Here is a 115343-nt window from a genome sequence, read left to right on the forward strand (position 1 = left end):
GCGATTCAAGAGCTGTATGAACCGCGCATTGAAATAGAAGTCCACAATGGAGGAATTTTTTATTTATCATCGGATTCTATAATTCATTAAAATAAAATCAAGACGCAGAAAATACGCTCGAAATTGAATGATCTCATCACTTTTCAATAAAAAAGGAGCTGGTGAACGGCTCCTTTTCCTTTATTTCTTTTTCTTGATCAAAATTAAAAACGCCATCGGCAAAAATCCAAACCATCTCATTGATAATGGAAGACGATCTTTTTTCCGTTCCTCACGCCTTTGTTTCCTTGCTTCTTTTGGGGTGTCGATAAACTTTACAAACTGTTCGGTTACATATTTCACATAATCATTACCAGACATAAGCGGGCACCTCGAAATAAAATTTTTTTATATTATTTCCTAAACTCTGTTCATTTAAACAGACATTCTGGCAAATAAACGATTGGTTGAAGCTTTGATAAGGCGCTGAACGATGAAAGCTATGAATATTCATTCCAGTTCATAATCTGTTGATTGTTCAAATCATAATGAAAGTTTGCCGTATACTCCGTTCCTTTTATCGTCTTGCATGTAATGGAAATATTGACGATTCCTTTTTCTTTTTTCGTTCGTTTATACGAAATGGTTCCATTTGGGAGTTCAAGTATTTCCTGGGTATCAGAATAGTCAGCTTTTTTCAGCGAATATTGAACACCGGCAAGCATTAACGTTTCCTGCAAATAAAACTCTTTCGCATCATGCCGAAATCTTTGCTCTTGAATATATGAGGAAGCATATGCGGTAAGAATCATTATGCAAAGCAGAAATATGCCGATCGTCATTGGGAAAATATGACCATCTTCATTTTTCAATCAGGAATCACTCCTTTCACATCGCGAATGGTTCCTTCAAACCGCTTACCTTCTAAGCTTGTGATTTCAATTTTCACACCATGTGTTATTGGAATAAAATGAGAGGCTTGAACACCGCGCAGCACAATAACATGTCCTTTTCCGTCAACCTGATAGCGCAGCAAATCATTATATTGACTGAGTGTGACTACTTCTCCTTTTTGATTTTTATATTGTAAAACATTTTGCTTCACCATTATTTGTTGAGATGTTTTGATTTCACGATGAAGCTCAATTAGAAATAAATTCCACTCGCTTGGATGTAAATCTTGCTGTCTCGTATTCAATTTGAGAAAAAATGAGAGCATGGGTGCAAAGGAAGAGATGATGATGGTTGTCGCTAGAAAGGCTATCAGCATGTTTGCTGCCGTATATCCTTTATTGTTCATAAATGTAGCCGCAAACCTTTTGTTCTGCATTTTCATCCGAAAGAACACATAATTCAGCAAATTGCCCCTCCTTTCCCCACACCAGTTCGAACATCATCCCTTGCCGCTCAACTTGGCCATTTGTTTTTTTCTTTTCAAATACAAAACGTTCAAGTTCTTCTTTGAGCAGTTGATAAGCCAGCACAGATGCTGCTGCTTCTTTTTGCTGTTTCAATAAGGCTGTTGACACAGGGACCAGCGTCAGCGAAAGCAAACACCATATGGAAAATGCTATTAATATTTCTGTGATCGTATATCCGCTATAATTTTTCCACACGGAACCTTCCTCTCCCTAAATTAAAAATGATTTTGTACGTTTTTTTATCATACGAAATGAAGATTGTTCCAGCTTGATAAAAATAGCCGGAAGGAGAGTACTCGATTGGAAATTTTATGTTTCCTGATTCGACTTTTATGTTTTGATCGTATGCTCTTTCAAACAGTTCCCCTTTAAAGCCGGATCGTTCAGCTTCGTAGTAATGTTTGTCAGGATACCAAAACAAATAAATTTTTTCTTTATTAACGAATGCGTGCTGTTGTACATATAGCAAATCTTTTTCCAGTTGAACGAAAAATTGATCGATGACTTTTTCTCTGTAAATATTTACTGCTCCAATCCATATAAAAGAGCTGATCAATAAAAAGATCGAAAGAACAAGAAGCATCTCCAGAACAGTAAAACCACTTTGCCTAGTTGCTCTTAATGACGTTTCCATTTGCATCAATTTCAATCTCATCACCATTTGGACATTTTCCAGAATTATTCGGCAAGTACCCTTTAGTGATTAAATCATTAATTGTTGGTGTTTGATGAAACTCCATTTCATATGCGACGACTTGACCCTGCACCATATCAATTAAACCTTCGCACCCTTTATTTTGAATATTTTTATTATGAGCCATAACATTCGGAATCGTTATAATAAGCAAAATCGAGATCACTAACAGTACAACCAGCATTTCCACTAATGTAAATCCATGTTCATTTTTCACTATTTTCATCCTCCTATACTTGACCCATCATTTGGTACATTGGAAGCAAAATCGATAAATAAATGATCAATACGAAGACCCCGATCATCAGAAAAACGACCGGCTGAATATAACTAATGATTCTCATTATTTTTTGTTCCATCCGCTCCAATACGAACCGGCTGTACATATACAACTCTTTAGACAATTGACCGACGGCTTGTCCATGTTGAACAACAGAGGAAAGTTCCTGTTCAAAAAATGGACTTTCAGCAAATATGATCTCTAGCGATTCTCCTTTCTTTAATTTCTCGATAAAGAGATTGGCCTCTTCCCTATAAAAATGGAGAAAATGTTGTTCTTGAAACAGAGTAAAGCATTCAAAAACGGACAATCCTCCCTTCAACAAATTGCTCATTTGCAAAGAAAAATAGTAGCTGTGAAATAACCGCAAACCTTTTGACACGATCGGAATTTTCATAAGCAGCTTCTGTTTTTCAAGCGGAGGCTTTTTTCGGAAAGAGACCCAATAGTAGAAAAAAAGGAGCAATAAGAAACTAAACAAAATGAAAAAAAACGTTTTGATGCCTTTAATGGTAAACATGACAAATGTCAGAAAGAAGGAGGCGTTCAAATCAACTGCTTCATACATATACGAAAATTGCGGGGTAACAACTGCTTGGATGACAAATAAAATAATTAAAAGAAGAGCAATTAAAAAGAGCGGATAGCGGAGAACTTGAATAAATTTTTCCAAATGGAGGAGTTGTTTTTCCAGCATTACTGAGCTTTCTTTTAAAGCAAAATGTATATCACCATGCTTTTCAGCAAAGAAAAGATAGCTTAGTACATCTCGATGAAATCCAAGCTTCTCAAAAGCCGTGTATAGTGAATTTCCTTTCGTCAACATCTGTATACAAGTCTCAATATCTTGTCGGTATTTTTCTTTTACATGAAAACTCATAAAGCGAATAGCTTCATTTAATGCATATCCTTCTGAAAGCAGCTCACTCACTTTCTTCAAAAATTGTGCCTGCATCTTTTTGTTCCATCGATGCCTATTCATATTCAAACACCCAACGATCATATATGTCCGGATATAAATACCCAAGAGCGATTCCTTTTTTAATTACATCTTTTAACTTCATATAATCTAACTCACTCTGCTCCTCTCCTTTTGCTTCCCGAATAGCGGCGGTTAAATTTTTGCCGTAAAGAAGTTCATAGACCCCAATTCTCCTAATTTCCTTTAATTTTTTGCAATAAGGCGGGCAATTCCCTTTGCAAAACGGGCATATTAAATGAACGAGACGCTGCGCAGCAACAGCGATCAAAGTTTGCTCAATTTCGGAAAAGGTTACACCAAATTCTAATAATCGATAAATAGCTCCCTTTGCATCCCGCGTATGCATGGTGGTCAGTACTAAATGTCCGCTAAGCCCAGCCCGGACCGCAATCCTTGCTGTCTCATGATCTCGAATTTCACCGACCATAATGACATCCGGATCATGTCTTAATATTGCTTTTAACCCATTTGCATACGTAATTCCAGCTTTTTCATTGATCTGCACTTGAAGCATTTCATCGCTTTTCGTTTCCACAGGATCTTCAAGTGTGATGATGTTTCTTTTAAAATGTTTTTTTGCATAATGGAGAAGCGAATAAAGAGTGGTCGTTTTTCCCGAACCGGTCGGACCGGTAAGGATCAGGAGACCGTGAGAATGCTTTAAAAATGAAAGCATTTTTTTGGATTCTGACGGGAACAATGAAAGTTTTTCAGGCGTTTGAATCGATTGCTCTAGCAATATTCGGATGACTAGACTTTCATCGAATACTGTAGGCAATGTCGATAAACGAAGATGCACCTCTCCGTAAATCGTATGGAAGGAGTAAGCACCGTTTTGCGGACGCCTTTTTTCGCCAATATCCATTTGGGCCATAAATTTAAAATGAGAAATTAAGCGTTCACAAATAGCTTTTGGCAGATGAAATATTTCTTTGATGTCATCGTCAATTCGAAATTGAATAACTGCTTTTTTCTTTTTCGGAACAATATGGATGTCTGAGGCACTAAATGAACACGCCAGTTCAATCAGTTTTTCGCTAAGCTTTTCAATTTCAATCATTCCATATCCCCCTTTTCTTTTCTTAGGATTCATCTTAACGAATTGAAGAGAAAAATGCGAACGTCGATAATGGATTTTTCTTTTCCCTTTCCTTTTGCAAAATTTAATTGAACATAACCGAAAAATAACAATTGTTTGCAAAGACTGTTTAGAAAACAATTTTTTGCTATAAACTCATAATTTTTGAACATTTTTTTACAACATGTTTGAAAACAAAGTGGATACAATAACAATTGGAAACGGTATATTTACAATGTATCAAGCTGTACATTATAATATAAAAAGCGACCGATTGAGGGAAAAGGAGGGAAACACAATGGATCGCATGTTCCGTGTACTCGGTTTTTGGACAGGTATTTTTGCTATTATGTTTTATTTAGGCGATATGAAGACGACGTCTTTACTTTTCTTTGGTCAAACTGGATTTTTTGTTTTACTATCTTATTTAAAATTAACTGAACGTATGTATATTTATATTTTCGGAGCATATTTGACCATTTTCTTCGTCGGGTTTACATATTGGACGACGTTTATGATGGTTCCTGGACAAGGCGGCCATTAATAAAAACAGGCAATTCCGCAATGGAATTGCCTGTTTTTTGACCTTCTTCAATTTTTACGAAAGCGAAAATCCATTTAAAAAAGGATTTGTTTCCATTTCTTCTATAATGGTTGTTTCTGAACCGTGGCCAGGCAACACAATGGTTTCTTCCGGCAGCACTAGCAGTTTTTCATGAATGCTTTTCAGCAGTTCTTCATGATTCCCTCCAAGCAAATCCGTACGGCCAATGCTTCCTTTAAATAATACGTCGCCTGAAAAAACAGCATTTGCTTCTTCTAAATAGTAGGAGATGCTTCCAGGAGAATGCCCCGGTGTTTCAAATAAAGAGAACTGGAAAGAACCAATTGTCAAGCTTCCTTCTTCCCGAATGATTTCGTCCGCTTCCTCTACCGTTACATTTTTTCCATTCATAAAATGACCAGATCCATTTAAAGAAGGATCGCCAAGCCATTTTTGTTCTTTTTCGTGGACATATACTGGAATATTCCAAACTTTTCGAACATCATCAATCGCTCCGATGTGATCAAAATGTGCATGTGTCAACAAAATGGCAAGGGGAGTCAACTGATGTTTGCGCAATACTTCAATTAGCTTTTCTCCTTCATCGCCTGGATCAAATAAAATACACTCATTTTTGTCATTTGTTAAAATATACGCATTTGTTTGCAGCAATCCGAGCGGGATTCTCATCCATTTCATGCTCTCACCTCAGGTCAATTTCTTTTCCATTTCCATCATACAAAACATTCTTTTTTGGCGCAAAAGGAATAGTTAGAAAATTTTTGGCCAAACCTAAAATGTGCAGGACATACCGTTCATAAAATTGACATAGTCATTTTATGCAAACGTACCGTTCCTACCTCGACAAATCTAGTAAAAGAGATTAAAATATGAAGGGGAAGATATTTGCCGCACTTCAACGTATAAAAGATTGGGGGCTATACAATGGGTACTGTCATTATCTTTACTTTAGTAACTTTGCTTGGTATCTATGCTATTTTCCGTTCTTTAAAACAAAAAAACATATTGGGAATTTTGTTTGCGCTTGGAACAGTCGCTGTTTTTGGATGGTTTACCTATAAAACGATTGTTCACCACGGTATACCAGTGCCACACTAAAAAAGAAAGAATGGCGGGGCCATTCTTTTTTTTATGAATAAATAAACATTCCGTTGTCACACACCCGTCTTTTAACCTCCGCTTCATATTGCCAAAAAAGATGCTTTCACTCCTGTTTATTTTACAATCTCCTGAATCTTTTCCTTACTTAAATCCATGATTTTTTCCAATCTCGGCCCATACAAAGCATAATGACCGGATGGCGAAATGAGGATAGGATCGTTTGTCACGTTTTTGAAGATGGTTTCTTTTTTCTTAGTGATAAGGTTAAATCTCTGCAGTTCAAAGGAACCGTCCTGGGATTTGGCAACGGGCACAAATGTATAAAACTGCTGATTTTGAGCATTGAAGTCATAGTAGGGAAAAATCCATTGAGAGTAATCGGAAGCCAAAGGGACACGAAATGTAGACAACACTTTTTTTGATGAAGAATTTATAAAAACATATTGACCGAATCCTTTTTCCTGTTGATTTTCCTGCAAATACATGACAATCGATGAAAAATTTCCATTTCCGATGACATGATCAGCGATTTTTTTTTCGTGATGTTTCATTAAGTTTGCTTCATAAAGCGGAGCGCTTAACTCAGGCTCATCGTTATTCCATTTTACATATGTAATGCGATCTTCATCTGTCCATTGAAAAAAAGGTATTTGATAGGGACTATCCACAACTTTTTTCTCTTTCAAATCAAGCAAATAAGTCTTATATGACCAATCTTCAGCAAATGCTGTAACCATCAGCTCGTTTTCATTATAGGGATTCCATGTGTATTGAAGTTCAAACGCATTGATTTCCCAATGAAATAATTCCTCTCCTTCGGTGTTTACAAATGTCAGGATGGCTTGATTGGTTTCATGGCTTGAATGAATGAGAAAAATTGTTCGGCGATCATTGGGCACTGTTTGAATAATCGGATGCTTTGTCTGAAAAAATAGTTCATCTTTTCCGCTTTGAAGATCGTGACAAATAACTTCCGAACGGTCTTCAAGATTTTTAATGTAAAGCACAGCCGTTTCATGAAACCATCCAGTAATATTTTGAAAGGTATTTTCCTCTGCTTCAATCGGTTGAATGTTCTCTAAAAGATTCTGTTCTGCTTTAAAGTTATCAAACTCGGTTTCCATTTTTTTCTCTTTTGTCACTTGTTTCTTTTCATCCGTTAGCTGATGAAATTCACAAGACGACAAAAAGAGAATCGGAAAGCACATGACGAAAAAAAATGCTGCCCTCATCACCCTCATCCTTCTCATCCAATTTTCACTTATAATTTACGAATTTTAAAAAAAAATTATTTGCACAGCAAATATAGCGACGCCCAAAATATTCCCTTTGCTTTCCGATAAATTTCATCAAATTGGTCAAGCGGCAAAGGGTTCCTTCCTCTGCCTAATTCAACGGTAAATCCCGGCTTTCTGTATTCTTTAATAAACCAATCGCGAAAGCCGGCATGACTATCAATCATTCGGATTCCTTTATATCCGCTTAACAACTCATACTCTTTTACGATTTCTTCCGACTCCTCTGGTTCATAATTTAAATACCCCCAATATATTTCTTCTCCTTGTGTGTGGAAGGCTACGATGAGATCAAATTGAGACTGCTTGACTAGTTCACTCATAGCAATTGCTTCCGGCTCTGAGAGAGGATAATCACCTGGATAATCACGAGGAGCCGGGGATTTTGGGCTTTTTCTTTCTTTTTCAATTTCCCAAAAGGCAGGAAATTGATTGTTCAGATCAACGCCGCGAATATTTGCTTTCCAATCGGAAAAATCTTCACAGTTATTATTTAACTTGACGGCCTGTTCTTTCACTTGAGGATCAAACGATTCGGCTGCTAAAACAAGATTCACTCCATCCGGATTCACCATCGGAACAAACGATAAAGTTATCTGCTCATAAAGCTGTCTTACAGAAATTCCATTAATCGATTCGTTTAAAATAAGTTTCCGAACATACTCATTGAGCCATTTCATCATAATGGCTGTCGTAATCCACTCATTTGCATGAAACGAACCGTTCATATGAACTTTTTTCGTTCCGGAACCGATAAGAAGTTCAACTAAAGGATTCCCTAGAACACTGCGGCCGATAATCCTCTCTTTAATAAATGGATAATTTTTTTTTAACACCGCAATATCGCTTGTCAAAGCAAAAAAATGATAGGGCCGTTTTGGATCAATTACAGGCCATGAAATTGGGACAGCATTGTATGTATTTTTAGTCAAGCTTGGTGAAGGATGAAACGGATTATTTTGTACGAAACCCCATCCGGGAATGACGATTTTTTCCCCTTTAAAGATTTTTTCGTTTTCGAAGAAGGGATTTGAATCCAACAACAATCGTTTTGAAAGTTGATATTTTTTTCCCAAGTACTCCAAATCCGCTGTTTCATTCATACAGATTTCCATAAAAAAACCCCTCTCCCCTTTTTATTCAGTACATAACATATTATATGAACGACATCATGTTTCATTAATAAAACGTATAAAAAAGCTCTGACCTAATGGCCAGAGCCTTTTACTGTTTTTTTGCAGCTTGCTGCTCGGTTGAATTCGGAGATGGTTCATCCTCTTTGTCAAAAAACCGCAGCAGGTCACCATAAATAATTTCATCCGAATAATCAAGCTCATTTTTCGCTTTTTCCATATATGGTTCACATGCATTTTTATCCTCAACAGCTTCGCCTGTTGATTTGTCATAGCATATTCCTCTTGTATACACATATTGATCCGTAATAAAGCTGCCGTCCCTTAACACAGCAAACGGAATACGGTCTTTTGAAAAAATATCTGTGCCAAATTCGATATCGTTTTTCGTATCAATGCCTAGCATGTTTAAAATAGTTGGCTTCAAGTCAATTTGCCCGGCGACTTGATGGAACACTTTCGGATTTTTATCGGTAACCCCTGGAATATGGATAATTAACGGAACTTTTTGCAGCTGAATCGTATCAAGCGGCGTAATTTCCTCTTTTCCTAAAAATTGTGCCATCGCTTTGTTATGGTTTTCGGAAATACCGTAATGGTCGCCGTACAATATAATAATTGAATTTTCATATAGTCCAGCTTTTTTTAGATCTTCGATGAACACTTTCAAGGCTTCATCTGTATAACGAACCGTCGTAAAATAGCGATTCACGACTCCATCTTCAGAATCAAATTCATCAATCAATTTATCTTCTTCACCCAACTCAAACGGAAAATGGTTCGTTAATGTAATATATTTCGTATAAAAAGGCTGAGGAACATTTTTCAATAATTGTACCGACTGCTTAAAGAAGTCAATATCCTTCAATCCCCATCCTACCGAATTTTCTTCCGTCACATTATAATCTCTGACATCAAAGAAACGGTCGTATCCAAGAGAATTATACATCACATCGCGATTCCAGAATGTGCGGTTATTTGCATGAAATACAGCTGTGTAATAACCGTAATCCTTTAAAATTTCCGGAGTTGCATTGTACTCATTGTTCGCATTTGTAAAGAAGACTGAGCCTCTTCCCAACGGATACAAAGAATTTTCCAATAAAAATTCTGAATCTGACGTTTTGCCTTGTCCTGTTTGATGGTAAAAATTATCAAAATAGTAGCTTTGTTTAATAAAATCATTTAAAAACGGAGTAATTTCTTGTCCGTTCAATTTCTGATTGATAACAAAGTTTTGGAACGACTCCATAGAGACGATAATGACATTTCTACCTTTTGCAATTCCATTCATTTCTTTACTAGGTTCTTTTTTGTTCGCATTTAAATAATTTTGAATTTCGACCAAGTTATTGCTGTCAGCTAACGCACGTTGTGCAGACGTTTTGGACTGCAGCAAAGAATCGTAAATATGAAAATTGTATACACCAATATTTTTGACGAGCATCTCCCTGTCAAACGTTCTTGTTAAAAGCTGCGGACGCTCTGTTTCAGCCAATCCAAGATTAAAGAAAAACACAGCTGCAACCATTAAATAATATGCTGTTTTTTCTTTGCGCATTAATTTTTCCTGTTTGCGGAAAACAGGTCTCCGTGAAAGCCAAATTAAAATGGCTATATCAACAAACATTAATATATCGACAGGTTGAATCAGCTCGGTTATGCTGCTTCCCAAATCTCCCATATTGCTAGCTTGGAAGAGCACGGGAATAGTCAAAAAGTCGTTATAAAACCGATAAAAAACAACATTAGCTAATAAGAGAAAGGTCATCACAATGCTGGCACCGATCACCCAGCGATTCCGGTTTTTGTCTTTCATAAATAATCCAATACCAAAAACAAACAGCAAAAAGCTCAGCGGATTGATGAATAAAATAATCTCTTGCTTGAAATTTTCTATTTTTATATCAAAGCTAGTTTTGTAGACAATGTACGTTTTAATCCACATAAAAAATGTCGCTAATAACAAAAAAGAAATTTTTGAAAATGTGCTTTTACGCATTTTTTTACCTCCTCAAACGGTGGACCTGCGCATTTCTACACTTAAGTGTTTTTTTCCATTTTTTAGGCATCTTAGTGAATAACTAAAGATTATCTTAATACTTCTTCCAAAAAAAATCAATGTTTTTTTACAATATATTTACAATAAGATGCTAGCTTTTTATATATTATTTTATCTCAGTACCTATTATGTTTAGACGGACAAAAATTAAAAAAGTTTCATATAAACAGAATTTGTTATAATCCAAATTTGGCTGCCAAAAAAATAGCGCCTTTTTTAAAAGCGCTATCAGATTTTCTTTGCTGGACCTCGACAAGGTACATGTCGAGTTTGGGATTGTGGCTTTAGCGCACACATACTGAAAGTAGCCGGCATCCGCCAGCTACTTTCAGATGAAAATCGAACAAATATAAATCGAGTAGGAGGGAGCGATTAACTCCCGTCCTCTCACACCACCGTACGTACGGTTCCGTATACGGCGGTTCAATTAAGATAATTGACGCAAGTCTTTATAACTTCCGTGAATAGCTGTTCTCTTTATGCCAGTGGTCACTCCACCCTCCAAGAGATCTCCCACGGGATTCACCGCTTCCTCCCTCAAGTGAGGTACTACGTTTTCTGTGTTCATCATGACTCACTGAATGCCAAGGGCTATTCTCTCTTAATTGTTCGGTCCTTCTTAGTTGTTCTAGACCAACTAATACTATGACCTCTGCTGACTTCTGACTGTTCAGCTATCTATCACTAGATAGGTTACCAAGGTTACTTGGCGTGCCAGCCAGACCTCCCCGGGTAAGAGTGTAATCTTTCCTTCCATCCATCTGCTTCATTTACTCTGTATCACCTTCGGCAGAAAGGGCTTTGTTTTGTCTTGCAAACTCACCCAGTGATACCTAGCCTCATATGAAGTTCGTGTTCCGAGAGACCCAAAGTTTGCCGCTCGCTTCCTTCAGATTCCGCGTCACCACGGACACCCTTGCGTTAAGCTAACTGCTACTTCTGCCTTCGCAGCTCGGGACTTTCACCCTATAGATTACACCCATGCCGGGCGCACATCGAGTAGGAGGGAGCGATTAACTCCCGTCCTCTCACACCACCGTACGTACGGTTCCGTATACGGCGGTTCAATTAAGATAATTGACGCAAGTTTTCATAACTTCCGTGAATAGCTGTTCTCTTTATGCCAGTGGTCACTCCACCCTCCAAGAGATCTCCCACGGGATTCACCGCTTCCTCCCTCAAGTGAGGTACTACGTTTTCTGTGTTCATCATGACTCACTGAATGCCAAGGGCTATTCTCTCTTAATTGTTCGGTCCTTCTTAGTTGTTCTAGACCAACTAATACTATGACCTCTGCTGACTTCTGACTGTTCAGCTATCTATCACTAGATAGGTTACCAAGGTTACTTGGCGTGCCAGCCAGACCTCCCCGGGTAAGAGTGTAATCTTTCCTTCCATCCATCTGCTTCATTTACTCTGTATCACCTTCGGCAGAAAGGGCTTTGTTTTGTCTTGCAAACTCACCCAGTGATACCTAGCCTCATATGAAGTTCGTGTTCCTCAGACCGGAAGTTTGCCGCTCGCTTCCTTCAGATTCCGCGTCACCACGGACACCCTTGCGTTAAGCTAACTGCTACTTCTGCCTTCGCAGCTCGGGACTTTCACCCTATAGATTACACCCATGCCGGGCGCACAAGCAAGTGGAGAGAAACACATTGTTTTTCTCCACTTACTTCATTTTAGGGACTTATCGGACAATTCCTTTTTAGTCTTTCTCAATTTTCAAGTATGTACGTTTTAACCAGCCATGCGCCGCCAATTACACCTGCATCATTGCCAAGCGTTGCAAGAGCAATATCTGCTGCGGAAGCTTCATGAAAAACGAACTGTTGAAAAACATTTTTAACTCTTTTTATTAAAAATTCCCCAGCCTTTGATACTCCACCGCCAATGATAATTTTGGAAGGATTTAAAGCAGTAGCCAAGTTGGCAAGAGCAAGACCAAGATGCATCGTCATGTCGTCGACAACCTGCAATGCCATCTCATCGCCGTTTTTCGCAGCATCAAACACATCTTTTGCAGTGATCGATCCTTTTCTTTCCAATTCTCGATTCAGCGTTGATCTCCCATTAAACTCTTCCATTTTGGCTATAGCCATTCGAACTATTCCAGTTGCAGAGGCGACCGTTTCCAGGCAGCCCGTTTTTCCGCAGTTGCACGGAAAACCTCCATGCAAAACGGAAGTTATATGGCCGATTTCTCCGCCTGCGCTATTTTTCCCATGGATTATTTCTCCATTTGCAATGATTCCTCCGCCGACTCCCGTTCCGAGTGTGACGCATATTAAATCCCTTTCTCCATTCCCCGCTCCTTTCCACATTTCACCAAGAGCTGCAAGGTTGGCATCATTATCAACGATTACTTGCAAACCAGTTTCTTTTTCAAGATTTTTCTTAAGCGGATAATTATTTTCCCATCCAATATTGACAGTTCTAGAAATGATTCCCTCTGTTAAATCGACAGGGCCAGGCGCCCCCATGCCGATTCCAATCAGCTTTTGCTTCGATTCACCAAGTTCTTTCAACTTTTCGTATATAGATTGAGAAATATCACTAACAATATTTTTTCCTGATTTATCGGTAGGGATTTCCCATTTTTCAATAATCTCTCCATTTATATTGATAAATGCAATTTTTATCGTAGTTCCCCCTAAGTCCACACCAACTAGCCAATTATCGATCATATTTTTCACCCTTTACTCTTTTTCTCTTATCTTTTTCTATCATTATTTCTCGTCTTAACAATAGCATGGCCATTTCAAATTCTTTTGCGTCAATCAGCTGCGACTCAAACAGCTGCTTGACCTCCTCCTCCATTAATTCAAGATCAGCCACACGATCTCCGATGTATATGATAGTACCGAAACGTTTTAAAAGCTGTTGTATGTCGTAAATCGTTTTCAAAAACATCACCTTCTAAATAAAAATGCGGATAAGCTGCACATATTGCTAAAGTTCTTTTTTTGAAAACTTCCGAACAAGTCATCGAGCTATAGATTGTCAAGCTGTTGTTTTAGCTGCTGATATTCCGCTTTTCCCGGATCAAGCTTCAATGCCTTATCAATCGCTTCTTGTGCTTTCACAACATCATTCTGTTCCGCATATATTAGGCTAAGTACATAATAAGCTTGATGAAATGTCGGATCTTTTTCCAATACATTGTTTAAATATTCAATTGAGCTTGCCACATTGTTCAAACGATATTCCGTATAAGCAAGTAAATAGATGATTTCAACTTTTGCATCATCAAGCTCCTTCGCTTCCGAAAGCACTTCGGAAGCCTTTTGGAACTCCTTGTTCTCAATTAGTGCCTGCGCCCTTGCTAAAGCCATTTCCGAATTGCGCTTAGGGGCTATTTCATATCCATAATACCCAAGACCGAAAACGAAGATGATCGATAAAATAAGCCCCACTGCTCTCGTGAAAAATTTGGACATCCTTGGAATCTGAAGAACAAAAGCTGCCAGAAATCCGCCAATTAAACCGCCTATATGACCAGCGTTGTCCACATTCGGAATCGTCCAGCCAAGCATTAAGTTAATTAAAACTACAATCAAGATGTTGGGTCCTATTGTACGGAAAAACAATTTAGGGTTTAACACTCCTAAAAACAAGAGCGCACCGAACAAGCCGAATATCGCACCTGATGCACCTGCGGACAAAAAGGGGCTGAAAGCAAAGCTTGCAAGCGAACCAGTAAATCCGGCAAACAAGTATATAAGCAAAAATCGAATCGAACCATACATTTTTTCAACAGTCATTCCAATATAATAAAGGGCTAAAGAGTTCATAATCAAATGCAAAAAACCGATATGCAATAAAATTGGTGAAAAAAATCTCCACCATTCGCCATCGTAAATGGCAGGATTGTATTTCGCTCCAAATTTTATAAGAGTATCAGAATTTGTGCTTCCCCCGTACCATTCAAGAAGAAAAAACATCACAATTTGTGCTGTTAAAAAAACATATGTAAAGAAAGGCCTGCCATTTTCAAAAAAGGAGCGTTCCAGCCTTTCCTGCCTTTTTATATAAGAAAATATTTCTTCTTTTATTCGTTCAACTGATTCAAAATTTGATTCTTCTGCTGCATAATCAAGTTTTTTCAACGAAGCCGAAAGAGCATCTTCCAAATCACCTGTTTTTTCCATTATATGCTCTTGATCCAGCAGCATTGTTTTGACGACTGTTTTCCCATGCGCAAAAGGTTCTTTAATCCGAAATTCCCAATCATCAACAGGAGGAAATGTGGTCACATAAATGTTAAGAATATTTAAGTCCCTTCTCATAGATTGTTTTCGGATCGTTTCAAAAATATGCGCCGTATGTTCAATGTCTTGAGAGATCCAATTTCCCCAGTCAATATCTTTTCTGACAAATCGTACAAGCTGAAAATATTTGTTGCGAAACGGCTCAAGCCAAACCTCCGAATGATCGCCGGATATATTGATTAGCCTGTAATTATGCTCCACCACAAGACTTCGCAAAATTTTCCAAAAAATAAAATCTAGCTGAGTCCCCATTTAAAATCTCTCCGCATGTTTTTCCTTTATTATACCAATGTGGAAGGGCAGTTTGAAGAAAAAAGCTGAATCAAAAACGATTCAGCTTTCCATTTCCACCTATTTAAAAGCACCTTGGAGAAATTTCCTGCCAATTAGCGGTATCTGCATTGTCAGTTGAATAAATTTCTCACGCATCCATTTGCTTTTTAGGCATACGTTCATAATTTTGTATCGATTTGAATATATGAAGAAAATGCCGAATACTAGAAGAATTCTTTTTAATCGCTTCATAATTTAATCCCTCCATTAATTAAAATAAACTTTTTGCTCAATTTTTATCCAAAATAAAATACGCAATTACTGTTGAAATGAAAATTGATAAAAAATTAACTGCGTCATTATTCATCCAGACAAAACCTTTCGTCTTTACCGTATATTCCCCGCAATGTATTCTTTTTTCCGTTTCAGCATGGCAGACGAGACATTTATTTTTTCGTTGAAAAAAGCATCCGAACAGCGTGTCAATCAAAGCTCCAATAAATCCAAATAATATAATGAAAGGTAAAATTTGAGCATCATTTTTTATAAAAAAAGAACTCCCCAGCGCAACAAACGAAGAACCGAGGATGGAAGCAAAAGTTCCGAGAACGGTAACAGCACCTGATGTTCCTTTTTCGACAAATTTTGGAGGAAATAAAAGAATCGGTTTTATTCGGCTTAAGCTGCCAATTTCGGAAGCCCATGTGTCCGCGTTGGCGCAAGCGAATGAAATGGTTAAAAGAATGAACCAAAAATTGCGGTCATCATGATCCACTATATTGAAAATGCTGATCAATACTGGAATCCCGCCATTTGCCAGCACTTGAACATAGTCGCGTCTTTCCCCTTTTTCAAGAATTGATGCCATTTGCGCTTTTCGTTCCTTCTTCCATTTACTGATCATGCTTGATGACGCAAAAAATAATCCAAGGGGGACCAGCCCTGGAAAACCAAAACTAAAATAGATGCTAGCGCCGACAAATACGGAGCTTATTGCTCCAGAAATCGACAAAGCTTTTGACTTATAGGAAATATAAGCGATAGTCGCAATAAAAATAATGAACAATAAAGGAATGATCATTTCCTGCACTCCACCAATTCTTTTTCAGTAATGATGATATCAACCGGAATATCATGGGATTCAATCGGCACTTCCTCAACTATTTGAAAGGAAAAAGCAAGCGCAATAGTTACATTTGCGTATTTATGTAAATAACGATCAAAATAACCCCCGCCATATCCGATCCTGTGCCCACGCCGGTCGAAGCAGATGCCAGGGACGATGAGCAAGTCAATTTCTTTTGGCGTTATGAGTGTTGTTTGCTCAAAGATCGGCTCCTGTAAATCTAAATAAACATTCTCTAATTGATCAAACGATTTTATTTCCCTGAACTCCATTTCTTTTATATTTGGGTCGCATTTAGGCACAGCTGTTTTTTTCTTTTCCTGCCAGCAGCGAAAAAATAAACTTTTTGTATCGACCTCGAAGCCTTTGGATACTGTAAGGCCAATGGTATTCGCCTCCTGCCAATAGTCTGTTTCAAAAAGAGTTTCAGCAATTTTATTTGACCAGTCCGCATGCAATTCATGCCCCATGTTTTTTAACATCCGTTTCACTTCATTTCTGATTTCAAATTTTTTTTCCAACTTAAAAATTCCTCCCATTTACCTTTTTTATAATAAAAAAACAGCAGGAAATATCTTCCCACTGCTTTTACTTCGTTTCACGATGCAAAGCATGACTTTTGCATCTTGGACAATATTTTTTCAATTCGATGCGTTCTGTGTTTGTACGTTTATTTTTTGTAGAGATATAATTTCTATCGCCGCATTCTGTGCAAGCAAGAGTAATATTTACGCGCATATCTTTTCCTCCAAACTATTTCATGTTCAAATTCAGACTTTTATATAATATCATTTTTGCATTGTAAAATCTACATTATGTTTATTTTTGAACACAAAGTTTCAAGTCGTTTCAAATTACATTTTTTTTAAGTTAACATGAAATTTCGTTAAAAGCCGTTTTGTTCTATTAAAATATATGATATAACAATAAAGGGACAACTAATGGAAGGTGAGATGCATGGAAATTGTGATTATTATTCTTTTCCTTGTCAGCATTGCTTTATTAGGAATTGCTTATACTCAGCGTGACGATATAAAAGAGTTGGAACAAGAAGTTGAGCATTTATCCGTTTCTGCGATGCAAGAAATATACAAAATGAAAAAGAAAATGAGGGTATTGGAAGAAGAATTGCTGCAAGGAACAAACACAAAGCCTGTTTCGCAAGACACACAGTCCGTTATACACTTTGATTATTACACGAAAAACAAAATTTTATCAAAATATCAGCAAGGCATGTCAATTGCTGAAATTGCAAAATCGGAAAATGCCACAACCGATGAAGTAAAGCTAATAATCGAACAAAATAAGAGGGAACTATCATGAATAAACGAATTTTACAAGCATTCTCAGCAGGGATGATCGTTTCCACCTCAATTTTGACCCTCACTTTTTATTTAGGGAACTATGATCAAAAGGTTGTGGCTGAAAAAGAGTTGACGGACAAATCAGTTAACGAGTATTTAGCTCAAAATAATAAAATTGCTGTATCCAATAAAGAATATGAAGAATTTCTTTCTTACAAAGATACAAAAGTGAAAAATCTGAATAAAACACCTCAACAAAATGAACAGCAGCAGAAGCAGCAAAATCAAAATGCACAAAACCAAAATGCACAAAATCAAAACCAAGAACAAAAGAACAATAACCAACAAACTGAGGTAAAACCTGTAAAAGTAAATATTAAAGAAGGCATGACGACAAGCGACGTATCAAAAATACTTGAACAATCGGGCATTATTGATTCCGCCTCCAAATTTAATCAATACTTAATTAAACACGATTATCATAAGCGTGTACAAATTGGAACTTTTGAAGTAAAAAAAGGGATGAGCTACTACGAGATCGCAGAAGCCCTTACAAGATAAAAGGGGCTGCGATCCGTTTTTTTATAAATAAGGTTTGAAACCAGCCGTTTGCAAAAAAAGGAAGTTTTTCAAAACTCAAAATGGTGAAGTTCAGAACCACAAAAAGATTGCCCTTATCATTTTTCTCCCATTCCCGACCGTGTTGATTATTGTCATTCCAAGATCATTGCCTCAATTTTGTGCTTTTCTCGGCTTTTAAATTGTCTTTTTTAATCAATAGTACTTATAAAAGCCCACCAAAATTCCATGCCTTTTCTTTCACAAAATTGCCTTATGGTCTGCCCGAAATTTTTCCATAACACTTGTCTCTTATATTTCAGACATAGACACGATATAATACTTACAATTCCATTTTATATGCGATAAACTATTTAAATCGAAAGACATAAAAAGTTCCCTTCCTATTTAGATAAATTTGGGCGGCGAACCAAAATTTATTTTAGCACTAGGAGGGGCTTTTTAGTATCGCGGAACCATTTACGAATAACATAGCGATTTTATTTATATAAAAAAGGTTTGCCTGAAAACGGCAAACCTTTAATCATTTAAAGCATAATGGCGGCCTTTAACTAAATATAAAACATTTTCCGCGATATTCGTTGCATGGTCAGCAGTACGTTCAATAAATCTTGCTACAAGAGAGAGCTGGGTAATTTGATTCATATACTCTAAGTTCTCAGGAATAATTTGCAAAAGCTCCTTAATTGCTTCACCATATAAATCATCTACTTCATCGTCTATTTCGGCTATTTTTCTTGCTAATGCAACATCTTCCTCATGGTAAGCTTTCAGCGATAAAGACAGCATTTCCGATGCCAGCTTGTGCATTTTTGTGATTTGTTCAAGCGGTTTTATAAGCGGTTCATTTCCAATTCGAATTGCTGATTTTGCGATGTTGACTGCGTTATCTGCCATTCGTTCGATATCAGCAGCTATTTTAATGGAAACAATGATTCTTCTTAGATCAATCGCAACGGGCTGCTGCTTTGCAATTAAAAGAATTGCAAAGTCATTAATTTCCTCTTCGAGCTGATCGACATTCACATCTTGCTCTAATACTTCAATAGCCAAATCGATATCCTGCTTTTCTAATGCGCGGATTGATTTGCCTAATGCAACTTCCGTCAAACTGCCGATTTCAATTAACTTGGTGTGTAACGTGTTCAAGTCAAGTTCGAATTTTTCTCTCATTTTTTTTCCTCCAACATGAACCGTGTTATTCAAAACAATTATTATCCGAAGCGTCCTGTAATATAATCTTCCGTCCGCTTATCTGACGGATTAGAAAAGATTTGGTCGGTTTCGCCAAATTCGATAACTTCTCCGTTTAAGAAAAAGGCAGTTTTATCAGATATACGTGCAGCTTGCTGCATGTTATGCGTTACAATAATAATGCTGTAATCTTTCTTTAATTCTTGAACCAATTCCTCAATTTTCAACGTAGAAATCGGATCAAGCGCTGACGTTGGTTCGTCCATCAAAATCACATCAGGTTCAATTGCTAAACAACGCGCAATACATAAACGCTGCTGTTGTCCTCCTGACAGGCCATACGCGTTTTCCTTCAACCGATCTTTTACTTCATCCCATATAGCCGCGCCTCTTAAACTTTTTTCGACGATTTCATCCAATATTTTTTTATCACGGATGCCGTGTATTCTCGGTCCATACGCAATATTGTCATAAATAGATTTCGGAAACGGGTTCGGCTTTTGGAAAACCATGCCGACTTGAGTGCGCAGTTCTTCAACACGATAAGATTTATCAAATATATTTTTTCCGCGATATAATATTTCACCGTTGATTCGAACGGATGGAATCAGCTCGACCATTCGATTCAATGTTTTGATATAAGTCGACTTTCCGCACCCAGAAGGACCGATGATTGCAGTTACTTCATTTTCATAAATGTCTAAATCAATGTTTTTTAGAGCTTGATCATCACCGTACCATAAATTTAAGCCGTTCGTTTTATAGACAATTTTCTTTTCATTCTTGTCTTCGCTATTTTGTTCATAAACAATTTCTTGTTTTTTTTTCAGTTCAGTTTTTTTCAATTCAGTAATTGCCAAAATAAAAACCTCCTTCATCCTTTTAGGAAAACCCATTTAATAACGCTTTTGAAATTTGTTTCGAATCAACACCGCAACCGAATTCATTACTATTAAGAAAATAAACAACACAATGATTCCGGCAGCTGCTACATTTTGAAATTCTGCTTGAGGTCGCGACGCCCAATTGTAAATTTGAATCGGCATAACCGTATAGGAGCTTAATAAATTCTCTGGTAAATAGTTAACAAATACAAATGCACCCGCCACAAGAAGAGGGGCTGTTTCTCCAATAGCTCGTGAAAAAGCTAAAATGCTTCCGGTAAGAATTCCAGGAATTGCAGCTGGAAGAACAATTCGATAAATTGTTTGCCATTTCGTTGCTCCCATTCCATAAGAAGCTTCACGTAACTCTTTCGGAACCGAACGGATCGCTTCTTGTGCCGCCACGACAATAACTGGCAATATTAATAAACTCATCGTTAAACCGCCTGCCAAAATGCTTCTGCCTAAATCCATTCCCCGAACAAATACTGTAAGCCCCAACAAACCAAAAACAATAGATGGGACACCCGCCAAATTCGAAATATTCGCCTGAATAAAATTTGTAAGTTTATTTTTTTTCGCATATTCCTCTAAATAGATAGCTGTTCCTACACCAAGCAGGAGGGAAATTGGAATGACCACTCCCATAACCCAAATTGAGCCGACCAGGGCTGCTTTTATTCCTGATGCAGAAGCTCTTCTTGAGGCAAAATTTTGGAAAAACTCCGGTGTTACATAACTAATTCCTTGAGTGAATATTCGGTATAACAGAATAGCAAGGACTACTAAAGCGAAGATGGTAGATACAAAAAACAGTGTTTGAAAAAAACGATTTTTCATGGCTCTTTTGCCCATCATTTTTCGAACAACCGTTTGATCAATGTACTTCATGTTAATATTCCTCCCTGAATCGGCGCGAGATAAATTGAGCTAATAAATTCATCAGCATTGTAAAGACAAAAAGCGTGGCCCCGACAGCATAAATGCTGTAATAGATTGTTGTTCCGTATCCCGCATCGCCCGTGCTGACTTGAACGATATAAGCCGTCATCGTTTGAATAGATTCAGTTGGATCAAACGTTAATTTTGGAGTGGCTCCTCCAGCCAATGTGACAATCATTGTTTCGCCAATCGCACGGGAAATTCCTAGTACGAACGAGGCAACGACTCCCGATGTGGCAGCAGGAAGTACTACTTTTAAAGCCACCTCAAATTTTGTCGCACCTAAAGCAAGTGCGCCTTCTCGAATGGAATTCGGAACAGAGCTCATCGCATCTTCTGAAAGGGAAGCAATCATCGGAATAATCATAATTCCAACAACAATGCCCGGGCTTAATGCATTGAAAAAGCCAATATCAGGGATCAATTTTTGCAAGAGAGGAGTAACAAACGTCAGAGCAAAAAAACCATATACAATAGTTGGAATTCCTGCCAAAACCTCTAAAATCGGTTTGATAATCCTTCTTGTCCGATCTGACGCATACTCACTCAAAAAAATAGCAGATGCAAGACCGACTGGAAGCGCAACAATCATGGCAATAACCGTTACTAAAAGCGTGCCAGAAACAAGAGCCATGATTCCATATGAGGCATCATCTTTTAAAAACGGATACCATTCTTTTTCAGTGATAAATTCAAAAAAAGAAACTCGTGAAAAAAACATGATTGTTTCTGTAGCAAGAGTAGCAATGATTCCGATAGTTGTTAAGATGGAAATAGCTGCTGCAACAAATAAAACGGCTGGGACCATTTTTTCCATAAAATCGCGCGTGGATTTTTTTGTTTTTTTCTCTTTGATCATTTCCCGAACCGATTTTCCTGCAGATAAAGCCATCATGAAAACCCCTTTCATGCCCATAGGAAGATGAGAAGCAAGGATGCTTCTCATCCAACCAGTCTATTTATTTTTATTTTAAACCTTCAAGCGTTTTTAACTGTTCATCATATTGCTCTTGCGGAAGTTTTACATAGCCAACTTCCTCTGCCAATTGCCCAGCGTTTTCCAAGGCAAACTTCACGTATTCATACACTTGCGGCTTTTCTTTTAATGATTTGTTGTTCACATAAAAGAATAGCGGACGGGAAAGCGGTTCATAAGTTCCTTTTTCAATCGTTTCATTTGTCGGCTCGACTGCTTCCCCTTTAGAGTTTACAATCGGTACAACTTTCAACTGGTCTTTATTTTCTAAATAGTATGCATAGCCGAAATAACCTATTGCATTTTTATCGTTAGCGACTCCTTTTACAAGTACGTTATCGTCTTCGGACAATGTCGCATCTTTTACAATCGGCTCACCGCCTAAAACAACTTCATCAAAATAATCATACGTACCGGAATCTGTACCAGGCGAGAAGTATTTAATTTTTTCATCCGGCCACTCAGGGTTGATGTCAGACCATTTTTTCGGCTCGCCTTTCCAAATTTTTGCTAAATCTTCGATCGTAAGTTTATCGACCCAGTCATTTTCTTTGTTTACAACAACGGATAAACCGTCAAAAGCAATTTTGAATTCTGTATATTCAATACCATTTTCTTCAGCAACTTTTTTCTCTTCGTCTTTAATTGGGCGAGATGCGTTAGAAATATCAGTTTCACCAGCTGTAAATTTTTCAAAGCCTCCGCCTGTTCCTGAAATTCCAATTGGAGCTTTTACATCAGGATGTTCTGCAGCAAATTCTTCAGAAACAGCTTCCATTATCGGACCAACAGTTGATGATCCATCAATAGCGATTTCACCTTCTAATTTTTGCTCGCTTGATCCGCTTTCTGAAGATGATTGCTGTCCGGAGTTTGAACCATTTGTGTTTGCATCATCCGAATTACCGCAGGCTGCTGTAAAAGCTAATACAGAACTGATCATAATGGATGACGCCAAAAATTTAAAATTTTTCATTCGGTTACTTCCCCCTATTATTTCGTGATCTCATCTTACGTATATAAGATTAACTTTCAAGTATTAAACAAGTTTTAATAGAATGTAAAGCTTTTGTAAAGCTTGTTTTTTGTGTGTATAAAGAACAGCTGATGCTGCGTAAACGGCATTCCGCATTTATTTTATCCCTTCTCTCCATCCGCTAGATTTGGCCTGTGTATGCGCTTTTCTTGTTTTAACGGGCGGTTGCTTTCTTTCAGCCTAATTTGTTTAACAAACAGATATATGAACGCATGGCCTGAACCTATTAAGAGCAATAAAAAAGGAATGGTTTTTGTTTCATTTGTCAAAGCAACTGTAAAAATAAAAAAGAGGATCGATAGGATTCTTCCTGCATTTAAAAAAATTTCTCGAACAACAATATATTCGATCCTTGCTTGCGCAATATTCCACCCTTTTCCAATCACATCATACGTGATCGAAGAGTACGGAACAAGCAAAATTGGATAGGCAATTCCGATTGCAATAGCATATATTAACAATCTTTCATAGGAAATTTGAAATAAAATGAGAAACAAGGAAAAGTATAGCATAAGCCCGCCGGCTAGAATAGCTTTTTTCCTCATTTTTTTCGTGATCCACCGAGAAGCCACAATATAAGTGAAAAAGGCTACGAAAGAATTTAGAAAACTAAATGTACCTAAAGCCATCTCACTTTTGGTCACGATGTATACAAACACATTAATGAAAAATGTAAATGTTCCTTCACGCAATCCTTGAAACAAATGAGCGTTTGTAATTAATCTCCAATTTTTGTTTCTTTTTCTTTCTTGAATGATTTTCAATAAAATGTAATCTCCGTGAGCTTTTCTAGACGTAAAAAAGAAGCTCAACATGACAGCAACAGTAAATAACATTAACGAAACTGCAAAAATCACTTTATACCCAATAGTATTTGTAAGTCTTGAAATAATCAGACCGGCTAACATCGGTCCAATCATCCCTGAAAGGGAAGTTAATATCCCAAGAAAGCCATTAAAAAAGTCCCGTGTTTCCGGTTCAGTAATTTCAAATGTCAACACATTAAAGGCTAGCCAATAAAAACCGTAGCCGATGCCAATGATTGCACCTAACAAATACATGTAGTTGACAGCTTGATCTTTTAAAACTAAAACGGTTAGAAAAAATGCGGCTAAAAATGACACTCCTAGGCGAAGTACAACGACTCGATCAATTTTTTTGGATACTTTCCCAGCAATAATGAAAGCAAGCGGCTGAAAAATGACAATAAATAAATTGTATAATCCTAAATCAATCAATTCCCCTGACTGTTTCCATAAATAAACATTTACGAACGTATTCGAAAGTGCAATGCTTAATGAATAAAAACCGCCGATCATCAACAGCAGCATGAAATCATGGTCTGTTTTTCTTGATCCAATCCATTTTTTGACGTTTATCATATAAAACTCCCCTTTACTTGCTACTACTATTTTTCCTAGCTAAAGGGGAGTTATGTATAAAGAAAGGTGTTTTCGTTACCTTTCAGTGATCAGACTCAAAAAAAATGCACAGAAACCGCTGAAACGCGAATTATGTCAGTCATTTCCAAAAAATAGTAGAGTAGAAAACTGATTTCAAGGGGCTGTCCAGAAAGTCAAATCCGTTTGTGTCGTCCCATAGGTTGACCAGTTTGGATCTCTGTGTTGATTTCAAGGTCTAGTTTCTCCACCAGTTGCCTGTCAGCTACCGAGCGTCCTGCCATTTACTTGGGTTGGACTTACACCAACTAGCAGATAACAGCTTAGCTGGGCGCGCCAAATAAAAAAGGCTGAGATTCGAATATCTCAGCCTCTTGTAACAGTTTATTTTGCAGCGCTGTAGCGTTTTGCCACTTCGTCCCAATTCACAACATTCCAAAACGCTGCAATATATTCAGGACGACGGTTTTGGTATTTTAAGTAATAAGCATGCTCCCAAACATCAAGGCCTAAAATTGGAGTTTTCCCTTCCATAAGAGGATTGTCTTGGTTTGGAGTGCTTGTAATTTCAAGCTCGCCGTTGTTTACAACCAACCATGCCCAGCCGGAGCCAAAACGACCAGCAGCAGCTTTAGCAAATTCTTCTTTAAAAGCTTCAAAACTTCCAAATTTTTTGTTAATTGCTTCTGCTAATTCTCCAGTTGGCTCGCCGCCTCCATTCGGTGAGAGGATGGTCCAGAACAAGCTGTGATTTGCATGCCCTCCGCCATTATTTCGAACAGCTGTACGAACAGATTCAGGAACAGCGTCTAAATTAGAGATTAAGTCTTCTACACTTTTAGATAAAAGTTCAGTTTGACCTTCCAAAGCAGCGTTCAAGTTCGTCACATATGTGTTATGATGTTTTGTGTGGTGAATCGTCATTGTTTCTTTGTCAATATGAGGTTCCAATGCATCATAGTCGTATGGCAATTTAGGTAATTCATAAGCCATAATGAATCTCCTCCTTAATGATTAATATGTACTAAATGCTTTCTTCCTTGAAGCTTTCATATTCAGATTACCAAACTTATTAAAATGATGCAATTAATGTGCAATTAAAAAAGCGGTTACATTATTCGACTAATTTTATGGACCCTGCAGGATTCGAACCTGCGACCGGACGGTTATGAGCCGTCTGCTCTAACCAGCTGAGCTAAGGGTCCTTTTTCAAACACATAAGTAAATTATCACTAAATAGCTATTGAAGTCAATGGCTAATTTAGAATATTGTATAAAGAAAATGAATGATCATCAACAGCTGAATCAGCCCTTTTGCTACTGTGCTCGCCAACAACCCCAATAAAGAACCGACTCCAACCTTTACAGCCTCGCTAAATGTTTTGCGGTGTACGAGAAGCTCTGCCGCAACAGCCCCTAAAAAAGGTCCTAAAATAATGCCAACAAACGGGATGATAAATGGCCCGGCAATTAAACCAATCGTACTTCCCCATCCGGCTGCTTTACTTCCACCAAACCGTTTAACTCCTACCATATTTGCCAAATAATCCGATAGGAATAAAAGAATGATGAACATACTTTCAACAACCCAAAATGAAATGGTTAACTGGCTGAAGCTAAAACAAATCCCATAGATAAAAAAGGCTGCTACAATCAATAACGCTGATGGTAAAATGGGGAAAAGCAGCCCGACAAAAGATAAGATAAAAAGAGCAATGATCAAAATCCAAATGATTACATCCATTTGCTTATCCTCCTAGAAATTAGAAATCAATGAACAATTTAATTCACTTGAAACGATTATTGACGGTATCCTAAAACAGCTTCCGCAATATTCACCGAGTGGTCGCCAATTCGTTCTAAGTTGCTGATAATATCTACATATACTATTCCGCCTTGTCCGGTACAAATCCCTTCATTAATGCGGATAATATGTTTTTTGCGTAAAGTGCGTTCCATTCTATCGATTTTTTCTTCAGATCTCAATACTTTTTTTGCTAATACAACATCGTTATCATCTAAAGCGTCGATCGCATCCTTCACATTTTGCAAGGTAATTTCAAACATTTCCAATAAATCTTCCAATGCCTGCTCAGTAATGGTGACTTTATTATTATTTTTATAATCAATAAGCTCCACTATATTTTCAAAATGGTCGCCGATTCGTTCAATATCTCGAACAGTATCCATTAAAATGGAATGTCGGCGTGAATCATTTTGCGACATATCTTTTCCAGAAATCAATACGAGATAATCTGTTATTTTCCTATCTAAATTATTGATCGCCTCTTCAAGCTGCATCGCCATTTGTGCGTGCTTCTGCTGATTTGTCATCAAAAATTGTCTCGTTTCCTCTAACCCTAATGATGCATATTGACCCATCCGAATCACTTCTTCCTTCGCTTGCCCTAAAGCAATGGTTGGTGACTGTTCAATAAAAATTGGATCCAAATGCTTCGCTTTATACTCTATCGCTAAATCTTCACCAGGTATAACTTTTGTGACAAGCAGTGCAAGTGCACCGATGAACGGCGCTTGAACGATCGTATTGACAACATTAAATATTCCATGAGCAAAGGCAATGGTCATTTCAGGATTTAAATACAAATGGGCTTGCAATGATTCGATAAAATATTTGAAAATTGGTAAAATAATTAGAAAAATTGCCGTTCCGATTAAATTAAACATTACATGCGTCAAAGCAGCCCGTTTGGCAGCAATCGATGCTCCAATTGATGCCAAAACTGCTGTGATGGTTGTTCCGATATTATCACCGAATAATAAAGGCAGCGCAGCGTTGAGATCAATTAACCCTTGTGAAAACATCATTTGCAAAATCCCAATCGTCGCACTTGAACTTTGAACGATGATTGTAAAAACGGTTCCAATTACAACGCCAAGCAGCGGATTTGCACTTATGCTGACAGTCAAGTCATGAAAAATTTCTAATGATCTTAACGGCTTCATGCCGTCTCCCATCAATTCAAGCCCAAAAAACAAAGCGCCAAATCCAAAGATCACCTGCCCGATGCTGTTTATTTTTTTGTTTTTAGAAAAAAATAAAAGAACAGAACCTATAAATAAAATTGGCAAGGCATACGCTTCGATATCGAATCCGATAATAAATGCCGTAACAGTCGTTCCGATATTTGCTCCCATGATCACGCCTATTGCTTGCTTTAAGCTCATGAAGCCGGCAGAAACGAGACCAACCGTTAAAACAGTTGTACCGCTGCTTGATTGAATTAACATTGTCACAAACATCCCAGCAAAAATACCCATAATAGGGTTTGTCGTAAACTTATCCAAAATATCTCGTAATTTATCTCCGGAGAATTTTTGCATACCTTCTCCCATACTTTTAATCGCAAATAAAAAAATTCCAATCCCGCCAAGAAATTCAAATAATATTTTTTGAACATCTACATCCACTCGTTTCACCTCCTTATTTTTCCAAATATATTAACGGTTAAATCATTTTTGAAAAAGAAACGTTTACATTTCCCATTACCAAATTCCTTCAAATCCAATTTTTTTATTTTGCAATCGGTGCAGGCTCCTGCAGCTTCTGTCTATAATAATGGACGAAACCGATATGCCCCGCAAATAAAATTAATTTTTAACATGTTCCTCCCACACATGTTACTTTTATATTTTAAATTTAACAAAAAAATTTTACATTTTGTTCACAATTGTTATTCTTATTGCCGAATCGCCTATATAACTTATTTTCATTATTTTTGTTTCATTGGTACAATCAAATAGAAATGTTATAAAAGGAAGTGTTTCGATCAATGAATTTATTTGTCCTCCTTTTTAAAAGCATATACTCTCCAAAAACAATCGCTCTTACTAGATTTCAAAAAATCGGCAAACCCATTCTTTATGGATTTTTATTAGCCTTTCTTGCCGCCCTGCCCAATTGCATATATTTAAACTTAGCTATTGTAAATGCTATAAACGGGCTTGACCAAACGATAAATGAAAAAATCCCTGAATTCACCATTCATAACGGAACTTTAAAATCCGAGGAAAATGCGGTTGTGAAAGCAAAGCATGATCAATATACAATTATTTTTGACCCAAAAGGAACTTTCACAAGGGATGACTTGAAATGGCAGGAAAACGTCATCGGCATCTTATCGAATGAATTTGTTTTCGTTTCCAATGGCACAATGCAGCAGCTCGAGTATAACTTTTTTCAGGAAACAGAGATAACAAAAGAGGATTTGACAGCTGCCATCAAACAGCTGTCTGAAGTTGCTCCGATTATCATTCCCGTGATATCTGTCACACTATTTGCGATGTCAGCCACTTCTAAATTTGTGGAAATTACGTTTTTAGCTATTGTCGGGCTGTTGTTTAAAAAGAGGATGGGAAAAAGATTAAATTTTAAACAGCTTTGGACTATTTCAGCCTACAGCGTCACGCTTGCAACCGTGTTTTTTGCCATTATGAACTTTTTTCTCATCGATATATCCTTTGCTCTTTATATAAACTGGTTTGTACATATAACTGTTTTATATCTTGTATTAAAAGAAATCCCGAGCCCGAAACAACCAATAAAAGCTGCATAAAAAACCCCTTAAGGCAGAATTTCCAACTCTGCCTTAAGGGGTTATTAACACTATGATTTAAACTGAAATTTGTTTGTAGTGGACTTTAGAGATTTGGACAGTTCCATTAAAGTTAGTCCAATAGCATGGGTTTCGCGAATTTGTTCCATCTGTACTTTTGCGACAGATTGCATTTGCTCTGCACTGGCGAACGTTTCTTGAGAGACTGATAAAAAATTTTCAGCAGATTGCTCCATTTTAGGGAGCCAATCATCTAAAGTATGTAAGCTGTGTCTTGTTTCAGACAATATTTCATTCACTTTTCCAATCTCATCTACTAGTTGATCAAATGAAAGCCGCGATTTACCTGCAACTTCTAAATGGTTTTGCACAAGCTCCAAAATTAGCTTAAACTGCTGATAAGCGCTCTGAGAAATATCATGCATCATTTTTACAGACTGTGCAATGTCTTCCGTCGCTTTGGATGACTGTTCAGCCAATTTTCGGACTTCCTCAGCAACGATAGCAAATCCTTTGCCTTCTTCTCCAGCTCTTGCTGCTTCAATTGTTGCATTTAATGACAATAGCTTTGTTTTCTCAGATATTGCATATATCATTTCCACAACCTTTTCAATCGCCGTCGAATGATCTCGAACACTTTGGATCGTTTTAGACATAGTTTTGCACTCTTTTTCAAAGCGATTTAACGATTCGATCATCTGTCTCATGTTTTGTTCTCCCGTGTTGGCTGATCGGTTCATGCCTTGTGCGCTTGAGAAAAGGCGCTCTATTCTCTCCAGCACAGTTTGAACTGTATTTTTCATGGAATGAAATACTTTTGCGCTTTCTTCAGAGCTTGAAGCTGTTTGCTGCGCACCGTTTTTCACCATTTCAATCGCTTCAACAAGATTCGTATGTAATGTTAATACGTCATCAGAAGAGTGTTTAAGCTTCCGGCCTGTCGAAAACAAATTTTCTGTTGTGGTATTAATCCTTTGAATCATCATCCCCAAATAGCCTGCCAATTGCTTAAAGCTTTTGATGAGCGAAAGGATTTCTGGAAGATTTGTATTTATGTTTAAATCAAGCTGAATATCTCCTTCACGCATTTTTCTCATTTTTTCCCTCAAAATCGTCAACGGTTTTGTCATACTTCTGACAGCTAAAAACAATATTCCCATCATAAAAAGGACGCTGATTATTCCAATCCAGATTGTATTGTAAGCTAGTTCATGCACAGGCTTTATAAAACTTTCTGTCGGAACGGCAAGCAAAAAAATTCCTTTCAATTCCTGCATTTCTTTAAAGGCCAACGTATAATCTTGTCCATTGAAAGATTTATGAATAATTCCACTATTTTTTTTCGTTATTTCCTTTACAATTGCAGTTGGGATTTGAGTTTTTGTTTTAACGCTAACCGAAAATGGTGTGGCCTTTTCATTTCGAACGAAAAAAAAGTCAGCATTTAAACCGTCCTGAATCAGCTGGGAGGATTGCCTTTGAACGACTTCTTTATCAAATCTTTCGAAAAAATCATCAGAGCTATTTACATAAGCATACAGAAGATTGCTGGCAGCAATCTCTGTCATATATACTTCCCTTTTTAATCGATCCTCTATCAAATTAAAAGTTGTTTCACTTGCTTTTTGGTAAGCAGTATAACCGACAACAGTTATCGAACTAATAAGAAGTATGAGCGCAAACAAAATCAATCTTACAGATAGAGGTATTCGCTCTCCTATCGACATGTTCTTTCTCTTCTTTTTCACTATTATGATTTCCCCCTTTATAAGCTTAACAGCATTATGACAAAAGATTATTAAGGGAATTTAAAGTTTTTTTATTTTTATTGTAAATTCCTCCACATTTTGCTACATACTATTTTCCAATTATTTTTAAATACGTATAGGAGTAAACATTGAACGAGCGACAACATAAAAAATAAAAGCTTAAACAACAACTGTTCATTGCCAATCCACAAGCTAAAAACAACCGGTCCGAGCGCAACCCCTAAAAAGCGCGCCATCCCGTATAAGCTAACTACAATCCCTCTTTCTGCATCATCAACACTTGATATAATCAACGAATTAATAACCGGCAGCACAAAACCTAAGCCGCCAAATGAAATAGTGATAAAAAACAAAAATAGCGAAAACTGTTGAAAAATCAAAAAACTGAAAAATGATAAAAACGTCATGAACATCCCTACCAATAAAAAAAGAAAACGGTTTTTTACATAGTCCAATCGCTTTCCTGTCCAATAAGACGATATAGATAATGCGCCTAACGGAAAAGAGTATACAAATCCTTTAAAGAATCCATCGATATGATATAACTCTTCAATTAAATAGGCTAAGTAATACAGCAGCCCAAAAAGCAAAAACATACTTGTACCGCCATACAGGTAAAGAGATAACAATCGCACTTTTTGCACCTTTAACACATCAGCTATTCTTTGCACATATTCGTGAAGCGATATTTTTTCCTCGCCTGATGGAGAAGTCTTTATAAAAAAAAGAATGAAAAAAAGCAAGAGAGTTCCAATAATAGGGAAAAGAATGAATGGAAAATACCATGTTACAAGGGCTAACAAAGCTCCTAAAATGGGAGCGGCTACTTTTGCAGTTCCGTTGAACACTTCTAAAACGGCAAGAGCTCGATCCCGTTTTTCGGCCGTAAACATGTCTCCTGCTAATGACATGGCTAGAGACGATATTCCTCCTGTGCCAAGCCCTTGCACCAAACGTCCAGCTAACAATGTCCAAAAAGCAATAGATTTGTTGACAAAACCGCTGAAAAAACAGATAGCCCCCCCTATGATCAGCAATAAAAGCGACCATAAAATAAATGTTTTTCGGCCGTAACGGTCGGAAAGGAAACCTACGATTGGGATGATGATCGCTGCAGGTATATTAAATATGCTTAAAATAAAGCTCGTCTGTGCAGCTGTAATTTCAAGCGCTTGTCCAAACTCCGGCAATATCGGGATCAGCATCGAATTTCCTAGCACCATCATAAACGGAAGCATCCCTAATAACATAATTATGATATGCTCTCTCATATTTATCTCCCTTCGTTTACTCGAATTTCGAATTGATGCATGAATTCATTGTTGACAGCAGGGAATGCGTTAAACCGAAGAATATTTTGGACGTTTTCAAAATGCTCTTCGATCGTAAAGCAGCCCCTTCTACCCTTTAGGTTTAACTGAGCTTCCCTCTCGCATTAATTCAGGCACTGGCTGCAGCTTGAACATATTTTCGGAAAGAATAGCTGGAAAGGATCTGAATTCATAAATTTGAGCCCGCATTGCCTGAAAGCTTTAATCTGTATAAATTTTCCATTTGAGAAGGAAGAAAGATCGAAAAAAGCAGCGAACTCGCTTTGCAACAGCTTCAGCAGCTTGTCTCAAGCGAGAAAAGAGATGTTGATTTCTCCCCAGGTCCTCCGAACTTGCTAACTTTTCACTTGTGTATGCCAGCAAAGACATAATTGGTATGTTTGTACATAAAAAAACATATATGTTAATAAAGAACAAAACGGGGGAACATAGAGATGAAACGTTTATTTTCCGCTTTACTAGTTATCTTTTTCAGTTTTGTTATTTATTATGATTTAAAAAACGGTACATTACCTGTATCTTCCATACAAAATGAACAGCATGCTGAAGAACAATTTATGGAGGTAAAAGTGAAGGAAGGAGATACGGTTCTTTCCATTGTTGAAAAAATACACAATAAGCCTGTTCCAGCAAGCATTGAAGAGATTATTAAAGATTTTGGGGAATTAAATTCAAATGAAGATGTGTACAGTATACAAGCAGGAAAAACATACAAATTCCCCTTATATAACAATTAGTTAAAGTTTTTAATTCTTGTCATTGCTTGGCTATGATTGGTACAATATCATAGGATGGCAAATGTTCCATCAAACGTATTTATATTTAAGGAGCGATAAACGTGGGCGAAATCACACATCGTACGAAAACACGTCCAGTCAAAGTAGGCAACATCCAAATTGGCGGAAATAATGAAGTAGTCATTCAAAGCATGACCACAACGAAAACGCATGATGTTGAAGCCACAGTAAAAGAAATTCACAGACTGGAAGAAGCAGGTTGTCAAATCGTTCGTGTTGCTTGTCCTGATGAACGGGCTGCAAATGCAATTCCAGAAATCAAAAAACGCATTAACATTCCTCTAGTTGTCGATATACATTTCGATTACCGGCTCGCTTTAAAAGCGATTGAAGGCGGAGCAGATAAAATACGGATTAACCCGGGGAACATCGGGCGAAGGGAAAAAGTAGAAGCCGTTGTGAAGGCTGCGAAAGAAAGAAACATTCCAATCAGAATTGGAGTAAACGCCGGTTCACTTGAAAAAAGGATTTTAGAAAAGTACGGCTATCCTACTGCTGACGGAATGGTTGAAAGTGCATTGCATCACATAAAAATTTTAGAGGATCTTGATTTTCACGATATTATCGTTTCTTTAAAAGCGTCTGATGTACGGCTTTCAATCGAAGCATATGAAAAAGCTGCAAAGGCGTTTGATTATCCTCTCCATTTAGGGATTACCGAATCTGGCACTTTGTTTGCGGGGACAATCAAAAGCGCTGCCGGCCTTGGAGCCATTTTAAGCAAAGGCATCGGCAATACTTTGCGTATATCATTAAGCGCTGATCCCGTCGAAGAGGTGAAGGTTGCCCGGGAATTGCTGAAATCATTCGGCCTGGCTGCCAATGCAGCAACACTTATTTCATGCCCTACATGCGGAAGAATTGAAATAGATCTCATTAAAATCGCGAATGAAGTCGAAGAATATATTTCAAAAATTCGTGCGCCAATCAAAGTAGCTGTTTTAGGATGCGCAGTAAACGGTCCAGGCGAAGCGAGAGAAGCCGATATTGGAATTGCTGGTGCACGAGGCGAAGGATTGCTTTTTAGAAAAGGAAAAATTGTTCGGAAAGTTCCGGAAGAAACAATGGTCGAAGAATTAAAAAAAGAAGTGGATTTAATCGCTGAAGAATATTTCAAAAAACAAGAAAAGGAAAAAGTTTAAAGCTTGGAGCAGATGCCCCAAGCTTTTTGTTTTTGTTAAAAAAACGGTAATACGAAAATTCCAAGCAGCAAGGAAACGATACCTATTCCGATCGCCCATGCTCCCAGATTTTCCGCACCGCGCCGACGGGCGATAAACCCTATAATGATACCCGATGCTCCTAATAAAACGGGCAAAACAAATAAAGAAATAATCGATAGTGCCAGCGCCAGCCATCCTAAATTGCGGCCGCCAGCTTCATCGGCGTCATTATTATAATTATATGTTTCATTTGTATTTCTAGATTCAACTGCTCCAGCTTCTGCTGCGGTTTCTTCTAGATAATCTCGGTTTTCATTATTCCGGTTTTCAAAATTTCGGTTTTCCTGAATGGCATTTATTTCAGTTGATTTGCCGGCATGTGGGAAATTTTTGTTTGCCATTGCCATATCCCTCGCTTTCAAAAGATAGGAGCATTTATAGTATAAGCAAATCAATTCCCATTATTATGGAAATGTTTTCAAATAGGATCTAATGTTGGATCAGAGGACGGGAAGCAATATGTTGATCCTTTATTTTTTTACTATTTGTGAAATTTTATTCTTTTTTTAAGAAATGACAAAACTCGAGTTCATCCCTTCTTATCACGAATTCCCATAAAAAAACAAACCTTGTGATCAAATTTCACAAGGTTCGTTCATGGCAATTCGGGCATAACCCATAAATTTCAAATTTATGTCCATTAATTTTATATCCGTCCAAATACTCCTCTATCGTATTCATTGGGCATGATTCGATCTCTTTCGTTTTTCCGCATTCCATACAAATAAAATGGTGGTGATGATGTCCTAAGTCACAATGAAAGCGAAAGTGCTTTTCACCTGAAAGCTCTGTCGTTTCCAATATACCCAACTCTGCAAACAATGATAAATTCCGATAAATCGTATCAAAACTTAAACCGGGATAGCGCTTATTCATTTTTTCCAAAACATCTTTAGCTGTCAAATATTTATCAGAATCGGCAATTAGTTGAAGCATTTCTTTCCTTTTGGATGTATATTTATATCCCTTTTCTTTTAAATATTGTAAAGCTTGTTCGACATTCATATTTTGCCCCTCCTAGCTTTTGACAAAATAATGGAAAAAATCAAAGCCAATACCTCTAAAATGACAATTGTTCCTCCCGGAGCAATATCTAAATAATAAGATAATACTAAACCGATTAAAACGGAAGCTTCTCCTATTATAACGGAAAGAAAAATTGTCTTTTTAAAACCGGTTGCTATTCTAATACTTGCAGCAACAGGAAGGGTCATAAGCGAGGAAACTAACAAAATTCCAACAACTCTCATGGAAACGCTTATCACTAGGGCAACTGTTAAAATAAACAAAAGATGCAAGCCTTTTGCCGGCAGCCCTAAAGCAGATGCATATTCTTCATCAAACGACAGTAAAAACAATTCTTTATAAAACAATACGATCAATAAAATAACCAATGCTGCAACACCAGTAATAATATATAAATCCGTCCTGGAAACCGCACTAACACTTCCAAATAAGTAATTAAAAAGATCTGTATTAAACCCATCTGCTAAAGAGATAAATACAACGCTAAAACCGATCCCAGCCGACATGATTATCGGAATGGCCAATTCCGCATAAAATTTATAAAAAGCTCGCAGCTTTTCAATCACAAGTGAGCCTAAAACAGAAAAACCCATTCCTACATAAATTGGATTCAATGAAGAAAAGAAGGATATTTTTGAAGATAAAAAAAGACCGCCCGCAATTCCAGCCAAGGTCACATGACTCAGTGCATCTGCAATTAGTGATAATCGTCTGACCACCACAAAAACACCTAAAAGAGGTGCGATAAAACCGATTAAAATACCTGAAAGAAATGCATTTTGCAAAAACTCAAATTGTAAAATACTGCTAAACATCTTCATTTCCTCCATCTACTCATGATCATGCGTTATTAACTGAACTGGATGCCCGTACAATGAGGTCAATTCCGTTTCTTTCAGGCGTTCAAATTCGTCTTTATTTCCATGGAAATAAAGTTGTTTGTTCAAGCAAGCAACATGCGTAACTTTATCTGTAATAGCTCCAATATCATGGGTAACAAGTATTAATGTGATTTCCAATTCTTTATTCAAATGATGCAAAAGCTGATAAAAATGATTGACTGTCTGACTATCTACACCTACAGTTGGTTCATCTAAAATCAATAATTTAGGTTCACTGACAAGTGCGCGAGCAATAAATACCCTTTGCTGCTGTCCTCCTGAAAGCTCACCGATATTTTGGTGAACTGCCTTTTCCATTCCAACTGCCCGGATCGCTTCCATTACCTTTTCCCGATCAGCTTTTTTCATTTTTTTAAACAAACCGAGTTTGGGAGTCAAGCCGCTCGCTACTACTTCAAAAACAGTAGCTGGGAACGAAGAGTTAAAGCTGTTTGCCTTTTGAGAAACGTAGCCAATTTTATGCCAATCGTTAAATTGATGAATATCTTCACCAAATAAATGAATCGTCCCTTTCTGAGGCTTTAAAAGCCCAAGCAGACATTTCAATAATGTCGATTTTCCGGAGCCGTTCGGCCCAACTAAACCTAAAAATGCTCCTTTTTCAATGGAAATATTGATATTTTCGAGCACATATTTTCTCTCATATTGAAAAAAAAGGTTCTTTACTTCTACTATTTTTTCCCCCATGCTTCTCACCTATTTAATTAGGAATCATTACGATTTATTTTTATCATTAAAGTATACAGGAGAAGAGCACATTTGTAAAGAAAAATGTGTTCTCCCTCTACTTCAATGTGTTGATTAATGGATGGCAGATTTAAATTTTCCGCCCTTCGTTTCTTGTGTATTCATAATGGTAATAAACGCGTTCGGGTCAATCTCATGTACAATCGATTTTAATTTTGCCACTTCAAGCCTTGTAACAACTGCATAAATGACGTCTTTTTCCGTATCCGTGTATCCGCCTTTTCCCTTTAATTTTGTCGTTCCGCGTCCTAAGCGTGACAATATAGCATCAGACACTTCATCGTAATGATCAGATATAATGATGGCGGCCTTTGTTTCATCAAGACCTTGAACAACCGCATCAATTGTTTTAAAGGCAATATAATATGTAAAGATGGAATACATGGCTTGTTCTATCCCGAAGACAAACGCAGCGCTTCCAAAAATGAAAATATTCAAAAACATCACGATTTCACCAACGGAAAAGGGAATTTTTTTCGTTAAAAGAATTCCTAAAATTTCTGTCCCGTCCAGAGATCCTCCGTGTCGGATGACAAGTCCCACTCCTGCACCGAGCAAAAAACCACCAAATACAGTGGCTAGCAAAGGCTCTGTAGTAAAGGCCTCAAAATCATGGGCCAGCCTTTCCGCAATGGCCAAACAAATGATGCCAAATATGGACGAAAACATAAATGTCTTCCCAATCTGCTTATAACCGGAATACATAAAAGGAAGGTTTAACACAATAACTAATGTAGCGAAATTGATGATTTTAATATGATTCGAAAATATGTGGTCTAAAATAAGCGAAATGCCGATGATACCGCCATCAATCATATGATTTGGGACTAAAAACAGCTCGATGCTTACGGCTGCCAGAACAGCTCCGATCACAATCATTAACAATCGATAAATGATGTGTCTTAAGCTTTCTTTTTTATGATGTTTTTTACTCATCTCGTCCTCCTAGTTTTTTTTTTAATCATATTGTATTATAAAAATTTTGCTGAGACGATATTTATGTCATTTTCTCCACCCATTTTTTTTAAAAAAAGGCAACTATCTTCCCCTCTGTTCATACGAATAAGAGGGGAGGCGAGATCTTTGATTTTATTTGAAAAAATTATTCAACAAAAAATTAACAGTTTAAAACCTGAAGAACTTGTGTCATATGCAAAGCAATATGATATATCCATTTCGATTAACGAAGCAAAACAGCTGCTTCAACTCGTACAGGGAAAAAAAATCAACGTGTTTCATGAAGAAGAAAGAATTGCTTTGTTAAAACAAATTGCCAAAATCACTTCGCCGGAAACAGCCAAAAAAGCAAATCAATTATTTTTGCAATTCTTCAATGGCAATTGGAAATAAAAAAGGCAAGTTCCCTAAAAAAGGGAGCTTGTTCTTTTTTATTGATTCGCTATTTTTTCCAAAACATTTTCATCAAACGTCTTATTCTTCAGCATGTCAATTTCAAATTTATAAGGCGGCTTTTTATTTTTTTTGTCGTCACCGACATACGGAGTTTCTAAAATTTTTGGCAAGTCTTTTAATTGCGGATGGTGGACGATATAATTGATTGCTTTAAATCCTATGTGGCCGAATCCGATATTTTCATGACGGTCTTTTTGGGCCCCGCGCGGATTTTTGCTGTCGTTTATATGAACAACTTTTAAACGGTCGATGCCGATGATTTTATCAAATTGATTTAAAACCCCATCAAAATCATTGACAATATCATAACCGGCATCATGAGTATGGCAAGTGTCGAAACAAACGGACAAATGTTCATTGTAGGTAACACCATCAATGATCATCGCAAGCTCCTCAAACGTTCTTCCGCATTCTGAACCTTTGCCGGCCATCGTTTCAAGGGCGATTTGCACTTTTTGCCCCCTCTCCAGCACTTCATTTAAACCTTCAATAATTTTTTTGATTCCGGCTTCTGCACCGGCTCCAACGTGAGCTCCCGGATGGAGCACGATTTGTTTTGCACCGATTGCTTCCGTGCGTTCAATTTCCGATTTTAAAAAATCAACGCCAAGCTGGAAGGTCGCTAAATTTGTTGTATTGCCAATGTTAATAATATATGGTGCGTGAACGACAATTTCTTCGATGCCATGCTCTTTCATATGCGCCAAACCTGCTTCGATATTTAAATCTTCAATTTTTTTTCTTCTCGTGTTTTGCGGGGCTCCTGTATAAATCATAAACGTATTAGCGCCGTATGAAACTGCCTCTTCACTTGCCGCAAGCAACATTTTCTTGCCGCTCATCGATACATGCGAGCCAATTTTTAACATGTTTTTCCTCTCCTTACAACCTTTTATTTATTTTTTCTTGCTTGCTTTTTCTTTAGCTTTTCAATTTGTTCTTTCATCTTTTTTTTGTATCCTGGTTTTACCGATTTTGGCTTTTTGATGATTCCGATAATCGCGTTTGTTTCCATTGGTTGTTTTTTTCTTTTTTGTCTGCGATTTCGGTCATCGAGCGCTTTCCATATTCCGTTTTCAATATCTCGATTTTCAAAGATTATCCCCATTTTTTCAAGCTTTTGCAGCATTTGTTCGTTATCGTCTTCATAGATTGTATAGGCAAATCCTGAAAAGCCAGCCCGAGCCGTTCTTCCGGTTCGGTGAATATAAAAATCTAAATCAGTCGGCAGCTCGGCATTGATTACATGGGAAACACCTTCAATATCAATTCCTCTTGCAGCTAAATCAGTTGCTACTACAACTTGATAGGCAAGATCCTTTATTTGACGCATTTCTTTTTTCCGTTCACGCGGGGTAAGACCGCCGTGGATTTGCCCAACCTTTAATCCCTTTTCGGCAAGACCGTATGCCACATCTTGGGCATTCGCTTTTGTATTCACAAAAATTAACGCTAAATAAGGGTTTAAGGAAACTACCATATTGTATAAAAGATCTATTTTGTTTCGATGCCGCAGCGGAACAAGAACATGCGTGATGTTTTTGGCATGTACTTGTTTTGGAGATACATGAACATACTCAGGATTTTCCATATATTTTTTTAAAAAAGGCTTTAATTTTTCAGGAATGGTGGCAGAAAACACAAGCATTTGCAGTTCTTTTTTCATGCGGCTAGCTATTTGGTCGACCTCATAAATAAAGCCTAAATCAAGCATTAAATCGGCTTCATCCACAACTATGCTTTTGGTCGAATATAAATCTAGCGCCCCTTCCTTGACAAGATCAAGAATTCTGCCAGGTGTTCCGATCACAAGATGGGGCTGAGTTTTTAGCTTTTCGATCGCCCGCATTTTATCTGTACCGCCAATAAAAAGTTTTGCATGTAATTCTTTTTCCGGCGGGGCGAATTTTATGATTTTTAACGCTTCTTCGTAAATTTGAGTCGCGAGCTCTCTCGTCGGTGCTAAAACAACAACTTGAACACGCTTTTCCTCTCCGCAAATACTGTTGATTAACGGTAGCAAATAAGCATGTGTTTTGCCTGTACCTGTTTGTGATTGGCCGATGGCACTTGCTCCTCTTAATATGATTGGGATCATTTGTGCTTGAATTTCAGTCGGTTCTTTAAAACCTAACGACTGAACGGCATCTATAATAAAATCTTGAAATGGAAAATCTTTAAAGTCAGCTGCCATTGCAAAACAACTCCTTCATAATCAATCAACCCATTTTTTGATTATAAACAATATAATGGAAAAACTCCAATTTTAATAAAACATTTTCCTAAAACGCCGCATAGTTTAATGTAGGTAAAACAGCAAAAGAAAGGGGAAAAGTTTATGCATCCTTATCGAGCTTTTCCTCCCTTCCGGCAGCAGCCATTGATCCGCCCTTTTTTTGGCGGAGGCTACCATCCTTTTTGGGGGCAGCCACCTGTTCAGCAATGGCCGGTTCCGCCTAGGGGAGGATTACAATCGCTTTTTTCGCGTTTTCTTCCATCGAGCACAATGCATGCAGGAAGTATACCGTCAAGCGGTGCTGTTCAAAGTTTAACAAACCCTGCCAATCTTTCAAACATGTTGACGAATGTCCAAAAAGTTCTCGGTGTCGCTCAGCAAGTCACACCGATGGTTCAGCAATACGGTCCTCTGATTCGTAATCTCCCGGCAATGTTCAAAATTTATAGAGAATTGAAAAATGCTGATACAGACAGTAGCGAAGAAGATGATATAAAAGAAAATTCGTCATCTAAAAGATTGAAGGAACAGACAGCCGATGACAGCCCTTCAGATGAAAATACGTCGGGCGAATCAAAACCTAAGCTTTATATTTAATTGTGTTTTGTTTTCTTCCTCCATGTTAGGTATAATGATGTTAGATAGTCAAGCCGCTTGACGGCTTTTTTATTTTCCTTTACTAAATATCAGGAGGAAAAAACATGGAGGTTATTAAAATTTCCCCTCGAGGATACTGCTATGGTGTTGTTGATGCAATGGTGATAGCCAAAAATGCAGCAATGGATAAATCACTGCCTAGACCGATCTATATTTTAGGAATGATCGTTCATAATAAACATGTAACAGATGCCTTTGAAAAAGAAGGGATTATTACGTTAGACGGAAAAAATCGACTTGAGATTTTGAAAAAAGTCGATAAAGGAACCGTTATTTTCACTGCTCACGGCGTTTCGCCAGAAGTGCGCAAAATAGCGAAGGAAAAAGGGCTTGTCACGATCGATGCTACATGCCCTGACGTCACAAAAACTCATGAACTTATTAAGCAAAAAAAAGAAGAAGGGTATGACGTCATTTATATTGGAAAAAAAGGGCATCCGGAACCGGAAGGAGCAGTAGGTGTAGCGCCGGATATCGTTCATTTAGTCGAGACTGTCAACGATGTTGAAGAGCTCGATATTTCCAACGACAAAATCATTGTTACGAACCAAACAACAATGAGCCAATGGGACGTAGCTGATATAATGGAAAAAGTGAAGGAAAAATATCCGCATGTCGAGTTTCATAAAGAAATTTGCCTCGCAACACAAGTTCGCCAGGAAGCTGTGGCCGAACAGGCAAAAGAAGCTGATTTAACCATTGTCGTCGGCGATCCGCGCAGCAACAATTCAAACCGGCTTGCGCAAGTATCTGAAGAGATTGCGGGCACGAAAGCTTATCGCGTGGCGAATGTAAGTGAAATCAAACTGGAATGGCTTAAAGACGTTAAAAAAGTTGCCGTTACAGCCGGTGCATCAACCCCAACGCCGATTGTCAAAGAGGTCATTCGATTTTTGGAGAATTATGATCCAGAAAATCCAGAAACATGGGATTTAACTTCAAATGTCCCTCTTGAAAAAATATTGCCAAAGGTAAAAGTCAAAAAATCATAGACAAAACCTTTTTAATGATTAAAGGGGATCGGTCCACTAAAAAGAACTGATCCCCCTTTTAATTATAGAAACTTGAACGGATCTGTATGGACGCGGGAAGGAATAATTTCTACTTCCAGATTTTCTTCAGCACACAGCTTTGTTAGTTTTTCCGCCACTCCCTCTTTCATCACCTTTTCAATGTTGTGACCTGGATCAACTACATGTAAGCCGAGCATCATAGCATCGTGAGCTGTGTGGTAATATACATCACCAGTTACATAAACATCTGCGCCTCTCATTTTTGCCTGATAAATGTATTTATTTCCGTCTCCGCCTAAAACGGCTACTTTTTTTATAGTTGCCTGTAAATCCCCTACTACTCTTACTTTTTCCACTTCTAAAGCTTTCTTAACATGCTCTGCAAATTCCTTCAATGTCATTTCTTTTTCAAGCTCTCCAATTTTCCCTAATCCAAGCTGTTTCCCTTCGTTTTCTAATGAATAGATGTCATAAGCAACTTCTTCATAAGGATGAGCCTTCAACATCGCTTGAATGACTTTCTTTTGGATTGACTGCGGGAAGATCGTTTCAATTTTGACTTCTTCAACCATTTCAAGCTTTCCAGTATCTCCGATAAAGGGATTTGCATTTTCCAAAGGTAAAAATGTTCCTATTCCTGCCGAGGAAAAAGTGCAATAACTGTAGTTGCCGATAAATCCAGCACCCGCTTTGCCAAGCGCCTCCCGAACGTCCCCCTCATAGTCTTTTGGTACAAATACAGCAAGCTTTTTTAATGGGTCTTGATAAGTTGGGACAAGTATTTTTTGATTCACCAGTTGTAAGCGGTCGGCCAAAAGATCACTCACTCCGCCTGGAGCCACATCCAAATTTGTATGGGCTGCATAAACGGCAATTTCATGCTTGATGCATTTTTCTATAATACGCCCTGCCGGATCATCTGTTCTAATATGCTTTAAAGGATGAAAAATGGGAGGATGATGAGCGATAATTAAATCAACCTTTTGATTGATTGCTTCATCAACGACTTCCTCCAAAACATCCAGAGCGACCATAATTTTTCGGACAGGCTTGTTTAATGTGCCGATTTGCAGCCCGATCTTGTCTCCTTCCAATGCATAATGCTTTGGAGAAAACCGTTCAAATAATTGAATAATATGTTGGCCGTTAGCGATTTTCTTCATTTATTTTATGACCTCCTCAATGATCTCGATCACCTTTTTTATTTCTTCTTTTTTTTGCATAAGCTGTTCATTTCCGTTGGATTGCTCCAGCTGCCGTAGAATGTCCTTCCGATGAGAAAGCTCGTGTTTCCATTTTTTAAAAAAAACGTTGTTCTTTTCTTTTAACAAAAATGGACCCATTAACAAAGCTGCTTCAAATGGCAAATCTTCGTACGGTTTCATTGCATTTCCACGCTTAGCGGACAGCACCTCATATATTTTTCCGCTCTCTTCTAGAATTGTTTCTCCTTCGAGCTCCCAACCATTGTCAATCAGCCATTTTCGAACTTCAATTGCATGAATATTCGGCTGAAGTACAAGCCGTTCAACCTTCCCGAGCTTCTCTTTTCCTTCCTCCAAAATCGTTTTAATAAGCGAGCCGCCCATGCCAGCGATCGTGATGCATGTTGCCTCATCCTTTTGTAATACGGACAATCCGTCCCCTTTCCGAACGGAAATTACATGCTGGAGCCCGTTTTTTTCCACTTGTTTTTTTGCCGCTTGAAAAGGGCCTTCATTGATTTCACCGGCAATCGCTTTCACTGTTTTTTTGGCAAGCACTAAATAACATGGCAAATATGCATGATCTGATCCAATATCTGCTGTCACCTGATTATTCGGAACAAATTCTGCCACAGCCGACAGTCTTTTTGAAAGTTGGACACTGTTCAATTTATTTCACCCTTTATTCCAATTTGGTAAACATGAAAATACGAAAAAAGTCCCCCAAAAGGAAGACTTTTCAACCAATATGTTTTTTATTATTTAATTTTAGAAACCCATTCGGCCATTTCATCAAGCTTTTCTTCAGGTACTAGCCCGCCAGGCATCGCACCGCGGCCGTTTTTAATTGTTTCTTTAATTTCATCAACAGACAATTTGTCGCCAACACCTTTTAATGAAGGACCTGCTCCGCCTTCAAAGTTTTGACCGTGGCAGCTTGCACAGCTTTGCTTGAATATATCCTCCGGCTTTGCATTAGCGACGTCTTCCGTTTTTTGTCCGCCCCCCTCTTTTTCTTCAGCCATCTCTTTCATATTATCCAGTCCGATGAAAGAAAATGCAACCATTAGTCCAATTCCAAACACAATGATTAATGCAAATGGAATAAGCGGATTACGATTCATTTTGTAACCTCCCTTATGTATAACCGTACATTTGCTTTTTTCGCTCAACATGGACGAGCTGAAACTAACCTAAACAATCTCTATTGTACTTGAATTTTCTTTGAAGGAAAAGTCTTTCTATATAAGTTCCTTGTGATGTTCACGAATTAGACAAAAAAACAATTTAAAAAGATCTTATGTTTTTTCAACAAATGTCATTTGCAAAATGAAAGAAGATTCAGTAAAATATAGTACAAATAGTTATTGTTGTTAGCGTTTACATATATTGAAGGGAAGGCAGACGAATAAGTCTGCCCAAGGAAAGAAAAAGACATTTTTATTTTTATTCCAAAAAGTCTTTCAGCCGCTTGCTTCGGCTTGGATGGCGCAATTTTCGCAGAGCCTTCGCTTCAATTTGCCGAATGCGTTCTCGAGTGACACCGAAAACTTTTCCTACTTCTTCCAGAGTCCGAGTTCTTCCATCGTCCAGTCCAAAACGAAGGCGCAGAACGTTTTCTTCCCTGTCTGTAAGGGTATCGAGAACATCTTCAAGCTGCTCCTTTAATAATTCATATGCAGCATGCTCTGATGGAGAAGTAGCCTCTTGGTCTTCAATAAAATCACCTAAGTGCGAATCGTCTTCTTCGCCAATCGGCGTTTCTAATGATACAGGTTCTTGGGCAATTTTTAAGATTTCTCTAACTTTTTCAGGAGTCAAATCCATATCTTCAGCGATCTCTTCTGGTGTCGGTTCACGACCCAAATCTTGAAGCAATTGACGTTGGACTCGAATTAACTTATTGATTGTCTCAACCATATGGACAGGGATGCGGATCGTTCTCGCCTGATCTGCAATTGCCCGTGTAATTGCCTGGCGAATCCACCATGTTGCATATGTGCTGAATTTGTATCCTTTTCGATAATCAAATTTTTCAACAGCTTTCATCAGCCCCATGTTGCCTTCCTGTATGAGATCGAGGAAGAGCATTCCGCGGCCGACGTAGCGTTTTGCAATGCTGACGACTAGGCGCAGGTTGGCTTCTGCAAGCCTTCTTTTCGCTTCTTCGTCCCCTTGTTCAATACGCTTGGCAAGTTCGATTTCTTCATCAGCCGATAAGAGATCAACCCGGCCGATTTCTTTTAAATACATTCGAACCGGATCATTTATTTTCACACCCGGCGGTACACTAAGATCATTTAGATCAAATTCTTCTTCATCTTCTTTGTCTAAATCCGGCAAATTGGAATCAACATCTTCGTTTTCGCTAATTAATTCGATTCCTTGCTCATTAACGTATTCATAAAACTCATCCATTTGATCTGAATCAATATCGAAATTTGCCATTTTCTCAGCAATTTCTTCATATGTTAATACTCCGCGTTTCTTTCCTAATTGAATAAGCTGATTTTTCACTTCCTCAACAGTTCCATCAGCTTCTAAATCTTTTGAATGGGCTTGTTTTTCAGCCATTGGATCCCCTCCTTCCAGAGTTATACAAGCTTTCACATTAATCTTTTTTTCAGCTGAATTACTTCCATTGCAATTTCGGCAGCTTTTACATAATCTTTTCGTTTTTCAGCCTCTTTCTTCTCAGCTTCCTTTTCCTTTAGGATGAGCATTTTTTGATGGTTCAAGATATGTTTTACATAGTCTTGAAGCTCTTGCTCAGTCAATTGTTCGCCAATTGTCATCATGGCAATTTCCGATACAATTCGGCTTAATGAAGGATCTTTGAGCTTTGTCAAAAAGTGGCTTATGTCTGGATCGTTCCCTTCCTCATAATAAGCGTATAAATAGGATGAAATAGCCCGATGCTCCTCCACGTTAAAATTTCCACCAATCGCATGAAGAACCTTTTCTGCCACTTCCCTGCTTTTCAACATATGAGCAATTAGAAGGCGTTCTGCCTTTTGATAAGCAGGCATCAGTGCATTCCGTTGTAATGCATCAGTCTTGAGGCTCGTCTTTTCAGGTCTTCTTCTTTTCCGCTTATTTATATTCCGAAGCTCTGCCATTAACGTTTCTTTTGATACGGAAAATTCTTCAGAAAGCTGCGTGATATACAGCTCTTGTTCGATCCCGCTCGGAAGGCCGCTTAATTCGTTAAGCACTTCTTGAATGTATCTCGCTCGATCCCCTTCATCCTGGAGATTTTTCCCCTTTCGAAAATATTCCATCTTAAATGCCATTAATGAGAGACTTGCCCCTATTACATCGTTTTTGAATTTTTCCTTTCCGTATGTCCGAATGTAGTCATCAGGGTCTAACCCTTCAGGCATTTTAGCAATCCTTACATTACATCCTGCTTCAACAAGCAATTTAGAAGCTCTGAAGGCAGCTTCAATTCCAGCGGAATCGGAATCGTAGCAAATGACAACTGTTCCTCCGCTTCTGGCTAAGAGCTTGACCTGTTCTTCCGTCAGCGCTGTTCCCATTGTTGCTACACTATGCTCGATTCCTGCGTGAACGGACGATATAACATCCGCAAACCCTTCAAACAACACCGCTTCCTGTTTTCGTCTAATGAAAGGTCTTGCTTGGTGGAAATTATAAAGAATCCGTCCTTTGTTAAATATTTTTGTCTCAGGGCTGTTTAAATATTTTGGCTGTTTGTTTCCTAGCGACCTTCCGGAAAAAGCGACTGTACGGCCTTGTGCATCTTTAACCGGAAACATGATCCGATTGCGAAACCGATCAAAAAAAGAACCGTTAGATTCGCTTCGGATAATTAACCCTGTTTTTTCCAACAACGGAAGTTCAAAACCTTTTTTCAGCAAATATTTTAAAGAAAAGTCCCAAGAATCTAAAGCGTAGCCAATCTCAAATTGATCGATTAATTCTTTCGTAAAACCCCGATGAAGCAAATAATTTAACGCGTTTTGCCCTTCTTTTGTATTTAGTAATAAATGATGATACATTTTTTTCAGCAGTTCATGCACTTTTATCATTTTCTCTGCTTCGCTGTTGTTTGGGTATGTCGACTCTTGAGAAAGTGCCGAGCCCCCTGGAATGTCCAAACCAGCTTTTTTTGCTGTCATTTGTACAGCTTCTGTAAAGCTGCATCCTTCAATTTGCATGAGAAAGGTAAAAACATTTCCGCCAGAACCGCAGCCAAAGCAGTGGAAAATTTGTTTTTCAGGTGAAACAGAAAATGAAGGTGTATTTTCGCCGTGAAAAGGACATAGTCCAAAAAAGTTTCGACCCTGCTTCTTTAATTGAACATATTCACTCACAACATCTACTATATCAACAGCATGTTGCACTTTTTCTATAAATTCCTCGGGAAGCATTTTCCCCATATGAACAACTCCGTGCCTTAAAATTTATTCAATATGAATTTTAAAATTTCCTGCATAATTCGACAATATTTTTTCAAGTGCTGTGATAAAATGATGACGATCTTTATCTTGGAATTTTTTTGGCCCTTTGATATAATTGCCGTTTCTTCTTTCCCTTGCCGAAATATACCGGAGATGGAGAACAGAGTCGATTGTATCTTCTGTAAACAGCATTCCTCTTGGAGAGAGAACATGTGTGCATTTCTTAAGCAGCATACCGGCTAGTCCGATATCTTGTGTAATGATGATGTCATGTTTTTTTGAGTTGTTAAAAATGTATAAGTCGACAGATTCCTTTTCTTGATCGACAAATACCCAGCTATTCCCGTCATCCTTTTTACCTACATGAGCATATGATGCAATGAAACAAACCGGGACTTTATATTTTTTTGCGACTGATGCAATTTCTTCTTTGACGGGGCATGCATCAGCATCGACAAAAATAGTGATATTTTTTCCATCATATTTCTCTATTCTTCATCACCTCAAAGAATCCTGCCAGCAATTTAAACTTTTTACAAAAAGTGATTTGTCGAATTTTCTTTCTCCAACCCCCTTGACATCTTCCTGTAAATAGTTTATTCGTATTTTTTTTAGTCTAAACCTAAAAAGCGTAATTTTATCACAATTTTTTATTATAATACAATACACTGCATTATTCCATCATTTTATCTTTCACCATGAAAAAAACCTACTATATTCTTAAGATCGGAATAAGCAGGTTTTATCACATGTTATTTTTTTAAGAATAAATTTTGGATATGATTGGCTGTTTCTTCAACTGCTTTGTTCGATACATCTATAACTGGACAGCCGATTTTTTGAACAATTTTTTCAAAATAAGCTAATTCTTCTTTAATTCTGTCTATATTGGCATATATAGCCTGATCATTAAGCCCGAGCTGCTTTAATCTTTCCTTTCGGATATAATTCAGCTTTTCCGGACTGATTTTTAGACCGACGCATTTCTCTTTGGAAACTTTAAAAAGTTCTTCAGGGGGTTCTACTTCTGGAACAATAGGAACATTAGCTACTTTTAATCGTTTTAGCGCCAAATATTGCGATAAAGGCGTTTTGGAAGTGCGCGATACACCGATCAAAACAATATCGGCTTTCAAAATTCCTCTCGGATCGCGGCCGTCATCATATTTAACAGCAAACTCAATTGCTTCTACTTTTTTGAAATAGTCTTCATCAAGCTTCCGAACTCTTCCGGGCTCATATTTCGCTTTAATTCCATATGACGTTTCCATTTTATCAATTAAAGGACCAATGATATCGTGGTAGATCACACCTTCTTTTTCCGCTTCTTGAATAAGAAGATTCCTGAGTTCGGGGACAACGATTGTGAAGCAAATGATCGCATTATCCATTTTCGCCAATGCGACAACTTCTTTGATTGTATTTGCATCCTCCACATAAGGCACCCTTTTCACATTCGTTTCATATTGAGAGCCGTTAAATTGACTGATAGCTGCTTTTACAACGAGATCTGCTGTTTCCCCGACTGAATCTGAAACAATATAGATCGTACGATTATTCATTCGGATCCCCCATTCTTACATAATATCGTCATCAACTAATCTTACCAATATTTTTGTAATGTTTGTTTTCGTAATCCTTCCAATCACTTCAAAACCGCCGTCCACTTCTTTTACTACGGGCAGTGCATCGATTTGCTTTTCAATTAAAATCCTTGCTACATCAATAATAAGATCTTCCTTTTTGCATACGGTTATATTTGGCATTCTAGTCATAATAATATTGACGGGGATTTGGGTTAATTCCTGTTTGCCGATGCTTGCCCGGAGAAGATCTTTTCTCGACAGCACTCCCACTAGCAACGATTGATTATCTACCACAAATAATGTCCCGACATCTTCCAAAAACATTGTACAAATTGCATCATAAACAGAAACATTATCGTTGACAACGACTGGGATCGACTGAAAATCTTTTACTTGGAGCTTTTTTAATTTCTCTACAAGCAAATTGGCGCCTGATTTCCCTGTATAAAAATAGCCGACTCGCGGCCTTGCGTCAAGGTATCCAGCCATTGTTAAAATTGCTAAATCAGGTCTTAGCGTAGCTCTTGTCAAGTTTAAACGATCTGCAATATGTTCACCTGTAATTGGCCCATGCTCCTTAACGATTTGCAATATTTGTTCTTGCCGTTTATTAAGCTCTATTGTCCTCACCACCTTGAAAAAGAGGCTGCATTATAAAAATATTATATATGATTTCAATATTTTGAAAAGGTTTTCTATTGCTCATTACGGCGAATCGAGTAGGAGGGAGCGATTAACTCCCGTCCTCTCACACCACCGTACGTACGGTTCCGTATACGGCGGTTCAATTAAGATAATTGACGCAAGTCTTTATAACTTCCGTGAATAGCTGTTCTCTTTATGCCAGTGGTCACTCCACCCTCCAAGAGATCTCCCACGGGATTCACCGCTTCCTCCCTCAAGTGAGGTACTACGTTTTCTGTGTTCATCATGACTCACTGAATGCCAAGGGCTATTCTCTCTTAATTGTTCGGTCCTTCTTAGTTGTTCTAGACCAACTAATACTATGACCTCTGCTGACTTCTGACTGTTCAGCTATCTATCACTAGATAGGTTACCAAGGTTACTTGGCGTGCCAGCCAGACCTCCCCGGGTAAGAGTGTAATCTTTCCTTCCATCCATCTGCTTCATTTACTCTGTATCACCTTCGGCAGAAAGGGCTTTGTTTTGTCTTGCAAACTCACCCAGTGATACCTAGCCTCATATGAAGTTCGTGTTCCTCAGACCGGAAGTTTGCCGCTCGCTTCCTTCAGATTCCGCGTCACCACGGACACCCTTGCGTTAAGCTAACTGCTACTTCTGCCTTCGCAGCTCGGGACTTTCACCCTATAGATTACACCCATGCCGGGCGCACAAGGAAAGACGATTATCCTCGGGATAATCGTCTATTTGCATTTATTTTACGATAATTTCATTCACTTTGGCAAAAGATGTGATTATCTTTGTTAATTGTACCATTTGGGACAGCCTGTTTTGTTTAACCGATTCATCCTCTGCCATTACCATAATATTATCAAAATAACGATCAATCACCGGCTTTAAAGCTTTCATTTCCAAAAATGCTTCTTTAAAATTACCCTCTTTTTGCAATTTTACAAAATTTTCTTCAAGCCGTAAATACGCTTGATACAATGTTTTTTCTTCTTCCTTCTCGAACAGCTCTTCTTTAATATTGCCCTCTTGGCCCTTAGACGAGATGTTGACAACACGAGACAGCGATTCAATTACTTCTTTAAAGTCACCCTTTTGGCTTTCTTCTGACAGAACGGCAGCCCGCTCAAAATATGCATTAACTTCATGGTAATTGGATTGTAATACCGATTCAATTATATCATGGCGGACATTTTCTTCATGAAGCGCAAATTTGACTCTCATTTGGAAGAACGACAGCAATTCTTTTCTCAAATTGTCTTTATTTTCTAAACCATATACATTTATAGCAAGGTCGAACAATTCCTCCAATTCAAGCCGCCATTGTTTTGCTCGAAGAATTTGAACAATGCCGCTTGCTTGTCTTCTTAATGCATACGGATCTTGTGAGCCAGTTGGAATCAAACCGATCGAAAAAAATCCTGCAATTGTATCCAGCTTGTCCGCAAGCCCTACAATGGCTCCGCTCAACGTTTCAGGCGTCTTGTCGGAAGCATGCCGCGGCATATAATGCTCATTTATTCCTTTTGCAACCTCTTCCTGTTCACCCTTTAAAAGAGCGTATTTTTCTCCCATAATTCCTTGAAGCTCAGGAAATTCATAAACCATTTGCGTAACAATGTCAAATTTGCAAATGGAAGCAGTCCGTTTAATATAAGCTTTCTCCTCATTGGAGCATTCAAGCTTTTCGCTAAGCTTTTCTGATAATTTTACAATTCGGCGAACCTTGTCACCGATGGAGCCCAGTTCTTCATGAAAAACAATTTTTTCAAGCTTCTCCAGTGCGGTATCGATGGCAAGCTTTTTGTCTTCTTCGTAAAAGAAATTTGCATCGGAAAGTCTTGCCCGAAGGACCTTTTCATTCCCCTTGGCAATCGTTTCAATGTTTTGATCATTCCCGTTTTTTACGGTAACAAAAAACGGAAGCAGCTTTCCATCTTTATTTTTGACAGGAAAATATCGCTGATGCTCCTTCATCGTCGTCACTAACACTTCTTCAGGCAATGTTAAAAACCGGTCTTCGAATGAACCGTACAGGGCGGTCGGATATTCCACCAAGTTTGTAACTTCCTCGAGCAAATCTTCATCAACAGGGATGATCCAGTTTTCCTTTCTTTCCAGTTCCTCCAGCTGTTGAATGATCATTTGTTTTCGTTTTTCATAATCGGCGACAACAAACTGGTTCAACAAAGTATTTTCATAATCGCGTGGAGTGGAAATTTCCGCTTTCGTTCCTAAAAAGCGATGGCCATACGTAACATTTCCTGTCGGAACATCGGTAATGGAAAACGGAATGATGTCTTGTCCAAATAAGACAACTAACCATTGTATCGGACGGATATAGCGAAGATTCCAATTTCCCCAACGCATATTTTTCGGAAAATGGATGGTTTGAATAATCTCTTCTAACCCTGGGAGCAGTTCTTTCGTTTCTTTCCCTTTTTGAAATGTTTGAACAAAAGCGTACTCAACACCGTTTACTTCTTTAAAGGATATGTCGTTTGTGGAAGCTCCTTGGCTCCGTGCAAAGCCTAACGCTGCTTTTGTCCAATTTCCATTCTCATCAACCGCAATCTTTTTTGCCGGTCCTTTTGCTTCGCCAAGCAAATCTTCCTGTTTTTCATTTACATCCTCTACAAGGACGGCAAGACGTCTAGGAGTTGAATATTTTTTTATTTTGGCGTAAGAAATGCGATGTTCATCCAGCCAAGCTCCTACTTTGTCAGCCAGCTGATCAATCGAAGACAGGATGACGCCGGCAGGCATTTCTTCAAGCCCGATTTCGATAAGTAAATCCCGTTTATTCATGATTTTCGGCCCCCTTGTTTTTCAGCATTGGAAAACCGAGTTTTTCCCGTTCTTCATAAAACGTTTTGGCAACTTTTCTTGCCAGCTTTCTCACTCTGCCAATATATCCGGTTCGTTCTGTAACAGAAATAGCTCCTTTTGCGTCAAGCAAATTAAATGTGTGCGAGCATTTTAAAACGTAGTCGTACGCTGGATGAACGAGACCTAATTCCATCTGTCTGTGCGCTTCTTTTTCATACGTATTAAACAGTTCAAATAGCATGTTTGTATCGGATGTTTCGAACGTATACTTGGAATGCTCATATTCAGGCTGATAAAAAATGTCCCGGTATGTAAATCCGTTTGTCCATTCAAGGTCAAATACATTTTCTTTTTCTTGAATATAAGACGCCAAACGCTCTATTCCATAAGTAATTTCAACAGAAATCGGTTTGCATTCCAGTCCTCCGACCTGCTGAAAATACGTGAATTGAGTAATTTCCATTCCGTCAAGCCAAACTTCCCAGCCAAGCCCTGCGCAGCCGAGAGAAGGATTTTCCCAGTTATCTTCCACAAAGCGGATGTCATGTTCAAGCGGATCAATTCCAAGAGCCTTTAATGAATCTAAATAAATTTCTTGTATGTTTTTCGGAGACGGCTTCATAATGACTTGGAATTGATGGTGTTGATAAAGGCGGTTCGGATTTTCCCCATACCTTCCGTCAGCAGGTCTTCTTGACGGCTCCACGTAAGCAACATTCCACGGTTCTGGCCCGATGGAGCGAAGAAATGTGTATGGGCTCATGGTTCCGGCACCTTTTTCTACATCATATGCCTGCATCAAAATACATCCATGATCGGCCCAATGCTTTTGCAGCGTCAAAATCATTTCTTGAATGTTCATTCATCATGCACCTCCACAATTAAGTTATGTTCGAACAAAATAAAAACCGTCCCTAATGCAACAAAGTTGCATAGGGACGGGATGACCCGCGGTTCCACCCTATTTGCTGAAAAACGTTTCAGCCTCTCGTAAACCGTTATTGCTCTGGAACGCCGTTCCCTGCATCCTCATACCTTAGCTCGCACCATCCTAAGGTCGCTTTCTATGAAGATTGCAGGTACTCTTTTCCTTCATCGCATTTTATTATTCAATTTGACACGTACATTTCCGCTCATTACATGACATTAAATCGCTTTTTCTAACAGCATGAGGGGGGGATAAATCCTTCATTTGAAAGGTTTCACATCCATGTATATGGTTTACAACATTTCTTTTAAACTGTCAAGCTGATTTAAAAATTTTTTCGATTTCAGCGATAAACCTGCATATTCCTGATAATATTGATCAAGAACAAATCTCAGTTCTTTTTTTGTCTCAGGGGAGACGGATATTTGACCAATGCGGTTTAAGTCAATAGAATAAAACAGCCGCAACAGCTTCACTGTCTTCTGAGAAATATTGAGCCTGTAAGGATCTTTTTCAAAACAGCGGCTGCAAATCAATCCGTTTTCTTTTAATGAAAAATGAAACGGTCCGTTTGTTTCGCCGCTTACTGCACATTTGTTTAATTCGGGATATAAACCGAGAACGTTGAGCATCTTTATTTCAAATATATTGGTCAAAATTTCCGCATCCTTTTCTTCATTCAGCAGATGAAGTGTTTGAAATAAGAGCTCAAACAAAAAAGGGTTTCTGTCTTTTTCATCTGTTCCTTTATCAAGGAGCTCTACAATATATGAAGCATATGCAGTCAAAAAAATATTTTCCTTAATCTCTCTAAAAGCGGAAATGATTTCTCCTTGGCTTAAATTACCCAATCCAGAAGATTGATGATACAAAAAATTTCCATACGTAAAAAGTTGGGTAACAGCTGCGAGGCGGCTGTTCGGTTTATTTGCGCCCCGTGCCATTACACCAACTTTCCCCAACTCCCTTGTATATATTGTAACAACTTTATTGGTCTCACCATATTCCGTTGTACGAATGACAATTCCTTCCGTCTTTACAAGCATTTCTCCACCATCCTATTGGATACAGCACTACTAAACAGGGAGATCAACCTCAGTCCGCTCTTCTTCCTTCATTTGACAATCTTTCGTCCGCTCCTTTTCAAGCTCTTTAAAAAGGAGATATGTGTCAATATTACCTGTAAACGTGAATACTTTCCAGGTAAAATCTAACATATTGTCCCCACCTTTCTGTCGTTGTTCCTAAGCTATATCCAATTCATTGTTATCATAGCCTTTTTGACTCATTTTCATGTTTTGAAAATATTTCTAACTTCCTTCAAGTCAATTAATATTCGTCTTCCCTAAATCCAAAATCTCGCAATTGCGACAGGCGATTTCTCCAATCTTTTTGCACTTTGACCCACAGCTCTAAAAAGACTTTTGATCCGAGCAAGTTTTCAATGTCAACCCTTGCCCTTTTCCCAATTTCTTTCAACATTCTTCCTTGCTTCCCAATGATAATACCTTTTTGAGAGTTGCGTTCCACAACAATTGTTGCAGCTATATATACTGCATGGTTTTCTCTTTTTTCAATAGAATCAACAACAACTGCGACAGAATGCGGGATCTCTTCTCTTGTCAAATGCAATACTTTTTCGCGAACTAGTTCAGAAATGATAAAACGTTCCGGGTGATCTGTCACCTGATCACTAGGATAATATTGCGGACCTTCCGGCAAATACGCTTCAATTTGCCCTAGCAACGTTTCAATGTTGTTTCCTTGCAGGGCAGAAATTGGAACAATTTCCTGAAACTCGAACTTTTCCCTGTATTGGTCAATAAGCGGCAATAAATCATCAGGATGAACCCGATCGATTTTATTGACAACTAAAAATACAGGAGTATCGGTTTCCTTCAATCGTTCCATGATATATTCATCACCGCGGCCTAATCCTTCTTCAGCATTAATCATAAACAGAATTAGATCCACTTCTTTGAGCGTATTTTGAGCGACTTTCATCATAAAATCGCCCAATTTATGCTTTGGTTTATGAATACCGGGAGTGTCGATAAAAATAATTTGTGAGTTTTCCGTCGTATAAACCCCTTGTATTTTGTTTCTCGTTGTTTGAGGTTTATCGCTCATAATCGCAATTTTTTGACCGATTACACGGTTAATAAAAGTCGATTTGCCGACATTCGGACGGCCGATGATTGATACAAATCCTGATTTAAATTTTGTCTTATTCATGTAAATCCTCCGATGTAAATGCTTCTGGTAATAGTTGTTCAACTGTTAGCTCGTTATAGTCTCCGTTAAGATTCGCCAAAATCACCTTCATATTTTTAGGACAGAGCTCTGCTATGACTTGCCTGCAAGCGCCGCATGGCGATACAGGGCGCTTTGTATCCGCAACTATGGCAATAGCTGCGAATTCATTTTCACCTTCTGAAACCGCTTTATATATAGCAGTGCGCTCGGCACAATTGCACATGGAATAAGCTGCGTTTTCAATATTGCATCCTTTGTATACTTTTCCATCCTTTGTCAGAAGTGCTGCACCTACTTTAAATCGAGAGTAAGGTGCATAAGCAAATTCTCTTGCTCTTTTTGCTTCTTCAATCAGTTGATGGGAGTCCATAGCTTCCTTCCTTTCGTTTACGTTGCAGCTTATACTCATTATTTTACATCATTTTTCATTTAATTTCACGTTTATTTTTTCAGAAAATTCTACATTTTTCACGAAAAAACTTCAATTATTTTGGGGGCAAAAATGATGAATCCGATGACAACCGAAACGGCTGCATAAACCAATACTGCTCCTGCAGCTGCATCTTTTGCAGTTTTAAGCAGAGGATGAGATTCTTTCGACACAGCATCAGCGATTCGCTCAATGGCAGTATTGACCAGCTCTAAAGCTAACATTCCGCCAATTAATAGGAGAATGACAATCCATTCAATTAAGCTAATGTTGAAAAATAATCCGGCTGCGATCACGATGATCGCAACTGTCACATGAATTCTAAAGTTCCGCTCGGATTGGAAGGCTGCAGCTATTCCTTGTACGGCAAAATAAAAGCTTTTCAACAAAGTCTTCATGTTTATCCTGTTCTTTTCAATCCAAATTTCTCTAAAATTTCCTTTTGCCTTGAAAACATTTTTTCTTCTTCTTCTTTTGTCATATGATCATAACCTAATAAATGCAAAAAGCCATGAACAGATAAAAATCCGAGCTCTCTCATAAATGAGTGGCCGTATTCTTCTGCTTGCTCTTTCGCTTTTTCTATTGAGATAATGATATCCCCTAAATGAGGGGGGAGATCAGCACCTTGGATCTCCACTTCATCTTCTCCTGTTTCTTCAAGCGCAAATGAAATCACATCTGTCGGCTGATCTTTTCCCCGGTAATCCCGATTGATCTCTTGAATGTCTTTATTAGTAACAAAGGTTATAGATACTTCCGAATCTTTGGGAACACGTTCTTCTAAAGCAGCAAATTGCAGCAAATTTTCGATCGTTTCTATTTCCTCAGAAGAGAGTGTTTCCGTCTGGTCGAAAATGTCAATGGATAATGTCATGTTTTCTTCACCTTCTTTTCATGAAATTCCGGATATTCAATTCTTGAATGAAAAATCCCCTTCAATGTTTCACACAATATTTTTGCCACCGTTTCAAGCTCTTTAAACGTTATATCACATTCGTCGAATTGCCCGTCTTGAAGTTTATCTTTTATGATGGAACGAACAAGCTTTTCAATTTTTTCGGGCATCGGATTTTTCATTGAACGAACAGCTGCTTCTACACTGTCAGCGATACAAATAACGGCAATCTCCCGCGTTTGCGGCTTCGGACCCGGATATCTAAACTCACTTTCCAAAATAGGCTGATCACTATTTTCTTGGGCTTTATGGTAGAAAAATTTTAAAAGCGATGTTCCATGATGCTGCAGAGCAATATCGATAAATTCTTTCGGCATTTTATGCTTCCTTAACATTTCTGCTCCCTCTTCAGCATGAGCAATAATAATGTTTTTGCTTAGCTGAGGGGACAATTTATCATGCGGATTTTCCATGTTCATTTGGTTTTCAATAAAATAGCGCGGCCGTTTCGTCTTGCCGATATCGTGATAGTAGCTTCCAACTCTTGCCAACAATCCATTCGCACCGATCGCTTCGCAAGCAGCCTCGGCTAGATTGGCCACCATTACACTGTGATGATAAGTACCAGGCGCCTCCGTTAATATTTTCCTTAATAAAGGATGATTCGGATTCGACAGTTCAATCAGCTTCATCGTCGATAAAATGCCAAAACCTGATTCAAAAAAAGGCATTAAACCGATTGTCAAGACGGAAGAGATAACACCTGATACAATCGCCATAAGAAAATAAGAACCGATCTCTAGATTCGAATAAATTCCATTTTGAATGAATAAAATAGCGGTGATCACAACAATATTAACAGCCGAAACGAAAAGACCAGCTTGTAAAATTTTCGAACGGACGTTATGTTCCCCTAGAAACAGAATGGCTGCGATGCACCCGCATAAGTAGTAAAGACCAATTGTAAAATTAAATGTGCCAGTGACTCCATCATTAAAAATCAAGCTTCCGCAAAAAGCATATATAATGCTTGTCACGAACGCAAGGCGGTCATTAATCAAAAGCTTTGTCAACATGACTCCCATCAGCACCGGGACAATAAAGCCGATATGAGAATAGTCCATTTTTTGAAATAAGCTGATAATCTTCATGACCGTTAACGTTATCGCTAGGATGATGGTAAAGAGAAGCAATGACTGGTTTTTACTCGTAAAGAACGAGTTCTTTTCTTTTTCAAAAAAATATGCAAGATAGATCATCACTAATAAGACTAAAATGAAAAGACCAATGATCGGCTGAAATGTGTACTTATTATCTAAAAGGCCCAACAATTCCAGCTTTCTATATACTTCCCTGTCAATTAATTGGCCCTCTTCGACTATAATTTGACCTTGCTTAATTTGAACCTCCTGCACTTTTTCTTTTGCTTCTTCCCGCTTTTCATCTGTTGATTTAGGGTCAAATACATAATTGGAAATAATTGCGCTGCGTCCAATCTCTTCAGCTGCTGAGCGTATCTTATCCGGCAAATTCACGTTTTGAAGCCGTTCTTTCACTTTGTTTCTCGCTTCTTCTAATTTTTCAGCCGAAATCGGCTCGCTCATCGTTTCATTGACAGCCGTAACAACCGCATCTTTCGCCAGCGTAAGCTGTCCTTCATTTGCACTTAACAACGATGTATATACGCTTTCAGGATATTTATCATACATATCTCCTAAACTGCTTTTAAGCCTGTCAAGCTTCTCTTTGCTGCTCATTTCGGCATTAGATGAAGCCTCCATGATGGCATCAAATAAAGATTCGACCAAATCCACACTGTTGTCCGCATATTCTTTTTTTAGCACATATTGATCTTCCACGCTTTCAGCAGCTTCTTCTCTTCTCTTTTCCGTCATTTCCTTATCGACAACGGTAACAGGTGCGTAAATCGTTTGGTCGGATACTGAAAATAATTTGGCATCAAACGTGTCCGGTTCTACATTGCTGTATAAAACGGTAAACAAAATTACTCCAATAACGGGATATAAGAAAAGATGAAGGGATTTCATTTTTTTCAAAAAATGGAATATCGGCTGTTTCCTGTCTTTGCGATCCATTTTTCTTTTCATTTGTCACAGCACCTCCGATCAATTCTATGCAAAAATGACCCGGTCATGATGAGCGGGTCTTACTGATCATCTTTTTCATAAGCCTCAATAATTTTTGAAACGAGCGGGTGCCGCACGACATCAGTTTCCTTTAAATATACGAATGAAATGCCCCGAATGCCTGATAATTTTTCATTCGCTTCAAGCAGTCCTGATTTTACTCCTTTTGGCAAATCCACTTGTGTCAGGTCGCCTGTAATGACCATTTTGGATCCAAAGCCTAAACGGGTTAGAAACATTTTCATTTGCTGAGTTGTTGTATTTTGCGCTTCATCTAAAATAACGAACGCATCCTCAAGTGTTCTTCCGCGCATATACGCCAATGGAGCAATTTCAATAACTCCTCTTTCTAACAAGCGCTCCGTATGGTCCACGCCTAAAATATCGTGTAGAGCATCATACAAAGGCCTTAAATAAGGATCTACCTTTTCTTTTAAATCGCCGGGCAAAAAACCTAAATTTTCACCAGCTTCAACGGCCGGCCGCGTTAATATGATTTTATTTACAAGCCCATTTTTCAAGCAATGGACGGCCATGACAACAGCGAGAAACGTTTTTCCTGTTCCTGCTGGACCGATTCCAAATACTAAATCATGCGTTTTAATTGCTTGAAAATACTTTCGTTGACCTAGTGTTTTTACACGAATGGTTTTTCCTTTTGCATTTTTCGCAACTTCTTCATCGTAAAGGGATTCAAATTCATCGATCTTCCCACTTTTCGCCATTTTTGTTGCATAAAGCACGTCTTGTTCGTTAATCGAAATTCCTTTTCGAATAACCGAAAGAAGGGATTTCAAGATGTCTTCAACCAGTTCAGCTTTTTCTTTATCTCCTGAAACATATACCGCTTCACCGCGCGAAATGATCGATACGTTTAACTCTTCTTCAATTCTTTTTAAATGAACATCATGAATCCCAAATAAATTAATGGCTTCATTCGGATTTTCTAAACTCTGGCTGATTGTGACTAAATCTTCTGTCATTCTCTAATCTCCCTGAACCCGTTTTATTTTTACAATGTTTTCAATAACTTGGAAGTGTATTTTCAATCTTACTTTACCATTCTCGACGTCTTCGTGCAAAACTTTTTCGCCAACAATTTTCACATCTTTTCCAAGTTTTCGAAATAAGTCATTTTTCCCGGCAGCAATCGCTTGCCGTTTCGCTTCATCCACAGAATATTTTCTGTGAAAGGTTTCCGTCTCACGAATCGTTTCTTTCTTATAGTTAACTGGAAGATCCCATTTTAAAAATTTTAATGGACGCTCGTCTCGCTCCACCGCATATTGCGGATATTCCGATTCATCATTGCGAAACATCCCCCAAATAGGAAGGGAAAAAGAACGAAAGGAGAGAAAATGCTTCGTGACTGACTTTCCTGAAAATAACTGGAAAGTTGTTTGAAGCGGCACCTCCACTGTTGAAATATACCAAGTTTCGCCTAATATTTCTCCGTCTGCTGCCACTTTTCGTATTTTATCACCTTCTCCAACTACACCGGAAACTAATATTTGTCCTTTTCTAACAAAATCATGAACGTCTACTAAAGGTTGTCCTTTTTCAACATACATTTTTGCTATAACAGCTTCCTTCGCGGCCACTAAATGCCTCGGACTCTCCACTTTGCTTTTTTGCTCTTTTTTCTTTTCGGCTACTTCCAGAGAATATGTCGTTCCTTTTAATTTGACACCGATCCATGTTATATCATCTATTTGGCTCATCAAACGATTTTGAACTGTTTGATTGCTCGATGTCAAAAACTGAAACGTCCCTCTTTTAATTCCTATTTTGTCCAATTCTTTTTGTATTAAATGCTCTGTTTTCGGACTAGCCCCTTTTATTTCAATATGCCAAATCATGTTGGATAAAAGAAATGTAGTGGCAATGAACAGAACAATTCCAATAACAAATCCAAAATTTCTCCATGATTTTTTTAATAAAAATGGAAATCCTATCCTTTGGTGAAAGGTGCACTTACATTCATGTTTACGAACTACTTTTCGTAAAGCCTGTACATCTTTAAGGCGTATAAAAAAAGAAATTGCACCGTTTTCCAGCCGCTTTACATTTATTGTGACAATGCCAAGCCGCGTGCAATCGTTCAACATTCTTTCTGAGCCGGTTCCTTCCGCTATTACCTGAACGAAGCCTGTAAAATATAACAACCAATTGTTCCGCATCCCGATCCCCCTACTGATCAATATATAATACTTGTTCAATTTTCCCTTCTACAAGGAGCTCTTCTGGCAATATCGCTTTCATCACAAAATCGCTTCCTTTAATGAGCATCTGGCCTTGCTGCAGCAAAACTCGAATCTCTTTATCTGTAAAGGAAAGCAGTCCTTTATGATTTTCTATATATATATGCAATGTACCGATCATCGTAACACGGGGAAGATCCATCATGACGTCAGCTGGTATTTGCAATCCTTCTGTCAATATGCTTTTTATTCGCTGATGCCATTTTTTGCCCATAAAAGAACCCCCTTCATCCTCATATTTATGAGAGACAAAAGGGGATTAACACCATTAATTCATTTATTTTATGAAATTCGACCGATGGGGCTTTTTGGATCGGGGTTCATCTAAAATGACGCTCCAAATGACTCCTTTTGCAGCTGAATGCATGTGTAAAGCTGATGGTTTCTGTTTTTTATTTTTATTATGAAAAGATTTCATATTCGATTTGTCTTTTTCAGCTTTTTTTAGTTGGCTGGATAGGCCTGTGTGTACATTTTGAATTTGATTCCATTCATTTGGAGGGCTTGTCGAAACATTTTTAACCCTTTGTTTTATTTGTTTTGCAGCTTGTTTCCTTTTTTTCTGCTGCTCTTGATCTTTTTTATTTCTGCCAAACAAAGAAGAAATAATCCCGATTAAAATAACAATGAACAGCGGATTTTCAAATATTTCCATATGACACCTCCTTTGATGGACAGAAAGATCATTCTTCTTCATCACCAGCAGAGTTTTTTGTCATTTTTCCGATAGAATCACGCATATTTGTATCAGCGGTAATGTTTTTGATGTTCATATAATCCATAACTCCAATATTTCCTGATTTTAAAGCTTCCGCCATTGCAAGCGGAACTTGCGCTTCCGCCTCAACAACTTTTGCCCGCATTTCTTCAACTTTAGCGCGCATTTCCTGCTCTCTTGCCACCGCCATCGCCCTGCGTTCCTCCGCTTTAGCTTGCGCGATGTTTTTGTCTGCTTCCGCTTGATCTGTCTGCAGGATCGCACCGATGTTTTTGCCGATGTCAACGTCCGCGATGTCGATGGATAAAATTTCAAAGGCTGTTCCTGAATCGAGTCCTTTGTTTAAAACTGTTTGCGAAATCATATCAGGGTTTTCCAGCACTTTTTTATGATCATCAGAAGAACCAATGGTGCTGACAATTCCTTCACCTACACGTGCGATAATCGTTTCTTCCCCGGCACCGCCAACAAGCCGGTCGATATTGGCTCGCACCGTGATGCGGGCTTTTGCTTTCACTTCAATTCCGTCCATGGCAACCCCTGCAATAAACGGGGTTTCGATTACTTTCGGATTTACGCTCATTTGAACGGCTTCAAGCACGTCTCTTCCCGCTAAATCAATCGCAGCACAACGTTCAAAGCTCAATTCAATATTAGCTCTTTCAGCTGCAATTAATGCGTTGACAACTCGATCGACATTTCCTCCTGCCAAATAATGGCTTTCCAATTGATTTGTTGTGACATCAAGGCCGGCTTTATGCGCTTTAATTAACGGATTGATCACTCGACTTGGAATGACTCTGCGCAGCCTCATTCCAATAAGAGTCAAAATACTGATGCGAACGCCAGCTGCCAGAGCGGAAATCCAGAGCATAATCGGCACAAAAGAGAACAAGATGCCAAGCAAAATAAGACCTAATACGATAAGACCTAGTAAAAGAAAAAATGATACATCCATGTGATATACCTACCTCCTATTCATTTTCATTAATAGCTCTTACAACAATTCGTGAGCCTTCTACTTTAACAATTTTCACTTTTCTTCCTTTCTCAATATACGTTCCTTCTGTCACAACATCCAATCTTTCCTCTCCATCGGTCATTACTGTTCCTGCCGGTCGTAAAGCAGTCACAGTTACACCCGTTTTCCCAATTAAATCTGTACGATTTTGATTGGATACATAACCTTTCTCCGTGCTGATTGAATCATTTAAAATAATTTTTTTAAACCATTTCATACGCTTACCAATCACCTTTGACATGATGAATATTGTGAATATCGAAATGGAACCGGCAATAAAAAGAGAAACCGCCATATGTCCTATATGATCAGCTGCTAAAAATAAACTTAAAAGGACTGAAAGAAAACCGATTGCTCCAATAATTCCTCCTGGAACAAACAACTCTGCAATTATAAGCAGAACCCCAAGCACGAACAAAACAACCGTTTCCAATCCCGCAAGCCCTGCAATAAAATGACCGAAGAAAAACAAAAACAGTGCCAATAGTCCAATAAAACCAGGAATGCCAAACCCAGGAGTGTACAATTCTAACACAAACCCTAAACCGCTAATCGTTAATAATATCGGAATGGTATACATGTTTGTTACAAAACGGGCTATTTTTTCAGCAAACGTCTCCTCAGTCTCCTGGACTTTTGCACCTTCCATTCCGATCGATTTCAAAAGCTCTGCCCGGCTTTTGGCGATGCCTTCACCATACCCGACTTCCATCGCTTGTTTTGCTGTTAATGTTAGTAATTCTCCTTTTTCTGCACCATATTCGGGCATATCCAAGCTGCTGTCTACCATCGCCTCAGCGAACATAGGGTCTCTGCCATGAACCTCAGCAGCATTTCTCATCTCTGCTTTCCAAAACGATTGCACTTTTACTTCTGCAGCATTGCCATTGGAGTCAATGACAGCCGCTGACCCAATGGTACCGCCAGGATGGTAATATATTTGATCAGCCCTTAATGCTATATAAGCCCCTGCAGAAATCGCATGTTTATTTACATAAGCGATTGTTTTGATATCTGTATCCATAATCATTTTGCCTATTTCTATCGCTGCCTCTAAAGCACCGCCAGGAGTGTTCAATTCAAAAACAATGACATCCGCCTTCTCTTTTTCCGCCTCCTGAATGGATCGTTTAATAAAATGCACCAACCCTTTTTCAATTGTATTTTCAATCGGAATAAAATAAACAGTTTTCCCTTCAGCTGATTTGGCATCAAAAGACGCACAAATAATCGACAAGATGAGCAGCAGAGCGCAAATAGCGAAAAACTTATTGTTTGATTTCAGGCCTCTCCCCCCTTATTTTTTGCCTAATATTATTACGGACAATTGTGCAGAAAGTTTCAAAAATCAACAATTCTGCAAACAAACATGAAACGAAAAAATATTTTCATTATTTTTCATATTATGTTACTATTAAAAAAAATATATAACCATCTACTAGGGGTGTCCAATTAGCTGGACTGAGAGAAGAACGCGCCTGAAGTTCTTCAACCCTTTGAACCTGATCTGGATGATGCCAGCGTAGGGAAGTAGGTAGCGGGAGTATTTTATTGCCTTCTTTTTCTATATTGAATTGATCGGGTTCGTGCTAAAGCGAACCCGTTTTTATTTTTCACGTCCCATCTCCCCTCCTATTTTTCTATGCACATCTTCAGATAAAAAAATGGAGGAGGAGAAAAATGAAACATTATTTCGAAAACATGCAGTTTCCAGCAAGCAAAAAAATTTATGTGACTGGGTCAAGACCCGATATTCGGGTTCCGATGAGGGAAATTCAATTAACTCCCACGAAAACGGAAGCGGGAACGTTTGAAAATGAACCTGTAAAGGTTTATGACACGAGCGGTCCCTATACAGATCCTGATTTTCAGGCAGATATTCATAAAGGTTTGCCGGCTGTACGCAAACAGTGGATTTTAGACCGTCATGATGTTGTAGAATATGACGGGCGCCAGGTAAAGCCTGAAGATAATGGATTTCGCAATTGGGAAGATCACAATATTGCCACACCTTTTCATCGAAAGCCTTTCAAAGCAAAAAAAGGTGCTGTCGTTACACAAATGCACTATGCAAAAAAGGGGATCATCACCCCAGAGATGGAGTTTGTGGCGATTCGTGAAAACATAAATCCTGAATTCGTTCGTCAAGAAGTCGCTGCCGGCAGGGCCATTATTCCGTCCAACATTAATCACCCGGAAAGTGAACCGATGATCATCGGCCGGAACTTTCATGTAAAAATTAATGCCAACATTGGCAATTCAGCTGTAACATCGTCAATCGAAGAAGAAGTTGAGAAGATGCTTTGGGCCATCCGCTGGGGCGCTGACACAATTATGGACCTGTCAACAGGAAAAAATATTCATGCAACAAGAGAATTTATCATCCGCAACTCGCCCGTGCCGGTTGGAACCGTCCCGATTTACCAAGCGCTCGAAAAAGTAAATGGCGTTGCTGAAGAGTTAACATGGGAAATTTACCGTGATACATTAATTGAGCAAGCAGAACAAGGGGTCGATTATTTTACTATACATGCCGGCGTGCTGCTTCGCTATATCCCTTTGACCGTCAAACGGACGACCGGAATCGTATCCCGCGGCGGTTCGATCATGGCGCAGTGGTGTATGGCGCATCATCAAGAAAACTTTTTATACACTCATTTTGAAGAGATTTGCGAAATTTTAAAAACATATGATATTGCCGTTTCATTAGGTGACGGCTTGCGTCCCGGATCTATTCGAGATGCCAATGATGAAGCGCAATTTGCCGAATTGAAAACGCTCGGTGAATTGACGGAAATCGCCTGGAAACATGATGTCCAAGTCATGATCGAAGGCCCTGGGCACATTCCGATGCATAAAATTAAAGAAAATGTTGATTTAGAAAATGAAATTTGCAAAGGGGCTCCTTTTTATACCCTCGGTCCATTAACGACCGATATTGCTCCCGGCTATGATCATATTACGTCAGCCATTGGAGCAGCCATGATCGGCTGGTACGGAACGGCCATGCTATGTTATGTAACTCCGAAAGAGCATTTAGGCCTTCCCAATAAAGAGGATGTGCGCCAAGGTGTTGTTGCTTATAAAATTGCAGCCCATGCCGCAGATTTGGCAAAAGGGCATCCAGGCGCCCAAATAAGGGATGATGCTTTATCAAAAGCCCGTTTTGAATTTCGCTGGAACGACCAATTTAATCTTTCTCTCGATCCTGAACGGGCACGCGAATATCATGACGAAACTTTGCCGGCAGAAGGAGCGAAAATTGCCCATTTTTGTTCTATGTGCGGTCCAAAATTTTGCTCGATGAAAATTTCCCACAATTTAAGAAAAATGGCCGGTTCAAGTGATTCTGATTTCGTTCAGGAAGGTTTGAGGCAAAAAGCAAAAGAATTTATAGAGGGCGGGTCATCCCTTTATCGATAAATAATTTTCAAACTAATGCTCCTAGAAGCTTTAATGGCTTCCAGGAGCTATTCATTCATTAAACGTTTGATCAATCCCGCTGGTTCAATCGGAGCTAAACTTTTATGATATTCATCCACTTTCGATAAAAATTTTGATAGCTGCTTAGATTGCAGCGCTCGAATAATGGAGGCCGAAATATTTGTTTCCTCTTGCCAATTTCGAAAATCAAACACCATCCCGAATTTCGTTAATTTCTCCAAATTTATTTCTTCCTGTCCTGGAAGAGTGTGGTATACAAATATAGGAATTTTTTTGTATAAACATTCGCTGATTGTCACACCCCCGGGCTTTGTCATGATAAAATCGACGCGATTGTACAGATCGTTCATTTGTTCTCTTGAAGAGATGTAAGGTAAAGGAGTAATTCGTGGATGGTTTTGTTTTATTAATCGATCATAAAGCTTTCTGTTTTTTCCGCATAACACCATATAATGGATATCATCATCGCGGCTGATTTTTTCCGTTATCTTCTCTATTGAACCGACGCCTGAACTTCCTCCCGAAATTAATCCTCGATAAAAACGCATGCTATGTACATGTTCATCTTTCCTTTTTGTAAAAGTTGGGTGAATAGGAATCCCTGTAACAAAAATCTGTTCTTTATTTATACCTTTTTCGAGCAAATAATCTTTCATATATGAGTGACCGACAAAATGATAGTCAATTTCTCTTTTTCCCCAAAGATGATGAATAAAAAAATCTGTGTATACATTGATAACAGGGATGTTGATTTGAGAAAAGGCTTTCAGCCTGGCAAGCAAGTAGGAAGGAAGAGCATGAGTACAAACAATCATTTTCGGATTCAATTCATCAATGATCTTTTTTAAATGCCGGAGAAAAAGTGCCTCATAATGGAAAAACCTTTTGCCGCTCTTTTGTTCCGCGAGCACTGACCTGTGGTACATATGGCTGTATGATTTAGGAAAACGGCCAATCCATTGCAAATAAAAGGAAGATATCAGCCTTTCTATTTTTCCAAATTTCGATGACAAAAGGTCCATTTTTTCGCAATGAATGTCAGGATCAAGCCGTAACAACCCTTCCATTAGGGCATCAGCTGTTTGATGATGGCCTGAAGGTATGGTCAAAAAAGGAAGATATAAAATTTTTTTCATATCGCTCACCATTGTTATTGATGGAGTTCTTTAAAAGTTTTTTCTTAATTTCGCATGGCTATTCGAAAAAAATTTCTTATAAATAAAAACAATTCGTATGCTAAAAAATAAACTGTAAGAAAAAAAGTGAAAGGTGTTGCAAATGGGAAGGTTGAGATATTGTTTTTTTAAGTTTTGGTGCCTATTGGATCCCATTTATTACCTTTGTTCGCGGCTTGAGTATGTGAGGGACAAGGAGAATAATCGTGACATTTTCCGGGTTCGATTGACAAAATATAAAGGAAGGGAAATAATTCTTTCAGACGGTACAAAAATTAAAAAAAATGATCTTCTGTTAAAAATACATCTTCATAACGTCTATTTAATGAAGGAACTGAATCATTTTAAGAGCGAAATTCAAAAAGGAAGATACATTTACTCTAAAACAGAAAAAGGGCTGCCAAATATCGTTCAATACTTGCGGAATCATTCACAATTTCACAATGTGAAAGGGATTATTGGAATAACTATTTTAAATAAAGGCTCTGAACGGCTGGGCTTTGAAACGTTTTCCATTCAAAATCCATTTTATAAATGGTATAAGCTTTTGACATTTACCCCTATGTATTTCATCATTCAATATCGTTTCGATAGCTTGAAGCGGCCGCCGAAATATTTAATGATGTCAAAAGAAAAACTGCTCAAACTATATGGATAGAACGGTTTTCCCTTCATCAAAAAAGAGCGTATGAACAGCTCAGGCGCCGCTTATACGCTCCGTCATGTTGATCCCATTGAGGTTTCAATGAAAATATTTGGGTTAACTCCGAAATAAATCCTTTCCCTTTCAGAGCAAATAGTGCTGTCGTTTTTCCCTGTTCTCACAGCTAGATAGACGTGTGCTCTTTTCGATAGGTTTTCCTTTATTGCCGCCGTATTTTCCCGATAATCTTCATTGAGATCAGCGATCTTTCCGAATGTTTTCCTTCATTGTTGCCCTCTGCTCAATTTTTTGCGGACATTTGCATAGCAGCTATATTCTTTCGCCGACAAGCTTGCTATCAACAACTGAACCACTATTGATGAATTGCAAGGCAGCTACATTCATTAATCGACTGCCGCAGTCCATAGGATGAATCCGCTGCAAAAACTTAAAAGCTTGCCGCACATAGAAAGCGGCAAGCTTTTTACTCGAATTATGAAAGCAAACCCTGAACCAATTTATTAACAAGCGAGCCATCTGCTTTTCCTTTTACTTTTGGCATAACGGCTCCCATTACTTTCCCCATATCGGATTTGGACGTTGCGTTCACTTCCGAAATTGTTGTTTTAATAATTTGTATTAATTCCTCTTCAGATAATTGCTCAGGCATATATTCAGTTATTACTGCAATTTCAGCTTTCACTTTTTCAACTAAATCTGAACGACCTGCATTTTCAAATTCTTGGAGGGAGTCTTTACGTTGCTTTAATTCTCGAGAAAGTACCGTTAATTCCTCTTCTTCAGTCAACTCACTTTTTCCGAGTTTAATCGCTTCATTTTGCAAGGATGCTTTTACCATGCGAATGACTGAAAGGCGATCTTTCTCTTTATTTTTCATCGCTTGCTTCATATCTTGATTTAAACGCTCAAGAAGACCCATAATTAATATACACCCTCTTTTAATATTTACGCTTTCTTGCAGCTTCAGATTTTTTCTTGCGTCTTACGCTAGGCTTCTCATAAAATTCGCGCTTTCTATATTCCTGCAAAGTACCAGTTTTTGATACTTGGCGTCTGAAGCGGCGAAGAGCATCCTCAAGCGATTCGTTTTTACGTACGATCGTTTTAGACATCCTTTTTCCCTCCCTCCGAACAAAGCCAGTTCATGTTCCTTATCAAAAAGAACATTTACTAAGTTAGTATAATATAATCGATTTATTTGGTCAATGTTCAAAACATCTTTCCTATTCCTTATGACTTTTTTTTATCGGACAGGTTTACAAGACTGTTTTATATCAGCTTTTGTATGGAAGAATTTCCAAATTCATCATGTATATGAGGAAATGATTCAAGATCGTTTGAAAGCCGCTAAACAGCTGTCTGAAAAAATATAACTAGTTCGATTGAAAAAAATTACTCGTTCATAAGGTCTTATTGTGACACCTTGTCCATAGACTGTTGATGAGGTGGTTTTCATGGGAATGCAATTGCTGTTATTATGTTTTTCTTGTTTCCTTTTATTTTTTTGCGGAATGGCAATGATGAAATACGGATTTCAGCAAATGTCCCATAGGCAGCTGGAGAAATGGCTGTACAACTGCACGAATGCCCCAATCAAATCCTTTCTAACCGGCATGATTGCAACAGCTCTTGTTCATAGCAGTTCTCTAGTGATGGTGATTACAGTTAGTTTTGTTTCCGCTGGTTTGTTAAAGTTTAAAGATGCAATTGGAATTATTTTAGGTTCCAATGTCGGGACGACCTTTACGACCGAATTTCTAGCCGTTGAAATAGATGACTATTTAGGGATGATGTTTGCAATTTCTCTTCTTCTCATGCTTTTTAAAAACAGAATTTTATTTTCATTAGGCTGTTCATGCTTCGGCATATCGTGTATTTTTTTAGCTTTGAACGGGTTTGAAAAAGCTGCTTTTCTTTTGTCTGACCTGCAGGTTATGTCTGATCTGCTTTCCAAATCGAGTGACCATTTGCTTTTTTCTGTCGGAATAAGCGCGGTCTTCACCGGAATTATTCAATCATCAACTGCATTAATCGGAATTGTCATGAGCTTTATGAACGAACAGCTGCTGCCATTAGAAACAGGATTAGCTTTTGTTCTCGGCGCAAATATCGGCACCTGCATTACAGCTTTATTGGCCTCGATCGGCTCTAAACAAGAAGCGAAATATACTGCTTTTGCCCATCTTTGGCTGAATGTGTTTGGAGTGATCCTGTTCGTTCCGCTTATTCCTTTTTTCGCAAATAATTTAAAATTGTTAACAAATGAACCAGATTTCCAAATCGCTCACTTTAGTCTGATTTTTAACTTGATAACTTCTTTAATCATTCTCCCGTTTGCGAATCAATATGCAAATTTTGTATTATGGTGGACAAAAACTATTTCAGCATGGATAAAAAAATAATCCCGCAACAAACTGCGGGAAAACTTTTTTAAACTAAATGTAAAAAATCCAGCAATTCTGTGATTATAATAGATTAACGTTCACTTCCTTTTATAATCGCCACTCCAGAACTAGTACCAATTCTTGTCGCACCGGCTTCTATCATCATGATCGCAGTTTTATAATCGCGGATTCCGCCAGATGCTTTCACGCCGAATTTCGGACCTACTACTGCACGCATAAGCTTCACATCGTCAACTGTTGCACCACCGGTAGAAAATCCTGTCGATGTTTTGACAAAATCTGCTCCGGCTTTTACAGCTAGCTCACACGCTTTTCTTTTCTCATCAACATTTAATAGACATGTTTCAATAATCACCTTTATCAAAGCTTTTCCGTTTGCCGCTTCAACGACAGCACGAATATCTTCTTCAACTGCATGATAACGCTGATCCTTTAATGCGCTGATGTTTATCACCATATCTAATTCCGCTGCACCTTTTTGAACCAACTCTGTCGTTTCATATGCCTTTACTTCAGTAGTTGTTGCTCCAAGCGGAAAACCAATCACTGAGCAAACTTTCACATCTGATTTTTGCAGCAAATTAGCTGCTGTTTCCACCCATACGGGGTTAACACAGACAGATGCAAATCCGTACTCCTTCGCCTCAAAACAAAGCTTTTCAATATCTGCCTGCGTGACATCCGGCTTTAAAACAGTATGGTCAATATACTTCGCAATATCCCTTTTCATGAGAAGGCTCCCTTCATAAAAAGTGGTACAGCTTACATCAAAGTCTGTTTTACGCAAGAAAAAGCTAGATTAAGAAGACTTCTGTAAATAGTCTTCATCGACTATACGGACTACTTGTCCTTCATTATATGGATAGCCAGCCTTAGTTAATTTCACCTTCACAATTTTCCCAACCATCTCTTTCGTCGCCGGAAAAACAACTTTTAAATAATTGTCCGTATATCCTTCATATTTGCCGCTGTCTGGAGCTTCTTTATAAGGTTCTTCTGGAATAACCTCCAGTACTTGTCCCTCAAATTTTGAGGCATATTCTTTTGCTAGTTGATCGCTTAATGCGATCAGCCGGTGTACGCGTTCGTTTTTTATGTCTTCGTCAACTTGATTTTCCATTCGGGCAGCTGGTGTTCCTGTCCGCTTCGAATAAGGGAAAACATGAAGCTCAGAATAACGGTGTTCTTTAACAAAGTTGTATGTTTCCATAAATTCTTCTTCCGTTTCACCCGGGAAACCTACAATCACATCAGAAGTTACCGCAAGCCCAGGCAAAGCTTCCCGCAGCCGTTTCAGACGCTCAGCATAAAATTCCGTCGTATATTTACGGCGCATCCGCTTTAAGACGCTGTTTGATCCTGATTGAAGCGGTATATGCAAATGGCGGACAATTTTATCGGACGTTTTCAGCACTTCAATTACTTCATCAGTTATTTGGCTCGCTTCAATTGAAGAAATTCTAAGCCGCTTTAATCCTTTCACTTCAGCATCAATATCGCGAAGAAGCTGCGCAAAATTATAATCTTTTAAATCTTCCCCATATCCTCCTGTATGGATGCCGGTTAAAACAATTTCTTTATATCCAGCATCCACCAGCTTTTGAGCCTGTTTAATCACTTCTTTTGGATCCCGGCTCCGCATGAGACCGCGTGCCCAAGGAATAATACAAAACGTGCAAAAATTATTGCAGCCTTCTTGTATTTTTAAAGACGCCCGCGTCCGATCTGTAAAGGAAGGTACGTCCATCTCCTCGAATACCCGAGCTTTCATAATGTTTGTCACACCGTTGATCGGCTGGCGCTCCTTCTTAAACTGCTCAATATAATCGAGCATTTTTTTTCGATCTTGTGTACCGACAACGATATCAACCCCAGGAATAGCCATGACTTCTGCGGGTGCCGTTTGCGCATAACAACCTGTAACGCAAATAACACTGTCAGGGTTTTTGCGGATCGCTCTCCGTATTACTTGGCGGCTTTTTTTATCACCTGTATTCGTCACCGTACAAGTGTTAATGACATATACATCCGCAATCGCTTCAAAATCCCGGCGCTCATATCCCGCTTCTTTAAATAGCTGCCAAATAGCTTCTGTTTCATAATGATTTACCTTACATCCTAATGTATGAAAAGCAACAGTCGGCATGTTTTTCACCTCGACAGTTCAAAATGATAGGATACTGCAGATAATAAATAAAGAGGAGCCGTTTCCGCCCGCAATATTCTCGGACCTAGCCCGCATAAAAGAAAGCCGTTATCGGATAACTGCTTAATCTCCTCGGCTGTAAAACCTCCTTCTGGTCCAAAAACAGCGAATAATGATCCTCGCCGCTGCAAAGAATTTAAAGCACGAAATAAATTGCTCGTTTCACCTTTTTTTGCATGCTCTTCATAAGCGACAATTTTTACATCGGCTGATGCAGCATAAGAAATGACATCCTTTAATGAAGCTGGCTTCGTCACCTCAGGAATTATGATCCGATGTGACTGTTCCGCAGCTTCTTTTGCAATTTTATTCCACCGCTCTAATTTTTTATTTATTTTACCTTCATTTAATTTTACAATTGAACGAGCAGCATTAAAAGGGATAAACTTGGAAGCACCAAGCTCCGTCCCTTTTTGAATGACGAGCTCCAATTTATCCCCTTTAGGCAGCCCATTCGCTAATATCACTTTTACCGGAAGCTCTGAATTGTTCTCGATCCACTCTAAAATGGAACAGCATACTTTATCGGCAGATATTTGAACAATTTGGCAAAGGGCTGAATATCCATCCTTTGTTACACATATAATTTGATCATTCTGTTTCATCCGCATCACCCGGGAAATGTGGTGGACATCTTCCCCGGTGATGTCAATAATATCAGTTAATTCTTTTTTTGCATAATGAATAAAATAACGCTGCATCTTCAATCCCTCTATTTTTTTGCGATAAAGGCGACCCAATCTTCCATCGTCATCGTCTCTTCAATCGTAAAACCAGCTTCGATTAAAGCTTGCTCCACTTCGTGTTTTTTGTTTTGAATAATTCCGGAAGTAATAAAATAACCGCCGTTTTCTAAACGCTCATGCGCATCACGAACAAATCGCAATATGACTTCAGCTAATATGTTTGCAACAATTACGTTCGCTTTAACATCGATATCGTCCAACAAATTGTTTTGCTTGACTTGAACAAGATGCTGCACTTTATTCAATTTAACATTTAATCGCGCGCTGTCCACTGCAACTGGATCCAAATCAAGTGCGATGACTTTATCGGCCCCCAGCAAAGCACTCGCGATGCTCAATACGCCTGACCCTGTACCGACATCAATTACAATATTTCCCTTTTGCACCTTTTTTTCAAGTGCTTGTATGCAGAGAACTGTTGTTGGATGGGTTCCAGTTCCAAACGCCATACCAGGATCCAATTCAATGATCAGTTCATCGGTGTGAGCAGGTTCATACAGCTCCCATGTGGGGACAATCGTAAATTTTTTTGAAACCTTCACAGGACGGTAATATTTCTTCCAAGCGGTAGCCCATTCTTCCTCATTAACTTCACTAATTGTAATATGGTTCCGCCCCAAATCAATATCATACAACAGCAGGTTATTTATCCGTTCTTTTATCCCTTCCACCGTCTCGCCTAAAAAGCTATTCACAGGAAGGTACGCTTTAATGATGACACCTTCATCAGGATAGTCTTCAGGATCAAGCTGATATATTTCTCCATATTGATCTTCTCTTTCTTTTATAAGATCATACGGATCTTCAATAACTACTCCACCAGCACCCGCTTCATGTAAAATATTAGAGATAGGTTCAACCGCTTCTTCCGTTGTATGGATGCTAATCTCTGACCACTTCATTTTAGTAACCCCAATCCTTTAATCTCCTTTAAACGCCCGCTTCACTTTATCAAAAAAACTTTCTTCCTGTACATCAGGTTGATTCCCGCTGATAGCCGCAAATTCCCGCAGCAATTCTTTTTGTTTTTCCGTAAGGTTAGTTGGTGTAACGACGCGAACAGTTACATATTGATCTCCTATGCCATGGCCGTGAACATTTTTGATCCCTTTTCCAGACAGTCTGAATTTTCGGCCTGTCTGCGTGCCTGCAGGTATTTTTAATTTCACTTTACCGTATAAAGTAGGAACTTCAATCTCATCTCCTAGCGCAGCTTGTGCGAATGTCAGCGGCATTTCACAATAGATGTCATCACCATCGCGGACGAAAAATTCGTGTTCCTGTACGTGGAAAACAATATATAAATCACCTGATGGACCGCCGTTAATTCCCGGCTCTCCTTTCCCTTGTATGCGGAGCTGCTGACCGTCATCTACACCAGCTGGAATTTTCACTTGGATTTTTCTGCGTTTCTTCACTTTTCCGCTGCCGCCACAAGTTGTACAGCGATGTCTGATAAATTTACCTGTTCCGTTACATTGATAACAAACGCGCCGATTCACAAAAACACCAAAAGCTGTTCGCTGCTCTGAGCTGATTTGACCCGAACCTCCGCAATGCGGACAAGTTTCCGGAGTAGTACCAGGTTTCGCTCCTGAACCGTGGCAAGTATCACATGTTTCTTCGCTAGGAATTTCAATTGTCGTTTCCTTTCCGAACGCAGCTTCTTCAAATGAAATCGTCATCGTATATTGAATATCTGCACCTGCTCGAGGAGCATTCGGATCTCTTCTTCTTCCTCCGCCAAAGATCGAACTGAATAAGTCATCAAATCCAAATCCCCCGAAATCCGCTTCAAATTCTTCACCGTTAAAGCCGCCGAAGCCTTGAGTAGCACCTGCATGACCGTAGCGGTCATATTGGGCTCTTTTTGTGTCGTCGCTTAACACTTCATACGCTTCTTTTACTTCTTTGAATTTTTCGGGCGCGTCTGGGTCTTTGTTAATATCCGGATGATATTTTTTGGACAGCTTGCGATAGGCTTTTTTAATCTCCTCTTTTGTTGCGTTCTTACTAACTCCAAGCACCTCATAGTAATCACGCTTCGCCATATATTCACACTCCCGATTTCTCACATAGAGTAAATTTTAACATTGACAAACGGAAGAAAGCAACTGTTAACCGCCTTTACTGAAAAAAGTCAAAGTCAAGACATGCCTGACTTTGACTTATCCATTTTCAGAATAAAACATTTTATTTGTCATCTACTTCTTTGTATTCAGCGTCAATCACATCATCGTCATTTTTATTTTTGTTTTCAGAATTATTTTGTTGATTATTTGTCTGTGCTTGTTTAGCCGCTTCCTCATAAAGTTTTACAGAAAGGTTCTGAACGATTTCTTGAAGTTCTTCTTTTTTCGCTTTTATTTGATCGAAATCATTTTTATCAATCGCTTCTTTTAATGCGTCTTTTATTTCGTTTGCTTTTTTCACTTCTGCTTCGTCAACTTTTCCTTGCAGCTCTTTTAATGTTTTTTCTGTCGTAAAGACAAGCTGGTCAGCTTCATTTCTCAATTCTGCCTGTTCTTTTCGTTTTTTGTCAGCTTCAGCGTTTTCTTCCGCTTCCTTAATCATGCGCTCAATTTCTTCTTCGGATAATCCCGTGGATGATTTAATTGTAATTTTTTGTTCTTTTCCAGTTCCTAAATCCTTAGCACTTACGTTTACAATTCCGTTTTTGTCGATATCAAACGTTACCTCGATTTGCGGCACTCCTCGCGGCGCAGGCGGGATATCTGTTAATTGGAAGCGTCCTAATGTTTTATTGTCAGCAGCCATCGGACGTTCCCCTTGCAGAACGTGAATATCGACCGCAGTTTGGTTGTCAGCAGCAGTTGAAAAGATTTGCGACTTGCTCGTTGGGATCGTAGTGTTCCGTTCAATCAGTTTTGTAAACACTCCGCCCATCGTTTCAATTCCAAGCGATAATGGAGTAACGTCTAGGAGCACAACGTCCTTCACATCACCTGTGATGACACCGCCTTGAATTGCAGCACCTAACGCAACGACTTCGTCCGGGTTAACGCCTTTATGAGGCTCTTTGCCAATTTCCTTTTTAATCGCTTCTTGAACAGCAGGAATCCGAGTGGAGCCTCCGACTAAAATTACTTTATCGATATCGTTTTTCGTTAAACCAGCGTCGCTCAATGCTTGGCGAACAGGACCCATAGTTTTTTCTACAAGATGCGCAGACAATTCTTCAAATTTTGCCCGCGTTAATGTCACTTCCAGATGAAGCGGTCCTTGTTCACCTGCAGTAATAAACGGCAAAGAAATTTGTGTTGATGTTACGCCTGATAAGTCTTTTTTCGCCTTTTCCGCAGCATCCTTCAATCTTTGCAGAGCCATTTTGTCTTTGGAAAGATCAATGCCATTTTCTTTTTTAAATTGATCTACTAAATAGTCAATAATGACTTGGTCAAAGTCATCACCGCCGAGATGGTTGTCGCCCGCTGTTGCTCTTACTTCAAAAACACCGTCCCCAAGTTCAAGAATGGACACATCAAATGTACCGCCGCCCAAGTCATAAACTAAAATGGTTTGATCTTCATCCATTTTGTCAAGACCGTAAGCTAAAGCAGCTGCAGTCGGCTCATTGATAATCCGTTCAACTTCAAGACCGGCTATTCTTCCTGCATCTTTTGTTGCTTGGCGCTGAGCATCGTTAAAATAGGCAGGAACAGTAATGACAGCTTTTTCTACTTTTTCCCCTAAATAATCTTCTGCATACGATTTTAAATGCTGCAAAATAATAGCAGAAATTTCCTGCGGCGTATATTTTTTTCCGTCAATCTCCACTTTGTAGTCAGTTCCCATGTGGCGTTTAATAGAAATAATTGTATTTGGATTCGTGATCGCTTGGCGTTTTGCAATTTCACCTACTTGACGCTCGCCGTTTTTAAATGCAACAACCGACGGTGTCGTCCGGTTTCCTTCTGGGTTTGGAATCACCTTCGGTTCGCCGCCCTCTAGAACCGCTACACAAGAGTTCGTTGTTCCTAAGTCAATACCGATGATTTTACCCATATATCACAACCTCCTGCTAATTATCATATGTAATTACTCATTAACCTTTACCATAGACGGTCGAATAACCCGGTCTTTCAGTTTGTAGCCTTTTTGCAGCTCTTCCACAACAACATTGGATTCGAAATTTTCGTCTTTCACTTGCATTACCGCTTGATGAAGGTGCGGATCAAACGGTTTCCCAACCGCTTCGATCACTTCAACTCCTTCATTTTCAAGTGCTTGAAGGATCTGACGGTAAACCATTTCCATGCCCTGCAAAACGGATTTTGTTTTTTCATCCTCTGCCTCAATTTTCAACGCCCGTTCAAAGTTATCAATAGCAGGCAAAAGATCTGATATTAAACTTTGCGCACGATATTTTTGCTGTGCTTCCATATCAAGCCTGCTGCGCCGGCGAAAATTTTCAAAATCGGCCTGAGCTCTGAGCATGCGATTTTCCATTTCCTCCAGCTTTGCCTCAAGCTCAGCGATCTTTTCATTCGCTTTCACCAATTCCTCTTCAGCATTTGAAGAAGATTGGTCTTCACCTTTTTCCTCTTGGCTGCCCTCTTGGCGCAATTCTTCTTGATCAGGCATTTCTTCTTTCTCGTTTTCGGCTTTCTCGTTATTGTATTCAACTTCTTCTTGGATTGTTTGTTCTTTTTCAGTCTGATCGTTTGCCATCATTTCACCTCCCTTAAAGTGCAAAGGAAAAGGGATGGAGAATTCCCCCATCCTATCCTTGATATAGCTTTGTTAAAACTTGTGATAAATCTTTCGAGAAAAATTTTAAAAGGCTGATGACCCTTGAATAATCCATTCGTTTCGGGCCGAGCACCGCGACTGTGCCGATTTGCTTCTCGCCAATTGAATAGGTGGCAGTAATTAAGCTGCAGTTTTCCATAGCAGATATTTTATTTTCCGTGCCAATTTTCACCGTAATGCCTGACGGGTTTGTCTTTAGCAAATCATACAGTTCATCTTCTTGTTCTATGAAATCTAAAAATGTTTGAATTTGAGAGACATCGCGGAACTCCGGCTGGCTCAAAATATTCGTTTTTCCTCCGAAATATATTTTTTCGTGACCTACATTCAGCGTGCCAGTAATCAATTTTAATAAAATATCATAATTTCTAATATGCTTCCGTAAAATGTTTGCAATTTCCTTGTATATTTTATCCTTTAATTCGCTTAGAGGCACGCCAGCAAGCTTTTCATTTAAAATATTTACAATTTTTTCCAGTTCACTCATGTCTATTTTTTCTGGAAAAGTAATCATTTTATTCTCAACATGGCCTGTGTTCGTTACAAATATGGCAACCGCCTTATCTTCGTTAATTGGAACGATTTGCAAACGTTTGAGTCGGTTCTCCGAAACTTTCGGACCTAAAACAATCGCTGTATAGCTTGTAAGCTCAGATAAAATTTGAGCTGATTTTTGAACAAGCGTTTCTAATTCATATATTTTCTCGGCGAAAATGGATCTTATCGCCATAATTTCTTTTTTCGTTAATTTTTTTGGTGACAATAAATGGTCGACATAGTATCTATACCCTTTTTCGGACGGCACTCTGCCTGATGACGTATGGGTCTTTTCAATCAATCCTAATTCTTCCAAGTCCGCCATTTCATTTCGGATTGTAGCCGAGCTGAACGTAATCGATTCCTTTTTCGATAAAGAACGGGAGCCAACCGGCTGAGCATATTGAATAAAATCATCAATTATAATTTGCAAAATTAATAATTGACGATCTGTCAGCAAGGAACATCACCTCTGTTAGCACTCATATTACTCGAGTGCTAATTCTATGATAAAGTTATCAAATGAAAGAAGAATTGTCAATTAACTAACTGCGAGAAATGCTTGAAATACTTCATTGCCTAAAAGCATTCCTTTTCTTGTTAAAAAAAGATGTGATGCACTTTCAGATAAAAGACCTTTTCTTAATTGTTCTTCAATTTGCGGGCCAAATACTTCCCCAACATCTAATCCGTATTTATCTCGGAACCGTTTTTTGGAAACCCCTCTGATCGTCCGCAATCCAAGAAACATTTCTTCCTCCATCATTTCTTCTTTTGTTAGCATATTCTCCGAAACAAAAGCCGTTCCATTATTTTTATAAATCATTTCAATATATTTCTTCAGCGGTCGAGCGTTTTCCCGCCGGATCCCGTCCAAATAGCTGTGTGCTCCAGCTCCAAATCCATAGTAATGGTTATTATGCCAATACGTTAAATTATGTTTGCTTTCAAAGCCTTTGCGTGCGAAATTGCTTAATTCATACTGATGGTATCCGTGCCGTTCCATTTCATTCATAACGGTCTCATACATAAACGCCTCTTCCTCTTGAGAAGGAAGCAAAAGCTTTCCTTTTCGCATTAAATTATAAAACACCGTTTTCGGTTCTACGATTAGGGAATAAGCAGACATATGCTGGACCTCTAATGAAAATGCAACGGAAAGAGTTTCTTTCCATTCTTCTATCATTTGGCCGGGTAGACCGTACATAAGATCTATGCTAATATTTTCAAAGCCTAGCGATCTTGCCCGTTCAACTGCTTGAAAAACTGTTTCTTTATTATGAGTCCTTCCAATTTTTTTCAGTAATGAATCTTGAAAGGCTTGCACTCCGATGGATAGGCGATTGACTCCGGCGTTTTTCAATACAGACAGCTTTTCCATCGTTAATTGATCTGGATTGCATTCAACTGTAAATTCAACTACGGATTGCATCGGCAAAGTTTGATGTATGCTCTCCATTAAATGATCGAGCTGTTTGGCTGACAGGGAAGTAGGCGTACCGCCGCCGATAAATATCGTTTTTAATTCTTCATTTAATACTTGATCCTCCATTGCCTTTATCATTTCCAAACGCAGTGCTTGCAAATAGTCATCAACAGGCTGGTTTTGTAAAAAAAATTTATTGAAATCACAGTAGTGGCATATTTGTTCGCAAAACGGGATATGAATATACGCGGCTTCAGCCATTTTTCATTCTCCTGCCTTTCCAAAGCGCTAATGCCGCAGCAATGGCTGCGGCACTCGTCAACATCATTTTTGGTTTTCATCCATTTTCAGCACAGCCATGAAGGCTTCTTGCGGCACTTCGACAGAGCCGACTTGTTTCATTCGTTTTTTTCCTTCTTTTTGTTTTTCAAGAAGCTTCCGTTTACGCGACACATCTCCACCGTAACATTTTGACAACACATTTTTACGTAAAGCTTTAATCGTTGAACGTGCGATGACCTTGTTTCCAATTGCAGCCTGAACAGGAACTTCAAATTGCTGCCTTGGAATAAGCTCTTTTAATTTTTCAACGATAGCTTTGCCGCGTTCATAGGCGCTGTCACGATGAACAATGAAGGATAAAGCATCGATTTTCTCCCCGTTTAAAAGAATATCCATTTTCACAAGTTTTGAAGGTTTGTAGCCAATGAGTTCGTAGTCAAACGATGCATACCCTTTTGTGCTTGATTTCAACTGATCAAAAAAATCATAAACGATTTCCGAAAGGGGGATTTCATAAACAATATTGACTCTCGTTTCATCCAAATATTGCATATCTATGAATTGGCCGCGTTTTCCTTGGCAAAGCTCCATCACCGCACCAACATAGTCGTTTGGAGCCATAATCCCGGCTTTCACATAAGGCTCTTCTATTCGGTCAATTTTTTGCGGATCCGGCATGTTCGAAGGGTTATCAACTTGAACCATGCTGCCGTCTGTTAAATAAACATGATAAATAACGCTAGGAGCCGTCGTAATTAAATCAATATGAAATTCCCTTTCAATTCTCTCTTGGATGATTTCCATATGCAGCAGACCTAAAAAGCCGCAGCGAAATCCAAAGCCCAGCGCTTGCGATGTTTCAGGTTCAAATTGCAATGCGGAGTCATTCAGCTGCAATTTTTCAAGAGCATCACGTAAATCGTTGTATTTTGCCGTATCTATTGGATACATCCCGCAAAAGACCATCGGATTTAATTTTCGGTACCCCGGCAGAGGCTCGGCAGCCGGATTGACAGCGCTAGTGATCGTATCACCAACTCGTGTGTCACTGACATTTTTAATGGAAGCCGTTAAATAACCGACGTCGCCAACCGTGAGCTCCTGTACAGGATGCGCTTTTGGCTTGAAAACACCGACTTCCGTTACTTCAAATTCTTTCCCCGTCGCCATCATTTTTATACGGTCTCCGACTTTTACCGTACCATCAAAAATGCGTATATAAGCAACAACTCCACGGTATGCATCATACAGAGAATCAAATATAAGCGCTTTGAGCGGTGCGTCTGGGTCACCTTGCGGAGCTGGGACTTTTTGAACAATTTGTTCTAAAATTTCTTCGATGCCGATTCCTGCTTTTGCTGATGCCAACACAGCCTCAGAAGCATCAAGCCCAATCACGTCTTCAATTTCTTGTCGCACTCGTTCAGGCTCAGCGCTCGGCAAGTCAATCTTATTAATAACAGGCAAAATTTCTAAGTCGTTGTCAATCGCTAAATAGACGTTCGCCAGCGTTTGCGCTTCGATCCCTTGCGCCGCATCCACAACTAAAATGGCGCCTTCACAGGCAGCCAAGCTTCTCGAAACCTCATACGTAAAATCAACATGTCCAGGGGTATCAATTAAATGAAAAATATATTCATTCCCGTCTTTCGCTTTATATGATAACTGAACCGCATTCAGTTTAATTGTTATACCTCTTTCGCGTTCAAGATCCATCGAATCGAGCAGCTGCTCTTTCATTTCCCTTTGGGTAACAGCAGCTGTTTTTTCCAGAATCCGGTCAGCTAGTGTTGATTTCCCGTGATCTATATGAGCAATGATGGAAAAATTGCGAATTCTCTTCTGGCGTTCTAATTTTTCTTCCCTTTTCATATTTTTGTCACCACTCCTACTAGCCAACTACACTAGCTTTGATTATATCAGTAGAAAATTGGAGATTCAATGAAAATTTATTCTGTGATTGAATACGCAAAACAGGGATCAGAATGACTGTCTGAACCCTGTTTTGAAATAGACTAGACCTGCGGATTGCTTCAAGTCTTTCTTTTAAATTTGTTTAGGTGTATGCTTCAATCAGCTCCAATATTCCTTCAATGATCGCTGATGTTCCTTTTTGCACTAGATTCGCAAGCGATTTTCCAATTTGAGAGAAGAAATTGAATGCCTCTATTTTTTCAAGCTGCTCCTGCTTTTTTTGTAAATCGTGGCTTGTCACTTGATTTCCCAAAATCGTGGCTTCCAGTTTTCCGTCGTCCTTTTGCTTTAGTTGAACGGCTTCGACTGTCTCTTCCGTCTCATAGCCTCTCATTTGTTGAATGCCATGGCTCGCTTGCTGTATGCCAATTATTACTCCTAAAAACATAATGAAGGTTAGAAGCAGACTTTTGGCCATAAACTTCGCCATCAAACATTCCTCCTTTCAAGCCGTCACTCGTTCTGAACGCTCCCGCTCACCTTTTCTGCCTGCCAATAATATTCGCTAAATATGTTTGCAACAGCTTCGACAGTTCTGCTGAGTTCTTCCATGTTATTATCAACTCCCCCGAATTCAATCAGCAGCGAATTCTCTGATAAGTCTTGATTGTAAACGCCGTTAACTCCTTCGCCTTTTTTGGAAAACACACCACGGCTTAAGCCCGGATATTTCTTTTCAAACAATTTGTGCAAATTTTGTGCAATTTTTTTATTTTTATCAGCATTTGGATTATTCCCACCAATCACAAATGCAATTTTGGCATAACTCTTTCCATTAATCGTAATGGTTGTTTTATCCCTTTTTTGTGAATCACGGTGGATGTCGAAAATGTATTGAAGATCTCGATTCGATGCCAATGCTTCTTGAACAACAGGTCTTGATGCATCATATGATTTGTAATATTTCCATTTTTTCTCATTTAATACAGTTTGAAAATTCGTTTTGTCCACAACCGCTCCTATTCCTCTTTCTTCAAGCTCCTGTCCAAACTTTTCTCCGACTAATGTGACATTCGCCTTTGAATGAAAAGGAGATTTTGCCCCATTTAATAAAGGATAATAAGATTCGGTCGTGTGAGTATGATAAATAAATACGACTTTTTTTCCATTTGTTGTTAAGTTAGGAGACTGTTTTGGCTTTTCCTCGCCTTCCACATCTTCAAGCTTGTCAATCGAAGCTTCCCTTTCCTCTAAAAGCACTTCTGTCGGGGGAGCGGATTCAATCGGCATGTTCGTATAATTCGTCCCTTCTCCAGCCACAATGATGTCGCCATCGAACAAAGTAAACCCTGGAAGCTCCCTTCCGAGCAAGCTGCGCGGATCATCAGGATTTATGCTTGTCGTTAATTGAAAAAGGACGGAAGAAACTGAAAAATCCGGTTTACTTTCTTCTAATCCTTGAGAAAAATAATGGTTTTCAAAGTTTAATAAATGAAGAAACATTCTGCCGTTTATATTTCCCGTGATTTCATGAATAGAACTAGAGGCGGGACGATATTCAATCTTAATCGACGTCAAAAGCCCTGTAATGAAAAACATAAAAATGATTAAAAAAAATCCCGCTAAGATGATTTTTTTTAAGCTTGTCCTATCAACTGTTACGACCATTCTGCGATGCTTCATGAAAATCCTCCTCCAAGGCTTGTCTACAAAATATGTATGACAGCACTGGGAGGAATAGAACTTTTACTTTGTTTTTAATGTGTGTAAGCCCCGGTATTTTCTTCATTCACCGCGGAATGGAGCGCCATGTTTAAACCGCTCGCAAGCACATTCGCCATATCTTCAATAAACATATCTACTTCTTTCGGTGTTACCATTAAATTATGTCCAAGTGGACTCAGCACTTCATGAATCAGCATTCTCTTTTCATTTTCTTCCAGGGTACCGATTATCCCTAAAAACTGCTTTCTCTCTTTTTCCTCAGGCAAATCTTCATCCGTCAGCTTCTTTTTTTCAGCAAAGCTAAACCAAGACGGAGCCAACGCATTTTTTGGGCGATTTCCTTCCCGCATTTCTCTGCCGAGATGCTTTAATATAAAATCAATCGTATCACTGGTTATCGTTACAGCATCAACTACTGTCGGAATTCCGATTGATATAACCGGAACGCCTATCGTGTCCACACTCAATTCTTTTCTTTTGTTTCCTACGCCGGATCCAGGATGGATGCCGGAATCGGCAATTTGTATTGTGCTGTTTACACGCTCTATTGATCTTGCAGCTAATGCATCAACGGCAATAATGAAGTCAGGTTTTGATTGTTTTACAACTCCCGTTATAATATCAGATGTTTCAATTCCCGTTAGCCCCATCACTCCTGGTGCAAGGGCGCTGACAGGTCGATAGCCTTCTTTGACGTTTTCTGGTTCAAGTTGAAACAAATGTCTTGTGACCAATAAATTTTCACATGTTAAAGGGCCTAAAGCATCTGGAGTGACATTCCAATTGCCAAGACCGACCACTAAGCAGCTTGCATCTTTAGAAATTTGCAGCTGTTCCAAAAAAGAACTGAAATGCTTTGCAAACATTTTGATTACTTTTTCCTGCAGTTCGGTATCTTTATTGCGGATTCCCTGCACTTCCAGCGTTAAATATTTACCTTTCTTTTTGCCGATTGTCTCAGCACCTTTATCCGTAATGTCCATATGGACAATTTTCATACCGTCTTCCTCTTCTTCTTGAACGATGACCCCTTCCATTTCTTTCTTTTTTTCAAGAGCCAAATCTCTCGCTTCAAGCGCCAAATCGGTTCTGATTGAATATTTGCTTAAATCAAGCGCGTTGTTCATCATTGTCACCCCAAGTTCATTTTTATCTATTTTTTCCAAAGTCATTTTATTTCATCCCATTTCTTAGCTTCAAAGGGGGATTTCATTTACATTAGTATTGCAAAAGAAAAAACCGTTTGATAGAATAACTTTTGTTCTATATCCAAAAAAGAATGCGGCAGCTTTGATTTTATATAGTCAGTAGGAGGTGAAACAATGGCTAACATTAAATCCGCTATTAAACGAATGAAAACAAATGAAACACGCCGTGCCCGCAATACATCAATGAAATCGGCTATGCGTACAGCAATTAAAAAGTTTGAAGCGTACGTTGTAAATAAAGATGTTGAACAAGCAAAAGAAGCGTTTAAAGTAGCTGCGAAAAAAATTGATAAAGCTGCTTCCAAAGGAATCATTCATAAAAATGCAGCCGCTCGTTTCAAATCACGCTTAGCTAAAAAATTAAACAGCTTATCAGCATAAAAATAAAAGCAATCATCAAGCTTTTATCCCGCTTGTTGATTGCTTTTTTTCTTGCTGAAACAGCTTCAGCAGCAAAAACTCTAACGCTAATTGTCTATCTTTTTTTCCTGTTTTTATTTCAAAATCTGTCTCCGCAAGAGCTTTTATGATGCTCTGCAATTCACTGGCAGAAAACTGCTTCTCCTGTTTTAAAGCCAGCTTAATGCGAAACGGATGAACCTTTAAGGATGACGCCATCCGATCCTGTCCGTAACCGGATTTCGAAAGCTGCTTCACTTGATATAATAGACGGAATTGTTGTGTAAGGAGGCTTAAAATTTTAATCGGTTCTTCGTTTATTTTTAACAAATCATAAAAAATTTTAAAGGCTTCTTCTGTTTTCTTTTTGACGACGGCATCAATTAAATCAAAAACATTTTGTTCAAGCGAGCGTGCAACGAGCTGCTTGACCATTTCTGCAGTCAACTTATTTCCGCTTCCAACATATGCACATAATTTTTCCATCTCTTTATCTATGATCATTAAGTTACCAGATGTTTTTTCCATAAGCTCATCGATCGCTTCTTTTTCCATCGCCACATTTTCTGCTTCCGCTTTTTCCTTTATCCATTTGACTGTTTCCTCTTCTGAAAAGGAATTCATTTCAACTACTGTTGCCGCTTTCTTTATTTGTTTTGTCAGCTTTTTTCTTTCATCAATTTTTTCATGTGGAAGCAAAAAGACAAAAACAGTAAACGGGGCAGGATTTTCTACATATTGTTCAAGTTTTTTAAGATTATGCTCCACTTTTTCTTTTTTCTTTTCGCTCGTCAAAAAATAAGGATTTTTCACAACAACCATCCTGCGTTCACCTAAAAACGGCATCGTTTCCCCATCTTCAACAGCCGTTTCTATATTTGTTTCTTCCATATCATAGACGGAATAATTAAATTCCCGTTCGTCTTCACTAATTGCCTCGGTTAACAATTTGCGAATTGTTTCATTTAATAAAAATGATTCTTTTCCATAAAATAAATAAAGAGACTGAAATTGTTTCTTTTTAAATGAATTCCATAAATCGACAATCATCTTAAGATTCCCCTAAAAAATGAAGTGTGCTTCATTCATCATATATGGAAAAAAATTTTTTCGCAACACTTCAACATAATGGAGAATTGGTAGCGAAGCCAATCCTCCGATTTATATGAACGTTTTTTTGTAAGCCCCGGGACACTTACAAAAAAACGATTACCCATTCATATATTCTCCCTTTCGAAAAAGAATATAGTTGTTAATCGTTAACATGAATCATTTTTAAGAATGTAGATTTTTTTGCTGAAATCGCTTATACTACTTATGACGATGAGGAGGGGTATAGATGAACGAATTTGAACAAAATGTAAGCAAACGTAATGATGCTGTTGATTCTGCCGTCGGTTTTATTGTTTCTTTTGGCTTTTTTGCCACATTGTTTATCATTGCAACAGCGATTAAATTGATCGGCTCGTAAAGAGAGAGGCTGCAAACGGCAGTCTCTTTCTTTTTGCTCCTTGTACAATCCGGACCCAGCCGTCCAATCATCTCTCCATTTTCAAGCTGTCAAAACTGCCCTATTTTGTTAATGTATCGTATGGCGGGTAGAATAAAAAGGTTCCTTGAGACTTTCGATATTTGTATTGGACAGCACCCAGTTGATCTGTACGAAAAATGGATACGTTTTGTTTTTTTAATCGATTCAATACTTCTTGATGAGGATGTCCGAAACGATTGTTTCTTCCTGCTGAAATGACCCCGATCTTCGGATCAATTGTTTGTAAAAATATATCGCTAGTCGAAGTTCTGCTTCCATGATGCCCGATTTTGACCACATCCGCAGTCATTTTTGGATATTGTTTAATCATGTGCCGCTCTCCACTTTCTTCAAGATCACCGGTAAACAGCCAGCGCAACCCGCCTATTTTTGCCATTAGGACGAGAGAATCATTATTTTTAGAATCCGATTTTGTGAAAGGAGAGAGAACGTGGAAAGCTGTTCTGCCTGTGATCCGATCTCCTGCTTCTAATTCAAATATTTCAATTCCTCGATTTTTCGCTTCTTTTACTATTTGCTTTTCAAGCTCTTCTCTGGAAAAATATTTTGGAATAACCAATTTGTTTACTCGAAATTGTTTGATTAAGGTTAATGACTCGCCGATATGGTCATAGTCTCCATGAGTTAAAAACAAAATTTCAATTTCCTCTACCCCTTTCGACTGAAAATAAGGGATCAGGACGTCCAATGCGATGGAAAACGGTTTTTTTCGCATCTGCCAGCTTTCTTTTTCAAATACAGCCATTCCTCCTGTATCAATTAAATAACTGTTACCTAAGCCGGGCTCTCTAATAAAAATGCTGTCTCCTTGTCCGACATCAAGAACTGTTACTTCTCCCGGCATGGTCATTTTTCCTGCTATCAAAAGCAATGCAGTGAGCAAGCTGCTGCACAATATCGGTTTTCCCCATTTTTTCATCGGCTTATGCTCCATTTGAAAGAAAACAGCAATAAAAATGACGCATTGCAGCAAAAATAAATAAACAGTCGGTTTTCCAGTTGTTATCATGAAAAAAGGCAAATTACTGAAAAATAATGCTGTTTTGGACGACAAAGTAAAAGAAGTGTGAAGAAGGGAAACAAATATTGAACCGATGGAAGAAGAAATTACGGTTAAAATGAGAGTGATCATGGTAAGCGGCAGCAAAAAGAACGTGTATAGCGGCACAAACATAATATTCATGATAAAGCTCAATAGAGAAAATTGATAAAAATAGTAGCATATAATCGGCAGTGAAGCAGTTTGGGCAACAAATGAAACTGCTGCCAACAATTGCAATGAATTCCTGCATTTTTGAAAGATTTGTCTTGATAAAATTAGTGAAAATGTGACTGCGTAAGAAAGCTGAAATCCAAGATGAAAAACTTCATACGGGTCAAGAAATGTCATGAGAAGAAAGCTGAATGAGATTGAATCAGAAAGGGGCATATTTTGTTTAAAAAGTGTTCCTCCCATGATCAGTGCTGCCATAAGAGAGGCGCGGACGACAGGCGGAGCTCCTCCTGTTAACAATGCATAAAAGGGGAGGAAGCAAATCAAAATCATAATGGTTTGTTCTTTTGAAATGCCCAGCCGCAAAAGGAAGAAGTAAAGTGAGGCGATTAATATGCTTACGTGAAGACCTGAAATCGAAAGAATATGAACAATCCCTAGCTTTCGATAAGCGGCAAGATCTTCTTCTGGAATATTGTTCTGATAGCCTACCGTCAAAGCAAGGACGAAGCCGGCTGTTTTTTCTGGAAATTTATGATGAATCCATTCAATCATTTTTTGCCGGTAATTTTCCAAATGATCTTTCCATGACGGCTTATATGTACAATGCCCGATTTTGTCGAGCTTATACAGCCAGTGAATTTGCTGAAAATACAAATAGCGCTTATAATTAAACGCATTTTCATTTGTGTTATTTTTCGGTTTTTCAAGCTTTCCTGAAAAATTGCATATATCACCTGGCCGTATATTATTTGTATTTTTCATCTCTTGTTTTGTTTTCAATGTATAACGGGCCGTCAGCTTTTCTCCCTGATTCGTCTCGACCGCAAATGTCATCAGATCCCCGTCGATTTCAGGAGAGGAGATTACCTTTCCTTTTGCTGATAACATGCCTTCGTGATAATTTGTTTTATTTTGTTGATCATACCAATGAAAATATGGAAGCATGAACAAAAACGAGCAAGCAACGATGAAAGCTAATTTCCTTTTATGTTGAAGCCATAAGAAAAAAAGAAGTGCAGCAAAAATGAAAAAAGGAAGAAGGGAAGGAAAAGAGGTAGCGGAAACAATCGCCAACAATGCGGAAATCGCGACATATGCCCACTGGCCTCTCAAAAAAATAACCTCCTTTTCGATTAGATCAGCCGAAAAGTTGACGGGCTTGTTCATTCCATTTTTTCAAGTCCGTTTCTGATACGCCGAGATGTTTTAAAGCATTTAAAAGCTGCTCAACATATTCGCGCTTTTCTTCATTTTTTAAATCCAAAGTCGTTTCATCGAATGCGACTTTTTCTATATGAACACCTGCTTGTTCAAATAATTCCATTGCATATGGATGATTTTTGTAATCTTTTGCATAATATACACTTTGAATACCCGCTTGAATAATCGCTTTTGTGCAAGCTAAGCATGGAAAATGCGTGACGTAAATTTCCGCTCCTGCTGTTGCCACTCCAAATTTGGCGCATTGCAATATCGCATTCATCTCCGCATGGATCGTTCGAACACAATGGTTATCAATCACATAGCAGCCTTCATCAATACAGTGGACTCCTCCTGCGATCGAGCCGTTATATCCCCCCGCAATAATCCGTTTATCGCGGGCAATCGTAGCACCGACAGCAAGTCTTGTACATGTGCTTCTCAGCGCAAGCAAATGGCTTTGCGCCATGAAATAATGATTCCAAGAAATTCGATCCACTTTTACCCCTCCGAATTTTGTAAACATTCTTTTTCAGTTTATCGACAAGTCTTCATGTTCGTCAACGCTAATCTCATTTTTGATCTTTTCAAACGTTTTTTCTCCTATACCGGTAACCTCCAGTAAATCCTCTTCTTTTTGAAACGGCCCGTTTTCTTCACGGTGTGCGATAATTGCTTCCGCTTTTGCAGGGCCGATTCCCGTTAATTTTTGCAGCTCTTCCTTTGTCGCCGTATTAATATTGATTTTTTCTTTCTCTTGCGGTCTTTGTAAAGCATCAGCATTTGCGCCGCTTTCATCCATAAGAGCATTTTCGTCAATTTTTTCGCCTAGCTTTGGCACATAAACAACCATACCGTCTGTTAGCTTTCTGGCCAGATTCACACGATTTCCGTCTGCCTGGTCATTCATTCCTCCAGCTTTTTCGATTGCTTCAAACACCCTGCTGGATGACGGCAATTCATAAACACCAGGCTTACGAACTGCCCCCTTTACATCAATATAAATCATCGTCGTCTGTTCGTTACGGTGCTCATTCTCTTCTTCGTCATCATCTTCTCTGCTTTTTTGCATCGGCGTTCGTTCATCCGTTTCCAGCAATGGTTCATCGGAAACTTCGATCTCGTTTGAATCACGCCAGTTGTTGATGATAAAAAACAAAATGGCAGCGAAAATGATTAACAAAAAAACCCCATACTTTTTTATAAAAAGGAAATGGTTCATGCACATGAATTCCCCTTTCTAAATATTCATTCATAAAATAAGGCAGCAGAACATATCGTGTAGGAGAACAATGTTAAAAAAAGGAGGGGTGAAAAGTGAAAATAGGGTTTATAGGAACCGGCAATATGGGGCGTATTCTCATTGAAGCTTTTTGCGAGGCAAAAGTATCAACACCCTCATCGTTGTTTATAACGAATAGAACGATTCAAAAGGCATATGCCATCAAACGGAAATATCCTGAAATACATGTTTGTACATCAAGTATAGAGGTCGTTCATCAAAGCGATTTCATATTTCTATGCGTTAAGCCTTTAGATATACACCCCCTTTTAAAGGAACTGAAAACTGGTTTACAAGGACATCAATGTTTAATTTCCATTACGAGCCCGATTTCAGTCGAGCAAATCGAATCGGCTGTTCCATGCCAAGTAGCCCGAGTCATACCAAGCATAACAAACAGGGCTAAAGCGGGAGCTGCTTTGCTGACATTTGGAAATAGATGCAGCGAACATACAAGAAATATCATTCTTTCCATGTTTGAAAAAATATCAAAGCCAATCTTAATAGAAAATAACATTACCCGTGTTGCATCTGATATCGTCAGCTGCGGACCGGCTTTTTTCAGCTTTTTGCTACAAAAATTTATTGAAGCTGCTGCGGCGGAAACAGACATTTCGAAAGAGGATGCGGTTCAATTAGCAAACGAGATGATGATCGGCATAGGCAAGCTGCTTGAAAGCGGGTATTACACGCTTCCGACATTGCAGGAAAAAGTGCACGTAAAAGGGGGAGTTACCGGAGAGGGGATTAAAGTGCTTGAAAATGAACTAGGCGACATGTTTCATCATTTATTTCAAAGCACCCATGCAAAATTTGATGAAGATTTACAAAAAGTGAGGCATCAATTTGACAATGAATAATATTCTGCAGGGCTCATGAAAATTCCTGCTAAAATGAAAAAAACCATCGAAAAAAAATTACATTCGATGGTTTCAACTTTTTTTCGCAATATAAAATATTCGTTCCGCCTGCTCGATGTCCGGGCTTTGAAAAATTCCATCCGTTATGTCAACGATCGTAAAGCCGCACTTTTCCAACATATGTCGGTACTCAGAAATTGAAAAAGTTCTTTGATAATGGTCTTCATCCAACCGTACATAATCCGTTCCATTGTTCACAAAGAAGGTTAATTCATGAATGACACTGTTTGGATATTCACCGTCAAAGCATTTCCAAATATAGCTGACATCCTCATCATTATCAGCGAATACAGCATGTTTAAATATTTTCTCCATTTTATGAACAGAATGGGCATCAAACAGAAATAAGCCGTTTCGGTTCAAGTGGTCGTATACGGCTTGAAACGTTTTGACCACATCCTCTTCCTTCAGCAAGTAGTTGATGGAATCGCAATTTAATAACACCGCATCAAAAGGCTTGTAGCCTTTAAGCTCCCTCATATCTTGTTCAATAAAGAGCGCATCAAACCCTTTTTTCATCATCTTTTCCTGGGCAACGGCGAGCATTTCTCCGGAGAGATCGACACCTGTTAGCTCATACCCAAGCTCAGCCATCCTATACGATATTTCTCCTGTTCCACAAGCTAAATCTAGCACCCGGTTCCCGCCGTTTCCATATCGTTGAATCGCTTGATGCAAAAATTGCGCCCATTCATCATAAGGAACATCTTTCATTAATCGGTCGTACACAGATGCAAAATGCTTATAAATCAAGCTAACCACTCGCTCACTTCTTCGCGCGGAGCATCTCCCCATAATTTTTCTAAATTATAATAGCTTCTTTCATCCCTATGGAAAACATGAGCAACGACATCTCCTAAATCAATGAGAACCCATTTTGCCTCGTCAAACCCTTCGAGACGCTTGACGGGAATTCCGTTTTCCTCTGCTTTCTCTTTCATTTCTCTGGCAATTGCTTGCACATTTTTTTCGTTATTCGCATGGCATATCATAAAATAATCAGCTATTAGAGAGATTCCTTGCATGTTTAATACTACGATATCTTCTGCTTTTTTATCGCTGCCTGCTTTAACAGTTAAAGCTAGAATATCACGCGAATTCATCCACTTCACTCCTTCAATTTTTCATTACGAGCGCATTATAAGTTTTAAACGTTTCAGGGTAAATCGGCTGCTTTTTCTTCATTAAAAATGCAATCGTATTGGATATCGACTGAACGAGCGCTTCATTTAAATCTTTTTGTGCCAATTCCCTGACTTCATCGACTCCGGGGAAGCTTCTACCCGGTTCAATATAATCAGCTAAATAAATCACTTTTTCAAGAAGAGTCATGTTTTCTCTTCCGGATGTATGGTAGCGGATCGCATCTAAAATTTCTTTATCAGAAATGCCGACTTCCTTCTCGACTAAATAGGCGCCAACAGGTGCATGCCAAAGTTCTGTATTATATTCCAGCAAGTCCTTCGGCATATTTTGTTCAATAATAATTTTTCTCATTTCATCTTTTGGCCGAAATTTGGCATAATCATGAAAAATAGCTGCTAATTCTGCCTTTTTCACATCGGCGCCGTACCGCTTTGCCAAACTGATGGCTGTCTCCATTACGCCTAAAGTATGTTGATAACGCTGTTTCGTTATCGCCTTTTCCACAACTGCTAACGCTTTTTCACGTTCCATATAATCGATTCTCCCCTATATATTGAATAACTTTTTTGGGCAGAAGATAGTCCACCGCTTGTCCGTTTTTCAATCGCTCTCTGATCATTGTAGAGGAAACATCAAACTGAGGAACTTCCACCTCTTTTACGAAAAATGTGCTCTCATTCGAGTATCCGTTACGTTTCACGCCGACAAATTGCACCATATCCATCAATTCCTCTATTCGATGCCAATGAGGCAAATTTTCAATCATATCTGATCCAATAATAAAATAAAATTCTTCGTTTGGATATCTTTCTTTCAATATTTTCACTGTGTCATACGTAAAAGACGGACCCTCTCTTTCAAGTTCAATTAATTGGACTTGAAAAAATGGATTTCCTTCAATTGCTCTTTTCAGCATATTTACCCGGTGGTGTGTTTCTGTCACCGGCTCCTTTTGTTTATGGGGTGGAATATTGTTCGGCATAAACCATATTTTGTCCAGATTAAGAGAATGAAGAACCTCATTGGCCATTAATAAATGTCCGTTATGGGGCGGGTCAAATGTCCCCCCAAAAATTCCGATTTTACCCAATTTTTCCGCACCATCCGTTCGTTTATTCAGGCAAAATGATTTGTTTTTTTTCTTTTGATTCTTTATATAAAACAATGACATTTCCGATGATTTGGACGAGATGGGCATTTGTCCCATCAACAAGTGCTTGAGCAACTGCTGCTTTGTCTTCATCACAATTTTTCAGCACGTTCACTTTTATGAGCTCTCTTGCTTCTAAACAATCGTTCACCTGCTGAAGCAAATTTGAATTTACTCCGCCCTTTCCAATTTGGAAAATCGGGTTCAGATGATGTGCAAGAGAGCGTAAAAAACGTTTTTGTTTTCCAGTTAAAGTCATGATTTTCCTCCTAATTTTTCATATACGAGCTTTTTCATTCGACTGACATCAGGTTCCACATTCGTCCATATTTGAAACGCACATGCCCCTTGATAAACAAACATTCCTACTCCGTCAACAGCTTTAAGGCCCAGCTTTTCAGCCTCTTTTAATAACATCGTTTTCAGCGGATTATAAATGATATCAGCAACGACAGTTCCGCCGTGAACGCGTCCGGTTAATTCAATCGGCTTTTCTTCGATATTCGGCTTCATCCCGATGGATGTCGTTTGAATGATGACATCATATTCATTGGACGTTTGATCGAGTTGTTGGAATGAATAAACGTTTCCTTTTGTCTCATAGCTGCAGTTTTCCTTTAACAGATGAGCCCGCTCTGCTGTTCTGTTTACAATATCAATGAACGCAAAGCCTTCTTTCGCCAGCGTTGTATAGATCGCCCGAGCGGCTCCGCCCGCCCCGATCAGCAGCACTTTTAAATCTCGGGGATTGGTATTGTCAATATGCTCTTTCAATGACAGGTAAAATCCGTATCCGTCTGTGTTAAAACCGATTAATCTCCCGTCTTCGTTTTTTACTGTATTTACCGCGTGAAGCAATTGAGCCGATTCATCCAATTCATCAAGAAAAGGAATGATTGACACTTTATGTGGAACCGTTACATTAAACCCCTTTATGCCAAGAGCCTTCATCCCTTTTACCGCTTGTTCAAGCTCTTCCCCTTTTACTTGAAATGCGTGATAGCGGGCATTCATATTTAAGTAATCGAAAGCATCGTTATGAATGAGAGGGGAAAGCGAATGACCGATCGGGTCGCCTATTACTCCGTAAACTTGCTCCATTTGAAATCCTCTCCACCTTTTTGTTTTTATATTAATGAATGACGGACGCCCACATGTACATCTTTAGGTGCATAAGCAACAACTCTTTTCGGTCCATCGTGGATCGTTACCCATCCAAGACCTGAAAACACGATATCTTTCTTTTTTCCATTTATAGTGAATTCGTGCGGGACAAGTTCTGGAAAGGATTCGACTGCTTCTTTTCTAGGAGGGGTTAAAAGCTCCCCTAAATGTGCTGCATATAAATGATCCGCCTTCTCCAGTTTTGTTCGATGAATGTCAATGCTGTTCGGAATATAGCACACAATGGAGGAACGTCCTCCCTTTATATAATCCAGTCTTGCCAATCCGCCGAAGTATAAAGTTTGCCTTTCATTTAACTGGAACACTCTAGGCTTAATTTCTTTTTTCGGCGATAGAAGCTTTAGGTCGCGCTTATCAATAAAGTGCGCCATCTGATGATCATTGATAATGCCTGGTGTATCGTATAAAACTGCGCCGTCATCTAACGGAATTTCAATTAGATTGAGCGTTGTGCCGGGATAATGGGAAGTTGTAATGATATCCCCTTCTCCCGCAACCTCCTTCAAGATTCGATTAATAAAAGTTGATTTCCCAACATTTGTACATCCAACAACATACACGTTTTCTCCGTTGCGATAATGATCTATTTGCTCTGCCGCTTCTTTAATGCCATGTCCCTTTTCTGAGCTGATTAAAAGCACATCCAATGGCGTTAATCCATACTCTTTTGCTTCTCTCTTCATCCAACGAATAACCTTTTCTTTTTTCACCGATTTTGGAATGAGATCTGCTTTATTGCCGATTAAAATGACTGGATTGTAGCCGATAAAACGCTGTATGCCGTTGATCCAGCTTCCGTTAAAATCAAAAATGTCGACAACCTTCACAACAAGAGCTTTCGTATTGCCAATGCCGTGCAAAATTTTTAAAAAGTCCTCATTTGTTAACGAGACATCTTGAATTTCGTTATAATGTTTCAGCCGAAAACACCTTTGGCAGATCGGCTGTTCTTTCTCAAGAGCAGCTTTTGGAGCATATCCAATTTCAGATGGATCTTCCGTTTGAATTTTTACTCCGCACCCGACGCAAACCTTCTCATCCAAACTCATCATTCCTCCCAATGCAGCATGCCTTTCTGTTTTAACAATTTTAAAATTTTCCTTTCAATTTTCCTGTTGATCCGGGTCCAAAAGCCGTCAGTAGACGATACAGGCACAACTAAAATCGTATGAAAACCGCAGAGATTCCCTCCGAGAACATCTGTCAGCAGCTGGTCGCCGATCACAACAACTTCTTCTTTTTTCAGCCCCATCTGCTCAGCCGCTTTTTTAAACGCTTTTGCACGGGGTTTTCCCGCTTTCGAAATGAACGGAATATTCAGCGGTTCAGAAAACGAACGGACGCGTTTTTCGTTATTATTTGAAACAATTGTCACTTTAATCCCGTTCTGTTCCATCATTTCAAACCAATTTTTCAATTTCGGAGTTGCGTTCGGCCTGTCCCATTCTACTAAAGTATTATCTAAATCGGTAATAATACCTTTTATACCTTTTTCCTTTAAAAAATGAGGATAAATATGAAAAACGCTTTTCGCATATTCTCCGGGCAAAAACCTTTTCAGCAAATTGAACACCTCTTAATTCAATAAATAGACTACTGTTAAACTATTTTTCATCATACCGAATTTCGAGTTTACTTTCAAAACAATATTGTTTTCACAAAAAAAATTCGACAATTTTTTAACATATTCAACAGCTGTGGATAATTTTATACACAATATCCACCTATTCATATCAATCTTTAGTAAAGTATATAAACAAACTACCCACAGCTTTTCCACCGAAGGCTGTGGATAACAGAACGGTTGTTCTCTATTAAAAAACATGGTAAATTTATGGTAATAAATAAAGGAGGTGCTTTCTCCATAACATGATCGCTTCTATGAAAAATTTATCGGACGAATTTTTAATTGAATCTTACTATAAAGCAACCGAAATGAGGCTTAGCAAAGAATTCATCGAATTAATAGAATTGGAAATAAAGCGCCGCTCGCTCTCTCACTTATTAAAAGCATCGTCTTAGCGGTGTCTTTTTTTTTGCTTAAAAACCTACCCCCGGCGCATGGCTGCATGTTCCACAGCCGCTAAACTCCTTTAACAGATAATCGTTGATGTCAATCCACAATGACTTAATACCTTTCAACTGATGATCTCCGATACCAATCCATTTTTCTTCACTGTCTCATTATAACTAAAACTCAGCTGTTTTCCATACTCTTTCCCCTTTTTCATGAAGGACATACAAGGACAAAGCCGCAATCACATACAATTTAATAATACGTAATGCGGGGGTGAAAAACATGTCTGGAATTTTGACTGCACTAAGCTATTTTATAAAAGAATTGGTTTTTCTCGTTTCATATGTAAAAAACAATGCTTTCCCTCAACCGCTTTCCCCAAATGAAGAAAAAAAATATCTCCGCCTGATGGCCGAAGGAAATGACGAAGCAAGAAATATATTAATTGAACATAATTTGCGCCTTGTCGCTCATATTGTCAAAAAATTTGAAAATACAGGTGAAGACTCGGAAGATCTCATATCCATCGGCACAATTGGTTTAATTAAAGCGATTGAAAGCTATTCCGAAAACAAAGGGACAAAGCTTGCTACATATGCCGCAAGATGCATTGAAAATGAAATTTTAATGCATCTCCGTTCCTTAAAAAAAACAAAAAAAGATGTTTCCCTACACGATCCTATTGGCCAAGATAAAGAAGGAAACGAAATCAGTTTAATAGATGTGCTAAAATCAGAAAATGAAGATATTATCGACACGATTCAATTGAATATGGAGCTGGAAAAAATTAAGAAATATTTATCGATTCTAGACGAAAGAGAAAAAGAAGTCATTATCGGGCGGTTTGGATTGAATACGCAGCAGGAAAAAACGCAGCGTGAAATTGCAAAAGAGCTCGGCATTTCGAGAAGTTATGTTTCCAGAATCGAAAAAAGGGCACTTATGAAAATGTTTCATGAGTTTTACCGAAATGAAAAAGAAAAAAAGATGTCAAAAGAATAAAAGGAAAAGCATTTTCAACGAGATTTTGTGCGAAATTTGCGAGAGTTCCTGAATGATTTACTCGCGTATATCTGCAAAATTCATTTTAAAGTGGCTTTCCGATATGTGACATCCCATAAAACTCAAAATTAACCTTGCTACAGGTTTTCCAGCGCATTGGCGCAAATCGAGATATAAAAACGAATCTCAAAATTGACCGATTAATAAAAATCGCAGAAAGCGAATCCGCTGTTTGACGTAAAATGGTGGTAACATGATTTGACAGGATGCGAACGTTACGGTTGAGAGCCCATTACAACTGCTTTCAATCTGTAAAAAGGCAGCCTTTATTGCAGCGCTAGTTGCTGTTTTCATATGAAACAGAGCAATGCCGCCTTCATTCACCTAATGTTTTATCAAAAAAGAGGGGCTCAAAAGAGTCAGCTATACTGACTTTTTGGAGCCCTTTTTCAAGAAATGATTAAGATTGCAACTTATCAAGCTTTTTTTGATATTTCGATGACAATTTAAAAAATAGAATAGAGCTGGCTAACATCATCGTTGAAGTTCCGATTAGCATTATTTCTTGTATATTGGTCCGAGGTGAATGATTAGGAATCCATATTCCGATGTATAAAAAGGTTCCGACAGCTAGCAGAACGAGAGCAAAATGTTTATAGTCTTCTATTAATTCTTTTAATTTTTTCTCCTCCATGATATCACCTAATCGAATTAGTTATTCTATATTATAAAAGAATAACATATCGATTCGGGCTAATAGGCTTGTAATAGTTTCCATTTACATTCAACTTAGTTCTTCAATCATTTTCAGAACCAATTCCGATGAATTGAAAGCCGCTTTGTCTAAAAATTGTTCAAAGGAAATGTTCGACTCTTTTCCGGCGATATCTGAGAGCGCCCGGATGATGACAAAAGGCGTTTGAAATTTGTAGCACACTTGCGCGACAGCAGCAGCTTCCATCTCAACAGCGTACAAATGGCTGAATTTAGACCGGACAAAAGCTACTTTATCGGGGTCGTTCATAAAAGAATCCCCCGTTGCGATCGCCCCTTTTACCGTCTGAATTCCTGAAATGTCTTTTGCTTTTCTTTCAGCGATTTCAATCAGTTTTTCATCGGCCTTAAAGGATGGAGGAAGTCCTGGAACTTGACCATATTCATACCCAAAAGCCGTCACATCTACATCATGATGGCGAACCTCTGTGGATATGACAACATCCCCTACGTTTAAAGACTCATGAAATCCTCCGGCGGAGCCGGTATTGATCACATAATCCGGCTGATATCGCTCCAGCAGCAAAGTGGTGCTTACGGCTGCATTCACTTTTCCAATTCCTGATTTTAATAAAATCGTATCAGTTTGATTGTATTTTCCAATCATAAAACTGCAGCCTGCAATCTCCTCTTCTTTTGTACAATCCAATTTCTCGCGCAGGATGCGAACTTCTTCTTCCATTGCACCAATGATTGCAATTTTCATATTCCAACATTCCTTTCTATCATGAATAGCTATAAAAATCATAAAAAAAGATCCCTCAAGTGTTTGACAGTCAGCTTTTTACACATGAGGGTCTTTTTTGTTTTTCAGTCTATTTTAATACTTCAACTCTAGTCGGTTTCCAGCCCTCTCCGTCTATCCATGTAATGGATACTCTATATTTTTTTCCGTCTGCTTTGTTTTGAATCGTTCCTTTCGCATCATTCGGGCTTCCGTTATTGCCGATCCAAAGGGTCTGCATATTTTCAAGAGAAACACCTGTTGCATAGCTTAATGCTTTTTCCATTTCCTTCCAATCTACAGATGACTTTTTATAAGTCGTAACGTGCTTACCTGTCTGGACTGTTCCGATCGGCTTCCAATTTGGATTTTCAATGATTTGTTCAACATCGGAACCCGCTTCTCCTTCAGTTACTGTTGCACCTTCAAAAGGATCATCGCTCGATTCCTTTTCTTCATTTGCTGATTGTGTATTTTCGTCCTCTTCCTCCTTAATTTCATTACTTTCATTCCGTTCAGCTGCTTTTTCTTCTTCCTGCTGATCGTTAGATTGTTCAACTGTCTCTTCTTCGATATTTTTAGATGAGCTTGATTGCTCTTTTTGTTGTTCACTGTTGGAATTCGCTTGTTCAGTACCGCCTCCCAAAAAAAGCTGAGAAGCAATAACGAGGATGAGTAAGGCGACAATTCCAATTAAAATATTTAAAATCAAATTCGTTTTTCGTTTTTTATCCCGAATTTCATAACGAGAACCCGCCATTCCCCGTCAACTCCTTTGTTTCTCCAATCTTTGAGTTATTATTTTAACATACTTTATTCTTCATTAACATTATAAATCTGTTCAACCATTTCGTAAAAAACATCATTTGTCTTTGCTCTACCGCTCGTTTTGTTCATATCAACAACAACTAAAGCATATTTCGGATGTTCCGCAGGAAAAAAACCGGCAAACCATTTATGATATAATTTTTTTCCATTGTCGTTCAATGTTCCCGTTTCGGCAGTGCCCGATTTGCCGGCTACTTTAACAGGCAAGCTTTGAAACACTCTGCCGGTTCCATCAGGATGAGCGACTACTTGAAGCAGGAGATCCGTTAATTTTGATGATGTTGCAGGGGAAATTTTTTCTCCTTTCATCAAATGGTTCTTGAATGTATACATCGTTTCTCCGTTTTTATATAAAATTTTATCCACGACTTTCACTTCTCTTTTTTCTCCTCCGCGTGCAATTGTAGCCATCATATTCGCGACAGCTAGAGGAGTAACCTTTACATTTTTTTGTCCGATGGAGGTTTGTGCGATGGCCTTTGCTGACTTTTTGTCGCTGTCATCTCCCCAAATCGTTCCTCTTTGCTCCCTTGGAAATTGTTTAAATTGATCGTAATGGTATACTTTTCCCGACCAGCCTGAGAAGCTGAGAAGGCCAAGCTTTTCTGCGTATTCTTCAATTATATTGCTCTTTTTTTGTATTAATTCCTGACCTATCGTAGCAAACGCATAATTGCAGCTTTTCGCAAAGCTTTCTTCAAACGTAAGCGTTCCAGCCCGCTTTTCTTCCTCTTTTTCTGTTTGGCCGTAGACATTCCGGTCACAATTAAATGTTCTTTCCGGTTTGATCATGTTTGTGTCGATCGCTGCTGCAGCGATAACGGTTTTAAAAACAGAACCAGGAAACATTGCCGAAAGCATTTTATTTTCATATGTTTTTGGATCATTCCGGTCCAGATCCGGTTTGGAGGCCATTGCAACTACTTCGCTGTTTTCAATGTCTAACAGAACGAGGCCGCCTTCATTTATTTGATGTTTTGTTAAAATTTGTTCAGCTTTTTCTTGCAAATGTTTGTCAATCGTTGTTTGAACGGCAATTGGGTAAAATGGATTGGAATCGGCAATATATTTTACATTGACGCCGAAAAGAGGCCTGCCGAGACCATCAACATGATATAAAAGTCTTGACGCATCTTCCGGCTGCAAAAATTCATCAAACGCCTCCTCCAGTCCAGTCACGCCTACTTCAGGACTTAATGACGTGATCTCTTTGTCAGGGTATCTTTTTTTCCATTCTGTTTCATTTTCGCTTGTCATCCCAATAAGATGGGAAGCAATATTGTCTGATTGCTCTGTTTTCATAAAGATGCCGAATACTCCCGGAATTTTTAACTTATTGATGGCTTTTATATCCTGTTCATCAAGTTGAAATCCTTTTTCTTTATTCAACAAAATAGGTTCATTTTTCGTTCCTTTCAATAATTGTTCGATTTCATCCTTGCGAACAGAAATGGCTGCCGCCAATTGATCGATCGGCCATTGATAATTTTTCAGAAATGGAAATAAAACGAGCGTAGGCAAATATGTTTCGTTCAAAGGTTTATTTTCACGATCAATAAATCGACCCCGCCCATCATCTATAATTACTTCTTGTGTCCTCTGTTTGACGCTTTCTTTCATCAAATTGACATCTTGTTCTGAAAATGACTCGGTTTCAAGCAGTTGAATTTGCGCAAGTCTATATATGAGAACACCCATTAACAAAATGATGAAGACGCCTATATATTTTATTCGCTTATTCATAAAAAAACACCTCGTCTTATATTTTCGACGAGGTGCGCACATCTTAAACTATATTAAAGGCTATCAACATTAATCAACACGTACAATTTTGACTGTCATATCGCCGCCAGGCGTCTGAACTACAACTTCTTCCCCTACTTGACGGCCGAGCAGGCTTTTAGCCATCGGAGAATCATTGGAAATTTTCCCTTCGAAAGGATCTGCTTCTGCACTTCCGACAATTGTATAAGTTTCTTCTTCTCCATCAGGCAATTCAATAAACGTAACAGATTTTCCAAGTGAAACAGTTGTTTTATTTTCTGTGTCTTCTTCAATAATTTTCGCATTGCGAATCATATTTTCGAGCGTTGTAATGCGTCCTTCTACAAAAGCTTGCTCTTCTTTTGCTGAATCATATTCAGAGTTTTCTGATAGGTCGCCAAATGATCTTGCCACTTTTATTCGTTCTACAACTTCTTTTCGCTTTACCGTTTTTAAATACTCAAGTTCTTGTTCAAGTTTTTCTTTCCCAGCTTTCGTCATAGGAAATACCTTTTCTTCCGCCATAATAGTCCTCCTTTTCTTTATATCCCCCTAATGGTTCCTAAAAAATGAAAGAACTTTTCTGCCGTTCTTTCGACAGAAAAGAATCTTTTATAACATAGTTATAGAAGGAAATATTTATCTATGATATGTTATTACAAAATAATCGGCAGTTCAAGAAACGTTTTGCTTTTTTATAAAAAAATCCAGATTCTTCCCCTATCTTGTCTCTTTTCTCATCATATTATACGGATATAGCGGATGCTCGCACTTGAAGCGGATTATTTGCAAAGGATGTCTTGCTGCATCCAATTCATTTCCATCTTCATCCCAAATTTTATCGATGACAATGCGAAAATTGTCAATTTGCGGACCGAAAAATTCTACTTCGTCACCAGGTCTGAAATGGTTTCTTTGCTGCAATGTCACCATTTTCGTTTCTGGATTCCAGTCAAGCACAAGCCCGACAAAGTCGTATGCTGTTTTTTTGCTGTGAGTGCCAAATAATTGCTCTTGATAACCAGGCACTCCTTCAAAAAAGGCAGGAGCCGTTTCTCTGTTCGCGCATTTATCCAATTCTTCCAGCCATTCCTGTTTCATGACAAAATGATCGGGATCGGCGCAGTATGCATCAATGACTTTGCGATATACACTGACAACAGTTGCAACATAGTGAATGGATTTCATGCGGCCTTCAATTTTCAAGCTGTCGATCCCCATTTCAATCATTTTCGGAATCGACTCAACCAATTTTAAGTCTTTAGCGCTCATTGCAAATGGAGAGTCTTGCTCATCAAACATAGGCACTTCTTTGCCTTTATAATATTCATATAAATCATAATCCCACCGGCAGGACTGACAGCATCCTCCTCTGTTTGAATCTCGCGCTGTCATATGATTGCTTAATGTGCAGCGGCCTGAATAGGCAATGCACATCGCACCGTGAATAAACGTTTCGATTTCAATATCTACTTTTTCTTTTATTTCTCTAATTTCTTCAGCGCTCGTTTCCCGTGCTAGAACGACCCGCTCCAAACCTTCCTCCTTCCAAAATTGGACAGCTTTCCAATTCGAAAGGGATTGCTGAGTGCTTAAGTGGACTTCCAATTTTGGAGCTACCTTTCTGCACGTTTCAATAATGAGGGGATCTGCGACAATGACCCCTGCCACTCCCGCGTCTTCTAGCGCTTTTAAATATTGATCGAGTCCAGGAATGTTTTCATTATGTGCATAAATGTTTGTCGTCACATATATTTTTGCCCCGTACTGATTAGCAAATTGAACTCCTTCTTTAATTTCCTCAATGGAGAAATTATCGGCATTGGAACGCAAGCCGTACTCTTGTCCGCCAATGAAGACGGCGTCAGCACCGTACATGACGGCGATTTTTAATTTCTCCAAATTTCCGGCAGGTGCAAGAAGTTCAGGTTTTTTCGTTATGACCCTTTTACCGTTGATAATTGTTGAAATTTTATCTTTCACAACCGGCATGCGAACTCCTCCTTTAACGTTTTTTTAATAAACGGTCTCTTTAAAGAAAAATCCTGTATCCAACGGGCGGTTTGGCGGCTGTATTTCCTCAATTTCAGCGTACAGCTTGTCTTTAACATTTTCATATTGCTCTCGATCCTCAGCGCATAAATCGATCGCCTTTCGATACTTTTTCGTCACTTCTACAATATATTCCGGAGTTTTCAGCACGCCATCTATTTTAAAAGAATCAATTCCTGCATCAACCAGTTCCTCCAGCTCGTCAATGATGCAAATATCATTCGGACTCATAATATGGGTTCCATTTTCATCCTCAAAAATTGGATATTTGTTATTTCTCTCTTTATCATGCAAAAACATATTTTTGCCGTATTTATAATTGTGAATTTCCATCGCTTTCCCACGATATTCAAAATAATTGCCGATAAGAGATCTTTTGGACTGAAACATGCACGTCATTCCGTGGACTTGGACTTCTATTTCCACTTCTGCATGCTCTTTCGTTTCAATGACAGCTTCCATGCTTAACTCCCGAGCTAGTACTGCACGCTTGGCGCCTTTCCTTCCCCAATAGTTGCATGCATACCAGTTGGTCGCGGTTGTTTCCGTATTCCAATGGAGCTTCATCTCCGGAGCAACTTCCCTAACAGTCATTAACACAGCTGGATCACCGAATACAATCGCATCTGCCTTCGCATTATGAACAAATTTTACATAATCTGCAAGCTCGTCTACTTTATCATTATGAAAAATTGCATTCATTGCAACGTATACTTTTTTTCCATATTGATGGGCAAGGTCAATCGCATCTAATACATCTTTTCGATGAAATTCCCCTGCAAGCCTTAAGCCATAACGCTGTTCGCCGATGATAAAAGCATCTGCGCCAGCTTTGCAAAGGCTCTCAATATTTTTGACATTTACAGGTGTGACGAGCAGTTCGGGTTTTTTCATTCCCCTTCACCCCTTTTTATACTGAAGGCTAATCCGTCGCCTATCGGAATAATAACGGTATCCCATTCGGACTGATTCATTAGCCATTCATTATATTCTTTAATTTTCTTCGCTAAAGATTTTAACCTTTTTGATTCTATCATTTCTTCAGCGACTAGTCCTTTAAAAAGAACATTATCCGAAAAAACGACCGCTCTTTTTGACAGCAAAGGTTCATATGCTTGAAAAAAACGTTTATATTGCCCTTTGCTCGCATCGATAAAGAGCGCATCAAACGGACCGTCAAGCTTGACTTCCTGTACGATTTCTAGAGCATCACCGTGATAAATGGTAATTTGATTTTCAAGACCGCAAGCTCGAATATTTTGTTCCGCTAGTTCAAATCGATTAGGATCTATTTCAGTCGTTACAATTTTTGTGTTCGGCAACGCTTTTGCCATCCGAATCGCCGAATAGCCGATCGCCGCCCCAATTTCCAATATTTTGTTCGGCTGATGGAGCTTTAAAATATGAAGCATGACAGACAGCGCCCGCTCTTCCATAATCGGCACCTTCTGCTCTTTTGCATATGCTTCTAATTGAACTAATTTTTCATCTTTGTTAGTAGAAAAATTTGCTAAATATTCCTCGATTTTTTTGTTTGGCAAAATGGACACTCCTAAAAAACTCCCTTAATCAAAGAAGAGTTCTGTTCGAACTCTTCAAGTTTGTTTTTTTAGCTCGATATATTTTAACATAAAAGAAAAAGGAATGCGAATCGCAAACCTTTAATCCTTTTCCGTAATATGCTTAGCTTTTTCTTTGTTATGCTCATCCAACGTCTTCGTAAATATAACTTCCCCTTCTTTCGTTGCGAGAAAATAAAAATAGTTTGTATCGGCAGGATTTGCTACAGCATCTAGTGACTGCTTGCCAGCATTGGCAATCGGCCCCGGCGGAAGTCCTTTATTTTTATATGTGTTATAGGGAGAATTGACTTCTAAATCTTTATAGTATACGCGCTCCTTATGCTTTCCTAATGAATATAAAACGGTTGGATCTGTCTGGAGAGGCATGTTCTTTTCTAAACGATTGTAAAAAACGCTGGCTATTTTTTCCCTGTCGGCTTTTTCCGTCGCTTCCTCCTCCACTAAAGACGCTAATGTTAAAAATTGATGAGTGGAAAGACTCAGCTCTTTCATTTTGTTTCTATAAGGAACAAGCATTTCATCTGTCTTTTTAATCATTGTTTCAATGATTTCCGACAAAGGAGGAGATTCCTCATAAAACGAATAAGTAGCCGGATACAAATATCCTTCCAATGCATATTTTATACGTCTGTTGAAAATGTCATCTGTTATTGTATTAGGATACTTTTTTTGCATTTGTTTGATAAACTGTTGGTTTGTTAATTGGTTCATAATTTCTTTTTTTGAATAGGGAGTATGTTTGGCGATGATGTCAGCAATTTCTGATAGTTGCAATCCTTCCGGGATCGTCAATTTAATAGCTGCTTCTCCCATTAATTCGCCTTTTTTTAAGCGTTCAACGATTTCTTGAATCGTCATCGATTGATTAAATTGATAATTTCCTGCTTGAAACCCTGATTCATTTTTAAATTTCACGTAATATTTAAACACGATCGCACTTTTAATGATGTCATTTTTTTCTAAAATAGAAGCAATTTGCGATACGGAAGATCCAATCGGAATTTGTACCTTTACAGGTTCCTTATTATCCGGATCAACAGGCTTTAATGCAGATCGCACATATAAATACCCGCCGCCAATCACTCCAGCAAATATAACAACAAAGGCAATCAGGACAGTTAACACAGTTTTTCGAACAATTTTCGCTATATGCAGTTTTTCTTGGAGTTTCTTATCCAAAAATTCCTTATTCGAATCCGAATCCGCCATCAATTCATCCTCCTTCCGTCCCGATTATTATACTACATACACGCATTTATTCGTCAAAAATCTCCATTTTTTTATAGGAAGAAATTGTTTTTTTCATTTGGATGTAAATCACCTCAACAAAAAAAGCACCGCAAAACGGTGCTTATTCCTCTTCTAAAAATGTATTTAAAACGGCCTCGATCATTTCCCATTCTTCATCGGTTTCCACAGGCTCCAGCTTTCCACCTTCACCGTCTTCATTGGGAATGTAGCTTGCTGCATGAATTTCTATTCCATCTTCGTCTTCCTCATCATCGATGCCGATCGGATAATAAAGAACGTAAGATTTGTCAAATTCGTCCGAATTAAACGTAAACAAAATTTCGTATAGTTGTTCATTACCGTTTTCATCAATAACGGTAATATGTTTTTCACCTTCCACTTATTTCACCTCAATTTATTGTTGACTGTCCAAATAACTTTGCAAAATAATCACCGCAGCCATTTTATCAATGACTTGCCGTCTTTTTCGCCGGCTTACATCCGCCTCAATGAGAAATCTTTCGGCTTCCATCGTCGAAAGGCGCTCATCCCATAAAATGACCGGAAGCTGAAACTGCTCCTTCAAAAGCGCGGCAAAGCGCTCGCTTGCTTCTCCCCTTGGTCCAACGGTGCCGTTCATATTTTTCGGATACCCGACTACTATTTTTTCTACCTCGTATTTCTTTATCAGTTCAGAGAGTCTTTGAATCCCGAACTCGCCTTCATCTTCATTTATGCTGATCGTTTCCACACCTTGAGCAGTCCATCCCAGCTCATCGCTTACCGCAACTCCTAATGTTTTTGAACCTAAGTCTAACCCAATGATTCGCATTTTATTCCTCACGGTTGTTTTTCAAATAAAATTTTACAAGCTCTTCAATTAATTCATCTCGTTCAATTTTTCTAATCAGATTGCGTGCGCCGTTATGTCTAGGAATGTAAGCAGGATCTCCGGACAACAAATAGCCGACGATTTGATTGATCGGATTATAACCCTTTTCTTCCAGTGCATTGTATACGGCACTTAGAACTTCCTTGACATTTGTCTCAACAGGTTCTTCTGAAAAATTAAACTTCATCGTTTTATCGAAGGAACTCAATTTTTGCACCTCTTTCCTAGACTAAAAAGCGAATCTGCTTGTCTACATCCATTTTACACTATGAATGGAATTTATGAAACGGATTTCACCCAGTCTTCGACAAAACGAAGAGCTTCAGCTAACCGTTCAGGATTTTTTCCTCCCGCTTGAGCCATGTCAGGTCTTCCGCCGCCGCCGCCTCCACAGCGGCTTGCAATTTCCTTAATTAATTTTCCAGCATGGAACCCTTTGTCAACTAAGTCTTTTGTGATGCCGGCTGCTAAATTTACTTTTCCGTCTGATACCGTTGCTAGCACAACAATAGCCGAGCCGAGCTTTTGCTTCAGTTCATCGACCATGCCGCGCAATCTGTTCATATCTTTCACTTGAACTTTTTCCGCAAGAACTGTTACACCGTTGATCGTTACCGCTTTTTCAGCGATGTTCTCCGCTTCCAGATTGCTAAGCTTCATCGTAAGAGATTCATTTTCCCGCTGTAGTTCTTTTATTTCTTGCTGCAGACTGTCAATTCTCTCCGGCAGATTTTTTACATTCGCTTTCAGTTTTGCCCCAATTTCCTTTAACAATAAATATTGTTCATTCATAAACCGGTACGCTTCTTTTCCTGTCACCGCTTCAATTCGGCGGGTTCCTGCACCAATTCCAGTTTCGGAAACAATCTTAAACAGTCCGATTTCCGCTGTATTTGTTACATGGCATCCGCCGCAAAGCTCAAGCGAATAATCGCCTACTTGAACAACGCGAACAATTTTCCCGTATTTTTCTCCAAATAAAGCCATCGCGCCCATCGCTTTCGCTTCGTCAAGAGGCATGTGCTCGATAGAGACTGGAATGCTTTCCCAAATTTTTTCATTTACAATTCGTTCAATTTCTTCCAGCTCTTCTGTTAAAACTTGTCCAAAATGTGAAAAGTCAAAACGGAGACGGTCGGAAGCAACAAGCGATCCAGCTTGGTTGACATGTACGCCCAGCACGTCCTTCAGCGCTTGGTGCAGCAAATGTGTCGCTGTATGATTTTTCACGATTGATTTTCTAGACTCTGCACAAACGGAAGCGTAAACTGCTGCTCCTTTTGTCAAAACGCCTTTTTCGATGACAGCCCGGTGCAAGTGTTGGCCGTTCGGCGCTTTTTGCACATCTTTTACGTTTAAGACCACATCATCATTTTTGATGATTCCTTTGTCAGCAATTTGACCTCCGCTTTCAGCATAAAAAGGCGTCTCGTCCAATATAATTTGGACCTCTTCCCCGCTCTCGGCTTGATCGACTAATTCCCCATCTTTTATGATCACAAGCACCCGTGCATTTGCTTCTAGGGTATTGTAGCCGACAAATTTGCTTTCCTCTTTTAATTCCACAAGAATTCCGCTTTGCACTTGCATCGAGTCGACATCCTGTCTGGCTTTTCTTGCACGTTCTTTTTGATGCTCCATTTCTCGTTCAAAGCCTTCATAATCCAGCTCCATGCCTTCATCTTGTGCGTATTCCTCCGTCAATTCCACTGGAAAACCATATGTGTCGTAAAGCCGAAACACATCTTCGCCTGGAATTATTCGGCTACCCTGTTCTTTCTGCTTTTTGATTACATCCGCTAAAATAGCAAGCCCTTCATGGAGAGTCTCATGGAAACGCTCTTCCTCATTTTTAATTACCCTTTGAACAAAGGATGCTTTTTCTTTTACTTCCGGATAGTAATCGTTCATAATTTCCGCTACAACCGGAACTAATTCATACATAAACGGGCGGTCTATGTTGATCGTTTTTGCATACCGAACCGCTCTGCGGATAAGACGGCGAAGTACATACCCTCTTCCTTCATTAGAAGGTAGCGCGCCGTCTGCAACAGCAAATGTAACCGTGCGGATATGGTCGGCAATCACTTTAAAAGCGACATCTTTCTCTTTGTCGGTTCGATAAGCTTCCCCCGAAATCTTTTCGGTAGCTTGAATGATCGGTAAAAAGAGATCTGTGTCAAAGTTGGTCGGCGCATTTTGAATGACAGAAACCATTCGCTCTAAGCCCATGCCTGTATCAATATTCTTTTTTGGAAGCGGAGTGTAAGTTCCATCAGGATTATGATTAAATTGAGAAAAAACAAGATTCCAAACTTCCAAATAGCGTTCGTTTTCACCGCCGGGATAAAGTTCCGGATCATTTGGATCGTTTCCAAATTCTTCTCCACGATCATAAAATATTTCAGTATTTGGTCCGCTTGGCCCTTCACCAATATCCCAAAAATTTCCTTCCAAACGGATAATTCGTTCTTCCGGCAACCCGATTTTATTTTTCCAAATGTCATACGCCTCTTCATCTTCCGGATGAATAGTAACTGATAATCTATTTGGGTCGAAGCCAATCCATTTTTCGCTTGTTAAAAATTCCCATGCCCATTCAATCGCTTCTTCTTTAAAATAGTCGCCGATTGAGAAATTTCCGAGCATTTCGAAAAATGTATGATGGCGCGCTGTTTTTCCGACATTTTCAATATCGTTTGTTCGGATTGATTTTTGTGCGTTAGTAATTCTCGGATTTTCAGGAACAACCCTTCCGTCAAAATATTTTTTCAATGTTGCGACACCGCTGTTGATCCACAATAGTGACGGATCATCAACCGGAATTAAAGAAGCGCTCGGTTCAACCGAATGTCCTTTTTCCTTAAAAAAATCTAAAAACATTTGACGAACTTGTGCTGAAGTGAGCTTTTTCATGGCATTCCTCCTAAAATGTCTTCATTTTTCTCGCAAAATAAAAACTCTCGCCTATGTAAATGCTCTGATTTACACAGGGACGAGAGTTACTCGCGGTACCACCCTGATTATGAGCCAATTGCTCATCACCTTCATTTGCCGTAACGTGGCATTTTCGTCAGGTTTTGCCTGCACTCAGAATTAGCGTTCTGTTGCCCTTCATCTAGAGCTTCTTTCAGCCTCGGAAGCCCCTCTCTTTTAAGATGGACTGCAACATACTCGATTCGTCATCGCTTTCATGCACTTATTCCATGTCTATCACGAATTATAGACAACGAAAAATCGCTTGTCAATGCGCTTTCCTTAGACGGATGATATGCAGCAATATCTCTTTCAGAACAGTGATAAAAGGCACAGCTAAAATTAAACCGATCACTCCGCCGATTTCTCCGCCCGCCAAGAGCGCCATAATAATCACCATCGGATGCATATGCAGGCTTTTCCCAACGATGAAAGGGCCAAGAATATTACTTTCAATAAATTGCAGCCCAAAAATGATGAAAAGCACTACAATTATTTTGTTAATGGAGAGCGTTGCAGCGACCATCAAAGCAGGAACCGCACCGATAAATGGACCGAAATAAGGAATAATATTGGTCATTCCGATAATCGTCCCTAAAATTAACGGATATTTAATTTTAAACAGCCAAAACAAAATCGAAGCCGCCAGCCCGATCAGAAAACAAACAAATAGTTGCCCCCGCAAATAACTTCCGAGCGACTCATCGACGTTTTCTAAAAAACGTCTCCCTTCACGTCTCCATTTCTTCGGGGTGAAGTACCAAATGGCTTTTTTCATTTTCTCATAATCTTTCAACATATAAAAAACGAGAAAGGGGATGACACCAATAATAACAGCATAATCAATAATTGACTTCATGCTTGAAAGCATCCGTTCAAGAAAGGCAGCGACAGATGTTTCCATTCCAGCAATAAAAGATTCAATTCGATGATGAATTTCTCCAGGTAAATTGGTTGTTCCGTCATGAATTTTATCCGTCCAGCTTTGGTAATATTTTGTAAACATAGGGATATTTTCGGAAAGGTCTTTCATTTGTTCAACAAAAATTGGGACACCTTTATAAAAGCTAAAACCGACTCCTCCGAAAAAAATAAAATAGATGATGAGAATCGAACATGTTCTTGGAACACCTGAACGGTAAAGTTTTTCCACTACGGGATGAAGCAAGTAGGTAATGAAGCCGGAAAGCATAAAAGGAATTAAAACAGCTTTTAACATTTTGAAAATAGGAAACCAAATGACTTTTAGCTGAAGAACCATATATACAAACAATGATAAAATGAGAAAAAAAATGATTCGGAAAAGCCATTTCCGCTCTCGCTCATTCATCCCGCATCCCTCCTCTTTTTATTTTGAGGAATGCTCACGAAAATATGCATGAAGGCGCCCATTTTAGGCGCCTCAAATCGCACGATCTTCTTCAGGAAACAAGTCATCTAAAGAACTTAGTGTTCCGTCTTCTTCTACTTGATGTGTGTGAATAATGCCTTTTGTAACGGTAAGCTCAATAAAACAATGCCAACAATAATACTGATTGACTCCGATTTTTCCAATATCTTTGCTTTTACAATTCGGACATGTTAACAAACAGGGACACCTTCTTTATTCATTTATTTAATTATTTATTAATCCGGTATGTTTTCGCTATGCACACTACTATTTGTTACCATTTTCCAAAAAATTATACGTCTCTATAAAGCATGCTTTTTTATGCTTAAACAATTTGTCCCCTGTTTGCAGCATCATCTGTCAATCGTTATCGATCTTATGGAAAGGAACAAATTTATTATCCTTCGCCCTCTTCCATAAAATCATATGGAGTGATGTTCTCCATCCCAATGTTGGCATCTTCTAGTGGAAAAGGAAGCTCCTCTTTCAGCTCGGCAAGTTCAGACGTTTTCAGCCTCTCTTTTAAGGTTGTCTGCCTCATCGACTCCTGATTGTTGTATACTCCCATTTTTAACGCTTCCCATTCTCCGCACATAATTAAAAATTGCTTGCTCCTTGTAACCGCTGTATAAATCAAATTTCTTCTCAACATCCGAAAGTAGCCTTTTACTACCGGCAAAATGACAATCGGAAATTCGCTTCCCTGCGCTTTATGGATGGAGCAGCAGTAAGCATGAGTAAACTGATTAAAATCTTGCTTCGTATAGGTTACTTCGATACCGTCGTAAGAAATGACCACCATATCTTCTTTTTCGACATTTTCTTTTGCGTAAAAAATAGAAACAATCTCCCCAATATCGCCATTAAACACGTTTTGATCAGGCTGATTGACGAGCTGCAGCACTTTGTCCCCGATTCGGTAAATAACGTTACCATGCTTGATCTCTCTTTTTTCTTTTGAAGGGGGGTTTAACATTTCCTGAAGCATTTCATTCAACTGATCAATGCCGGCAATCCCTCTGTACATCGGTGCCAACACCTGTATATCCTTCGCAGAATATCCTTTTTTCAAAGCGTTCTCAATTACTCTCGTTATAACTTCTTTTATTTGTGATGTTGTACAAGGAATAAACGATCTGTCTTGTGTCGTTTGCAAAAGGTTCGCTGGAAGAGTTCCTTGGCGGATTGAATGGGCCAAATCAATAATTGTAGATCCTTCTGCTTGTCTATAAATATCTGTCAGCGTAACAACTGGGATTCGTCCGGATTGAATCAAATCGCGAAGCACTTGGCCGGGTCCAACGGACGGAAGCTGGTGTTCGTCTCCGACAAGAACAATTTGTATGTCCGAAGGAAGCGATTTAAACAATTGATGCATGAGCCAAATATCAACCATTGATACTTCATCAACAATCAGAAGCTTTCCAGAAATCGGATGATCCTCATTGTGTTCAAATCCTTCTGAACCATTCCATCCTAAAAGGCGGTGGATTGTGACGGCAGGAAGACCGGTTGCTTCTGCCATTCTTTTTGCAGCTCGTCCGGTAGGTGCCACCAGTACAATGGGAAACGGCTCTTCCTTCTTTTGATATTCTTTTGGGTTCAATGAAAGGCCGTGGAGGTTCGCATAAATTTCAACGATGCCTTTGATAACGGTTGTTTTTCCCGTTCCAGGCCCGCCGGTCAGCAAAAGAATCGGCGAATGAATAGCCCGCTGAATGGCTTCTTTTTGAGAGGGGGCATACTGAACATTCATTTTTTCTTCCAGTTTTCCTAACTCCAGCAAAAATTCTGATTCAGGAAACATATCTTGAAATTGGTTTTGGGTTAAAATTTCTTCAATGTTATTGGCAAGTCCCACTTCAGCATAGTAAAGAGAGGGTAAATAAATTCGATCTTCCTCGACGATAATTTTTCGATCTTCTTCCAATTCAAGAAT

Annotated in this window: 121 protein-coding genes, 1 tRNA gene, 1 pseudogene, 1 riboswitch and 2 other annotated features (2 of these 126 running past the window's edge); of the genes and pseudogenes, 19 read left to right on the top strand and 104 right to left on the bottom strand. The window is 38.7% G+C overall.

Annotated elements, in window-relative coordinates; translation table 11 throughout:
• On the top strand, positions 1-90 hold the final stretch of the coding sequence (locus tag NSQ41_RS13055) for a YqhG family protein (RefSeq protein WP_063388101.1). 708 nt of this gene lie to the left of the window's left edge; only the last 90 of its 798 coding nucleotides appear in the window; its start codon lies beyond the left edge, outside the window; its stop codon occupies positions 88-90.
• 90 nt (positions 91-180) lie between these two features.
• On the opposite strand, the gene NSQ41_RS13060 is transcribed toward NSQ41_RS13055, so the two are convergent.
• The 8 genes from NSQ41_RS13060 to comGA form a co-directional block, all read right to left on the bottom strand.
• The gene (locus NSQ41_RS13060) at positions 181-360 is read right to left on the bottom strand and encodes a YqzE family protein (RefSeq protein ID WP_063388100.1); all 180 of its coding nucleotides are present in this window, start codon (positions 358-360) and stop codon (positions 181-183) included.
• Between the two features lie 119 nt (positions 361-479).
• Positions 480-851, bottom strand: coding sequence for a competence type IV pilus minor pilin ComGG (gene comGG, locus NSQ41_RS13065; protein ID WP_339210105.1), 372 nt, complete (start codon positions 849-851; stop codon positions 480-482).
• Positions 848-1339 carry a competence type IV pilus minor pilin ComGF gene (comGF, locus tag NSQ41_RS13070; protein WP_130156367.1) on the bottom strand — a complete coding sequence of 164 codons (492 nt, stop codon included), beginning with the start codon at positions 1337-1339 and terminating at the stop codon, positions 848-850. The genes comGG and comGF overlap by 4 nt, the downstream gene beginning before the upstream one ends.
• The gene (locus NSQ41_RS13075) at positions 1269-1595 is read right to left on the bottom strand and encodes a hypothetical protein (protein ID WP_063388097.1); all 327 of its coding nucleotides are present in this window, start codon (positions 1593-1595) and stop codon (positions 1269-1271) included. Before NSQ41_RS13075 ends, comGF begins: the two co-directional genes overlap by 71 nt.
• Positions 1579-2040, bottom strand: a complete 462-nt coding sequence (comGD, locus tag NSQ41_RS13080) for a competence type IV pilus minor pilin ComGD (protein ID WP_158640149.1) — start codon at positions 2038-2040, stop codon at positions 1579-1581. Before comGD ends, NSQ41_RS13075 begins: the two co-directional genes overlap by 17 nt.
• Complete coding sequence (gene comGC / locus NSQ41_RS13085; protein WP_063388095.1) at positions 2009-2320, bottom strand: competence type IV pilus major pilin ComGC; 312 nt, start codon at positions 2318-2320, stop codon at positions 2009-2011. The genes comGD and comGC overlap by 32 nt, the downstream gene beginning before the upstream one ends.
• Positions 2321-2324: 4 nt before the next feature.
• On the bottom strand, positions 2325-3356 hold the full coding sequence (comGB, locus tag NSQ41_RS13090; protein ID WP_066247584.1) for a competence type IV pilus assembly protein ComGB: 1032 nt from the start codon (positions 3354-3356) through the stop codon (positions 2325-2327).
• Complete coding sequence (gene comGA / locus NSQ41_RS13095) at positions 3349-4416, bottom strand: competence type IV pilus ATPase ComGA (RefSeq protein ID WP_130156359.1); 1068 nt, start codon at positions 4414-4416, stop codon at positions 3349-3351. Before comGA ends, comGB begins: the two co-directional genes overlap by 8 nt.
• 316 nt (positions 4417-4732) lie before the next feature.
• Between comGA and NSQ41_RS13100 the strand changes: the two genes are divergently transcribed.
• Positions 4733-4978, top strand: coding sequence for a DUF2626 domain-containing protein (locus NSQ41_RS13100; protein WP_063388092.1), 246 nt, complete (start codon positions 4733-4735; stop codon positions 4976-4978).
• Between the two features lie 54 nt (positions 4979-5032).
• On the opposite strand, the gene NSQ41_RS13105 is transcribed toward NSQ41_RS13100, so the two are convergent.
• The gene (locus NSQ41_RS13105; RefSeq protein WP_063388091.1) at positions 5033-5677 is read right to left on the bottom strand and encodes an MBL fold metallo-hydrolase; all 645 of its coding nucleotides are present in this window, start codon (positions 5675-5677) and stop codon (positions 5033-5035) included.
• A gap of 246 nt (positions 5678-5923) precedes the next feature.
• On the opposite strand from NSQ41_RS13105, the gene NSQ41_RS13110 reads away from it, so the two are divergent.
• On the top strand, positions 5924-6097 hold the full coding sequence (locus tag NSQ41_RS13110) for a DUF2759 domain-containing protein (RefSeq protein WP_065095533.1): 174 nt from the start codon (positions 5924-5926) through the stop codon (positions 6095-6097).
• Between the two features lie 116 nt (positions 6098-6213).
• On the opposite strand, the gene NSQ41_RS13115 is transcribed toward NSQ41_RS13110, so the two are convergent.
• The 9 genes from NSQ41_RS13115 to rpmG form a co-directional block, all read right to left on the bottom strand.
• Positions 6214-7332 carry a hypothetical protein gene (locus NSQ41_RS13115; RefSeq protein WP_339210106.1) on the bottom strand — a complete coding sequence of 373 codons (1119 nt, stop codon included), beginning with the start codon at positions 7330-7332 and terminating at the stop codon, positions 6214-6216.
• Between the two features lie 56 nt (positions 7333-7388).
• Positions 7389-8510: a M14 family metallocarboxypeptidase gene (locus NSQ41_RS13120; protein ID WP_339210107.1), complete on the bottom strand. Its 1122-nt coding sequence runs from the start codon at positions 8508-8510 to the stop codon at positions 7389-7391.
• Positions 8511-8619: 109 nt separating this feature from the next.
• Positions 8620-10530 (bottom strand): LTA synthase family protein, encoded by a 1911-nt coding sequence (locus NSQ41_RS13125; protein ID WP_339210108.1) that lies wholly within the window; start codon positions 10528-10530, stop codon positions 8620-8622.
• Between the two features lie 1775 nt (positions 10531-12305).
• Entirely contained in the window at positions 12306-13274 is a 969-nt protein-coding gene (locus tag NSQ41_RS13130; protein WP_066247573.1) for an ROK family glucokinase, read from the bottom strand.
• Positions 13264-13494, bottom strand: a complete 231-nt coding sequence (locus NSQ41_RS13135) for a YqgQ family protein (protein ID WP_339210110.1) — start codon at positions 13492-13494, stop codon at positions 13264-13266. The genes NSQ41_RS13130 and NSQ41_RS13135 overlap by 11 nt, the downstream gene beginning before the upstream one ends.
• Before the next feature lie 86 nt (positions 13495-13580).
• A complete protein-coding gene (locus NSQ41_RS13140; protein WP_130156349.1) occupies positions 13581-15110 on the bottom strand; it encodes a rhomboid family intramembrane serine protease in 1530 nt (509 codons plus the stop codon).
• A gap of 310 nt (positions 15111-15420) precedes the next feature.
• Positions 15421-16212 (bottom strand): DUF92 domain-containing protein, encoded by a 792-nt coding sequence (locus NSQ41_RS13145; RefSeq protein ID WP_066247569.1) that lies wholly within the window; start codon positions 16210-16212, stop codon positions 15421-15423.
• Complete coding sequence (locus NSQ41_RS13150; RefSeq protein ID WP_063388083.1) at positions 16209-16778, bottom strand: 5-formyltetrahydrofolate cyclo-ligase; 570 nt, start codon at positions 16776-16778, stop codon at positions 16209-16211. The genes NSQ41_RS13145 and NSQ41_RS13150 overlap by 4 nt, the downstream gene beginning before the upstream one ends.
• 67 nt (positions 16779-16845) lie before the next feature.
• On the bottom strand, positions 16846-16995 hold the full coding sequence (gene rpmG / locus NSQ41_RS13155) for a 50S ribosomal protein L33 (RefSeq protein ID WP_063388082.1): 150 nt from the start codon (positions 16993-16995) through the stop codon (positions 16846-16848).
• A 219-nt stretch (positions 16996-17214) separates the two neighbouring features.
• Here rpmG and NSQ41_RS13160 point away from each other — a divergent pair, with 219 nt between their 5' ends.
• On the top strand, positions 17215-17580 hold the full coding sequence (locus tag NSQ41_RS13160; RefSeq protein WP_063388081.1) for a hypothetical protein: 366 nt from the start codon (positions 17215-17217) through the stop codon (positions 17578-17580).
• Positions 17577-18122, top strand: coding sequence for an endolytic transglycosylase MltG (locus tag NSQ41_RS13165; RefSeq protein WP_066247568.1), 546 nt, complete (start codon positions 17577-17579; stop codon positions 18120-18122). The genes NSQ41_RS13160 and NSQ41_RS13165 overlap by 4 nt, the downstream gene beginning before the upstream one ends.
• A 537-nt stretch (positions 18123-18659) precedes the next feature.
• Here the strand turns inward: NSQ41_RS13165 and phoU are convergent.
• From phoU to NSQ41_RS13215, 10 genes are all read right to left on the bottom strand, one after another.
• The gene (gene phoU / locus NSQ41_RS13170; protein WP_063388079.1) at positions 18660-19313 is read right to left on the bottom strand and encodes a phosphate signaling complex protein PhoU; all 654 of its coding nucleotides are present in this window, start codon (positions 19311-19313) and stop codon (positions 18660-18662) included.
• A 41-nt stretch (positions 19314-19354) separates the two neighbouring features.
• On the bottom strand, positions 19355-20146 hold the full coding sequence (gene pstB, locus NSQ41_RS13175) for a phosphate ABC transporter ATP-binding protein PstB (RefSeq protein WP_269467022.1): 792 nt from the start codon (positions 20144-20146) through the stop codon (positions 19355-19357).
• An 84-nt stretch (positions 20147-20230) separates the two neighbouring features.
• Positions 20231-21109: a phosphate ABC transporter permease PstA gene (gene pstA / locus NSQ41_RS13180; protein ID WP_063388078.1), complete on the bottom strand. Its 879-nt coding sequence runs from the start codon at positions 21107-21109 to the stop codon at positions 20231-20233.
• A 1-nt stretch (position 21110) separates the two neighbouring features.
• Entirely contained in the window at positions 21111-22052 is a 942-nt protein-coding gene (gene pstC / locus NSQ41_RS13185) for a phosphate ABC transporter permease subunit PstC (RefSeq protein WP_063388077.1), read from the bottom strand.
• A 73-nt stretch (positions 22053-22125) separates the two neighbouring features.
• Positions 22126-23112: a PstS family phosphate ABC transporter substrate-binding protein gene (locus tag NSQ41_RS13190; RefSeq protein ID WP_117016748.1), complete on the bottom strand. Its 987-nt coding sequence runs from the start codon at positions 23110-23112 to the stop codon at positions 22126-22128.
• Between the two features lie 161 nt (positions 23113-23273).
• Complete coding sequence (locus NSQ41_RS13195; RefSeq protein WP_339210113.1) at positions 23274-24554, bottom strand: MFS transporter; 1281 nt, start codon at positions 24552-24554, stop codon at positions 23274-23276.
• 402 nt (positions 24555-24956) lie between these two features.
• Positions 24957-25565, bottom strand: coding sequence for a superoxide dismutase SodA (gene sodA, locus NSQ41_RS13200; RefSeq protein ID WP_063388074.1), 609 nt, complete (start codon positions 25563-25565; stop codon positions 24957-24959).
• A 138-nt stretch (positions 25566-25703) separates the two neighbouring features.
• Positions 25704-25777: transfer RNA gene (locus tag NSQ41_RS13205), tRNA-Ile, on the bottom strand.
• 56 nt (positions 25778-25833) lie between these two features.
• Positions 25834-26316 (bottom strand): DUF456 domain-containing protein, encoded by a 483-nt coding sequence (locus tag NSQ41_RS13210; RefSeq protein WP_063388073.1) that lies wholly within the window; start codon positions 26314-26316, stop codon positions 25834-25836.
• A 56-nt stretch (positions 26317-26372) separates the two neighbouring features.
• Positions 26373-28004, bottom strand: a complete 1632-nt coding sequence (locus NSQ41_RS13215; protein ID WP_339210114.1) for a Na/Pi cotransporter family protein — start codon at positions 28002-28004, stop codon at positions 26373-26375.
• A 362-nt stretch (positions 28005-28366) separates the two neighbouring features.
• On the opposite strand from NSQ41_RS13215, the gene NSQ41_RS13220 reads away from it, so the two are divergent.
• Entirely contained in the window at positions 28367-29149 is a 783-nt protein-coding gene (locus NSQ41_RS13220; RefSeq protein WP_144596783.1) for a DUF1189 domain-containing protein, read from the top strand.
• 50 nt (positions 29150-29199) lie between these two features.
• On the opposite strand, the gene NSQ41_RS13225 is transcribed toward NSQ41_RS13220, so the two are convergent.
• Together NSQ41_RS13225 and NSQ41_RS13230 are read right to left on the bottom strand one after the other, a co-directional pair.
• Positions 29200-30897, bottom strand: coding sequence for a methyl-accepting chemotaxis protein (locus NSQ41_RS13225; RefSeq protein ID WP_339210115.1), 1698 nt, complete (start codon positions 30895-30897; stop codon positions 29200-29202).
• A 77-nt stretch (positions 30898-30974) separates the two neighbouring features.
• The gene (locus tag NSQ41_RS13230) at positions 30975-32189 is read right to left on the bottom strand and encodes an MFS transporter (RefSeq protein WP_339210118.1); all 1215 of its coding nucleotides are present in this window, start codon (positions 32187-32189) and stop codon (positions 30975-30977) included.
• A 494-nt stretch (positions 32190-32683) separates the two neighbouring features.
• Here NSQ41_RS13230 and NSQ41_RS13235 point away from each other — a divergent pair, with 494 nt between their 5' ends.
• Together NSQ41_RS13235 and ispG are read left to right on the top strand one after the other, a co-directional pair.
• Complete coding sequence (locus NSQ41_RS13235) at positions 32684-32986, top strand: hypothetical protein (protein WP_063388069.1); 303 nt, start codon at positions 32684-32686, stop codon at positions 32984-32986.
• A 95-nt stretch (positions 32987-33081) separates the two neighbouring features.
• Positions 33082-34188: a flavodoxin-dependent (E)-4-hydroxy-3-methylbut-2-enyl-diphosphate synthase gene (ispG, locus tag NSQ41_RS13240; RefSeq protein WP_094246222.1), complete on the top strand. Its 1107-nt coding sequence runs from the start codon at positions 33082-33084 to the stop codon at positions 34186-34188.
• Positions 34189-34223: 35 nt separating this feature from the next.
• Here ispG and NSQ41_RS13245 read toward each other — a convergent pair whose 3' ends face one another.
• The 5 genes from NSQ41_RS13245 to NSQ41_RS13265 form a co-directional block, all read right to left on the bottom strand.
• Positions 34224-34610 (bottom strand): hypothetical protein, encoded by a 387-nt coding sequence (locus NSQ41_RS13245; RefSeq protein WP_063388067.1) that lies wholly within the window; start codon positions 34608-34610, stop codon positions 34224-34226.
• A gap of 241 nt (positions 34611-34851) precedes the next feature.
• Positions 34852-35274, bottom strand: a complete 423-nt coding sequence (locus tag NSQ41_RS13250; protein WP_339210120.1) for a Fur family transcriptional regulator — start codon at positions 35272-35274, stop codon at positions 34852-34854.
• Positions 35271-36110 (bottom strand): metal ABC transporter permease, encoded by an 840-nt coding sequence (locus NSQ41_RS13255; RefSeq protein ID WP_063388065.1) that lies wholly within the window; start codon positions 36108-36110, stop codon positions 35271-35273. The genes NSQ41_RS13250 and NSQ41_RS13255 overlap by 4 nt, the downstream gene beginning before the upstream one ends.
• A 15-nt stretch (positions 36111-36125) precedes the next feature.
• A complete protein-coding gene (locus NSQ41_RS13260) occupies positions 36126-36884 on the bottom strand; it encodes a metal ABC transporter ATP-binding protein (RefSeq protein WP_066247563.1) in 759 nt (252 codons plus the stop codon).
• A 114-nt stretch (positions 36885-36998) separates the two neighbouring features.
• On the bottom strand, positions 36999-37880 hold the full coding sequence (locus NSQ41_RS13265; RefSeq protein ID WP_063388063.1) for a YitT family protein: 882 nt from the start codon (positions 37878-37880) through the stop codon (positions 36999-37001).
• Positions 37881-38027: 147 nt separating this feature from the next.
• On the opposite strand from NSQ41_RS13265, the gene NSQ41_RS13270 reads away from it, so the two are divergent.
• Complete coding sequence (locus tag NSQ41_RS13270) at positions 38028-38294, top strand: DUF2624 domain-containing protein (RefSeq protein ID WP_063388062.1); 267 nt, start codon at positions 38028-38030, stop codon at positions 38292-38294.
• A 38-nt stretch (positions 38295-38332) separates the two neighbouring features.
• Here the strand turns inward: NSQ41_RS13270 and NSQ41_RS13275 are convergent, their stop codons facing one another.
• Complete coding sequence (locus NSQ41_RS13275; protein ID WP_066247561.1) at positions 38333-39226, bottom strand: deoxyribonuclease IV; 894 nt, start codon at positions 39224-39226, stop codon at positions 38333-38335.
• A 23-nt stretch (positions 39227-39249) separates the two neighbouring features.
• On the bottom strand, positions 39250-40551 hold the full coding sequence (locus NSQ41_RS13280; protein WP_144596775.1) for a DEAD/DEAH box helicase: 1302 nt from the start codon (positions 40549-40551) through the stop codon (positions 39250-39252).
• 267 nt (positions 40552-40818) lie between these two features.
• On the opposite strand from NSQ41_RS13280, the pseudogene vrrA reads away from it, so the two are divergent.
• Both vrrA and NSQ41_RS13290 read left to right on the top strand, forming a co-directional pair.
• Positions 40819-41190, top strand: a pseudogene (gene vrrA / locus NSQ41_RS13285) (VrrA/YqfQ family protein); the annotation flags it as partial.
• A gap of 104 nt (positions 41191-41294) precedes the next feature.
• Positions 41295-42242 carry a 4-hydroxy-3-methylbut-2-enyl diphosphate reductase gene (locus NSQ41_RS13290; protein ID WP_130156326.1) on the top strand — a complete coding sequence of 316 codons (948 nt, stop codon included), beginning with the start codon at positions 41295-41297 and terminating at the stop codon, positions 42240-42242.
• A gap of 62 nt (positions 42243-42304) precedes the next feature.
• On the opposite strand, the gene NSQ41_RS13295 is transcribed toward NSQ41_RS13290, so the two are convergent.
• From NSQ41_RS13295 to NSQ41_RS13405, 23 genes are all read right to left on the bottom strand, one after another.
• The gene (locus tag NSQ41_RS13295) at positions 42305-43426 is read right to left on the bottom strand and encodes a Nif3-like dinuclear metal center hexameric protein (protein ID WP_339210124.1); all 1122 of its coding nucleotides are present in this window, start codon (positions 43424-43426) and stop codon (positions 42305-42307) included.
• Positions 43427-44137 (bottom strand): tRNA (adenine(22)-N(1))-methyltransferase TrmK, encoded by a 711-nt coding sequence (locus NSQ41_RS13300; RefSeq protein ID WP_327873393.1) that lies wholly within the window; start codon positions 44135-44137, stop codon positions 43427-43429.
• Positions 44138-44226: 89 nt separating this feature from the next.
• Positions 44227-44592 carry a cytochrome c550 gene (gene cccA, locus NSQ41_RS13305; protein WP_063388055.1) on the bottom strand — a complete coding sequence of 122 codons (366 nt, stop codon included), beginning with the start codon at positions 44590-44592 and terminating at the stop codon, positions 44227-44229.
• Positions 44593-44914: 322 nt separating this feature from the next.
• Positions 44915-46042, bottom strand: coding sequence for an RNA polymerase sigma factor RpoD (gene rpoD, locus NSQ41_RS13310; protein ID WP_063388054.1), 1128 nt, complete (start codon positions 46040-46042; stop codon positions 44915-44917).
• 32 nt (positions 46043-46074) lie between these two features.
• Positions 46075-47871: a DNA primase gene (gene dnaG / locus NSQ41_RS13315; RefSeq protein WP_339210126.1), complete on the bottom strand. Its 1797-nt coding sequence runs from the start codon at positions 47869-47871 to the stop codon at positions 46075-46077.
• Between the two features lie 24 nt (positions 47872-47895).
• Positions 47896-48384 (bottom strand): YaiI/YqxD family protein, encoded by a 489-nt coding sequence (locus tag NSQ41_RS13320; protein ID WP_063388052.1) that lies wholly within the window; start codon positions 48382-48384, stop codon positions 47896-47898.
• Positions 48385-48644: 260 nt separating this feature from the next.
• On the bottom strand, positions 48645-49454 hold the full coding sequence (locus tag NSQ41_RS13325; protein ID WP_063388051.1) for a pyruvate, water dikinase regulatory protein: 810 nt from the start codon (positions 49452-49454) through the stop codon (positions 48645-48647).
• A gap of 15 nt (positions 49455-49469) precedes the next feature.
• The gene (locus tag NSQ41_RS13330) at positions 49470-50108 is read right to left on the bottom strand and encodes a helix-turn-helix transcriptional regulator (protein WP_327863385.1); all 639 of its coding nucleotides are present in this window, start codon (positions 50106-50108) and stop codon (positions 49470-49472) included.
• A gap of 765 nt (positions 50109-50873) precedes the next feature.
• Positions 50874-52937, bottom strand: a complete 2064-nt coding sequence (gene glyS, locus NSQ41_RS13335; RefSeq protein ID WP_063388049.1) for a glycine--tRNA ligase subunit beta — start codon at positions 52935-52937, stop codon at positions 50874-50876.
• A complete protein-coding gene (gene glyQ, locus NSQ41_RS13340; RefSeq protein ID WP_063388048.1) occupies positions 52930-53820 on the bottom strand; it encodes a glycine--tRNA ligase subunit alpha in 891 nt (296 codons plus the stop codon). Before glyQ ends, glyS begins: the two co-directional genes overlap by 8 nt.
• Positions 53821-53889: 69 nt before the next feature.
• Positions 53890-54063, bottom strand: a binding site (T-box leader).
• 116 nt (positions 54064-54179) lie between these two features.
• The gene (gene recO / locus NSQ41_RS13345; protein WP_339210129.1) at positions 54180-54932 is read right to left on the bottom strand and encodes a DNA repair protein RecO; all 753 of its coding nucleotides are present in this window, start codon (positions 54930-54932) and stop codon (positions 54180-54182) included.
• Positions 54933-54962: 30 nt separating this feature from the next.
• Positions 54963-55103, bottom strand: a complete 141-nt coding sequence (locus tag NSQ41_RS13350; RefSeq protein ID WP_065095532.1) for a YqzL family protein — start codon at positions 55101-55103, stop codon at positions 54963-54965.
• Between the two features lie 112 nt (positions 55104-55215).
• Entirely contained in the window at positions 55216-56121 is a 906-nt protein-coding gene (era, locus tag NSQ41_RS13355) for a GTPase Era (protein WP_063388046.1), read from the bottom strand.
• Positions 56114-56512: a cytidine deaminase gene (locus NSQ41_RS13360; RefSeq protein ID WP_063388045.1), complete on the bottom strand. Its 399-nt coding sequence runs from the start codon at positions 56510-56512 to the stop codon at positions 56114-56116. Before NSQ41_RS13360 ends, era begins: the two co-directional genes overlap by 8 nt.
• A 98-nt stretch (positions 56513-56610) precedes the next feature.
• On the bottom strand, positions 56611-56970 hold the full coding sequence (locus tag NSQ41_RS13365) for a diacylglycerol kinase family protein (RefSeq protein ID WP_339210131.1): 360 nt from the start codon (positions 56968-56970) through the stop codon (positions 56611-56613).
• Between the two features lie 2 nt (positions 56971-56972).
• On the bottom strand, positions 56973-57449 hold the full coding sequence (gene ybeY / locus NSQ41_RS13370) for an rRNA maturation RNase YbeY (RefSeq protein ID WP_063388043.1): 477 nt from the start codon (positions 57447-57449) through the stop codon (positions 56973-56975).
• A complete protein-coding gene (locus NSQ41_RS13375) occupies positions 57446-59578 on the bottom strand; it encodes an HD family phosphohydrolase (RefSeq protein ID WP_339210133.1) in 2133 nt (710 codons plus the stop codon). Before NSQ41_RS13375 ends, ybeY begins: the two co-directional genes overlap by 4 nt.
• A gap of 59 nt (positions 59579-59637) precedes the next feature.
• A complete protein-coding gene (locus NSQ41_RS13380; RefSeq protein ID WP_063388041.1) occupies positions 59638-60600 on the bottom strand; it encodes a PhoH family protein in 963 nt (320 codons plus the stop codon).
• A gap of 3 nt (positions 60601-60603) precedes the next feature.
• Entirely contained in the window at positions 60604-61797 is a 1194-nt protein-coding gene (gene yqfD / locus NSQ41_RS13385; protein WP_339210134.1) for a sporulation protein YqfD, read from the bottom strand.
• 10 nt (positions 61798-61807) lie between these two features.
• A complete protein-coding gene (gene yqfC, locus NSQ41_RS13390) occupies positions 61808-62092 on the bottom strand; it encodes a sporulation protein YqfC (protein ID WP_063388039.1) in 285 nt (94 codons plus the stop codon).
• Between the two features lie 63 nt (positions 62093-62155).
• Complete coding sequence (locus NSQ41_RS13395) at positions 62156-62533, bottom strand: hypothetical protein (protein WP_144596765.1); 378 nt, start codon at positions 62531-62533, stop codon at positions 62156-62158.
• Between the two features lie 28 nt (positions 62534-62561).
• On the bottom strand, positions 62562-63554 hold the full coding sequence (floA, locus tag NSQ41_RS13400; RefSeq protein WP_066247540.1) for a flotillin-like protein FloA: 993 nt from the start codon (positions 63552-63554) through the stop codon (positions 62562-62564).
• Between the two features lie 16 nt (positions 63555-63570).
• Positions 63571-64854, bottom strand: coding sequence for a nodulation protein NfeD (locus NSQ41_RS13405; RefSeq protein WP_339210135.1), 1284 nt, complete (start codon positions 64852-64854; stop codon positions 63571-63573).
• A 193-nt stretch (positions 64855-65047) separates the two neighbouring features.
• Positions 65048-65163: riboswitch (TPP riboswitch) on the top strand.
• Positions 65164-65297: 134 nt separating this feature from the next.
• Between NSQ41_RS13405 and thiC the strand changes: the two genes are divergently transcribed.
• On the top strand, positions 65298-67040 hold the full coding sequence (gene thiC / locus NSQ41_RS13410; RefSeq protein ID WP_339193106.1) for a phosphomethylpyrimidine synthase ThiC: 1743 nt from the start codon (positions 65298-65300) through the stop codon (positions 67038-67040).
• A 47-nt stretch (positions 67041-67087) separates the two neighbouring features.
• Here thiC and NSQ41_RS13415 read toward each other — a convergent pair whose 3' ends face one another.
• Positions 67088-68197, bottom strand: coding sequence for a galactosyldiacylglycerol synthase (locus NSQ41_RS13415; protein WP_339210136.1), 1110 nt, complete (start codon positions 68195-68197; stop codon positions 67088-67090).
• Positions 68198-68339: 142 nt separating this feature from the next.
• On the opposite strand from NSQ41_RS13415, the gene NSQ41_RS13420 reads away from it, so the two are divergent.
• A complete protein-coding gene (locus NSQ41_RS13420) occupies positions 68340-68894 on the top strand; it encodes a hypothetical protein (RefSeq protein ID WP_339193111.1) in 555 nt (184 codons plus the stop codon).
• A gap of 478 nt (positions 68895-69372) precedes the next feature.
• On the opposite strand, the gene NSQ41_RS13425 is transcribed toward NSQ41_RS13420, so the two are convergent.
• Both NSQ41_RS13425 and rpsU read right to left on the bottom strand, forming a co-directional pair.
• The gene (locus NSQ41_RS13425; protein WP_339196868.1) at positions 69373-69819 is read right to left on the bottom strand and encodes a GatB/YqeY domain-containing protein; all 447 of its coding nucleotides are present in this window, start codon (positions 69817-69819) and stop codon (positions 69373-69375) included.
• 19 nt (positions 69820-69838) lie between these two features.
• Positions 69839-70012 (bottom strand): 30S ribosomal protein S21, encoded by a 174-nt coding sequence (gene rpsU, locus NSQ41_RS13430; protein WP_063388032.1) that lies wholly within the window; start codon positions 70010-70012, stop codon positions 69839-69841.
• A gap of 342 nt (positions 70013-70354) precedes the next feature.
• Between rpsU and NSQ41_RS13435 the strand changes: the two genes are divergently transcribed.
• Positions 70355-71302, top strand: a complete 948-nt coding sequence (locus NSQ41_RS13435) for a Na/Pi symporter (protein WP_339210137.1) — start codon at positions 70355-70357, stop codon at positions 71300-71302.
• Positions 71303-71375: 73 nt separating this feature from the next.
• Here the strand turns inward: NSQ41_RS13435 and deoC are convergent, their stop codons facing one another.
• The 13 genes from deoC to gpr all read right to left on the bottom strand — a co-directional run bounded on the left by deoC (position 71376) and on the right by gpr (position 86041).
• Positions 71376-72035: a deoxyribose-phosphate aldolase gene (deoC, locus tag NSQ41_RS13440; RefSeq protein WP_063388030.1), complete on the bottom strand. Its 660-nt coding sequence runs from the start codon at positions 72033-72035 to the stop codon at positions 71376-71378.
• A 69-nt stretch (positions 72036-72104) separates the two neighbouring features.
• The gene (gene mtaB, locus NSQ41_RS13445) at positions 72105-73451 is read right to left on the bottom strand and encodes a tRNA (N(6)-L-threonylcarbamoyladenosine(37)-C(2))-methylthiotransferase MtaB (protein WP_063388029.1); all 1347 of its coding nucleotides are present in this window, start codon (positions 73449-73451) and stop codon (positions 72105-72107) included.
• 5 nt (positions 73452-73456) lie between these two features.
• Positions 73457-74212 (bottom strand): 16S rRNA (uracil(1498)-N(3))-methyltransferase, encoded by a 756-nt coding sequence (locus tag NSQ41_RS13450; RefSeq protein ID WP_339210138.1) that lies wholly within the window; start codon positions 74210-74212, stop codon positions 73457-73459.
• Between the two features lie 11 nt (positions 74213-74223).
• The gene (prmA, locus tag NSQ41_RS13455) at positions 74224-75159 is read right to left on the bottom strand and encodes a 50S ribosomal protein L11 methyltransferase (RefSeq protein WP_063388027.1); all 936 of its coding nucleotides are present in this window, start codon (positions 75157-75159) and stop codon (positions 74224-74226) included.
• Between the two features lie 18 nt (positions 75160-75177).
• On the bottom strand, positions 75178-76308 hold the full coding sequence (dnaJ, locus tag NSQ41_RS13460; protein ID WP_063388026.1) for a molecular chaperone DnaJ: 1131 nt from the start codon (positions 76306-76308) through the stop codon (positions 75178-75180).
• A gap of 142 nt (positions 76309-76450) precedes the next feature.
• Positions 76451-78283 (bottom strand): molecular chaperone DnaK, encoded by a 1833-nt coding sequence (gene dnaK / locus NSQ41_RS13465; RefSeq protein WP_063388025.1) that lies wholly within the window; start codon positions 78281-78283, stop codon positions 76451-76453.
• 33 nt (positions 78284-78316) lie between these two features.
• Positions 78317-78949, bottom strand: a complete 633-nt coding sequence (gene grpE / locus NSQ41_RS13470; protein WP_232515773.1) for a nucleotide exchange factor GrpE — start codon at positions 78947-78949, stop codon at positions 78317-78319.
• Positions 78950-79001: 52 nt separating this feature from the next.
• Entirely contained in the window at positions 79002-80027 is a 1026-nt protein-coding gene (hrcA, locus tag NSQ41_RS13475) for a heat-inducible transcriptional repressor HrcA (protein WP_063388023.1), read from the bottom strand.
• Positions 80028-80108: 81 nt separating this feature from the next.
• Entirely contained in the window at positions 80109-81254 is a 1146-nt protein-coding gene (hemW, locus tag NSQ41_RS13480) for a radical SAM family heme chaperone HemW (RefSeq protein ID WP_130157923.1), read from the bottom strand.
• A gap of 63 nt (positions 81255-81317) precedes the next feature.
• A complete protein-coding gene (gene lepA / locus NSQ41_RS13485; RefSeq protein ID WP_144596749.1) occupies positions 81318-83147 on the bottom strand; it encodes a translation elongation factor 4 in 1830 nt (609 codons plus the stop codon).
• Positions 83148-83331: 184 nt separating this feature from the next.
• Positions 83332-83679 carry a DUF3679 domain-containing protein gene (locus NSQ41_RS13490; protein ID WP_063388020.1) on the bottom strand — a complete coding sequence of 116 codons (348 nt, stop codon included), beginning with the start codon at positions 83677-83679 and terminating at the stop codon, positions 83332-83334.
• 23 nt (positions 83680-83702) lie between these two features.
• A complete protein-coding gene (locus tag NSQ41_RS13495) occupies positions 83703-84872 on the bottom strand; it encodes a stage II sporulation protein P (protein ID WP_063388019.1) in 1170 nt (389 codons plus the stop codon).
• A gap of 74 nt (positions 84873-84946) precedes the next feature.
• On the bottom strand, positions 84947-86041 hold the full coding sequence (gene gpr, locus NSQ41_RS13500) for a GPR endopeptidase (protein WP_063388171.1): 1095 nt from the start codon (positions 86039-86041) through the stop codon (positions 84947-84949).
• A 195-nt stretch (positions 86042-86236) separates the two neighbouring features.
• On the opposite strand from gpr, the gene rpsT reads away from it, so the two are divergent.
• A complete protein-coding gene (rpsT, locus tag NSQ41_RS13505) occupies positions 86237-86503 on the top strand; it encodes a 30S ribosomal protein S20 (protein WP_063388018.1) in 267 nt (88 codons plus the stop codon).
• 15 nt (positions 86504-86518) lie between these two features.
• On the opposite strand, the gene holA is transcribed toward rpsT, so the two are convergent.
• Positions 86519-87571 carry a DNA polymerase III subunit delta gene (gene holA / locus NSQ41_RS13510; protein WP_063388017.1) on the bottom strand — a complete coding sequence of 351 codons (1053 nt, stop codon included), beginning with the start codon at positions 87569-87571 and terminating at the stop codon, positions 86519-86521.
• A 289-nt stretch (positions 87572-87860) separates the two neighbouring features.
• On the opposite strand from holA, the gene NSQ41_RS13515 reads away from it, so the two are divergent.
• Positions 87861-87992, top strand: a complete 132-nt coding sequence (locus NSQ41_RS13515; protein WP_065095531.1) for a YqzM family protein — start codon at positions 87861-87863, stop codon at positions 87990-87992.
• A gap of 100 nt (positions 87993-88092) precedes the next feature.
• Here NSQ41_RS13515 and NSQ41_RS13520 read toward each other — a convergent pair whose 3' ends face one another.
• Genes NSQ41_RS13520 through NSQ41_RS13530 form a run of 3 tightly spaced genes read right to left on the bottom strand, consistent with a single transcriptional unit; the run spans position 88093 to position 91711 of the window.
• A complete protein-coding gene (locus NSQ41_RS13520; RefSeq protein WP_339210140.1) occupies positions 88093-90402 on the bottom strand; it encodes a DNA internalization-related competence protein ComEC/Rec2 in 2310 nt (769 codons plus the stop codon).
• A 25-nt stretch (positions 90403-90427) separates the two neighbouring features.
• Positions 90428-90988 carry a ComE operon protein 2 gene (locus tag NSQ41_RS13525; protein WP_339210142.1) on the bottom strand — a complete coding sequence of 187 codons (561 nt, stop codon included), beginning with the start codon at positions 90986-90988 and terminating at the stop codon, positions 90428-90430.
• 33 nt (positions 90989-91021) lie between these two features.
• On the bottom strand, positions 91022-91711 hold the full coding sequence (locus tag NSQ41_RS13530) for a helix-hairpin-helix domain-containing protein (protein ID WP_339210144.1): 690 nt from the start codon (positions 91709-91711) through the stop codon (positions 91022-91024).
• A 95-nt stretch (positions 91712-91806) separates the two neighbouring features.
• Here NSQ41_RS13530 and comER point away from each other — a divergent pair, with 95 nt between their 5' ends.
• The gene (gene comER / locus NSQ41_RS13535; protein WP_066250551.1) at positions 91807-92631 is read left to right on the top strand and encodes a late competence protein ComER; all 825 of its coding nucleotides are present in this window, start codon (positions 91807-91809) and stop codon (positions 92629-92631) included.
• A 72-nt stretch (positions 92632-92703) separates the two neighbouring features.
• Here comER and NSQ41_RS13540 read toward each other — a convergent pair whose 3' ends face one another.
• Genes NSQ41_RS13540 through NSQ41_RS13575 form a run of 8 tightly spaced genes read right to left on the bottom strand, consistent with a single transcriptional unit; the run spans position 92704 to position 97736 of the window.
• Positions 92704-93453: a class I SAM-dependent methyltransferase gene (locus NSQ41_RS13540; protein ID WP_235600443.1), complete on the bottom strand. Its 750-nt coding sequence runs from the start codon at positions 93451-93453 to the stop codon at positions 92704-92706.
• Positions 93441-93794 (bottom strand): ribosome silencing factor, encoded by a 354-nt coding sequence (gene rsfS / locus NSQ41_RS13545; RefSeq protein ID WP_063388012.1) that lies wholly within the window; start codon positions 93792-93794, stop codon positions 93441-93443. The genes NSQ41_RS13540 and rsfS overlap by 13 nt, the downstream gene beginning before the upstream one ends.
• A 13-nt stretch (positions 93795-93807) precedes the next feature.
• Complete coding sequence (yqeK, locus tag NSQ41_RS13550; RefSeq protein WP_063388011.1) at positions 93808-94368, bottom strand: bis(5'-nucleosyl)-tetraphosphatase (symmetrical) YqeK; 561 nt, start codon at positions 94366-94368, stop codon at positions 93808-93810.
• Complete coding sequence (locus NSQ41_RS13555; protein WP_066250550.1) at positions 94358-94927, bottom strand: nicotinate-nucleotide adenylyltransferase; 570 nt, start codon at positions 94925-94927, stop codon at positions 94358-94360. Before NSQ41_RS13555 ends, yqeK begins: the two co-directional genes overlap by 11 nt.
• A 22-nt stretch (positions 94928-94949) precedes the next feature.
• Positions 94950-95246, bottom strand: a complete 297-nt coding sequence (gene yhbY / locus NSQ41_RS13560) for a ribosome assembly RNA-binding protein YhbY (protein WP_063388009.1) — start codon at positions 95244-95246, stop codon at positions 94950-94952.
• Entirely contained in the window at positions 95243-96088 is an 846-nt protein-coding gene (gene aroE, locus NSQ41_RS13565) for a shikimate dehydrogenase (RefSeq protein WP_327848035.1), read from the bottom strand. The genes yhbY and aroE overlap by 4 nt, the downstream gene beginning before the upstream one ends.
• Before the next feature lie 26 nt (positions 96089-96114).
• Entirely contained in the window at positions 96115-97215 is a 1101-nt protein-coding gene (gene yqeH / locus NSQ41_RS13570) for a ribosome biogenesis GTPase YqeH (protein WP_327848036.1), read from the bottom strand.
• A 5-nt stretch (positions 97216-97220) separates the two neighbouring features.
• Positions 97221-97736, bottom strand: coding sequence for a YqeG family HAD IIIA-type phosphatase (locus NSQ41_RS13575; protein ID WP_063388006.1), 516 nt, complete (start codon positions 97734-97736; stop codon positions 97221-97223).
• A 317-nt stretch (positions 97737-98053) separates the two neighbouring features.
• On the opposite strand from NSQ41_RS13575, the gene NSQ41_RS13580 reads away from it, so the two are divergent.
• Both NSQ41_RS13580 and sigK read left to right on the top strand, forming a co-directional pair.
• The gene (locus NSQ41_RS13580) at positions 98054-98194 is read left to right on the top strand and encodes a sporulation histidine kinase inhibitor Sda (RefSeq protein WP_063388169.1); all 141 of its coding nucleotides are present in this window, start codon (positions 98054-98056) and stop codon (positions 98192-98194) included.
• Between the two features lie 277 nt (positions 98195-98471).
• Entirely contained in the window at positions 98472-99191 is a 720-nt protein-coding gene (sigK, locus tag NSQ41_RS13585) for an RNA polymerase sporulation sigma factor SigK (RefSeq protein ID WP_063388005.1), read from the top strand.
• Between the two features lie 460 nt (positions 99192-99651).
• On the opposite strand, the gene NSQ41_RS13590 is transcribed toward sigK, so the two are convergent.
• From NSQ41_RS13590 to NSQ41_RS13665, 16 genes are all read right to left on the bottom strand, one after another.
• Positions 99652-99885, bottom strand: coding sequence for a YrhC family protein (locus NSQ41_RS13590; protein ID WP_063388004.1), 234 nt, complete (start codon positions 99883-99885; stop codon positions 99652-99654).
• A gap of 90 nt (positions 99886-99975) precedes the next feature.
• A complete protein-coding gene (gene mtnN, locus NSQ41_RS13595) occupies positions 99976-100671 on the bottom strand; it encodes a 5'-methylthioadenosine/S-adenosylhomocysteine nucleosidase (RefSeq protein ID WP_063388168.1) in 696 nt (231 codons plus the stop codon).
• Between the two features lie 109 nt (positions 100672-100780).
• Positions 100781-101449, bottom strand: a complete 669-nt coding sequence (locus NSQ41_RS13600; RefSeq protein WP_339210146.1) for a DUF1510 family protein — start codon at positions 101447-101449, stop codon at positions 100781-100783.
• 53 nt (positions 101450-101502) lie between these two features.
• The gene (locus NSQ41_RS13605) at positions 101503-103260 is read right to left on the bottom strand and encodes a penicillin-binding protein 2 (protein ID WP_339210148.1); all 1758 of its coding nucleotides are present in this window, start codon (positions 103258-103260) and stop codon (positions 101503-101505) included.
• Positions 103261-103329: 69 nt separating this feature from the next.
• The gene (gene greA, locus NSQ41_RS13610) at positions 103330-103806 is read right to left on the bottom strand and encodes a transcription elongation factor GreA (protein ID WP_063388001.1); all 477 of its coding nucleotides are present in this window, start codon (positions 103804-103806) and stop codon (positions 103330-103332) included.
• A 195-nt stretch (positions 103807-104001) separates the two neighbouring features.
• Entirely contained in the window at positions 104002-105273 is a 1272-nt protein-coding gene (locus tag NSQ41_RS13615) for a U32 family peptidase (RefSeq protein ID WP_066250540.1), read from the bottom strand.
• Between the two features lie 24 nt (positions 105274-105297).
• Positions 105298-106227: a peptidase U32 family protein gene (locus tag NSQ41_RS13620; RefSeq protein WP_063387999.1), complete on the bottom strand. Its 930-nt coding sequence runs from the start codon at positions 106225-106227 to the stop codon at positions 105298-105300.
• Complete coding sequence (locus NSQ41_RS13625) at positions 106224-106874, bottom strand: O-methyltransferase (RefSeq protein WP_339193143.1); 651 nt, start codon at positions 106872-106874, stop codon at positions 106224-106226. The genes NSQ41_RS13620 and NSQ41_RS13625 overlap by 4 nt, the downstream gene beginning before the upstream one ends.
• A 120-nt stretch (positions 106875-106994) precedes the next feature.
• A complete protein-coding gene (gene mltG / locus NSQ41_RS13630) occupies positions 106995-108125 on the bottom strand; it encodes an endolytic transglycosylase MltG (protein ID WP_339210150.1) in 1131 nt (376 codons plus the stop codon).
• A gap of 142 nt (positions 108126-108267) precedes the next feature.
• Positions 108268-108546, bottom strand: a complete 279-nt coding sequence (locus tag NSQ41_RS13635) for a DUF1292 domain-containing protein (RefSeq protein ID WP_063387996.1) — start codon at positions 108544-108546, stop codon at positions 108268-108270.
• Between the two features lie 15 nt (positions 108547-108561).
• Positions 108562-108978 carry a Holliday junction resolvase RuvX gene (ruvX, locus tag NSQ41_RS13640; protein WP_063387995.1) on the bottom strand — a complete coding sequence of 139 codons (417 nt, stop codon included), beginning with the start codon at positions 108976-108978 and terminating at the stop codon, positions 108562-108564.
• A gap of 1 nt (position 108979) precedes the next feature.
• Entirely contained in the window at positions 108980-109246 is a 267-nt protein-coding gene (locus NSQ41_RS13645) for an IreB family regulatory phosphoprotein (protein WP_063387994.1), read from the bottom strand.
• 71 nt (positions 109247-109317) lie between these two features.
• Positions 109318-111954 (bottom strand): alanine--tRNA ligase, encoded by a 2637-nt coding sequence (gene alaS, locus NSQ41_RS13650; protein WP_339210152.1) that lies wholly within the window; start codon positions 111952-111954, stop codon positions 109318-109320.
• 72 nt (positions 111955-112026) lie between these two features.
• Positions 112027-112233: a binding site (T-box leader), on the bottom strand.
• A gap of 49 nt (positions 112234-112282) precedes the next feature.
• Entirely contained in the window at positions 112283-113344 is a 1062-nt protein-coding gene (locus NSQ41_RS13655; protein ID WP_063387992.1) for an AI-2E family transporter, read from the bottom strand.
• Between the two features lie 72 nt (positions 113345-113416).
• Entirely contained in the window at positions 113417-113602 is a 186-nt protein-coding gene (locus tag NSQ41_RS13660; protein ID WP_094246265.1) for a hypothetical protein, read from the bottom strand.
• A 199-nt stretch (positions 113603-113801) separates the two neighbouring features.
• On the bottom strand, positions 113802-115343 hold the 3' portion of the coding sequence (locus NSQ41_RS13665; RefSeq protein WP_130158151.1) for an ATP-dependent RecD-like DNA helicase. 834 nt of this gene lie beyond the right edge of the window; 1542 of the gene's 2376 nt are visible here — the last part of the coding sequence; its start codon lies off the right edge, out of view; its stop codon occupies positions 113802-113804.

Source organism: Aeribacillus sp. FSL K6-8210 (genome assembly GCF_037963925.1).
GTDB classification, from domain to species: domain Bacteria; phylum Bacillota; class Bacilli; order Bacillales; family Aeribacillaceae; genus Aeribacillus; species Aeribacillus composti.

Excerpts from the sequence above, each read along its gene's own strand:
- NSQ41_RS13060 (WP_063388100.1), bottom strand. The coding sequence starts at position 360 with ATGTCTGGTAATGATTATGTGAAATATGTAACCGAACAGTTTGTAAAG.
- comGD (WP_158640149.1), bottom strand. The coding sequence starts at position 2,040 with ATGCAAATGGAAACGTCATTAAGAGCAACTAGGCAAAGTGGTTTTACT.
- comGC (WP_063388095.1), bottom strand. The coding sequence starts at position 2,320 with ATGAAAATAGTGAAAAATGAACATGGATTTACATTAGTGGAAATGCTG.
- comGB (WP_066247584.1), bottom strand. The coding sequence starts at position 3,356 with ATGAATAGGCATCGATGGAACAAAAAGATGCAGGCACAATTTTTGAAG.
- comGA (WP_130156359.1), bottom strand. The coding sequence starts at position 4,416 with ATGATTGAAATTGAAAAGCTTAGCGAAAAACTGATTGAACTGGCGTGT.
- NSQ41_RS13100 (WP_063388092.1), top strand. The coding sequence starts at position 4,733 with ATGGATCGCATGTTCCGTGTACTCGGTTTTTGGACAGGTATTTTTGCT.
- NSQ41_RS13105 (WP_063388091.1), bottom strand. The coding sequence starts at position 5,677 with ATGAAATGGATGAGAATCCCGCTCGGATTGCTGCAAACAAATGCGTAT.
- NSQ41_RS13110 (WP_065095533.1), top strand. The coding sequence starts at position 5,924 with ATGGGTACTGTCATTATCTTTACTTTAGTAACTTTGCTTGGTATCTAT.
- NSQ41_RS13115 (WP_339210106.1), bottom strand. The coding sequence starts at position 7,332 with ATGAGGGCAGCATTTTTTTTCGTCATGTGCTTTCCGATTCTCTTTTTG.
- NSQ41_RS13120 (WP_339210107.1), bottom strand. The coding sequence starts at position 8,510 with ATGGAAATCTGTATGAATGAAACAGCGGATTTGGAGTACTTGGGAAAA.
- NSQ41_RS13125 (WP_339210108.1), bottom strand. The coding sequence starts at position 10,530 with ATGCGTAAAAGCACATTTTCAAAAATTTCTTTTTTGTTATTAGCGACA.
- NSQ41_RS13130 (WP_066247573.1), bottom strand. The coding sequence starts at position 13,274 with ATGATCGATAATTGGCTAGTTGGTGTGGACTTAGGGGGAACTACGATA.
- NSQ41_RS13140 (WP_130156349.1), bottom strand. The coding sequence starts at position 15,110 with ATGGGGACTCAGCTAGATTTTATTTTTTGGAAAATTTTGCGAAGTCTT.
- NSQ41_RS13145 (WP_066247569.1), bottom strand. The coding sequence starts at position 16,212 with ATGATCATTCCTTTATTGTTCATTATTTTTATTGCGACTATCGCTTAT.
- rpmG (WP_063388082.1), bottom strand. The coding sequence starts at position 16,995 with ATGCGCGTAAATATTACTCTTGCTTGCACAGAATGCGGCGATAGAAAT.
- NSQ41_RS13160 (WP_063388081.1), top strand. The coding sequence starts at position 17,215 with ATGGAAATTGTGATTATTATTCTTTTCCTTGTCAGCATTGCTTTATTA.
- NSQ41_RS13165 (WP_066247568.1), top strand. The coding sequence starts at position 17,577 with ATGAATAAACGAATTTTACAAGCATTCTCAGCAGGGATGATCGTTTCC.
- phoU (WP_063388079.1), bottom strand. The coding sequence starts at position 19,313 with ATGAGAGAAAAATTCGAACTTGACTTGAACACGTTACACACCAAGTTA.
- pstA (WP_063388078.1), bottom strand. The coding sequence starts at position 21,109 with ATGAAGTACATTGATCAAACGGTTGTTCGAAAAATGATGGGCAAAAGA.
- pstC (WP_063388077.1), bottom strand. The coding sequence starts at position 22,052 with ATGGCTTTATCTGCAGGAAAATCGGTTCGGGAAATGATCAAAGAGAAA.
- NSQ41_RS13190 (WP_117016748.1), bottom strand. The coding sequence starts at position 23,112 with ATGAAAAATTTTAAATTTTTGGCGTCATCCATTATGATCAGTTCTGTA.
- NSQ41_RS13195 (WP_339210113.1), bottom strand. The coding sequence starts at position 24,554 with ATGATAAACGTCAAAAAATGGATTGGATCAAGAAAAACAGACCATGAT.
- sodA (WP_063388074.1), bottom strand. The coding sequence starts at position 25,565 with ATGGCTTATGAATTACCTAAATTGCCATACGACTATGATGCATTGGAA.
- NSQ41_RS13210 (WP_063388073.1), bottom strand. The coding sequence starts at position 26,316 with ATGGATGTAATCATTTGGATTTTGATCATTGCTCTTTTTATCTTATCT.
- NSQ41_RS13220 (WP_144596783.1), top strand. The coding sequence starts at position 28,367 with ATGAATTTATTTGTCCTCCTTTTTAAAAGCATATACTCTCCAAAAACA.
- NSQ41_RS13230 (WP_339210118.1), bottom strand. The coding sequence starts at position 32,189 with ATGAGAGAGCATATCATAATTATGTTATTAGGGATGCTTCCGTTTATG.
- NSQ41_RS13235 (WP_063388069.1), top strand. The coding sequence starts at position 32,684 with ATGAAACGTTTATTTTCCGCTTTACTAGTTATCTTTTTCAGTTTTGTT.
- NSQ41_RS13245 (WP_063388067.1), bottom strand. The coding sequence starts at position 34,610 with ATGGCAAACAAAAATTTCCCACATGCCGGCAAATCAACTGAAATAAAT.
- NSQ41_RS13250 (WP_339210120.1), bottom strand. The coding sequence starts at position 35,274 with ATGAATGTCGAACAAGCTTTACAATATTTAAAAGAAAAGGGATATAAA.
- NSQ41_RS13255 (WP_063388065.1), bottom strand. The coding sequence starts at position 36,110 with ATGTTTAGCAGTATTTTACAATTTGAGTTTTTGCAAAATGCATTTCTT.
- NSQ41_RS13260 (WP_066247563.1), bottom strand. The coding sequence starts at position 36,884 with ATGGGGGAAAAAATAGTAGAAGTAAAGAACCTTTTTTTTCAATATGAG.
- NSQ41_RS13265 (WP_063388063.1), bottom strand. The coding sequence starts at position 37,880 with ATGAGTAAAAAACATCATAAAAAAGAAAGCTTAAGACACATCATTTAT.
- NSQ41_RS13275 (WP_066247561.1), bottom strand. The coding sequence starts at position 39,226 with ATGTTAAAAATTGGCTCGCATGTATCGATGAGCGGCAAGAAAATGTTG.
- NSQ41_RS13280 (WP_144596775.1), bottom strand. The coding sequence starts at position 40,551 with ATGGCAGCTGACTTTAAAGATTTTCCATTTCAAGATTTTATTATAGAT.
- NSQ41_RS13290 (WP_130156326.1), top strand. The coding sequence starts at position 41,295 with ATGGAGGTTATTAAAATTTCCCCTCGAGGATACTGCTATGGTGTTGTT.
- NSQ41_RS13295 (WP_339210124.1), bottom strand. The coding sequence starts at position 43,426 with ATGAAGAAAATCGCTAACGGCCAACATATTATTCAATTATTTGAACGG.
- cccA (WP_063388055.1), bottom strand. The coding sequence starts at position 44,592 with ATGAATCGTAATCCGCTTATTCCATTTGCATTAATCATTGTGTTTGGA.
- rpoD (WP_063388054.1), bottom strand. The coding sequence starts at position 46,042 with ATGGCTGAAAAACAAGCCCATTCAAAAGATTTAGAAGCTGATGGAACT.
- dnaG (WP_339210126.1), bottom strand. The coding sequence starts at position 47,871 with ATGGGGAAAATGCTTCCCGAGGAATTTATAGAAAAAGTGCAACATGCT.
- NSQ41_RS13325 (WP_063388051.1), bottom strand. The coding sequence starts at position 49,454 with ATGAATAATCGTACGATCTATATTGTTTCAGATTCAGTCGGGGAAACA.
- glyS (WP_063388049.1), bottom strand. The coding sequence starts at position 52,937 with ATGAATAAACGGGATTTACTTATCGAAATCGGGCTTGAAGAAATGCCT.
- glyQ (WP_063388048.1), bottom strand. The coding sequence starts at position 53,820 with ATGAACATTCAAGAAATGATTTTGACGCTGCAAAAGCATTGGGCCGAT.
- recO (WP_339210129.1), bottom strand. The coding sequence starts at position 54,932 with ATGCTTGTAAAGACGGAAGGAATTGTCATTCGTACAACGGAATATGGT.
- NSQ41_RS13350 (WP_065095532.1), bottom strand. The coding sequence starts at position 55,103 with ATGTTAGATTTTACCTGGAAAGTATTCACGTTTACAGGTAATATTGAC.
- era (WP_063388046.1), bottom strand. The coding sequence starts at position 56,121 with ATGAATAAGACAAAATTTAAATCAGGATTTGTATCAATCATCGGCCGT.
- NSQ41_RS13360 (WP_063388045.1), bottom strand. The coding sequence starts at position 56,512 with ATGGACTCCCATCAACTGATTGAAGAAGCAAAAAGAGCAAGAGAATTT.
- NSQ41_RS13365 (WP_339210131.1), bottom strand. The coding sequence starts at position 56,970 with ATGAAGACTTTGTTGAAAAGCTTTTATTTTGCCGTACAAGGAATAGCT.
- ybeY (WP_063388043.1), bottom strand. The coding sequence starts at position 57,449 with ATGACATTATCCATTGACATTTTCGACCAGACGGAAACACTCTCTTCT.
- NSQ41_RS13375 (WP_339210133.1), bottom strand. The coding sequence starts at position 59,578 with ATGAAAAGAAAAATGGATCGCAAAGACAGGAAACAGCCGATATTCCAT.
- NSQ41_RS13380 (WP_063388041.1), bottom strand. The coding sequence starts at position 60,600 with ATGACAGAAGATTTAGTCACAATCAGCCAGAGTTTAGAAAATCCGAAT.
- yqfD (WP_339210134.1), bottom strand. The coding sequence starts at position 61,797 with ATGCGGAACAATTGGTTGTTATATTTTACAGGCTTCGTTCAGGTAATA.
- yqfC (WP_063388039.1), bottom strand. The coding sequence starts at position 62,092 with ATGGGCAAAAAATGGCATCAGCGAATAAAAAGCATATTGACAGAAGGA.
- NSQ41_RS13395 (WP_144596765.1), bottom strand. The coding sequence starts at position 62,533 with ATGGAAATATTTGAAAATCCGCTGTTCATTGTTATTTTAATCGGGATT.
- floA (WP_066247540.1), bottom strand. The coding sequence starts at position 63,554 with ATGGATGTATCATTTTTTCTTTTACTAGGTCTTATCGTATTAGGTCTT.
- thiC (WP_339193106.1), top strand. The coding sequence starts at position 65,298 with ATGAAACATTATTTCGAAAACATGCAGTTTCCAGCAAGCAAAAAAATT.
- NSQ41_RS13415 (WP_339210136.1), bottom strand. The coding sequence starts at position 68,197 with ATGAAAAAAATTTTATATCTTCCTTTTTTGACCATACCTTCAGGCCAT.
- NSQ41_RS13420 (WP_339193111.1), top strand. The coding sequence starts at position 68,340 with ATGGGAAGGTTGAGATATTGTTTTTTTAAGTTTTGGTGCCTATTGGAT.
- NSQ41_RS13425 (WP_339196868.1), bottom strand. The coding sequence starts at position 69,819 with ATGGGTCTTCTTGAGCGTTTAAATCAAGATATGAAGCAAGCGATGAAA.
- rpsU (WP_063388032.1), bottom strand. The coding sequence starts at position 70,012 with ATGTCTAAAACGATCGTACGTAAAAACGAATCGCTTGAGGATGCTCTT.
- NSQ41_RS13435 (WP_339210137.1), top strand. The coding sequence starts at position 70,355 with ATGGGAATGCAATTGCTGTTATTATGTTTTTCTTGTTTCCTTTTATTT.
- deoC (WP_063388030.1), bottom strand. The coding sequence starts at position 72,035 with ATGAAAAGGGATATTGCGAAGTATATTGACCATACTGTTTTAAAGCCG.
- mtaB (WP_063388029.1), bottom strand. The coding sequence starts at position 73,451 with ATGCCGACTGTTGCTTTTCATACATTAGGATGTAAGGTAAATCATTAT.
- NSQ41_RS13450 (WP_339210138.1), bottom strand. The coding sequence starts at position 74,212 with ATGCAGCGTTATTTTATTCATTATGCAAAAAAAGAATTAACTGATATT.
- prmA (WP_063388027.1), bottom strand. The coding sequence starts at position 75,159 with ATGAAGTGGTCAGAGATTAGCATCCATACAACGGAAGAAGCGGTTGAA.
- dnaJ (WP_063388026.1), bottom strand. The coding sequence starts at position 76,308 with ATGGCGAAGCGTGATTACTATGAGGTGCTTGGAGTTAGTAAGAACGCA.
- dnaK (WP_063388025.1), bottom strand. The coding sequence starts at position 78,283 with ATGGGTAAAATCATCGGTATTGACTTAGGAACAACGAACTCTTGTGTA.
- grpE (WP_232515773.1), bottom strand. The coding sequence starts at position 78,949 with ATGGCAAACGATCAGACTGAAAAAGAACAAACAATCCAAGAAGAAGTT.
- hemW (WP_130157923.1), bottom strand. The coding sequence starts at position 81,254 with ATGGCTGAAGCCGCGTATATTCATATCCCGTTTTGCGAACAAATATGC.
- lepA (WP_144596749.1), bottom strand. The coding sequence starts at position 83,147 with ATGAAAAGGGAAGAAAAATTAGAACGCCAGAAGAGAATTCGCAATTTT.
- NSQ41_RS13490 (WP_063388020.1), bottom strand. The coding sequence starts at position 83,679 with ATGGCGAAGTTTATGGCCAAAAGTCTGCTTCTAACCTTCATTATGTTT.
- NSQ41_RS13495 (WP_063388019.1), bottom strand. The coding sequence starts at position 84,872 with ATGAAGCATCGCAGAATGGTCGTAACAGTTGATAGGACAAGCTTAAAA.
- gpr (WP_063388171.1), bottom strand. The coding sequence starts at position 86,041 with ATGAACAACGCGCTTGATTTAAGCAAATATTCAATCAGAACCGATTTG.
- rpsT (WP_063388018.1), top strand. The coding sequence starts at position 86,237 with ATGGCTAACATTAAATCCGCTATTAAACGAATGAAAACAAATGAAACA.
- holA (WP_063388017.1), bottom strand. The coding sequence starts at position 87,571 with ATGATTGTCGATTTATGGAATTCATTTAAAAAGAAACAATTTCAGTCT.
- NSQ41_RS13515 (WP_065095531.1), top strand. The coding sequence starts at position 87,861 with ATGAACGAATTTGAACAAAATGTAAGCAAACGTAATGATGCTGTTGAT.
- NSQ41_RS13530 (WP_339210144.1), bottom strand. The coding sequence starts at position 91,711 with ATGAACCATTTCCTTTTTATAAAAAAGTATGGGGTTTTTTTGTTAATC.
- rsfS (WP_063388012.1), bottom strand. The coding sequence starts at position 93,794 with ATGAATTCGCGTGATATTCTAGCTTTAACTGTTAAAGCAGGCAGCGAT.
- yqeK (WP_063388011.1), bottom strand. The coding sequence starts at position 94,368 with ATGGAACGTGAAAAAGCGTTAGCAGTTGTGGAAAAGGCGATAACGAAA.
- yhbY (WP_063388009.1), bottom strand. The coding sequence starts at position 95,246 with ATGACTTTAACTGGAAAACAAAAACGTTTTTTACGCTCTCTTGCACAT.
- aroE (WP_327848035.1), bottom strand. The coding sequence starts at position 96,088 with ATGGAGCAAGTTTACGGAGTAATAGGCGACCCGATCGGTCATTCGCTT.
- NSQ41_RS13580 (WP_063388169.1), top strand. The coding sequence starts at position 98,054 with ATGAAAAATTTATCGGACGAATTTTTAATTGAATCTTACTATAAAGCA.
- sigK (WP_063388005.1), top strand. The coding sequence starts at position 98,472 with ATGTCTGGAATTTTGACTGCACTAAGCTATTTTATAAAAGAATTGGTT.
- NSQ41_RS13590 (WP_063388004.1), bottom strand. The coding sequence starts at position 99,885 with ATGGAGGAGAAAAAATTAAAAGAATTAATAGAAGACTATAAACATTTT.
- mtnN (WP_063388168.1), bottom strand. The coding sequence starts at position 100,671 with ATGAAAATTGCAATCATTGGTGCAATGGAAGAAGAAGTTCGCATCCTG.
- NSQ41_RS13600 (WP_339210146.1), bottom strand. The coding sequence starts at position 101,449 with ATGGCGGGTTCTCGTTATGAAATTCGGGATAAAAAACGAAAAACGAAT.
- NSQ41_RS13605 (WP_339210148.1), bottom strand. The coding sequence starts at position 103,260 with ATGAATAAGCGAATAAAATATATAGGCGTCTTCATCATTTTGTTAATG.
- greA (WP_063388001.1), bottom strand. The coding sequence starts at position 103,806 with ATGGCGGAAGAAAAGGTATTTCCTATGACGAAAGCTGGGAAAGAAAAA.
- NSQ41_RS13615 (WP_066250540.1), bottom strand. The coding sequence starts at position 105,273 with ATGCCGGTTGTGAAAGATAAAATTTCAACAATTATCAACGGTAAAAGG.
- NSQ41_RS13620 (WP_063387999.1), bottom strand. The coding sequence starts at position 106,227 with ATGAAAAAACCCGAACTGCTCGTCACACCTGTAAATGTCAAAAATATT.
- mltG (WP_339210150.1), bottom strand. The coding sequence starts at position 108,125 with ATGGCGGATTCGGATTCGAATAAGGAATTTTTGGATAAGAAACTCCAA.
- ruvX (WP_063387995.1), bottom strand. The coding sequence starts at position 108,978 with ATGCGAATCATTGGGTTAGACTTAGGTTCAAAAACATTAGGAGTTGCG.
- alaS (WP_339210152.1), bottom strand. The coding sequence starts at position 111,954 with ATGAAAAAGCTCACTTCAGCACAAGTTCGTCAAATGTTTTTAGATTTT.
- NSQ41_RS13655 (WP_063387992.1), bottom strand. The coding sequence starts at position 113,344 with ATGAATGAGCGAGAGCGGAAATGGCTTTTCCGAATCATTTTTTTTCTC.